The sequence below is a fragment of the Variovorax sp. H27-G14 genome (assembly GCF_046156345.1).
Classification (GTDB): Bacteria; Pseudomonadota; Gammaproteobacteria; order Burkholderiales; family Burkholderiaceae_C; genus Variovorax.
In genome coordinates, this window is record NZ_JAYLVN010000002.1 from 167,373 (window position 1) to 281,019 (window position 113,647).

The following is a 113,647-nucleotide window of genomic DNA, read 5'->3' on the forward strand; positions in this document are numbered from 1 at the left end:
TCCCAAGTGGTTAATTTTGAATAGATTGAATTATCTGGCGCACCAAATTCCCTGCCACGCATATGTTGCTCCCTGTTTGAAGGGGCATCATAAGGGGAGGGTCGGCATTCTGTCATTGCGCCATTGGACTATTTGACGTTTGCCAAAGCATGTTATTTTTTGAGCATCAATAGGAATAAAAATATCAATTGATGCTGAATCAGGCGTCATCCGCCTGCATGGCCCTGCACCGGGCCAAGCAGGCTTGATCGCTCGGCGTCGACTCAGACTTCCGTCACGAACTGGTCACGCGGCCGGCGGACCTTGGTGAGGTTGACCAGCCAGTCTTCGTCCGCCACGCGGTAGCCCACCGGCAGGATGGCGACGCTGCGCAGGCCGCGCGCACGCAGGCCCAGAATGTCGTCGAGCGCCGCGGGGTCGAAGCCCTCCATGGGGGTGCTGTCCACTTCTTCGTGCGCCGCTGCAATCAGTGCGGCGGTGAGCCCGATGTAGGCCTGGCGGGCCGCGTGCGCAAAGTTGACTTCGCTGTCGCGCTGCGGATAGCTGCCGAGCAGCATGGCGCGGTAGTTTTCCCAGCCTTCGTTCTTTGTGCCGCGCACGGTGTTGGTCAGGTCGAACATGTGGTTGATGCGCTCGGCCGTGTAGTCGTCCCAGGCGGCGAAGACGAGCAGGTGCGAGCAATCGACGACCTGGCCCTGGTTCCACGCGATGGGCTTGATGCGTTCGCGAACGGCCGGGTCGGTCACCACGAAGATCTCGAACGGCTGAAGGCCGCTGGACGTCGGCGCCAGGCGGGCAGCCTCGAGGATGCGCTCCAGCTTTTCCTTGGGCACCTTGCGCGTTGCGTCCATTTTCTTGGTCGCATAGCGCCACTGCAGGGTGTCGAGCAGCTTGGCTGCAGTCGGTTCGTCGGTGGCGGGTTGAGCGGATGAGTTGGACATGGATCGTTCGGTTGAATTGAAGGTCGCGCGCGCACGTTGCGCCCCCCCGGAATTTTCATGGCCTTCGCGCGGGGCGCTGTGCGCGCCGAAGCGTTACTCGGTTTCCGCGGTGGAAACAATCGGGGGCCGGGCCGGTGCCTGATCGGAACGCCGGTGCGCAGGCCGTTCGGAAGTAAAGACGCCGCGCTTTACCCCTTGTTTACCGACGCGCAACGCGCCCTGCAGCCCGCGCGCCTCAAATGCACGCTGGCCCGGTGCGGCCAATTTCCCGAAAGACCCAGCATGATGAAACGACCCCTGCAAAGGTTCGCGCTCGCCGCGGCATTGCTTGCCGTGAGTGGCCACGGTTTTGCGCAATTCGGTGGTGGTGGAGGTGGTGGTGCCGGAGGCATGGGAGGCGGCCGGCGCGGCGCGCGGCCCGACACCTCGGCAGGCCCGCGCGACAACCTCACCACCCCGGCCACCGCAGCCGGCAAGGTGCGCGACAAGCTCTACGACCTGCGGCTGCAACTGATGATCGAGCCCGCGCAGGCACCGCTGTGGGACCGCTTCTCCGACGCGGTGTGGAACACCGTGGGCCCCGGCGGCATGGGCAGCGCGCCGCCGGCGGACGACCAGACCGCGGTGCAGTTCGCGCAGCAGCGCGCCATGCAGGCGCAAGACCGCGCCCGGCGCGCGCAGGCCGTCAGCGACGCGCTGCAGGCCCTGTACGCCGCGCTGACGCCCGAGCAGCGCCACATTGCCGACCAGAACCTGCCGGCCGTCATTCCCTGAAGGCAGGGCCGAGGCGAAGTCAGCTCGCCAGGTCGAAGCAGCAGCCTGCGTAGTAGGGCTTGTCCCCGCCCGCGACGAATGGCACCTCGATGGGCTTGCCCTCGTTGCGCCACACGTCGCGCTTCTTGTAGCCGCTGCGCGCCAGGTCGGCCAGCAGCTCGTCGTGGTGCTGGATGCGGTACGGGCACACGGCCACGCCGATGCTGTTGAGCGTGAAGATCGTGCGCTCCGGGTGCACGGCCGTGGTGTTCATGACGATGCGTTTGGGCTTGGTGGGCAGCGCGGAAAGAATCGCGTCCATGCGAACCGGCAGGTACTGCAGGCTGCCCGACGCATACAGCACGTCGCACCCGCTGGCGTCGCGGTAATCGGTGGTGAAGTCCAGCTGCGCTGTGGCCTCGCGCTTGATGGCCATGGCCCGGCCGCTCTCCACCACGCCGGGCACGTCGCACACCGTCCAGTGCAGGGTGTCGGGGTAGCTCAGCACGCGCCGGAAGGCGTAGTACTTGATGCCCACATGCCCGCCCAGGTCGAAGATGCGGGTCAGCCCCGCGTCGATGGAGCGGCCCAGCCAGAACAGCCCCGGGTAGTCGTAGAAATAGATCTGCGGGCTGTACAGCTCGCCCGCGTCGGCGTTGGCGTAGCCCACGGCCTTGGACGGCGGCGCGCCGGCCTCGGCCGCCGCGAAGCTGTCGAACGAGCCCATGAACAGGTTCTCGTCGGTGTTGGCCAGAAACTTGCGCCGGTAGGCGCTTTCGCGGGGCGGAAACTGCAGCAGGCTTGTCAGCATGGGTGACTCCGGTGGCGCTCAGATTTTGATCGCAACCAAAGTAGTCAAGACGTAAAACCATGTGCTGTGGGGGCGGTTACCCCCTACGGGTTACATACCGCTGCTGGCCAGCGCCGCGGCCGCCGCCCGCGTTTCGACCCCCAGCTTTTCGAAGATGTGCTCCAGGTGCTTGTTCACCGTGCGCGGGCTGGTGCCCAGAATCTCGCCGATGTCGCGGTTGGTCTTGCCCTTGGCGAGCCAGGAGAGCACCTCGGTCTCGCGCGGCGTGAGGGCGGCGTCGGCCAGGCGCGTTGCAGATGCGCCGCCCTGGCCCCCTGGGCCACCAGAGCCGTCCCGCTGGATCGCGAACAGCAGCATCGTTTCCCCCAGCGCCGCCGCGCCCAGGTTGCGCACCGACAGCCGCATGCCCGTCGCGGTGCCGATGGCAATGGACGCGCCCGGTGCCAGCACCGGCGCCAGCGAGGCGGGCAGCAGCCCCGGCGCCACCGGGTCTTCGAGCGCATGCAGCCACAGCGCGGCCTGCGGTGAGCGCCATGCAATGCGCGCGCGCGTGTCGACGAACACCACGCCCATGCCGGCCACGTCCACCGCGTCGCGCGCCATGCGCGTGATGCGGGCGTTGCGCGCATGCGTGTGCAGCCGCGCCAGCACCTCCTGCGCGCGAATGGGCTTCACCACGTAGTCGACACCGCCGCACTCGAAGCCCTCCACCACATGCGCGGTTTCCGACAGCCCCGTCATGAACAGCACCGGAATGTGCGCGAGCGCCGGGTTGGCCTTGATGCGCCGGCAGGTCTCGAAACCCGAGAGGCCGGGCATCAGGCCGTCGAGCAATATCGCGTCGGGCACCACCAGCTCCAGGCGCTGCAGCGCGGCCTCGCCGTCGGCCGCCACCAGCACGGTGTAGCCGCTGGCCTCCAGCGTGTCGCACAGCATGCCCAGGCTGCTGGGGGCGTCGTCGACCACCAGCACCACGGGACGTTCCGATTCCGGGCGGTCCGACCCCGGGCGCTCTGGTTCCGGGCGGTCTGGTTCGAGGAGTTGGGGCTCAAGGGGCGAGGGTGTCTGCATCTTCTGCCAGTGCGTTGCGAAGGTTGTCGAGTTCAAAGCGCGTGACCATGCCGCGCAGCCAGGTGCAGGTGGCCGCCGCCGGGGGCGACGTGGCGGCCAGCCGGTCGAGCGCGGTGTGCAGGCCGCGCACATGGCCCATCTGCACCAGGCGCATCAGCTCGGCGCGGTCGTCCTCCGACAGCGCGAGCTGGGGCGGCCGTGGCGGTGCATCTTCATCGGCGGTGCCGGGCGCCATCGCGTCGGCCTCGCTGAACCATTCGAGCCCAAGGTGCCGCTCTAGCGTGGCAATGAGCACCGACTCGATCACCGGCTTGCCCACAAAGGCCTGGCAGCCCGCGGCGTGCAGCCGCTCGGTCTGGTTCTCGAACATGTTGGCCGAGACGATGATGATCGGAATGTCCTTGAAGCCAGAGGCGCGCACTGAAGTTGCCGTTTGCCAGCCGTCCATGTCGTCCATCGTCAGGTCGAGCAGGATGGCCGAGGGCAGTTCTTCGCGCAGGCTGTCCAGGCACTCGGTGCCGCTGGCGGCTTCGCGCACGTCGAAGCCCAGCGGCATCAGCATGCCGGCCAGCATCTGGCGCTGCACGGGCTGGTCGTCGACCACCAGCAGCGTGCGCCGCGCGCCCAGGTAGCCCGACACCGGCTGGCGCAGCGCGCCGCCCTTGGCCAGCGGGCCAGGGTCGGCCACCGCGCGCAGGTACACGCGCACGCTGAAGGTGCTGCCCTGCGAAGAGGTCGATGCCAGCTTCAGCTCGCCGCCCATCAATGACGTCAGCAGCCCGGTGATGGTCAGGCCCAGCCCCGTGCCCGGCTCGCCACGCCGGCGGCCCGCGGCCCCGCGCTCGAAGGGCAGAAAGATGCGCTGATGGTCCTGCGGCGCCACGCCGATGCCGGTGTCGACCACGTCGAAGCGCAGCACCTCGCGCCGCGCATCCACATGCAGCGTGACGGTGCCGCTGTCGGTGAAGCGCACCGCGTTGGTCAGCAGGTTGATGAGCACCTGGCGCAGCCACTTGGCATCGGCATGCACCCACGGCGGCAGGCGGCCTGCATGCGTGTAGACGAAGGCCAGGCCCTTGTTCTCTGCCTGCGGCCGCACCATGTGCACCAGCTGGTCCAGAAAGGCGGGCAGCGCGAGCGGCGCGGGCTCCAGCTGCAGCCGCCCGGCCTCGATGCGCGCCAGGTCGAGCAGCCCGTCGATCAGCCCCAGCATGTGCTCGCCGCTGCGGTGAATGGTCTGAACCGCCTCGCGCGGCGGCGAGGCCGCATCGCCCTTCAGCAAGATCTGCGAGTAACCCAGGATGCTGTTGAGCGGCGTGCGCAGCTCGTGCGTCATGCCGGCCACGTAGCGGGTCTTGGCCTGGTTGGCGGCCTCGGCGGCTTCCTTGGCGGTTTGCAGGGCGGCGTCGGTGCGGCGGTGGGCTTCTATTTCAAGCGCCAGCAGGTTGTTGTGGCGGTTCGATTCTTCCTGCGCCATCTGGCGGCTCTCGCTGCCCAGCACCACCCACCACGCGGCAACAGCAGCCACCACCGACAGCAGCGCGAACACCTTCAAGAAGGCCGTGGCCATCACCGCGTCGCTGGTGCCCGCCAGCGCCTCCTGCGCGTAAACCACGCCCACCACCGTGGCCAGCAGCGAGATGAGCGAGGCCGCCACCAGCAGGTAGTGCGCCACGCGAAAGTTGAGCCGCGCCGACAGCGCCGGCGGCAGCATCGCCTGCAGCCAGCCGCTCATTTGCTCGGCCGCGCGCGAGTTGGTCTTGCAGCGGTCGTGGCAGCGTGATTCGAGCGTGCAGCACAGCGAGCAGATGGGTGCGCTGTAGGCCGGGCAGTGCGCCATGTCTTCCGACTCGAAGCTGTTGTCGCACACCGAGCACTTCACGCTCTCGCCCGGCGCCCAGCGGTCGATGTCGGTGCGCGCCAGGTAGTAGCGCCCGCGCGTGCGCCAGGCCAGCAGCGGCGACACGGCCATGGCCGTCACCAGCGCGATGAAGGGCGAGAAGGCCTTGGCCCATTGCCCCAGCGCACCCGAATAGGCCAGCATGGCCAGGGCCGCCGCCACCAGCATCGCCACCAGGCCGACCGGGTTGATGTCGTACAGGTGCGCGCGCTTGAACTCGATGGTCTTGGGGCTCCAGCCCAGCGGCTTGTTGATGACCAGGTCGGCCACCAGCGCACCCACCCAGGCAATGGCGATGTTGCTGTACACGCCCAGCACATGCTCCAGCGCCGCGAACACGCCCAGCGCCATCAGCAGGATGGCAATGACCACGTTGAACACCAGCCACACCACACGCCCCGGGTGGCTGTGCGTGAGCCGCGCAAAAAAGTTGGACCACGCGAGCGAGCCGGCATAGGCGTTGGTGAGGTTGATCTTCATCTGCGACACCACCACGAACAGCACCGTGATGCCCAGCACCCAGGCCGGGTCGTGCAGCACATAAGAAAAACCCGTGAGGTACATCTGCGTGGGCTCGACCGCATGGTTGGCCGGTATCTCGTGCTGCAGCGCCAGAAAGGCCAGGAACGCGCCGCCCATCATCTTCAGCATGCCCGGCACGATCCACCCCGGCCCGGCGATGAGCACCGCGGCCCACCAGCGGGTGCGGTTGGCAGCGGTTTTCTCGGGCAAAAAGCGCAGGTAGTCGACCTGCTCGCCGATCTGCACCACCAGCGAGAAGGCCACCGTGGCGGCGGCCCCGAACATGAGCGGGTCGAAGCCGCTGCTGTCCGACGTGCGGCCCACCAGGCTGGTGAAGTCGGCATACAGCTCGGGCTTTTTCACCAGCACCGCGATGAAAGGGCAGACGAACAGCACGATCCAGATCGGCTGCGTCCACAGCTGCAGGCCCGAGATGAGCGTGATGCCGCGCGCCACCAGCGGAATGATGACGATCGACGACACCATGTACAGCAGCCACAGCGGCCAGTCCAGGTACATCTGCAGCGCCAGCGCCAGGATGGCCGCCTCCAGCGCGAAGAAGATGAAGGTGAAGCTCGCATACACCAGCGACGTGAGCGTGGAGCCCAGGTAGCCGAAGCCCGCGCCGCGCGTGAGCAGGTCCATGTCCACACCGTGGCGGGCCGCGTAGTACGAGATGGGCAGGCCGGTGAGAAAGGTGATGAGCCCCACCACCAGGATGGCCCACAGCGCGTTCGAAAAACCGTAGCTCAGCGCAATGGCGCCGCCAATGGCCTCCAGCGCCAGGAACGACGTGGCGCCGAAGGCCGCGTTGGCCACGCGGAACTCCGACCACTTGCGAAAGCTGCGCGGCGTGTAGCGCAGCGCGTAGTCCTCCAGCGTTTTGTTCGCGACCCAGGCGTTGTAGTCGCGGCGGATGCGAAAGATCTTCTGTCCGGAGACGGAGGTCATGGTGGGTTCTCGCGGCGGCGGTGGCATGGGCGGGTACTGCAAGAAGCGCTCCGTGCGTGTTCTTCGTGCTGCACGAGGCCGGTTGGCTTGCCCCTTGTCTGGCTTGTCGTCTGGTCCGTTGTCTTGCCCGCGAGTCTGGGGGGAGGGCGCGTGCGCGCCGCTACGTTGAATGACGTATTCGCGCCGAGGCGGGTGATTTCTAAAGTACCAGCCATGGTGCTCGCGGCACCGTCCGATGCACTTCGATGGTGCGCGGCACACCCCTTCCTGCTCACCCTTTCTTGCCTCGCTTTCTTCAACCTGCTGGAGTTTCCTGATGTCGCGTGATTCCGATCTTTCTCTCGATGCCCTGGCCATGCGCCGCCGCCGCTTGCTGCAGGGCGCCGCCGCGCTGCCCGTGATGGGCCTGAGCGGCCTGAGCTTCGGCCAGGGGCAGTTCCCCACTGCCAAGGTCAACACCACCAAGCTCGCGGTGACCGACACCGAGGTCACGGTGGGGCAACTGCATTCGTCCACCGGCACCATGGCCATTTCGGAGACCGGCTCCATTCAGGCCGAGCAGCTCGCCATCGACCAGATCAACGCCATGGGCGGCATCCTGGGCCGCAAGATCAAGGTCATCAAGGAAGACGGCGCCTCCGACTGGCCCACCTTCGCCGAGAAGTCGAAGAAGCTGCTGGTCAACGACCACTGCGCCGCGGTGTTCGGCTGCTGGACCAGCGCCTCGCGCAAGGCCGTGCTGCCGGTGTTCGAGAAAGAGAACGGCCTCTTGTACTACCCCACCTTCTACGAAGGCCTGGAGCAGAGCAAGAACGTGATGTACACCGGGCAAGAGGCCACGCAGCAGATCATCTGGGGCCTGGACTGGGGCGCGAAGGAGAAGAAGGCCAAGACCTTCTTCCTGGTGGGCTCCGACTACATCTGGCCGCGCACGTCGATGAAGATCGCGCGCAAGCACATCGAGAACTTCCAGAAGGGTTCCGTGAAGGGCGAGGAGTACTACCCGCTGGGCCACACCAACTTCAACTCGCTGATCAACAAGATCAAGGTGGCCAAGCCCGACTGCATCTTTGCGGCGGTGGTGGGCGGATCGAACGTGGCCTTCTACAAGCAGCTGAAGGCCGCGGGCATCACCGGCGACAAGCAGTTCTTGCTGACGCTGGCCGTGACCGAAGACGAAATGACCGGCGTGGGCGGCGAGAACTTCGCGGGTTTCTATTCGTCGATGAAGTACTTCCAGTCGCTGGACAACGAGAACAACAAGAAGTTTGTGGCGGCCTTCAAGGCGAAGTACGGCAAGGACGCGGTGATCGGCGACGTGACGCAGGCGGGGTATCTGGGGCCTTGGCTGTGGAAGGCTGCCGTGGAGAAGGCGGGCAGCTTCGACGTGGACAAGGTGGTGGCGAGCTCGCCGGGCATCGAGCTGAAGACGGCGCCTGAAGGCTACGTGAAGCTGGACGCGAACCACCATCTGTGGAGCAAGGCGCGCATCGGGCAGGGGCAGCCGGATGGCACGTTCAAGGTGGTGGCGGAGTCGGCGGAGTTGATCAAGCCGGATCCGTTTCCGAAGGGCTACCAGTAAGCAGGCCGTCGGCCCTCACCCCAACCCTCTCCCGCAAGCGGGAGAGGGAGCAACTCCAACACTCCGGACTTCCCGCCATGACTCTGTCGGACATGATGAACATCGGCCTCATGCAGGGCTTCGCGGGGCTGAGCCTCTTCGCGGTGCTGCTGCTCATGGGCCTGGGCCTGGCGATCATCTTCGGCCAGATGGGCGTCATCAACATGGCGCATGGCGAGTTCATGACCATCGGCGCCTATTCGATCTACCTGGCCGCACGCGTCACCGAAAGCCTGGCGCCGGCGTTCATGCCGTACTACTTTCCGATCGCCATCGGCCTGGCCTTCGTGTTCGCCTTCATCGTCGGCTGGATCGTGGAGTGGCTGCTGATTCGCCACCTCTACAAACGCCCGCTCGACACGCTGCTCGCCACTTGGGGCGTGAGCCTGGGGCTGCAGCAGATGTTCCGCACCTTCATCGGCCCGAAAGAAGTGAGCCCCACGCTGCCCGAGTGGCTCATGGGCTCGTGGACGCCGCATGAAGGCCTGGACATTCCGATCAACGGCATGTTCGTGCTGGTGCTCACCGCGCTGGTCACCGGCAGCGTGCTCATTGCGCTGCACAAGAGCCGCTGGGGCCTGCGCGTGCGCGCCACCGTCGCCAACCGCACCATGGCCAACGCCACCGGCATCGACACCCAGAAGACCGACCGCCTGACATTCGCCATCGGCTGCGGCATTGCCGGCATGGCGGGCGCGGCCTTCACCACCATCGGCTCCACCGGGCCGACCTCGGGCTCGCTCTACATCGTCGACGCCTTCCTGGTCGTCACCTTCGGCGGCGCGGCCAGCCTGCTGGGCACGGTGGTCTCGGCCTTCGGCATTGCGCAGACGCAATCGATCTCGGAGTTCTTCATGACCGGCTCGATGGCCAAGGTGCTAACGCTGTCGCTGATCGTGCTCATTCTGATGATGCGGCCGCAGGGCCTGTTCGCCGTGAAGGTCCGCCGCTGATGAACCCGATTCCTTTCTGGAGAACGTTCCGATGAATTTCATCAAGGCCTCTGTCTTGCGCTACCAGCTGGGCAGCCTCTTGCTGCTGGTGCTGCTGCTCGCGGTGGTGTTGCCGCTGTCGCTCGACATCTTTCGCCTCAACCTCGTGGGCAAGTACCTCACCTACGCCTTCGTGGCCGTGGGGCTGGTGATGGTGTGGGGCTACGGCGGCGTGCTGAGCCTGGGGCAGGGCGTGTTCTTCGGCATCGGCGGCTATGCGATGGCGATGTTTCTGAAGCTCGAAGCCTCCGACCCGATCACCACAAAGATCCAGTCCACGCCCGGCATTCCGGACTTCATGGACTGGAACCAGATCACCGAGTTGCCCGCGCTGTGGCTGCCGTTCAAGAGCCTGCCGCTGAGCCTGGCGCTGGTGGTGCTGGCGCCGATGGCGCTGGCCTGGCTGGTGAGCTTCGCGATGTTCAAGCGCCGCGTGGGCGGCGTGTATTTCGCGATCATCACGCAGGCCGTCGCGCTTATCTGCACCGTGCTCATCATCGGCCAGCAGGGCTACACGGGCGGCGTGAACGGCATGACCGACCTGAAGACCATGCTGGGCTGGGACACCCGCACCGACAGCGCCAAGTACATCCTGTACTACGTGTGCGTGGGCTTGCTGGTGCTCAGCATTCTGCTGTGCCGCTGGGTGCAGACCAGCAAGCTGGGCACGCTGCTGCTGGCCATGCGCGACAAGGAAGACCGGGTGCGGTTCTCGGGCTACGACGTGTCCAACTTCAAGGTGTTCACCTTCTGCCTGGCGGCCGGGCTCTCGGGCATTGGTGGCGCGATGTTCGCGCTGCAGGTGGGCTTCATGTCGCCGAGCTTCGTGGGCATCGTGCCCTCCATCGAAATGGTGATCTTCTGCGCGGTCGGCGGGCGCATGAGCCTGGTGGGCGCGGTGTACGGCGCGTTGCTGGTCAACGCGGGCAAGACGCTGTTCTCCGAGAGCTTTCCGGACCTGTGGCTGTTCTTGATGGCGGGCCTGTTCATCGGCGTGACCATGGCCTTTCCGATGGGGTTGGCGGGCGTGTGGGAGGAAAAGATCCGCCCATGGTGGAAGTTGCGCCGGCAGGCATTGCGTGAAGCGGCCGTCAAGCCGCCGGCAACCACCGTAGCCACATGCCCCGTTGCACCGACCACCTCGTCACCCGAAGCCACGCTGCCAGAAGGCGTCGGCAGCCAGCGCGCCTGAACCTGGAGCACCTTCAAATGAGCAACACAGACTTTGCGCTGGCGGTGGAAGACCTCACCGTGTCCTTCGACGGTTTCAAGGCCATCGACGACCTGACGCTGTACATCGACAAGAACGAGCTGCGCGTGATCATCGGCCCCAACGGCGCGGGCAAGACCACGTTGCTGGACCTGATCTGCGGCAAGACCAAGGCCAGCGCCGGCAGCATCAAGTTCAAGAACACCGAGCTCACCAAGATGGCGGAGCACAAGCGGGTGCGTCTGGGCATCGGCCGCAAGTTTCAGACGCCGTCGATCTACGAGAACCTGAGCGTGTTCCAGAACCTGGAGGTGTCTTTTCCCAAGGGCCGTTCGGTGTTCGGTGCGCTGGCGTTCAAGTGCGACGACGAGGTCAAGGCCAAGGTGCAAGCCATTGCGCAGGAGATTGGCCTGGCGGACCGGTTGGACACGGAGGCCGGTCTGCTGAGCCATGGGCAGAAGCAGTGGCTGGAGATTGGCATGTTGTTGATGCAGGAGCCGGAGCTGTTGATGCTCGACGAACCCATTGCCGGCATGAGTGCGCGCGAGCGGGAGCTGACGGCCGATTTGCTGAAACGCATTTGTCAGAACCGGGCGGTGATCGTCATCGAGCACGACATGGCGTTCGTGAAGCAGATTGCGCACAAGGTCACTGTCATGCATCAGGGAAAGATCCTCGCTGAAGGTCCTATGGAGAAGGTACAGGCGGATCCCAGAGTCATCGACGTTTATCTGGGGCACTGAATGACTTCTTGTCTTTGGTTTTTTGACGCTGGAAGTCATTCAGGGCGCGCCCACGCCGACGGGGTGCCTTGCTCCGCGAATGTCCCCCGCTTCGCTCCTCCTTTATTTCGCTGCGCAAGGCACCCCATCGGCGTGTGCGTGTTCAGAGCTCTGGTTCATCGGCGAGCACTCAGAGCGTGCCCTGGTGCACAGGGCGTCGGGTACTCCCCGCAGCGAAATAAAGGAGGAGCGAAGCGGGGGACATTCGCGGAGGGGAGTACCCGGCGGCCTGTGCACGCGCCCCGAACAAAAGCACCCCGAACCGCAGCACCCAGAAGCCCCGAACCCAAGCAAACCGAGTCAACAACATGAGCAACGTCATGCTGAAGGTAGAAAACCTGCACGTAGCCTACGGACAGAGCGAGGCCCTGCATGGCCTGTCGTTCGAAGGCCACGCCAACGAAACCATTGCCATCATGGGACGCAACGGCATGGGCAAGACCACGCTGTTCAAAAGCCTCATGGGCATTCTTCCGTTGAAGAGCGGGCGCATCGACGTGGCCGGGCAAGACGTGTCGCGCGACGAGAGCTTCCGCCGCGTGGCCAAGGGCATCGCCTACGTGCCACAAGGCCGAATGATCTTTCCGACATTGACCGTTGAAGAGAACATTCAGACCGGCCTGGAAAACTCCAAGACCCGCCGCATCCCCGAAGAAATTTACGCCCTGTTCCCCGTGCTGTGGGACATGAAAAGCCGCAAAGGCGGCAACCTCTCCGGCGGCCAACAACAGCAGCTGGCCATTGCACGCGCCCTCGTCACCGACCCCAAGGTTCTGCTGCTCGACGAACCCACCGAAGGCATTCAGCCTTCCATCATCAAAGACATCGCCAAGGCGCTCAACGAAATCCGCAAGCTGCGCGGCATCACCATCGTCGTGTCCGAACAAGTGCTCAGCTTTGCGATGGACGTGGCCGACCGGCTCTTCGTCATCGAAGGCGGACGGCTCGTGCACGAGACCGCACGCGACAAGACCGATGTGGACCACATCAAGGCCTACCTCTCCGTTTGATCCACCGTTTCACCACCACCACCACCATCACCACACCCCCAGGAGCCACTGCACATGACGGACACGCTGATCAAGGTCGACCTGACCAAGTCCCCAACCGAGAACGAGAACATCCACAACCGCTGGCACCCGGACATTCCGATGGCCTGCTGGGTCAACCCCGGTGACGACTTCATCCTCGAAACCTTCGACTGGACCGGCGGCTTCATCAAGAACAACGACAGCGCCGACGACGTGCGCGACATCGACCTGAGCACGGTGCACTACCTCTCGGGCCCGGTGGGCGTGAAGGGCGCCGAGCCCGGCGATCTGCTGGTGGTCGACCTGCTGGACATCGGTGCCAAGCAAGACAGCCTGTGGGGCTTCAACGGCTTCTTCTCCAAGCAGAACGGCGGCGGCTTTCTGACCGACCACTTTCCGGAAGCGCAAAAGTCGATCTGGGACTTCAAGGGCATGTTCACCAGCTCGCGCCACATTCCGCGCGTGAACTTCGCGGGCCTCATTCACCCCGGCCTCATCGGCTGCCTGCCCGACAAACCGATGCTCGATATGTGGAACGAGCGCGAGCAGGCGCTCATCGACACCGACCCCCACCGCGTGCCCGGCCTGGCCAACCCACCGTTCGCCGGCACCGCCCACATGGGCAAGATGACCGGCGAGGCCAAGGCCAAGGCTGCTGCGGAGGGTGCACGCACCGTGCCGCCGCGCGAGCATGGCGGCAACTGCGACATCAAGGATCTTTCGCGCGGCTCCAAGGTGTTCTTCCCGGTCTACGTCGATGGCGCGGGCCTGAGCGTGGGCGACCTGCACTTCAGCCAGGGCGACGGCGAAATCACCTTCTGCGGCGCCATCGAAATGGCCGGCTGGGTGCACATGAAGGTCACGCTCATCAAGGGCGGCATGGCCAAGTACGGCATCAAGAACCCGATCTTCAAGCCCAGCCCCATCACGCCGCAGTACAACGACTACCTGATCTTCGAAGGCATCTCGGTCGACGAGAGCGGCAAGCAGCACTACCTGGACGTGAACGTGGCCTACCGCCAGGCCTGCCTGAACGCCATCGAGTACCTGAAGAAGTTCGGCTACTCGGGCGCGCAGGCCTATTCGATTCTGGGCACGGCGCCGGTGCAGGGCCACATCAGCGGCATCGTGGACGTGCCGAATTCGTGTGCCACGCTGTGGCTGCCCACGGGCATCTTCGACTTCGACATCAACCCGAATGCCTCGGGGCCGGTGAAGTTTGTCGATGGCAGCGTGGACATGCCGCTGTCGCACGACCTGCGCTGAACGAAAGCCCGCCATGCCGACCTACGACTACGCCTGCGGGCAGTGCGGCGGCTTCGACGCGTTGCGGCCCTCGGGCCTGCGCGACGAACCTGCTGCCTGCCCCGACTGCGGATGCGCGTCGCCGCGCGTGTTGAGCGCCGCGCCGCGGCTCGCGCTGATGGCCTCCGGCACGCGCCATGCGATGGAGACCAACGAGCGCGCGCGGCATGAACCGGGCAGCTCGCGGGACTACGCGCGCTTCAAGCACCCCGCAGGCTGTGGATGCTGCGGTTCAGCTTCGTCGGCCAAGCGTGGGGCGACGGTGACCGCGCCGAACGGTGCCAAGTCAGCGCCTTCGCGGCGGCCTTGGATGATCAGCCACTGAGGCCGCGCCGGTCCTGAGCGACCTGTGTGCGGTCGTTTCGGAGGGCCTTGGCGAACAGGCCTTGATGCAGACGGTGTCACCCCAGCTGTTTTCAAGGAAACGCTGGGGCAACCCCTATTGACCTTCTGCTTTTCAAGCCCGCCATTGTTTCAATACCGTGAACGCCGCGGTTCCTTTTGCTGGCGTTTTTCAGGCCGCTTCAGTCGCAAACTTCTCCTCACCAACCAAACACCTGAAGGAGATTGAAATGAATGCCTCGAAGATCCTCGCCGCTGCTGCCCTCTCGCTCCTGGCTGCCGCCGGAGCCCACGCAGAAACCTACGACGGCGTGCACGTCGTGAACTCTTCGGTGTCCCGCGCCGAAGTTGCACCGCAAGCCGCTGCCGCCGCACGCGCCGGCAACCAGTACAGCGATGCCTCCGCCGCCGGCGCGCAAAGCTTCACGTCGACCGCCAACCGCGCGACCGTGCAAGCCGAAGCCGTTGCCAAGGCGCACGACCCGCTCGCCAGCCTCGACCGCCGCGCCTTCTACCGCGACGAAGTGCCGCAGGCTTACAAGAAGCCCAGCGTGTCGTTCACGCGCCAAGCTGGCCTGTAAGCCAACGCCACAGCACCTTCGGGTGTTGAACAAGAACGGGCCCTCGGGCCCGTTTTTTTGTGCCCGGCTGTTTGAAAATATACGCATTGAGTATATATTCGCCGCCCATGAACATGCCACAACAGGTGCTACTTCGCGACGCGATGCGTCAACTCAACATGACGCGAGACGCCTTTGCGGAGCGCATCGGCAGCCGCCGCAGGGCGCTGGACGCCTGGCTGCTGCCCGACGAATCGAACGAATTCAGGGCCATGCCCGAGGTGGCGCGGCGCTTTGTCAGCGAAATTCTGGCCTCCGACGGCCGGCGCGGTGAATATACGCAGAGCGCACATGAAGGCGCCTTGCGCCAGGCGATGGCGGTCGACGGCTCGCACCACCTGCTGTCGGTGAACCAGCTCAACCGCGACGCCATCGACGAGCTGTTTCAGCTGGCCGACGTCATGCAGCCCATTGCGCGGCGCCGCAAGGTGAGCCGGGTGCTTGAAGGCGCGGTGCTCGCCAACCTGTTCTTCGAGGCCAGCACGCGCACCCGCGTGAGCTTTGGCGCGGCGTTCTGCCGGCTGGGCGGCTCGGTGTGCGACACCACGGGCTTCACCTTCTCGTCGATGGCCAAGGGCGAGTCGATCTACGACACCAGCCGCGTCATCAGCGGCTATGTCGACGCGATGGTGGTGCGCCACCCCGAGCAAGGCTCGGTGGCCGAATTTGCGCGCGCCACCAACGTGCCGGTCATCAACGGCGGCGACGGGCCGGGCGAGCACCCGAGCCAGGCGCTGCTCGACCTGTACACCATTCAGCGCGAGTTCTCGCGGCTGGGCAAGCTGGTGGACGGCGCGCACATCGCGATGGTGGGCGACCTGAAATACGGGCGCACGGTGCACTCGCTGCTGAAGCTGCTGGCGCTGTACAAGGGCATGAAGTTCACGCTGGTGTCGCCGCCCTCGCTGGCCATGCCGGCGGAAATTGTCGATGCGGTGAGCCGCAACGGCCACGTGGTCGAGACCGCCGCCACGCCCGCGCAGGCCCTGGCCGGCGCGGACGTCATCTACGCCACGCGCATCCAGAAGGAGCGCTTTGCGAACGACGAGGTGCTGGAGGGCTTCGACAACGCCTTCGAGATCAACCGCGCGCTGATCGAATCGGCCTGCAAGCCCGACGTGGTGGTGATGCACCCGCTGCCGCGCGACGGCCGCCCGGGCTCGCACGACCTGAGCGTGGACCTGAACAACGACCCGCGCCTGGCCATCTTTCGCCAGACCGACAACGGCATTCCAGTGCGCATGGCCATCTTTGCCACGCTGCTGGGCGTGGACAAGCTGGTGAGCCGCTCGATGCGCGACGCCACGTGGACGCCGCCCTCGCACATCGGGCCCGACGACAGCGTGTTCCACGGCCTGGACTGAACGCCGCTCAGGTGTGCGCGAGGATGTTGACGAGCCGACCGAACGGATCGCGCACGTAGAAGCGGCGCACGCCCCAGGGTTCGGTAACGGGGCCGTATTCAATGGCGAAGCCCGCGGCCTTCATACGCTCGAAGGCCGTGTCGACATCGCCCACGTCGCCCACCTCGATGGACAGCGCCGGTACCGGCGTGCCCGAGCCGCCTTCCGATGCAAAGCTGAGCTGCACCGGCATCTCGGCCTGCGAACCGAAGGTCTGTATCCAGCCGTGGTCCATGAGCAGGTCGAGGCCGAGCACGTCCTTGTAGAACACGGCGGCGCGCGCGGGGTCGGGCGTGGCGATGTTGGCGACGATGCGTTTGACTTTCATGGGGCGGCCTTTCGAATCGTGAAGGTCATGGGTTGGCCGTCGCGCTCGACGTGGAGCAGCTCGCCTTCGACGCGGATGCCGGTCCAGCGCTCGACACGCTGGTTCGAATCGACGATTTCCAGGCTGTCGCTGGACAGCACGCGGTAGCTGAACACCGGCGCGGCGACCGGGCCGTTCGTCGTGCCGATGGTGGCGGCGACATGACCGGCCGCGTGAAAGTAGTAGCTGTTGACGAGCGTGTCCGACACGAGGTCGATGCGCTGGCCAATGAGAACGGCGGTAGGAGTCATGCGTGTGTTTCTCTTCAGTCGGGTCTTCACAAGATGCAGCAAGGCGGCCACGCACACGGCAATGCTGTCACTCACGCCAGCGTAAGCGAACTGTCACTGCCGCATAAGCAAAGTCTCACGGCCCGGTAAGTGCCGCGTCCTAGAGTGAAAGCACCTTCACACAAGGAGACAACCATGAAAGTTCGTACAGCAACCCTTTGCATTGCCACCGTGCCCTTGATGGCGCTGGCTTCGCTCGCGCACGCGGGTGGCCAGGCCGACCCGGACTATCCGCAGATGTCGCACTCGACCATGTCACGCGACACCGTGGCGGCCGACGCCATGCGTGCCAACAACACCATGCACTCGACCGAAGTGCTGGAGTCGCAGGTGGCAACGCCCGTGTCGGGTGCCGACCGCGCGCAGGTGCAGGCCGAGGCCGTTCGCGCCAACAACAGCATGCATTCGACCGAGGTGCTGGAGTCGCAGGTGGCGCCGCCGGTGGCGTCGATGAACACACCTGCGAGCACCAGCGGCGAATAGGCCGCGATCAGGCCGCGATCAAGCGGTGATCAGGCCGCGCGCCTTCACTCCCGCGTCAGCACGAAGCGTTTGCGGATGCCGCCCACGGCCGACGGCGCCACCCACAGGTCGAACTCTCCGGGCTCGACCACCGGCTTCATGTCGCGGCCGATGAATGTCAGGTCGTCGGCCGTGAGCGTGAACTCCACTTGCTGAGACGCACCCGGTGCAATGCTCACCTTGCGGAAGCCCTTGAGCTCGCGCACAGGCCGCGTCACGCTGGCGGCCTTCTCGGCGATGTAGAGCTGCACCACTTCCTCGGCGTCGCGCTGGCCGGTGTTGGTGACGGTGGCGCGCACGCGCAGCGTGCCCGACAGCGGCAGGCGCTCCTGGCTGAGCTCCACGCTGTCGTAGCGCACCGGCGCAAAGCCCATACCGGCGCCAAAGGGGTAGAGCGCTTCGTTGGTGGTGTCGACGAAGCGGGCCTTGAAGGCGGTTTCCGGTGCGCCCTCGGGCGAGGGACGCCCGGTGCGTTTGTGGCCGTAGTAGTAGGGCACCTGGCCGGCCGTCTGCGGAAAGCTCGCCGGCAGGCGGCCTGACGGATTGAAGTCGCCGAACACCACGTCGGCAATGGCGTGGCCCGTTTGCACGCCAAGGAACCAGGTGACGAGCACGGCGCGCGCATTGCGCACCGCGCCCTTCAGCGCCATGGCGCGGCCGTTGCTCAGCACCACCACCACGGGCTTGCCGGTGGCGGCCACGGCCTCGGCCAGGTCCTGCTGCGCCTGCGGCAGGCCGATGTCGCTGCGCGAGCGGGCCTCGCCCGACATCTGCTGGCTCTCGCCGATGGCCAGCAGCACCACGTCGGCATCGCGCGCGGCGGCCACGGCGGCGTCGATGCCGCCGGGCAGCGCCGACGCAATGCCCGCGCCGCGCACCACGGTCACCGACGAGCCGGGGCCCAGCGCGGCGCGCAGGCCCTGGTCGATGCCCACCGGCGCGGACTGCCCCGGGAACAGGCTCCAGGCGCCCATCAGATCGATGGTGCCTTCGGCGAAGGGGCCGATCAGCGCGATTTTTGTGCCGGCCTTGGGCAGCGGCAGCAGCATGCGGTCGTTCTTCAGCATGACGATGGAGCGGCGCGCGCTCTCGCGGGCCAGCGCGATGAACTCGGGGTTCTCGGCGCGCTGCGCGGCGGGCGGGCCGTCCAGCCCGCGCATCGGGTCGTCGAACAGCCCCAGCTTCATCTTCACGCGCAGCACGCGGCGCACCGCCTCGTCGAGCCGCGCCATCGGTACTTCGCCGGAGGCCACCAAGTCGGGCAGGTAGCGCATGTACAGGCCGCTCTGCATGCTCACGTCGGTGCCGGCCATGAAGGCCAGCTTGGCCGCCTCGCGCGGGTTGGCGGCGTAGCCGTGCTCCACCAGTTCTTCGTCGGCGGTGTAGTCGGACACCACGAAGCCCTTGAACTTCCACTCGTCGCGCAGCACGCCGGTGAGCAGCGCGGGGTTGGCTGTGGAGGGCACGCCGCCTATTTCGTTGAAGGCGCTCATGACCGACAGCGCGCCCGCGTCCAGCGCGGCGCGAAACGGCGGCAGGTACACCTCGCGCAGGGTGCGCTCGGAGATGTCGCTCACGTTGTAGTCCAGCCCGCCCTCGGCCGCGCCGTAGGCCGCAAAATGCTTGGGCGTGGCCAGCATGGCGTCGGCGCGCGACAGGTCGTTGCCCTGGAAGCCGCGCACGCGCGCCGCGGCAAACTGCTTTGCCAAGTACACGTCTTCGCCCACGCCTTCGAGGCCGCGGCCCCAGCGCGCGTCGCGCGCAATGTCGACCATGGGCGCGAAGGTCCAGCGAAAGCCGTCCGCCGTGGCCTCGACCGCCGCCGCGCGAGCGGTGCGCTCGGCCAGCGCGGGCTCCCAGCTGGAGGCCTCGGCCAGCGGCATGGGGAACATGGTGCGAAAGCCGTGGATCACGTCGGCGCCGAAGATCAGCGGAATGCCCAATCGCGACTCTTTCACCGCAATCTGCTGCAGCCGCCGCTTGCCTTCCAGGCCCGCGTTGTTGAACAGCCCCGTGAGGCGCCCGGCGCGCACGTCGGCGGTTTCCTGCTGCGCATTGCGCCAGCCGGCCTGCGGGTTGTTGGGTACGTCGATGTCGGCGGGGCCGTACAGGCTGAGCTGGCCGGCTTTTTCCTGCGGCGTCATGCGCGCGATCAGGGCTTCGATGCGGGCTTCGGGCGTTGGCGCTGGCACAACGGCATTCGCAGTAGCCGTCGCGGTACTCGCGGCGTCCGCGGCCGGTGGCGCGGCGGATGCTGAAGAAGCCAGTAGCGCAAGAGCGAGAAGGGAGGCGCACGCGGGTGCGCGCAGGGAGGCCGGGAGTCGCGTGTTTCGAACGTGCATGGCGGCCTATTCTGCAGACATCGCGGGCGGTGCCGCACGACCGGTTTCCGCGCTGGCCGCAGGCCCTTTGCTCCGGCGCTCCCCGGCGCTTGTGCTATTCGGCCGTGGCGCCCGAGTCCTTTGCCACCTTCACCCACTTGGTGGTTTCACTGCCGATGAACGTGGCCAGTTCGGCCGGCTTCATCTGGCCGGCGGTCACGCCCTGTTCCTCGAAGCGCTTGGCCACGTCGGGCTGCTGCAGCGCGCGTGCCACCTCGGCGTTCAGGCGCTGCACCAGTTCGGGCGGCGTGCCGCGCGGCGCCATCAGCGCGAACCACGTGGTCATGTCGTAGCCCTTGAGGCCGGCCTCATCCAGCGTGGGCACGCCGGGGTAGGCGGGCGAGCGCGCCTTGGTGGTGACGGCCAGCGCGCGCACCTTGCCGGCGCGGATGTGCGGGGAGGCCGAGGGGCTGGTCTCTATTGCCATCTGGATCTGCCCGCCCATCAGGTCGGCCATCATCGGCGCACCGCCCTTGTAGGGCACGTGCGTGATGTCGGTGTGCGTCATCGAGCGGAACAGCTCGCCCGAGATGTGCTCGGTGCTGCCGTTGCCCGCCGAGCCGAAGTTGACCTTGCCCGGGTTGGCCCGGATGTAAGCCACGAGTTCGGCCACCGTCTTCGCGGGCACCTTCTCGTTGACGATCAGCACGTTGGGCGTGGAGGCCACCAGCGCCACCGGCGCGAAGTCGCGCTGAAAGTCGTAGGGCAGGCGCTTGTAGAGGCCTGGCGCAATGGCGTGCGCGATGGTGGCCAGGAACAGCGTGTAGCCGTCGGGCGGCGCCTTCGACGCAATGCCCGCGCCCACTGTGCCGCCCGCGCCGCCGCGGTTGTCGATGATCACTGGCTGCTTGAGCGCCTCCGACAGCTTCTGGCCCAGCGTGCGCGCCACGATGTCGGTGGTGCCGCCGGCCACGAAGGGCACGACCAGGGTTATGGGCTTGGTGGGCCATGCGGCGGTGTCGGCGGCGGCGGCCGGGGCTGTGGCGAAGGATGCAGCCGTGGCAAAGAGCAGCGTGGTCAGGCCAGAGCGAAAGATGGGTGGGCGCGTGTTCGTAATCGGGTGCTTCATCGGGCTTGTCTGTGTGTTGTTGTGGTGAAAAGCGTTGTCAGGCGACCCGGTTGACGAGCGCTTCGCCCGCGCACCAGCGCCTCAGGTTGTCCAGAAAGATGGCGGCCACGCGCGCTTCGTTGCCGTCGGAGTGGCCCGCGGTGTGGGGCGTGACGATCACGTTGGGCAGCGCCCACAGCGGCGAGGCGCTCGGCAGTGGCTCGTTCGCGAACACGTCGAGAAAGGCGCCGGCCAGCGCGCCGCGCTGCAGCGCCGCAATGAGCGCGGGCTCGTCGACCACCTCGCCGCGCGCCACGTTCACCAGCCGCGCGCCGGCCGGCAGCAAGGCCAGCGCCGCCGCATCGACGAGGCCCCGCGTGCGCTCGCTCAGCGGGCAGGCCAGCAGCAGCCAGTCGGCCTGAGGCAGCACGCTGTGCAGTTGCTCGAATGGCACGCTGTGCTGCGCGGGTGCGGTGGCCGGCGCATCGCTGCCGCGCACCGCCACCACGCGCAGCCCCAGCGTCGCCAGCAGTGCGGCCAGCCCTTGGCCGATGGGGCCCCAGCCGACCACCACGGCGGTCTGCCCCGCAAGGTCGCGCGGCGGCGTGGTGCCGATCAGCGGTGCCCACGTTCGGGTGCGTTGCGCTTCCAGCAACTGCGGAAACTGACGCGCGAGCATCAACACGCCGGCCAATGCGCTCTGCACCACCACGCCCGCGTTGGCGCCCGACGAGGTGGTCACCTCGACACCGCGCGCGCGCAACTCGCCGTACACCGGCCGGTCGGCGCCCGCGGAATGCGCATGCACCCAGTGCAGAGAGGCTGCCTGGCGCAGGCTGTCGTGGAAGGCCTGCGTGTGCGGCAGCACGCTGTTCTTGGTCGACAGCCCGGTGACGTCGCGCGACACGAAGGCCACGTCGGCGTCCTGACCGAGCGCGACGAAGGTGTGCGCGCGGCCGTTCAGGGCGTCAAGCAGCCCGGCGGCGGTCTGGCGCTGCGCGTCGGGGGAAAGCAGGATACGAAGCGGTTTGGGCGTGGGGATGCTGTCGGTCATGGCAGGTTCATTCGGCCGTGGCGCCGGAGTCGCGCACGATGAGCTTCCACTTCTCGTACTCGCTGCGCGTGAACTTGCCGAACTGTTCGGGCGAGCCGCCCACGGGGTCAGCGCCTTCGCGGATCATTTGCGCCTGCAGCGAGGGCAGTGCCTCGTTCACGGACTTGTTGAGCAGCGCAATCACCGCCTCGGGCGTGCCCTTGGGCGCGAAGAAGCCGAACCACGAGCCGGCGGAGAAATCGGCAAAGCCCTTCTCGGCCACGGTGGGCACGTCGGGCATGGAGCGCGAGCGCTTGGGGCTGCTCACCGCAATGGCGCGCAGCTTGCCCGCCTGAATGTGCGAGATGACCGACGGAATGGTCGCGAACATGAACTGCACCCGGCCCGCCAGCAGGTCGTTGAGCGCATTGGCGCCCTTGTAGGGCACGTGCAGCGTCTCGGCGCCCACGCGCTTGCTCAGCATGAAGCTGGACAGGTGCGACGAGGTGCCCACGCCCGTGGAGCCGTAGTTGAGCTTGTTCGGGTTGGCCTTGGCGTAGGCGATGAATTCGTCCAGCGTCTTCACCGGCAGGTCGGGGTGCACGACCAGCACGTTGGGCACGTCGGCGATCTGCACCACCGGCACCAGGTCGGTGAGCGGGTCGTACGTCATGTTCTTGTAGAGCGTCTGGTTGACCGCCATGGGCCCGACGGAGTTGACGATCAGCGTGTAGCCGTCGGCCGGCGCGCGCACCACGAATTCGGTGCCGATGTTGCCGCCGCCACCGGGCTTGTTGTCGATGATGAAAGACTGCTTGAACTTCTCGCCCAGCTTCTGCGCCACGGCGCGCGCCAGGATGTCGGTGGTGCCGCCGGCCGTGAAGGCCACGACCACGCGCACCGGCCTGGACGGATAGGCCGCTTGAGCGCGGGCGTGCGGCCAGGCGCCGAGGCCGGCGGCCAGCAGGGCGGCCGTGCCCACGATGCGGCGGCGAGGAAGGGAAGAGGTGTTGTCTCGTGTCATTGTTTTGTTCTCGTGGGCGTTGATGGCGCGGCGCTGGACCGGTGATGGGTGAGCGGTGGCCGCTGAGCGGTGACCGGTCAGTCCCTGAAGCCCGGGTCGATGCGGTCGAGCTTGCGCAGCAGCGCCGGCCATTCCATGAGGCCGTAGGGGCGGCGCGTGCCGGGCTGGTAGTTGTTCCAGGTCTCTTCGAGGATGTGCGGCGCCACGGCCTGCAGCGGGCTGTTGCACGACATCGCACCAATCTGCGCGCGGCAGGCCAGCTCCAGTCGGTGCATCCAGTTGAAGGCCTCGCCCACGCTGCGGCCCACCACCAGCGCGCCATGGTTGCGAAAGATCACGGCCTCGCCCTGGCCCAGGTCGGCGAGCAGCGAGGCTTGCTCCTCGGTGTTCAGCACCACGCCCTGGTAGTCGTGGTAGCCGATCTTCAGAAAGCGCATGGCGGTCTGCGTGAGCGGCAGCAGGCCGCATTCGAGCGAGGACACCGCCATGGAGGCCCAGCTGTGCGTGTGGATCACGCAGGCCACGTCGGGCCGCGCGGCGTGCACCGCGCTGTGGATCACGTAGCCGGCCTTGTTGACGCCGTAGCCCAGTTCGCCGAAGTCGGGCGACGAAAGAATGTTGCCGTCGGCGTCCACCTTGATGAGGCTGGACGCGGTGATCTCCTCGTACATCATTCCGTAGGGGTTGATGAGAAAGGCGCCGTGCTCGCCGGGCACGTGCGAGGAGATGTGGTTGGCCATCATGTCCGACATGCCGAACAGGTCGACCAGCCGGTAGCACGCGGCCAGGTCGATGCGGGCCTGCCACTCGGCCTCGGAGCAGCGGTCTTTCATGGAGGGGATCTGTAGCACGCCGGTGGGGGTCATCGGGGTTTCCTTGTCGGTTGCAGGATTCGGGTTGTTCAGTCGGCGCCCAGCTGCAGGCGGCTGGGCAGGCGCTTTTCGATGGCGGACTTCAGCAGCGCCGCGCAACGGAACATGCCGTGCGCGAACTTGCCGTAGGGCAGCGTGAGAAAAAGCGCCATCACCACGCCCAGGTGCACCGCCAGCAGCAGCGCCATGAAGCGGGTGTCGCGCCACGCCAGCAGGGCCAGCCCGGTGAGGCTGGTGAGCAGCAGCAGCGCGATGAAGCCGCGGTCCATGGGGCGCTGCGCCACGTCGCCGTGCGCGGCGTTGCGCCGCAGGTTCAGCCACAGCAGCCCCACTGGCCCGACCACCAGGCCGATGCCGCCCGCCGTGCCCAGCAGCACCGGTAGGCTCGTGAGCACATAGGGCGCGTGCAGCCCGAAGAGGTAGTGGTACAGCGTGGCCACGCAGGTGGAGGCGAAGCACAGCATGAAGCCGTAGAAGGTGAAGTGGTGCATGCGCCGGCGCCACAGCGTGAACCGGTCGTCTTCGTTGTTGCAGCCCTCGCCGTGGCCGCCGCCCAGGTACTTCAGGCGCAGCACGTCGTGCACGGCCTCGGCGCTCGCGGGGCCGCGCACACCGGGCATCGACGGCGCATTGCCGGGATCGTTCGCAGGCGACACCTCGCGCCAGAAGCGGCGCACGCCCATGGCCAGCGCGAGCACCACGAACAGGGACACGGTGCCGAACAGCAGCGCGAGGAAGTTGTGCGGAAAGATCGCGTAGAAATTGCCCGCGAGCGGCTCATGCAGCAGCGAGCCCGACATGGCAACGGCCAGCACCAGGAACAGCGCGAGGCCACCCGCCAGTGCCAACGCAACGGTGAGCCCCGCCTTCTTGTACAGCGCGCCCATCGCGCTCGGCCAGGCGTAGTCGTGGTACGTCTGCATGCGCACCTGCGCCATCGCCTGCGGCACGTTCACCGCAAATTCATGCGGCGGCGCGTACTGGCAGGCATGCAGGCAGGAGCCGCAGTTGTGGCACAGGTTGGCCAGGTAGTGGGTGTCGGCCTTGCCGAATTCCAGCCGCCGCGTCATGGTCGGGAACACGGCGCAAAAGCCCTCGCAGTAGCGGCAGGCATTGCAGATCTGCAGGATGCGCGCGACCTCGCCCTCGCTGGCGGTCAGCGGCAGGGCGGGCTGGATCGGAATCACGCGCTGCGGTGGTGCGGCGCTGCCGATGCCGTCGGCGTCCGCACGGGCGCGTGCGACCAGGTCAGTGAGCTGCTGCAAGGGCGGCCTCCGGGGAATGCTTTGAAAGTTCTTTGGCCGCGCGCGCGGCCTGCGTGCCGGCGATGCGCCCGAAGGCCGTGCCAATGCTCATGCCCACGCCCGCCGTGTAGCCCTTGCCCAGCACGTTGCCGGCCATCATTTCGCCGGCCACGAAGAGGTTGGGGCTCGGCCGTCCGCCGAAGCGCACGGCCGCGGTCTCGTCCACCTTCAGGCCGAGGTAGGTGAAGGTGATGCCGGGGCGCACGGGGTAGGCGTAGAAGGGGGCGGTGTCCAGCGGGCGCGCCCAGTGCGTCTTGGCGGGCGCGAGCCCTTCGGTGTGGCAATCGTCCAGCGCGGTGTGGTCGAAGCGGCCGACGCGGCAGGCGGCGTTGTAGTTCTGCACGGTGCGCACGAAGGTGGCTTCTTCCAGGCCGATCTTCTGCGCCAGCTCGCCGAGCGTGTGGGCCTGCGTGCCGGTGAACACCGGCGGCATGAAGCGCCCGACCGCCTTCTGGTCGATGACCGACCAGGCGATCTGCCCCGGCTGCTGCGCCACCAGGCGGCCCCAGATGGCATAGCGCTTGGGCCAGAAGTCTTCACCCTCGTCGTAGAAGCGCTCGGCTTCACGGTTGACCACCACGCCGAGCGAGACGCAGTCGATGCGAGTGCAGATGCCGCCGTCATACAGCGGTGCGCGTGCATCGATCGCCACCATGTGGCCCTGCGAGGGGTCGCCGATGCTGTCGGCGCCCGCGGCGATCATGTATTTCAGCAGCACGCCCTGGTTGAAGCGCGTGCCGCGAATCAGAAAGTTGTCGGCCGGCCATTCGCCGCGTTCGTTCTGGCCCCAGGCTTCACGTAGCCATTCGCGGTTCGACTCGAAGCCGCCGGCGGCCAGCACGCAACTCTTGGCCTCGATGCGCTCGCCGGACTCGGTGCGCACGGCCAAGAAGCGGTCGCCGTCGAGTTCCACCGAGGTCACGGGCATGTCGTAGCGAACCTGCACACCGAGCTTTTCGGCGCTGCGGAAATAGGCGTTCACCAGCGCCTTGCCGCCGCCCATGAAGAAGGCGTTGGTGCGTGCCACGTGCAGCGCACCCGACAGTGGCGGCTGAAAGTGCACGCCATGGCTGCGCATCCAGTCGCGGCAGTCCGAAGAAGCGCGAATCACCAGGCGCGCAAGGTGCTCGTCGGTGAGGCCGCCGGTCACTTTCAGCAGGTCTTGCCAGTACTCCTCTTCAGGGTAGGCATCGATCAGCACGTCCTGCGGCGCGTCGTGCATGCAGCGCAGGTTGCGGGTGTGCTGCGAATTGCCGCCACGCCATTCCTTGGGCGAGGCTTCGAGCAGCAACACCGAAGCGCCGGCCTCGCGCGCCATCAGCGCGGCGCACAGCGCGGCATTGCCGCCACCGACAACCAGTACGTCTATCACTCGTGGGTCTCCTTGGAATGCAGGAGACTTTAGGCAGCGCGGCCTTCACGCGAAAGGCCGGAACAGGCAACGGGTGTTCAGTTTTCGAGAAGACTTCCGCCGGTCCAGCGGCCCTCGCGCACCAGCGCGCGGGCGGTGTCGGCCAACACCACGCGCGCGGCCAGCGCGGCCGGCGAGAGCTCGTCGTCGGACAGGCTCACGAGCAGGTTGCGGCGCCCGACGTGGGCGTCGCTGATCTGCGTGAGCTCCAGGTCGTCGCGGTCGTGCCGGGCGGTGGCGGCGCCGGGTTGCACGGTGGCGCCGTAGCCGGCGCGCACCGCATCCATCAACAGCGCCAGGCCGTCGACCTCGGCCACGATGCGCGGCGTGACGCCTGCCCGCGCAAAGGCCGCCGTCAGCGTGGCGCGCAGGCCGTGGCCGCCGCTGGGCAGGATCAGCGGCACGTCGGCCAACTGGGCCAGGCGCACCTTGGCGCTCTGGGGGCGCTGTGCCAGCGTGGGTGAAGCGATCACAAAAAGTTTTTCGGCCAGCAGCGGCGTGACGCTCCAGCGCCGCGGCGTATCGGTCTGGAACAGCACGGCCAGGTCGAGCTGGCGCGACTGCAGCATCGTGGTGAGGTGGCCCGACAGCGCTTCGACCATGTGCAGCCGCACCTCGGGGTAGCGCTCTTGCATGGCCCGCATCAGCGGCACGCCGAGCACGGTGGCGGTGGTCGGCGCCAGGCCCACGCTCACATGGCCCGACAGGCGCGCCTGCTGCGCGGCGCGCACCGCATCGTCGGCATGGCGCAGCGTGAGTTGCGCCTGGTGCAGAAAGGCCAGGCCTGCATCGGTGGGGGTGACGCCTGTGGAACTGCGCTGCAGCAGCCGTGTGGAAAGCTCACCTTCGAGCCGGCTGATCTGCTGGCTCAGCGCGGAGGTGACCACGCCCAGTTCGAGCGCGGCGCGCCCCATGCTGCGCAGCTCGCAGACCTTGACGAAGTAGCGCAGTTGCCGAAGTTCCATGCGCGCATCATCGCGCACGTCGGCGCCGAGGGCGGACGAAAAAATGGCCGCCGGCACCCGTCGCGCAGGTGCTGGCAGCCGTGGAAAACGCAATCGGCAAGCGAAGTGACGCGGCGCTTCTTATTGCTTGTAGCTCTCGTCCACGCGGTCGAGCTTGCGAATCAGCGAAGGCCACACGAAGCTGCCGCCCAGCCCGCCGGTCTGCACCTTCATGGCCTGGCCCACGCCTTCGACGATCTTGGGGTTCACCTGCGTGAGCTCGCTGCCGCCAGACTGCGCCGCAATCTGGATCTGGCAGGTGTTCTCGAAGGTGTACATCGACAAAAACGCGTCGGCAATGGTCTTGCCGCAGGTCAGCAGGCCGTGGTTGCGCAGCATGAGAAAGTTGGCGTGGCCCATGTCGGCCTGCAGGCGCGGCTTCTCGTCGTCGCGAAAGGCCACGCCTTCGTAGTCGTGGTAGGCCAGCGAGGCCAGCACGAAGGTCGACTGCTGGCTGATGGGCAGCACGCCGTTCTTCTGCGCGCTCACGGCAATGCCGGCCTTGGTGTGGGTGTGCAGCACGCACTGGATGTCTTCGCGCGCGGCATGCACCGCGCTGTGAATCACGAAGCCGGCCGGGTTCACCGGGTAGGGCGACTCGATGACCTTGTTGCACTGCTGGTCGACCTTCACCAGGCTCGACGCGGTGATCTCGTCGAACATCAGGCCGTAGGGGTTGATCAGAAAGTGGTGCTCCGGGCCGAGCACGCGCGCGCTGATGTGCGTGAAGACCAGGTCGCTCCAGCCGTACAGCGCCACCAGGCGGTAGCAGGCGGCAAGGTCGACGCGGAGCTGCCACTCCTCGGCGGAGACGAGCTTCTGAATTTCGGGTTGGGAGAAAGCGTTCATAGGGGTGTGTGTCCTTTTTCTGGGGTCTCAGGCGGCTGCGGGCTCGGTGAGCGCGGCCTTGTAGATGCTCTGCTTGGGTTGCGCCATCACGCGGCGCAGCAGGGGCTCGAACTCGGCGATGGGCAGCGTCTCGGCCTTGGGGTCGAAGGCGGGGTTGTCGTACAGCGCACAGAACTCGGCCGTGCGTTCGTAGTGCGGGTGGTCCTTGAAGCTGTCGCGCATGTCGCGGTCCAGCCCGATGTGGTGAAAGAAGTAGTGGCCCTGGAAGATGCCGTGGTGCTGCACCATCCAAAGGTTGGCCTCGCCCACGAAGGGCTTGAGGATGGCGGCGGCAATGTCGGGGTGGTTGAAGCTGCCGAGCGTGTCGCCGATGTCGTGCAGCAGCGCGCACACCACGTACTCGTCGTCGCGGCCGTCGCGCAGCGCGCGCGTCGCGGTCTGCAGCGAATGGGTGTAGCGGTCGACCGGGAAGCCGCCGTAGTCGCCCTCCAGAATCTGCAGGTGCTTGATCACGCGTGCGGGCAGGCCGCCCGTGAACTGCATGAATTCGCCGCCGATCAATTGCCAGTCTTCGCGCGTGCTGGCCTGCATGCTGGTGAAACTTGCGCGTGCGTTCATCGGGAGGGTCTCCGTTGTTTTGTCGTGGGGTGTCTCTGGGTGTCTCGAACCGTGGGCCACTGTATGCCTGCGCTTGACGCTGAACTGTCAAAAATTTGACAATGCGGGGTTCTCGTAAACCCCCGCATGGCCACTGCCACCAAACCCCGTTCGTCCCGCCTGTCGGCTGCGCACCGCGCCGCGCTGGAGCGCAACCCGTGGTTCACCAGCCTTCCGCGCGGCCCGCGCGAGGCGCTGCTGGGCGCGGCCGAACTGCTGCATGTGCGGCGCGGCGCGATGGTGTTTCGCCAGGGTGACTCGCTGCATGCGGCCGGTGGCGGCTTCTACGGGCTGGTGGGCGGCAGCATCAAGATTTCGTCGCTGCGCCAGGACGGGCGCGAGGCCATCCTGGCCGTGCTGGAGCCGGGCAACTGGTTCGGCGAAATCACGCTGATCGACGGCTCGCCGCGCACGCACGACGCCACCGCGCTGGAGGCGCTCGACCTGCTGGTGGTGCCGCCCCATGCCTTCGCGCAACTGATGCGCGACGTGGTGTTTGCCAACGCCATGGCCGCGATGCTGGCCGCGCGCGTGCGCATGCTCTACGGGCTGGCCGAAGACGCGACCCTGCGCAGCCTGCGCGCGCGCGTGGCGCACCGCCTGCTGGTGCTGGCGCGCGGCGACGCCACGCAGTCGGTGCACCTGCGCCACGAGTTGAAGCTGCCGCAGGAGGCGCTGGCGATGATGCTGGGCATCACGCGCCAGACGCTGTCGAAGGAGCTCAACGCGCTGGCGGGCGAGGGGCTGATCGCGCTCGGCTACGGGCGTATCGCGCTGCTGTCGCTCGATGCACTGCAGGCGCTGGTGAGCACGGGGTAGCCACTGCGTTGGGCTCGACGCTCATGTCGCGCACGCCGCGGCGCGGGCCCGCAGCACCCTGGCCCGCCAGCCCAGCGCCACGACCGACCCCGCTGCGGCCACCACGATCAGCACCGCCGCAACCATCACCGCCATGAAGGCCTGGTCGAACGCCGCATGCGCGAGCGCGACGAGTTGCGCCGAGGCGGGCGCGGGCAGGGTCTCTGCGGCCAGCAGCGCGGCATCGATGCCGTCGCTGGCCGAAGCCGGCGCGCCCAGGCTGTCGGGAATGGCCATGCTGGCCGTGTAGCGCCAGGAGAGCACGCTGCCCAGCACCGCGATGCCCAGCACGCCGCCCAGTTCGTAAGACACCTCTTCGATGGACGCGGCCATCCCCGCGCGCTCCACCGGCGCGTTGCCCATGACGGCGTTGGACGCCGCCGTCATGGTCGCGCCCACGCCCAGCCCCAGCAGCGCCAGCACGGCCACCTTGAGCGGGCCGTGCACGTCGGCGGTGAGCGCCAGCGCGCACAGGGCCAGCGCCGTGGAGAGCAGGCCGGCAAGGATGATGGGGCGCGAGCCCACGCGCGCCAGCAGCAGGCCCGCCAGCGGCCCGGCCACGAAGGCGGCCAGCGGAATCGGCAGCAGCGTCAGGCCCGCCTGCAGCGGCGTGAGGCCCACCACCAGTTGCAGCCGCTGGCTGAACACCAGCTCCACGCCGATCAACGCCACCGAGGCCACGATGGCCGCAATCACGCCGCCCGAGAAGTACGGGTTGCGGAACAGCCCGAAGTCGACCAGCGGCGCCGTGCTGCGCCGCTGGCGGCGCACGAACAGCACCATCGCCACGCCGGCCAGCACGCCCGTGACCATGGCAAAGGTGCCCGAAGGCGCCGGCTTCGCAAACTCCTTGATGGTGAGCACCAGGCACACCAGCGCGGCCAGCGCCTGCACCGAGCCGATGAAGTCCCAGGGCCGCTTTGCGGCATCGGCGCTCTTGGGCGTATGCGGAATGAACCACCAGGTGAGCGCCAGCGCGAGCAGCACCACCGGCACGTTGATCAGAAACACCGACCCCCACCAGAAGTACTCCAGCAGCACGCCGCCCACCACCGGCCCGAGCGCCGCGCCACCCGAGGCCACCGACGCCCACACGCCGATGGCCACCGCGCGCTCGCGCTCGTCGGTGAAGCTGAGGCGGATGATGGCCAGCGTGGCCGGCATCATCATGGAGGCGCCCACGCCCAGCAGCGCACGCGCGGCAATGAGCGCGCCCGCGGTCGGCGCAAAGGCCGCGCACAGCGATGCCACGCCAAACAGGGCCAGCCCCGTGACGAACATGCGCCGGTAGCCCACGCGGTCGCCCAGCGCGCCCATGCCCAGCAGAAAGCCGGAGACGACCACCGTGTAGGCATTGATGATCCAGAGCTTGGACGCGCTGGACGCGGCCAGGTCGTGCGTGAGCGTGGGCAGCGCGGTGTAGAGCACGGTCATGTCGACCACGATCAGCAGCAGCGCCATGGAAACGATGGCCAGCGTGAGCCACTTTCTTGTCGGTTGCGTCATGGCTCAGTTCCCCAGTTCCTTGAGCAGGGTGACGGAAACAGGCGTGCAGCCGCGCGCCTTGAAGAAGCGGTGCGCGTGTTCGTTGCCGATGCCGCTTTCCAGAAAGAGCCGCTCGATGCCGCGCGGGCGCAGCTCGGCGCAGACCCAGTCGAACAGCTGCCCGCCGAGGCCCGCGCCCTGGAAGGGCGCATCGACGATCAGGTCGTCGAGCGTGGCGAAGGCGCGCGTGGCAAGCCTGGCCTGGTCGATCGACACGAAGGCGATGCCGGCAAGCGAGTCGGCAGTGCGCGCGGTCGCAATCAGCGTGGCGGTGCCTCGCGGTGGCTGGGCCAGCGTGTGGCGCACCTGCGCGCGCAGCACATCGGGAAAGTCCGCGCGCCATTCGCCGGGAGCCACGGCGCGCTGCGCCTGCAGCTCGCCGTGCGAAATGTAGTGCGGGCTGAGCTGGCGCAGGAACAGGGCGACGACGGCGTCTTCCTGGGCGGGGTCATGGCACCAGTGGATGTGGAACGGTGCGGCAGGTGTGCGATGGAGAGACATGGCGCCATGTTGCGCCACTAAAATGGATGAATAAAGATGAAATCCATCTGAAAAATTGACAGATAGGCCGGTGACCCGCATGGAATGGACAGTCGATCAACTCCGCCAGTTCGTCACCACCGCCGAGTGCGGTTCGTTCTCCGCGGCGGCGCGCCACCTGGGCAGGGCGCAGTCGGCCGTGAGCACCGCCATCGGGCTGCTGGAGGTCGACCTGGGGGTGGCGCTGTTCGACCGCTCGCGCCGCAACGCGCAGCTGTCGGAGGCGGGGCAGGTGCTGCTGCTCGAAGCGCGCGAGCTGCTGCGCCAGGCCGAGCAGCTCGACCAGCGCGCCCGCTCGCTGAACGCGGGCAACGAGGCGGCGCTGTCGCTCGCGCTCGACGAGGCCTTGCCCTTCACGGCCATCGCCGCGCTGATGCGCGAGCTCTCGGTGAAATTCCCCAGCCTGGAGCTCACGTTGCTCAACGGCACGGCCACGGAAGTGGCCGAGTACGTGGAGCAGGAGCGCGCCAGCGTGGGCTTTCATTTCGACCGGGGGCCGGTGCGCTCGTGCTTCGACCAGCGCCACATCGGCAGCGTGGCGCAGGGCGTGTTCGTGGCAAGCGACCATCCGCTGGCCGACGGCCGCACGGTGCGCCGCAAGGACCTGGTGCGCCACCGCCAGCTGCTGATGCATGCGAGCGACGTGCACGAGGTGGCCTACAGCCCGCGCGTGTGGCGCTGCGACAGCTTCTACAGCACGGCCGAGATGGTGGCCGACAACCTGGGGTGGGCGGTGCTGCCGGTGAACATCGCGCACTACGAGGGCTACCGCAAGGCCCTGCGCGAGGTGCCATGCCCTTCGCTGGCGCTGTCGAGGTTGCCGGTGCGCATGCTGTGGCTGCAGGGCCGCACGCTGGGCGCCACCGCGCTGCATGTGCAGCAGCGCTTCACGCAGCTGCTGCTCGACAGCGCGGCCTGAGCCGCATGCGTGGCGTGGACTGTGCCGTGGGCCTCAGCGCAGGACGCGGCCGTCGGCCGAGATGCTGATCAGGTCGATGCGCCGCACGTTGTCGCGCAGCCCCGGGCGCAGGTTGATGCGAAAGCCGCCCACGTCGTAGTCGGTCATGCCGGTCATGGTGCGTTGCAGGCTCGCGGTGTTGAAGCCGCGGCCCGCGCGGCGCACCGCCTCGCCGGCGGCCTTGGCCGCGATGAAGCCTTCGAGCCCTTCGTACGAGGCGGCCTGGTCGGAGTTGTCGAGGGCCGCCAGGTACTCCTTGACGATCGGAATGGCCGAAGGCCTGGGCGAAGGCACCACCTGCGAGATGACGATGCCGCCGATGTCCTTGCCCAGCGTGGCGTAGAGCGGGTCGATGCCCACGATGGAAAAGGCCATGAAATTGCCCGTGTACCCGCTCTTGCGCAGCGTGCGGATGGCATTGGCCGTGGTGCCCGACAGCGACACCAGCACGATCGCCTGGGGCGACTTCTGCTGCACGCCTTTCAGCGCCGCGCCCAGCTTGTCGCCGTCGGGTGGCACCAGCGCGGTGGCCACCAGCGCGGGCAGCTTCAGCTCGGCAATGGCTTGCTCCACGGCAGCCAGCCCGGCGCGGCCCATGGCGTCGTCGTCGCCCACCAGGGCCACGCGGGTCTGCCCCACGGTGGCGCACTGGCGCACGATCTTGAGGGCCTCGTCGATCATGCCGGGGCGCACATGGAACACGTTCGGGTGGTCGGCGCCGCGCAGGTTGTCTGACGCGGCGAAGGGCGCGAACAGCAGGCTGCCCTGCTGCGTGGCAACGTTGGCGCCGGCCTCGCTGCTGGCGGTGCCGACAAAGCCGAACAGCATGTCGGCCTTGTTGGTGCCCAGCAGGGTGCGGGCGTTGGCGGCAGCGCGTGCGGCGTCGTAGCCGTCGTCCAGTTGCAGCAGCTTCAGCTGGATGCCGCTGGCGGCATTGCGTTCATTGAAGTCCGTCACCGCGAGGCGGCTGCCGGCGGCAAAGGCGCTGCCGATCTCGCTGGCCCCACCCGTGAGCGGCACCGATTGCCCCAGCAGCACCACGCGCGGCGCACCGCCCGCCGCCGCCTTGGTGGCCTGCGCCATGGCAGGGCCCGCCATGCTGGCGATACCGCCCCCCCAAAGTGCCGCACCGTATGCCTTGGCCAGCCATTCCCTGCGCGATGTGCTCATTGGACACTTTCTTAAACAGTAGTAAAAAAGTGTAGCAATTTCGGGGCCAATGGGAAAGCACGTTCCCCCGAATGGCAAGGGCCATCACAGGTGGGGCACGGACCGCCCGTGCGCTCAGGCGCTGCGTTCGAACACCAGGTCCCACACGCCGTGGCCCAGCTTGATGCCGCGGTTCTCGAACTTGGTGAGCGGGCGGTATTCGGGCTTGGGCGCGTAGGCCTCGGCCGTGTTGCGCAGCAGCGGCTCGGCGGCCAGCACTTCGAGCATCTGCTCGGCATACGGCTGCCAGTCGGTGGCGCAGTGGATGTAGCCGCCGGGGCGCAGGTGCTGCGCGAGCTTGGTCACGAACGCGGGCTGGATCAGCCGGCGCTTGTTGTGGCGCTTCTTGTGCCACGGGTCCGGAAAGAACACATGCACGCCAGCCAGCGTGCCGGGCTGCAGCATGTGGTCGAGCACGTCGACCGCATCGTGCGCGCAGATGCGGATGTTGGAAATCGATTGCTCGCCGATGCGCTTGAGCAGCGCACCCACACCGGGCTCGTGCACCTCGCAGCACAGGAAGTTGGTATCGGGCAGCACGGTGGCGATGTGCGCGGTGGCCTCGCCCATGCCGAAGCCGATCTCCAGCACCGTGGGGGCGGCGCGCCCGCCGAAGGCCGCCGTCAGGTCGAGCGTTTCTTCTGCATAGGGCAGCAGAAACAGCGGGCCCAGTTCGGCAAAGGCACGCGCCTGGCCGTCGGTGGTGCGGCCTGCGCGCCGGACGAAGCTCTTCAGGCGGCGGTGCAGCGGATGGGGCTGGGCCGGGTCGTCGCTGGCCGGTTCATCGCTGGGCGGGAGGTCGTGGGGCACGGTGTCGGGAATGTTCATGAGGGCCGCGAATTGTAGAGAGCGCGCCATTCGGGCACCCATGCGGCCAGCGCGGCGGTGCAGCCGCTGGCCGTGGTGGCGCGCAGCCCGAGCACCTGTGCGGCGGTGTCGAGGGCGGCGAGCGCTGCCTGCGGGGTGCCGGTGTCGATGGAGGTGGCACCGTTCTGCTTGGACAGCTTGTCGCCGTCCGCACCGCGCACCAGCGGCGTGTGCAGGTAGCTGGGCGTGGGCATGCCAAGCGCGCGCTGCAGCAGCACCTGGCGCGCGGTGTTGTCGGCCAGGTCTTCGCCGCGCACCACGTCGCTCACGCCTTGCTCGGCGTCGTCGACCACCACGGCCAGCTGGTAGGCCCAGGGGCCGTCGGCGCGGCGCAAAACAAAGTCGCCGACCTCGCGGCCCACGTTCTGCTGCTGGGCGCCCAGGCGGCGGTCTGTCCAATGAAGCTCGCGGCCTGCGTCGAACTTTTCAGCGGCAAAGCGCCAGGCCCGCGCCGGCTTGCCGTGCAGGCCGTTGCGGCAGGTGCCGGGGTACACGCGCTCGCCATGCCGTTCAGGGGCTTGGCCGCGCAGCGCCAGTGCCTCGCTGATGTCCTTGCGCGAGCAACCGCAGGGGTAGGCCAGGCCATGGGCCTGCAACGCGGCCAGCGCGGCCTGGTAGCGCGCGGTGCGCTGTGTTTGCCACACCGGTGCTTTGTCGGGCAGCAGGCCGCAGGCAGCCAACTGCTGGAGGATGTGCTCGCCCATGCCGGGCAGGCAGCGCTCTGTGTCGGCGTCTTCGATGCGCACCAGCCAGCGCGCTTGCGGCCCACGGGCGCGCACGTCGAGCCAGCTGGCCAGCGCGGCCACCAGCGAGCCCGCATGCAGCGGCCCGGTGGGCGAGGGCGCGAAGCGGCCGGTCTCCCCCATGCCGCAATCAGATCACTGCAAGCGCCAGCGACAGACCCGACAAGAACGCGTCTTCCACGCGATGCCCGGTGCACCAGTCGCCGGCCACGCCGATGCGGGCCTTGGCGTCCCACAGGTGCGGGGTGCCCACGGGCACCTGGGTCTGCGCTTCGCTCCAGCACAGGGCCTGGGCATGCGCTGGCGTGGCGTGGATGCCGGTGATTTCGGAGAAGGCGCGCAGCAGCTTGGCCTCGATGCGCGAGGGCGCGTCGCGCAGGTGCTCCTGCGACCAGGTGGCGCTGGCCTGCAGCGTCCAGCGCTCGATGCGCTCGCGCCCGGGCTTGGACGATTCGCGCGCCAGCCATGCCACGCGGTGGTGGGTGCTGCGCGCCGCGTTCCATTGCGGGCCGAGGTGCGACATGGTGGGCTGGTTGGCCTGGGGGTAGGCAATCATCAGCGTCCAGCAGGGCGCGATGCGCACGGCTTCGATCTTGCGGCTGAGCGTGGCCGACAGCTTGCCGTCGCCCAGCAGCGCGCGGGTGCGCGACGGCGGCACGGCGAGCAGCACCGCGTCGAAGCCGGAGTACACGTGTTGGGAGTCGTCCGCGCCCGCGGTGCGCAACTGCCAGCGCTTGGGGTCGAGCGCGTCGGGCTCGACCTGCGTGACCTGCGTGTTGGTGACGAGGCTGTCGCTCAGCGGCAAGGCCCAGTGGGCCACCAGCGCGTCCATGCCGGGCTGGGCCACCCAGTGCGGCTCCAGCGAGGGCAGGGCCGCTTCGGCCACGCGGCCGTGGGCATCGAGCACGCGCACGAGGTTGGCGCTCCAGCGCTTGCACACGCCGGGCGCGGTTTCCAGCGCCAGGGCAAAGCGCGGGTCGCGCACGGTGAAGTACTGCGCGCCGCTGTCGAAGCGGCCGAAGGTGGTGTTCACGCTGGCCATGCGCCCGCCGGCCGAGGCCTCGCGTTCGAACAGCGTGACCTTGTGGCCGGCTTGCACCAGCGTTCGGGCACAGGCCACCCCCGCCATGCCGGCGCCGACAACGGCGTAATGGCGTGGGGTGGCTGGGGTTCGGTGGCGGTCGGCCGACTTTGCCGGCTTGGCTTTCGCGCGAGTGGTCATGACGGACTCTTTTCTTCTGGAGGGAATGCGGTTGGATGTGTCTGCACTCTACATCGGTACGGCGGGGGCTTCGCCTGAGGGCACACCCTTAGCGCGGCAGCGCGAATCTGCGTCATCCTCAGCGACCCCGATGCCTTTCGAGCAACGCACGCCGCGTGGCTTCATGTTCGAACTGCGCCAGCCACCATTCGAGCGCGCGCCCCGGCTTGCCTGCGCTGCGCACGCGCCATGCGCAATGCAGGGCACCGCGCGGTGCCTTGCGCTCGGTCTGCAGCTCCACCAGGTGGCCGGCCTCGATGTACGGCCGCGCCATCGGCTCTGGCAAGAAGCCGCCGCCCAGCCCATGCAACTGCGCCGCCACCTTGGCCTGCATGCTGGGCACCGTGAGCACGTCTTGCCCGCCCATGAGGTTCACCGTCATGGCGGTGCCGTGGCGGGCCGAATCGGCAGCGGCCACTGCGCGGTGCTGGCGCATCACCGTGTCGCTCAGCGGCTGCGCCACGCGTGCCAGCGGATGGTGCGGCGCCACCGCATACACGAACGGCAGCTCGCCCAGCAGCCGGCTGCGGATGCCGGTGGCGGTGAAGGTCAGGCTCTCGGCGTCGAGCACCGCGCCAATGGCCAGGTCGGCCTCTCCGCTCGTCAGCGCCTCGATGGTGCCGAACAAGGTTTCGTCGCGCAGCTTCAGCCGCGTGGGTGGCTCCAGCGCGAAGAAGGCGGTGGCCAGGTCGAGCAGCGGGTCGCGCGCAATGACGCTGTCCACCGCAATGGTCAGCATCGGCTCCCAGCCGGTGGCCACGCGCTTCACGCGGTTGGCCACGGCGTCGATCTCGGTCAGCAGGCGGTCGGCCTCGCGCAACAGCTCGGCGCCGGCCTCGGTCACCTTGGCCTGGCGGGTGCTGCGGTCGAACAGCAGCACGTCGAGTGCGTCCTCTATCTGGCGCACCCGGTAGCTCAGCGCGCTGGGCACCAGGTCGAGCGCGCGGGCGGCGGCGGCAAAGCTGCCGGTGGCGGCCACGGTCTGCAGCATCGACAGGGCGTCGGGGGTCAGCACGTCGCGGGGGCTGGGCATGGGCGCTCCATTGATCAAATTATTTGAATGGTGCCATCAAAACGCAGCGTCTTTTCAAGTGGGGTGCGGACCTAAAGTTCTTTACATCCGCTGCGCATCCGGCGCGGCATAAGAAGCAAAGGCCTGCAGCCCCCAAGGGGCCGGGCCACAAGGAGTTCGACGATGTTGCAAGTCCGTAAATCCCAAGAACGCGGTTACGCCGACCATGGCTGGCTGCGCTCGTTCCACAGCTTTTCCTTTGCCGGCTACCACGACCCCGCCCACATGGGCTTCGGCAACCTGCGGGTGATCAACGAAGACCGCGTGGCGGCGGGAGCCGGCTTTGGCACCATGGCCACAAGGACATGGAAATCATCAGCTACGTGCTGTCGGGTGAACTGGCGCACAAGGACAGCATGGGCAATGTGGAAAGCATTCCGCCCGGCGACGTGCAGCGCATGAGCGCGGGGCGTGGCGTGATGCACAGCGAGTTCAACCACAAGGCCGACGAGACCACCCACTTTCTGCAGATCTGGATCCAGCCGAACGTGCACGGCATTGCACCGGGCTACGAGCAAAAGCAGTTCTCCGACGCCGAGAAGCGCGGCAAGCTGCGCCTGGTGGCCTCGCCCGACGGCAGCGACGGCTCGGTGACGGTGCACGCCGACGCCCGCCTGTACGCCGGCCTGCTCGACGGTGAAGAAAAGGCCAGCCTGGCGCTCGACCCGGCACGCAAGAGCTATGTGCACCTGGTGCGCGGCGAGCTGGAAGTGAACGGCCAGAAGCTGGCGGCCGGCGACGCCGCGATGCTCGAAGGCGAATCGCAACTGGCGCTGGCCGGTGGCAAGGACGCCGAAGTGCTGGTGTTCGACCTGGCCGCCTGATCTTTTTTCCCCCCTGCCGGATGCCTTGTGCATCCGGCTTTTTCAGTGCTTTTTCATTTCAACAACCGAGGAGTTTTTCAATCATGGCAACCACCAACTACAACCACCCCCTTGCCGCAGCCCAGGACACCCTGGCCCTGATCGGCCGCATCCTGATTGCCACGCTGTTCATTCCGGCTGGCTTCGGCAAGCTGATGGGCTTTGCGGGCACCGTCGGCTACATCACCAAGGTGGCCGGCCTGCCGCTGCCCGAAGTGGCGGCGGTGATCGCGATCATTGTGGAACTGGGCCTGGGCATTGCGCTGCTCGTCGGCTTCAAGGCACGCTGGACAGCGCTGATCATGGCCATCTTCACCGTGGCAACTGCATTGTTCTTTCACAAGTTCTGGGCCGACGCGACGCAGAATATCCAGTTCTTCAAGAACATGGCCATTGCCGGCGGTCTGCTCTCCATTGCTGCCTTCGGCCCCGGTCGTTTCAGCATCGACAAGCGCTGATTCACCGTTGATTCGTTGACCCTCTGACTCACCCGTCCACTCACCCAGGAGCTCTCACCATGGCAAACATCGTCGTCGTCTTCCATTCCGGCTACGGCCACACCCAACGCGTGGCGCAAGCCGTGGCGGACGGCGCGGGCGCGCAGTTGCTCGCCATCGATGCCGAGGGCAACCTGCCCGAAGGCGGCTGGGAGCTGCTGGCCGCGGCCGACATGATCGTCTTCGGCTCGCCCACCTACATGGGCGGGGTGAGCTGGCAGTTCAAGAAATTTGCCGACGCGTCGTCCAAGGTCTGGTTCACCCAGGGCTGGAAGGACAAGCTCTTTGCAGGCTTCACCAACAGCGCCACCATGAACGGCGACAAGGGCACCACCTTGACCTACCTGTGGACGCTGGCCATGCAGCACAGCGGCCTGTGGGTCAGCATGGGCATCTTGCCGAGCAACAACAAGGCAGCGACACGCGACTCGATGAACTACGTGGGCGGCTACGGCGGCCTGCTGACGCAGTCGCCGTCGGACGCAAGCTCCGCCGAGATCCCCAAGGGCGACCTGGACACGGCGCGTGCCTTCGGCGAGCGCATTGGCGCAGTGGCCACAGCGCGCGCCTGAGTCAGAAAAAAACCAGCCCCACGGAGTACACGATGACCGACACCACTGCCCACACCCAACAACTGCTCACGCCGCATGACAAGGACCTGGGTGGTGGCTTCAAGGTGCGGCGCCTGCTGCCTGCGGCGCAGCGCCGCTCGGTCGGCCCCTTCGTGTTCTTCGACCATTTCGGCCCGGCCACCGAGCAGCCGGGCAGCGAGCACGATGTGCGGCCGCATCCGCACATCGGTCTCTCGACCGTCACCTACCTGTTCGAGGGCGCGATGATGCACCGCGACAGCCTGGGCAGCGTGCAGGAAATCTTGCCCGGCGCCATCAACTGGATGACCGCGGGGCGCGGCATCGTGCACTCCGAGCGCAAGCCGGAGCGGCTGAAGGCCGACACCTACGTCAACCATGGTCTGCAGTTGTGGGCTGCCTTGCCGCAGGCGCATGAAGAGGCGGAGCCCAGCTTCGTGCACACGCCATCGGAGGCCATTCCCGAGGTGGCGGTGCAGGGCGCTGATGTGCGCGTGCTAGTGGGCGAGGCCTTTGGTGCGCGCTCGCCGGTGAAGACGTTGTCGCAGACGGTGTACCTCGACATTGCATTGGCTGCGGGCGGGCGTTTCGAGTTGCCGGCGTTGGCACCGGAGCTGGCGATCTATGCGGTCGATGCCGACGTTGCGGTCAACGGCGAGCCGGTCGAGGCGCACACGATGGCGGTGTTGCCCGACGGGCAGGGCGCGCTGCTGACGGCGCTCACTGCGGCACGTCTGATGGTGATTGGTGGCGAGCCGCTGGACGGCCCGCGCTACATCACCTGGAACTTTGTCTCCAGCCGGCGCGAACGCATCCTCGAAGCCGGTGCCGATTGGGCTGCGCAGCGCATGGGGCATGTTGCTGGTGAGACTGAATTCATTCCGCTGCCGGGGCATCCCTTTGGCGTGCGGGATGCCGATGTGGGCACTACGCCTGTTTGATTTCTGCCTTGGTTTTTTGAGGGCTTGTTACGAGCCCAGGTCTCTCGTTCAGGGCGCGTGCACAGGCCGCCGGGTGCTCCCCTCCGCGAATGTCCCCCGGCCTGCGGCCTCCTCCTTTATTTCGCTGCGGGGAGCACCCGACGCCCTGTGCACTGAGACACGCTCTGGGTGATCGCACGATCAACGACCGCTCTTAACAACGCTCACGTCGATGGGGTGCCTTGCGCAGCGAAACAAAGGAGGAGGGGCGGTAGCGCGAAGCGGGGGACATTCGCGGAGCAAGGCACCCCGTCGGCGTGAGCGTCGCCCTGAACAGCACCGGCCACCAAACACCAACCACCACACGCAAAAAGGGCCCAACGCATCGGGCCCTTTTTTCTTCGTGTGGCACTCGCAGCGCCACACGGTTCAAAGCATCACTCGTTGCCGATGACCACAGTCTCGGACGGTGCCGCACCCGGCGGTGCCTTGGGCAGCTCGACGATCGCGTTGCGACCACCGCGTGCACGCCATGCCGAGAAGCCCACGCCAGCCAGCAGCAGCACGCACAGACCAATGAAGGTGCCGCTGATCGGACGCGTAACAAACACCGTCATGTCGCCACGCGACAGCAGCAGCGCACGGCGGAAGTTTTCTTCCACCATCGGCCCGAGCACGAAGCCCAGCAGAATGGGCGCCACCGAGAATTCGAGCGACATCAGTAAGGCGCCGACGATGCCGAACGCCAGCACTTCCCAGATCTGGAACAGGCTGTTCTGCGTGCTGTACACGCCCGTTGCAATGAAGAACATCGCAGCCGGAAACAGGTACTTGTAGGGCACCTTCAACAGCTTGACCCACACGCCGATCAGCGGCACGTTCAGCACCACCAGAATCACGTTGCCGATCCAGAACGAGGCAATCAGGCCCCAGAAAATGTCCGGATGCTCGGTGATGAGCTGCGGGCCGGGCTGAATGCCCTGAATCAGCAGCGCACCCAGGATGAGCGCCATCACCGCGTCGCCCGGAATGCCCAGGCTCATCGTCGGAATGAAGTCGACCTGCGTCTTCGAGTGCGCAGACGCCTCGGGGCCCGCCACGCCTTCGATCATGCCGGTGCCGAACTTGTTCGGCGTCTTCGAGATCTTGCGCTCCAGCGCATAGGCAATGAAGGTGGTGATGGTCGGGCCCGTACCAGGCATCGCGCCGAACACCGTGCCCACGATGGTGCCGCGAATCATCGCGGGGAAGGCACGCTTGAGCTCTTCCTTGCTCGGGCGCATGTCGCTCAGCTTGAGCGTGCCCGTGTCGCCGATGCTCTTCATGCGGTTCACGTTGAGCAGGAAGTCGGCCACGCCGAACAGGCCCATCGAGATGGCCACCAGCTCGAGGCCGTCGCTCAGCTCAGGCAGGCCAAACGCGAAGCGGAAGCTGCCGCTGTTCACGTCGGTGCCGACCACGCCGCACAGCAGGCCGAAGAGGGTCATGGCCACGCCCTTGAGCGGCGAGCCGCGCGACATGGTGGAACCGGCCAGCAAGCCCAGCAACATGATCGAGAAGATTTCGGTCGGGCCGAACTTGAACGCGATCTGCACCAGCAGCGGCGAGGCAAAGATCATCACGATGATGCCGACCGAGGCCGCGAAGAACGAGGCGATCATCGTGATGCCTAGCGCCACACCCCCCTTGCCCTGCTTGGTCATGGGGTACCCGTCCAGACAGGTCACCGCATGCGGCGGGTGCGAAGGCATGTTCATCAGGATGGCGCCGATGGCACCGCCGTACTGCGAACCGTAGAAGATGCCGGCCAGCATCAGGATGGCGGGCACCGGGTGCATTACGTAGGTGAGCGGCAGCAGGATCGAGATGGCCTGCAGCGCGCCCATGCCCGGCAGCACGCCGATCAGGTTGCCCACCAGCACGCCAAAGAAGGACCACATCAGGTTCGAGCCCTGGAAGGCCACGCCGAAGCCGAACCACAGGTCGTGTAGCGATTGACCAATCATGATTTCAGCCTCCCCACTGGAACAGGGGGAGCTGCAACTTGAGCGCCCACCAGAAAATGACCACGGCAATGAAACACATTGCCAGCGAAAGAAGCAGCGCCTCGGTCAGCGTGTTGTCGCGGTCGCCGAGCGCCGAGATGAACACGATGGCGAAGGTGGCCGGCAGCAGGCCGCCGTACTCGCCGAACAGCAGAAACGCGAGGATGCCCAGGATGATGCAGACGCCGCCACGAATGTCCGGCATGCCGCCCGGATGGCCGTGGGACACGGCTTCTTCGCTCGCGCCGGCAGCTGGCTTTTCGCCGCGCGCCGAGACCGCGATGAGCAGCCCGGTGAGCGCCAGCAACGCGCCCAGCGCCACCGGAAAGAAGCCCGGCCCCATGTGCGCGAGTTCGCCCACGCGGTAGCCGATGCCGGCATACACAGCGGCCAGGCCGATGACGATCAGCAGGGCGCCGCCGTAGTAGTCTTTCTTGAATTTCGATGCGGGCCGAAGCGCGTGCGAGGCCGGATCTTCTCCGTGCGGGTGCTGCATAAGTCTCCTTCGTTGGGAAGGAGCGCAGTCTAGAAATCGAGGCTTTCAATCGCCTTTCGGGGAAGTCGCAAACGCCTCTTGAGCCCCCAAAATACGTGTAATCACGTACCGGCGTATCCGGTGAAACCCTTGGAAAAACGGGCCTCCGAGGCCTGCCCCAGGCTCTTCAGAAAGCGTGCAGCGGCAGCCGCAGAATTGCGCGCAGCCCGCCGCCCGTTGCGCTCTCGGGCATGTCGGCGCTGTCGAGCTCGATCTCGCCGCCGTTGCGCCGCGCATAGCCGCGCGCAATGGTCAGCCCCAGGCCCGCGCCATGCGCCGCGCCGCCGGGGTTGGACGGGTCGCGGTGGAAGCGCTCGAACACGCTTTCGCGCCGCTCGGGCGCCACGCCCGGCCCGCTGTCGCACACCTCGGCCAGCGCGCTGGAGGCGTCGCGCCGCACCGTCACCGTGATGCTGCCGCCGCGCGGCGTGTACTTGATCGCGTTGTGCACGAGGTTGGCAAGCACCTCGTGCAGCTCGGCAGCGTTGGCCATCACGGGCAGCACGGGCGGGTCGTCTTCGTCGCCGTCTTCGTCGGTGCCGTCGGCGTCTTCATCGTCTGCGCTTGCGGCTGTCGACGGGGCGTCGCCACGGGCGTCTACCCAGCCCAGGTCCTGGTCGTTCTCGCGCGCCAGCGGCAGGTATTGCAGCACCACGCCGCGCGCAATGGCGTTGAGGTCGACCACCGAGCGCCCGGCCGAGGCCACGTCGTCCTCGGTGGTGGCGTGGGCCAGCGCCAGCAGTTGCTCGCTGAGGCGGCGGGTGCGCGACAGCTGCGCCACGATGGCGTGCAGCGACTCGCGCATGCGCGCCGGGTCGGTCTCGCGCACCGCGTAGCCGGCCTGGATCGACAGGATGCTCAGCGGCGTGCGCAACTGGTGCGAGGCGTCAGCCAGAAACTGCGACTGCTCGGCCGCCATGCGCCGGTGGCTTGCGATGTGGTGGTTCACCGCGTCCACCAGCGGCACCACCTCCTGCGGCACGCCGCTGGCGTCCAGCGGCTGGAGGTCGTCGCGCGAGCGTTCGCGCAGCGACCGGCGCAGGCGCTCCAGCGGGCGCAGCGTCCAGGCCACGCCCAGCCACACCAGCAGGGCCATCACCAGCACCATGCGCGTGTCGCGCAGCAGCTCCTGGCGCAGCGACTCGGCCTGTGCGTCACTGCGCGGGCCGGTGCCCTCGGCGGCCTGAATGAGCACGCTGTAAGCCACGCCGGCGTGCACCGTGTCGTACACCGTCTGGCGCAGCGCGGCCACGCGCACCGGATGCTGCTCGTGCACCGCGTCGTAGAACACCGGCGTGCCGTCGGGCGGTCGCTGCGCGGGGCGGGGCAGGCTGGGCACGCCCATGAGTGTGGTCTCGGGCGTGTTCACGTCCAGCGTCTGGCCCTTGGGAATGCGCTGCACGCCCACGTGCAGGTACTTGTAGCGCAGGTGGGTCGACTCGAACATCGCCTGGATCGAGAAGGGCTCCTGCACGCGCACGCTGCCGTCGCTGGCCACCACGATGCCGTTGGCCAGCGCCTGCACGGGCTCCAGCAGGCTCTGGTCGTAGGCGACCACGAGCGAGTCGGTCAGGGCCTGGTAGTCGTTCCAGCTGTCGAGCGCCAGCAGCGCGACGATGCCGGGCAGCAGCAGCGCGAGCAGGCGCGCGCGAATACCGAAGCGCTGCGGGGGCTCGTGCGGGCCTTGAGGGCTGTGCGGCCCGTGTGGGTCGTGCAGCTCAGGCGGCTCGCGCCGAGCCAGGGGGTCAGTGGCCGCCGGCAAGGTCGGCAAAGTCCGCGGAAGGGGTGGAAGGGCCCGGGGGACCGGAGGAGCCATCGGCAATGCTCTCGAGCATGTACCCCAGGCCGCGCACGGTGACGATGCGCACGTCGCTGTCGGCCAGCTTGCGCCGCAGCCGGTGCAGCACCACCTCGATGGCGTCGGGCCCCGCGGTGCTGTCGTTGGTGAACACCTTGGCGAACAGCTGCGACTTGCCCACGGGCGAGCCGCTGCGCATCAGCAAGGCGGTGAGCGCGGCCTGCTCGCGCGGCGTGAGCGACAGCAGCGTGCCGCGCAGCGTGAAGGCATGGCTTTCGCTGTCGTAGGCCAGCGAGGCGCACTGCAGGCGCGGGTGCTGCTTGCCGCGGCTGCGCCGCACCAGCGCCGCGATGCGCGCCTCCAGTTCGACCAGCTCGAAGGGCTTGGTCAGGAAGTCGTCCGCGCCCAGGTTCAGGCCGCGCACGCGGTCCTGCAGGGCGCTTTGCGCGGTGAGGATGAGCACCGGCGTACGGTCGTCCGCGTTGCGCATGTCGGCCAGCACGCTCAGGCCGTGCTTGTCGGGCAGGCGCAGGTCGAGCACGATGGCGTCGTATTCGGTGCCGGCCATGAAGGCCTCGGCCGTGCGCGCGTCGGGGGCGTGGTCGGCCACAAAGCCGCTCTGGGTCAGCGCCCGGATCAGCCAGGAGGCCATGTCCACTTCGTCTTCCACCAGAAGGATGCGCATGGGAGGCTGTCGGTTGATCCGGTTGTTGTTCGGGTTGCTGCTGAAACTGCTGCTTGAACTACTGCTTCAAGCCGAGCGAGAGGTCGGTGTCTTCCGACGCGCGTGCGCTGGCATCGGCCGCGCGCGCGCTCAGGTCGGGCGCCAGGGCGCGGCGGCCGTCGAACACGAAGCAGTCGCCGTGGTAGTGCGCGCCGCCCACCTGCTCGAAGTACTTGAGGATGCCGCCTTCGAGTTGCAGCACATGCTCGATGCCTTCCTCGCGCATCAATATGGCGGCCTTCTCGCAGCGGATGCCGCCGGTGCAGAAGCTCACCACCGTCTTGCCCGCGAAGTCGGCGCGGTGCGTTTTCAGCGCGGGCGGGAACTCGGTGAACTTGGTGATGCGCCAGTCGATTGCGCCGTCGAAGCTGCCTTCGTCGACCTCGAAGTCGTTGCGTGTGTCCAGCAGCGCAATTTCCCGGCCTTCGTCGTCATGGCCCTGGTCGAGCCAGCGCTTGAGCGTGGGCGCGTCCACGCCGGGCGCCCGGCCCGCCGAGGGCTGAATGGCGGGGTGGTCCATGCGGATGATCTCGCGCTTGAGCTTGACCAGCATGCGCCTGAAGGGCTGGGCGGCGGACCAGCTTTCCTTGGCTTCGAGGTCGGCAAAGCGCGCATCGGCACGCAAATGGGCCAAAAAGGCGCGTACGCCGTCGGCGGGGCCGGCCAGAAAAAGGTTGATGCCCTCGGGCGCCAGCAGGATGGTGCCCATGAGGTCCAGGGCCTGCGCGCGGGCGCGCAGGTCTTCACGCAGCTCGGGGCTGTCGTGGATGCCTACGAACTTGTAGGCTGCGATATTCAAAATCTCTTGCACGGGGCGAGATTGTAGGGATCGTCAACCCACATCGTGGGGTGCCGGTTTCTACAATGGCCGGATGTTTGTTCACCTGCGCCTGCACACCGAATTTTCCGTCGTAGACGGCACCAACCGCATCGACGAAGCCATCAAGGCCGCGGCCTCCGACAACCAGCCCGCGCTGGCCATCACCGACCTGAACAACCTGTTCGGGGCCATCAAGTTCTACAAGCAGGGGCGCAGCAAGGGCGTCAAGCCTGTCATCGGCGCCGAAGTGTTTGTCGACGGGCTGGGCAAGCAGCCCGGTGCGCTCACCCGCATCGTGCTGCTGGTGCAGAGCACCGAGGGCTACCTGAACCTGTCCGAACTGCTCGCGCGCGCCTGGACGCAGAACGTGAGCCGCGGCCAGTCGCAGGCTGCCTGCAAGCTCGAATGGATCGAGGAGCTGTCGGGCGGGCTCATTGCCCTGTCGGGCGCGCAGGCCGGGCCGCTGGGCCAGCCATTGCTGCAGGGCCAGGAAGAGCGCGCGGCTGAACTGGCCCTGCGGCTTGCCGGCATCTTCACGCACCGCTTCTACATCGAGCTGCAGCGCGCCGGTCGCCCTGAAGACGAACCCCACGTCATTGCCGCAGTGAAGCTCGCGGCCCGCCTGAAGCTGCCGGTGGTTGCCACGCACCCGGTGCAGTTTGCCGCGCGCGAAGACTACGAGGCGCACGAGGCGCGCGTGTGCATTTCGGAAGGCGAAATTCTGGGCAACCCGCGCCGCGTGCGGCGCTTCACCCACGAACAGTATTTCAAGTCGAGCGCCGAAATGCAGGCGCTGTTTGCCGACGTGCCAAGCGCGCTGGCCAACACGGTGGAAATTGCCAAGCGCTGCAACCTCACGCTGGTGCTGGGCAAGCCGCAACTGCCCGACTTTCCCACGCCCTTCGTCTCCGAAGGCGTGCGCATGCCGATCGACGACTTCTTCCGCCAGGAATCTTTCGAGGGCCTGGAGGTGCGCCTGAAGCACCTGTTCCCCGACGAGGCCAAGCGCGAGGCCGAGCGGGCGCGCTACGTGGAGCGGCTGGAGTTCGAGATCAACACGATCCTGAACATGGGGTTTCCGGGCTACTTTCTGATCGTGGGCGACTTCATCCAGTGGGCCAAGAGCAACGGCTGCCCGGTGGGCCCCGGCCGGGGCTCGGGCGCGGGCTCTCTCGTGGCCTACGCGCTGAAGATCACCGACCTGGACCCGCTCGAATACAAGCTGCTGTTCGAACGTTTCCTGAACCCCGAACGCGTTTCGATGCCCGACTTCGACATCGACTTCTGCCAGGGCAACCGCGACCGCGTGATCGACTACGTGAAGGACAAGTACGGCCGCAACGCCGTGAGCCAGATCGCCACCTTCGGCACCATGGCCGCGCGCGCCGCCATCCGCGACGTGGGCCGCGTGCTGGACATGAGCTACATGTTCTGCGACGGCATCAGCAAGCTGATTCCCAACAAGCCGGGCATGTCGGTCACGCTGCAGTACCCGCCCGAGAAAAAGATAGAGGGCGACAAGAACAACTACGCCATCGAGATGGAGCCGCAACTGGCGGAGCGCATCGAGAAGGAAGAAGAAGTGCGCATGCTGGTCGAGCTTGCGCAAAAGCTCGAAGGCATGACGCGCAACATCGGCATGCATGCAGGCGGCGTGCTCATTGCGCCGGGCAAGCTCACCGACTTCTGCCCGCTCTACCAGCAGCCCGGCAGCGACTCCGCGGTGAGCCAGTACGACAAGGACGACGTGGAGGCCATCGGCCTCGTCAAGTTCGACTTCTTGGGCCTGGCGACGCTCACCATTCTGGAGATTGCGCGCGAGTTCATCATGAAGCGCCACAAGGGCCAGGAGAACTTTGCGTTCGAGAACATTCCGCTGAAGGACGCGGCCACCTACCGGCTGTTTTCCGACGGCAAGACCGAGGCCGTGTTCCAGTTCGAATCGCGCGGCATGCAGGGCATGCTGAAAGACGCGCGGCCCACGCGGCTGGAAGACCTGATTGCGCTGAACGCGCTGTACCGCCCCGGCCCGATGGACCTGATTCCCAGCTTCGTGGCGCGCAAGCACGGCCGCGAAGAAGTGGAGTACCCGCACCCGGCCGTGGCCGAGATGCTGTCGGAAACCTACGGGATCATGGTCTACCAGGAACAGGTGATGCAGACCGCGCAGATCCTGGGCGGCTACTCGCTGGGCGGCGCCGACTTGCTGCGCCGCGCCATGGGCAAGAAAAAGCTCGAGGAAATGGCCGAGCACCGCGAGAAATTTCGCGTGGGCGCGCTGTCCACGCACGGCATTCCGCAGGACAAGGCCGACGAAATCTTCGACTTGATGGAGAAGTTCGCGGGCTACGGCTTCAACAAGTCGCACGCGGCCGCGTATTCGCTGCTGGCGTACCACACGGGCTGGCTCAAGGTTCACTACACGGCCGAGTTCTTCTGCGCCAACATGACCGTGGAAATGGACGACACGGACAAGCTCAAGCTGCTGTTCGAAGACGCCCAGAAAAACTTCGGCATCACCTTCGAGCCGCCGGACGTGAACCGCGGCAACTACCGCTTCGAGCCGGTCACCGACAAGGTGATTCGCTACGGCCTGGGCGCCGTGAAGGGCACGGGCCAGCTCGCGGTCGAGGCCGTGGTGCGGGCGCGCGAAGAGGGCGGGCCGTTCAAGAGCCTGTTCGACTTTTGCGTGCGCATCGACCGCCAGCGCATCAACAAGCGCACGGTCGAGGCGCTCATCAAGGCCGGCGCGTTCGACGCCATTCAGCAGAACCGCGCGTCGCTGCTTGCGTCGGTCGACCGCGCCTTCGAGTTCTCCAACGCCACCGCGGCCAATGCGGCGCAGGTCGACATCTTCGGCGACGCCGAACACGGCTCGGCCACCGCGGAGCCCGACCTGGTCGACGCCACGCCCTGGGGCGTGAAGGAGCGCTTGACGCTGGAGAAGACGGCGGTCGGCTTCTATCTGTCGGGCCATCTGTTCGACGAGGTGTCGCACGAGGTGCGGCGCTTTTGCAAGCGCGAAATTGGCGACCTGCTCGACAGCCGCGACCAGCAAGTCATTGCCGGCATCGTGAGCGACTTTCGGGTGATCAACGGCCAGCGCGGCAGGCTGGCGATCTTCAAGCTCGACGACAAGTCGGAGTCGATCGACGCCACCGCCGACGAGGCGCTCATCAACGCCAACCGCAACACGCTGAAGGACGACGAACTGGTCATCGTCAGCGGCCGGCTGCAACAGGCGCGCGGTGGTTTCGAGGCGCGCTTTCAGGTGCAGCAGGTGTGGGACCTGGCCACGGCGCGCTGCCGCTTCGGCAAGTTCCTGCGCGTGGCGGTGAACGGCAAGGCGCCCGACATCGCGCGCCTGCTGAAAGACTTTCCGCCGCGCAAGGAGCAGACCGAAGTGGGTGAGCTGGTGCAGGGGCTGCCGGTGCGCCTGTCGATGGCGCGCGCGGGGGCGCAGGTCGAGCTGCAACTGGGCGAGCGTGCCAAGTTCTTCCCGACCGACGCGGCGCTGGCCAGCTGGACGGCGCAGGCGGAAGCGGGCAAGGCGTTGATCGTCTACGACTGATCTGTTGGTCTTTCTCCCTCCCCCGCTGGGGGAGGGTTGGGGTGGGGGCACGACGGCCTTCGCCACCTTGCCGCGTTGAAGGGCTCGTTGGGCGCTGCCCCCATCCCAGCCTTCCCCCGGAAGGGGAAGGAGCCAAGCCGGGTCAGGGCGTGCGCTTTGCGAGCGCCTGCTCGATCTGCTCCAGCACAGCCTCTGGCCCATGCAGCCAGTCCTTGGCCAGCACCTGCAGCACCTGCCAGCCGAAGGCGTTCAGGATGCGCGGGCGCGAGACATAGCGCTCCAGCACGTTGCGGTTCTCGTAATGCGCTGCGGTGTCCACCAGGATGCCGAGCGCGTAATGTGAGGAAGGCGAGGACGGCGAGGACTGCTCACCCTCCGCGCCCTGCGCATCTCCCACGGCGCGCACCGCCAGGTCGCAGCGAAAGCGCGACTGCCCCACCTGTTCGTCCACCGCATGGCCGCGCGCGCGCAGCGCCTCGGCAATCTGCGCGCTGACATCGTCCACACGCGCATGCCCTGCAACCTTGCCCGCGCCGCGCGTGAGCGGATTCATGCCTTCGAGCACGCGCCGCGCCGTGTCCGCGTCGCCGCGCGACAGGCACTCCGCATAGCGCAGGAAGTTCTTCAGCGCCGCGGCACCCTCGTTGTGGTCGTTGGTGATCGCCTCGTGGCGAATGGTGGAGACCACCGCCATGTGGTGCTTCGCGCGGCTGAAGATCACGTTGAGCCGCTTCTCTCCGCCGCGCTGGTTGATGGGGCCGAAGTTCATCAGCATGCGGCCTTCGGGGTTGGGCCCGTAGCAGATGCTCAGGATGATGATGTCGCGCTCGTCGCCCTGCACGTTCTCCAGGTTCTTGATGAACAGGCCGCAGAACTGGTCGTTTTCTTCGCGCACGTACTCGGCTTCCAGCCGGGCCGCGAAGTCGGCGTCGACCGCGCCCAGCGCATTCAGCTCGTCCTCGATCTCGCCTTGCTGCGCCTCCGAGAACGCCACGATGCCCAGGCTGCGCCCGGTCTCGCGGCGCAGCAGCTCGCGCACAAGTTGCGCAATGTGGCGCGCCTCGCCGTCGTTGATGCGGTTCTCGTACACCGCGTCGCTCACGCGGTGAAAGCTGATGGCGCGCGAGAGCAGTGCATCGACATGCGCGTTCACCGATTCGTCGGACGGGCTGCGCGACTGCACCAGAATTTCCGCGCGCTGCGGCGCGGGCAGGCTGCGGTCCGGAATGGTGTACAGGTTGCCCGCATAGAAGGCCGCGTTGGAGAAGCCGATGAGCGACTCGTAGCGGCTGCGGTAGTGCCAGGCCAGCAGCGTGGCCGGCAGGTTGCGCGCGCCCTGGTTGAGCAGGCTGTCGGCGTCCAGCACCACGGCGATGCGGTCGCCTTCACCTTCACCGTCGCTGTCGTCGTCGGCGACCGACACGGTGTCGTCCTCCGGGTCGCGGCTCGACGAGAAGAAGCTGGTGGGCGGCAACTGCATCTCGTCGCCCACCACGATGATCTGCGGCGCGCGGTACAGCGCGGGCACGGCTTCTTCCACCGGGATCTGGCTGGCCTCGTCGAAGATCACCACGTCGAACAGGTCGGCCGCCAGCGGCAGCGTGTCGGACACCGACAGCGGGCTCATGAGCCAGATGGGCTTCATGTCGCGCACCACGCGGCCGGTGTCGCCGCTGGCCAGTTCGCGGATGGCTTTGTAGCGCATGGTCTTGCCGAACTCGTGCTCCAGCTCGCGGCGGCCCGCGTTGTAGCTCTTCTTGAAGACCTTGCCGTCGGCGTCAAGCTGGCTCGCGGGCAGGGCGCTTTTTTGCACGTGGTCGCGAAAACGCTGGCGCACCGCGGCGGCCAGCGTGCGCGCATTGCGCTCCAGCAGCTGGCGCTCTGCATCGCCCAGGCGCTGCGCATGGCGCGCGAGCGTGGCGCCGTCGAAGCGCGGCAGCCAGCGCTCGGTGCGGTACACGCGCTCCAGGCCTTCGCGCGCTATGGCGAACTCGATGGCATCGGGCGGCAGTGGCAAGGTGCGCAGCGCGGCGGCCACGGCGGGGTCGGCATCGGCCAGTTCCTGCAGCGGCTGCAGCACGGAGGGCAGGGTGTCGGCCTGTTCGCGCAAGGTGCGGGCCAATGGTTCGAGCGCGTTCAGCGGCTGGGCGGACACGTCGTGCACCAGCTCGCGCCACAGCGCGTCGAGCGTGTCGGTGCGCGTGCCGGCGGCGGCGAGTTTTTCGACGCTGCGGTTGGCTGAAGCCGCAGGCTCCGTGCGCAGGTACGACTTGAATTCCGCGCGCAGGCTGGTGCTGTCGTCGGTGTCGCGCATCGCCTGCAGTTGCTGCGTGAAGGCCTCGGCGTTGGTGCAACCGTAGTCGGCCTCCAGCTGCTGTGCCTGCTTGTGCAGCGCGGCGCGCGCGGTGTGTTCGGCCAGCAGGTCTTGAAGGATCTGCGCGGGCTGCGGGCGCACCGCATGCGCGGCGAAGTTGTAGCGCCGCTTCAGTTCGCCCGACAGGCGCCACCACGAGGGCTGGAGCCAGCGCAGCAGCGAGCCCTGTTGTGCGCGCGCTTGCGCGAGGCCGGCTTCGGTATCGCCAGGCGAGAGCTTGTCGCGCCAGTGGCTGGTGCGTTGCAGCGTGTCGTCGAGTGCCTGTTGCAGCGTGCGGCGTTCGGCCAATGCCGTGCCAAGGGCCACGCTGCTCGGGTGCGTGGTGTCGAGCAGCGCGAGTTGCCCGCGCGCGGCCAGCGCGGCCACGCGGCGGGCGTCGGCTACCACGGCCAGCGCGTCGCGCCACAGCGTTGCGTCGTTGGCCAACGGCGGCCATGCGTCGGCAAGCGCGTTGCGGCATACGCCGCTCAGTTCGACGGCGCGTTCGCTCAGGTCCACCAGCCGCGCGAGCGGCTTCTCCTGCTTCAGCAGCGAGGGCGCCAGTTGCGCGAACACATGCTGTGCCAGGCTGGGTGCGCCCAGGCTTTCGGTGACGGCCAGGTGCAGCCGCGAGACCAGCTCGGCATGCCGCCGCCAGGCCGCGAAGGCGGGCAGGGCTTCGGTCTGCAAGGGCGTAAGGGCGGGGTCGCTGGTCTTCAGCGCGATGAGCCGCGCCACCAGTTCGCGCAGCGTCACCGCAAGGTGGTCGGGCACGTCGCGCATGGCGGCGTCGAAGCGTTCGAGCGCGCGCAGGTCGAGCTGCATGGCGTCGAGCACGCGGGTGCGTTCGGCCGATTCCTGCGTGAGCGCCTCGGGCGCTTCCAGCCACTGCTCGTAGGTCTTGCGCAGGTTCTGCACAAAGGCCTTCTTGTCGCCCTGAGAGTCATGAATCATGCAGCACAGCTCGTCCAGCCCCTGCTGGCGCAGGCGGTGGAACACCACGTCGATGGCGGCGCGCTTCTCGCACACGAACAGCACGCGCTGGCCACGGCCCACGTAGTCGGCAATCAGGTTGGTGATGGTCTGCGACTTGCCGGTGCCCGGCGGCCCTTGAATGATGTAGCTGGTGCCGGTGCGCGCCAGCGCCACCGCGGCGGTCTGCGTGGCGTCGCCTTGCACCACCGGCCACTGGTCGGCCAGCGGCAGCGCGGGCGGCGCCTCGGCATCGACCTGGCGCGGCTGCAGCGAGAACACGCGGTCGAAGGCCTCGCTGGCCATGTCGCTTTCGGCCAGCCCCGAGTAGTCGCGCACCAGCGACATCTTGCGGTGGTTGAAGTTGCCCAGCGTCACGGCGGTGAGGTCGATGTCCCACTGGTACGGGTTGCCGTTGCTCTCGCGCAGGGCGAGCGTGGTGCGCTCGGTTTCATTGGCTGTCGCTGTCTCGGCCATCTGCGGTGCGCGCGGCTGCGGGCTGGCGCCGACGGCGTCGCGCACCGGCAGCGGCACCGGGCGCACGCGCGCATGAAAGAGCTGCAAGCCGAGCGGGCGAAAGTCGTCCTGCGCGTAGCTGAAGTCCTGCGAAGCCACGGGCAGCGCGGAGGGCGTGCGCACGCGCGTACGGCGCTTGAACTGTTCGAGCCGCTGGCGCGCACGCTGGTGAATCACCGAAATCTCCGGCTGCTTCACCAGCCGCAGTTGCACGCCGGGCTCGCTCTGCGCAATTTGCGCCGACAGCTGCGCATGGAACTGTTCGATGGTCGTCTCGCGCAGGTCCACCATCTCGGGCAGCACGATGCCGTACAGCTGGCGCAGGTGGTGGCGCAGCGTGGGGTTGACCTGGGCCTCGTGCGTGGCGGCTTCCAGCAGGTACTGGTCGCGCACGCCCTTCTTGCGCGTGAGCTCGACCGGCAGCATGAGCAACGGCGAGGCGATGCGCTCGGCCTGCTCGGGCCCGCCGGCGGCCCCTTCCTTCAGGTTGTGCCAGCGCAGGAAGGCGATGACCAGCGACAGCTGCGAGAAGCCGTACTCCGAGCGGTCGCGCCGCGCCTCCTGCAGGATGCGGTCGAGCGCGCCCGGCAGGTACGGCTGGTCTTCAAAGCGCAGCCAGCGCGCCAGCGGCACGGGGTCGCAGCTGGCGATGTCGGTGGCAAAGCGGCCGTCCCACACGCAGAGCTGGTCGACGCGGATGCTGTGCATGTCGACCACCAGCGGCACGCTGGCGATGGTGAGGTTCACATTCGCCTGCGTGGGCTTGAAGTACAGCAGGCGGTTGCGCCGGGACAGGTCGAACAGGCGGTCGCGCAGGTGCAGCTGGATGGCCTGGCGGCGCTGGCCGGGGCCGTTCCTGGCGGGAGCGATGCGGTCCAGTCCGACGTCCAGGTCCAGTGGCTGGTCGCGGTAGGTTTCGAGCCGGCGAATCACCGAGGGCAGGTCGCGCGCGCGCTCATGTCGGTCGAGCGCGGTCATCTCGAAGACCACCGCGGCCACCACCGGGTGCAGGCGGCGGTTGAGTTCGAACAGGTTGGCGCGGTGGGTGGCAAAGCGGGCGAGCTCTTCGCCGACCGTAAAGTCCAGCCCGCACGACAGACTGGCCAGCACCTGGCCCAGGCACAGGATGTCGCTCAGCGCGTCGTGGTGGCCCAGGCGCAGCTCCCATGCCGTGTAGCCGGGCAGGTACGCCCGGCGCGTGGGCACGGTGTCGGGGCCGGCATCGGCCATCACCTCGAGGTTGTCGAGCGAGACGCCTGCGTCCGCATCGATGGTGACGCGCTGCTCACCGACCACGCGCAGCACGGAGGCCGCGGGCTGCTCCAGCGGCGCGATGGCTTCGAGGTGGCGCAGCGGCGCCTGGCCTTCGGGCTGCGAAAGGGCCAGCGCCGGCACGTCGGTCACGCGGTAGGCAAAGGCAGTGCCGAGGGCGGCGACCTGGCCCTGCTCGTGCAGGGCCGAGACCTCGCGCAGCAGCGGCAGCACGAGCTTGAGCACGTCGTCGGTCTGCAGGCCGCCGTGGGTGTCGGCGGTGTCGAGGAGCTGGAGCAGCGCGGCGGTGGGGGGCGGGCCGGAGATCGCTGCCGGGGTCGGGGTCGGTGAAGTCATACGGCGGCGGGCTGCGTGTGTGAGGTGGCGGCCTTGTCGAGCAGGGCCGTGGCTTCGCGCTTCACGCGCGTGAGGCTGCGTTTGGGAAAGCGCAGGTCTTTCACCACGCGCTGCTCGAAAGGCTCGGCACAGCCCAGGGCCTCGGCCAGGCCGAGCGCGGCGGCGAGCGTGATGTCGTCCAGCTCGGGGTCGGCCGCGACAAAGTCGACCAGCACGCTGGCCAGGTAGTCGTGCAGGCCGGCCGGTACCGGTTCGGGTGGCGGCATGGCCGAGGCGGGCGGCGCAAAGTCGGGGAAAAAGCGCCGCGCATGCGCCAGCAGCGATGCCGACTGCAGAAAGGGGCGTTGCAGCAGCTGCGCGATGGCACCGCGCGTGAGCGCGCCCACGCGCTGCTGGCCGAGCATGTCGAGCGTGCCCAGGTCGAGCGGGCCTTCGAGCGCGCTGGCAAGCCAGTCTTCGGCGTCGTGCTGGCGCTCGGTCCACAGGCGCATGGCGCGGGCGCGCACAAACACTTCGGGGTGGCTGGTGCCGCGGGTCTGCAGGGTGGGGTCGGCGCAGATTTCTTCGGCCTGCGCCAGGTAGCTGGCCACGTTCACTTGCGTGAGCCCGGTCTCGACCTTGATGAGCGCGCTCACCGCGGGCTCCAGCGCGCCGCAGGCCACGCAAGCGCCGCGGTCGGCAAAGGCCTCGGTGTACAGGGCGAAGCGCCGCGCGGCCTGCAGGTGGCTCGCATCGGCGCGCGGGTCGGCGGCGGTGGCGTGCAGCATGCGGTCGACCACGTGGTAGATGCCGCTGTCGCGCTCCCACAGCAGGTAGTGCGCAAGCTCGTGGCCCAGCACGGCCTGCAGCTCGGGGCCTTGCAGGCGCTCCAGCAGCGGGCCGGAGAGCACGATGTGCGCCTCGCCCGGCACGCAGTGGATGGCCGCGTTCATCGCGCCGTTCGTCGCACCGCTCGGTGCCTGGTAGAGCGTGATGCGCGCGGTGACGCCCAGGCGCTGCGCCGCCAGCTGCGCATGCGCGTGCAGGTCGGGGTGGGCGTCGGCGTCGAGCCGGTACGAGTTGCGCAGCAGCGCGGTGCGCACTGCCGAGGCGTGCGCCTCGCGCGCCTCGGCGGATGCGGCCCAGTGCCAGACCTCGGGCTCGTGCGCCTGCAGGTGCGCGGCCAGGGCCTGTTGGTAGGGCAGTGGGGTCAGGTCTTGGAGGCGTACGGCAGGAGGGGTGTCGACCATGTCAGGAGCGCCGGTGGCAGAGAGTTGCCGACGATCCTAAACGAGCCACCCCGTGCCATCGTGCACTACCGGTGCGCTGTGTGCCTACCAGCTATAGCCGGCCGTGAAGTACACGCTGCGGCGCTCGCCGTAGTAGCAACCGGTGGACGACAGGCAGGTGGCCACATAGGTCTTGTCGGCCACGTTGGCCACGTTCAGCGCCAGCTTCACGCCCTTGAGCGCGGGCGACTGCCGGCCCAGGTCCCAGCGCACGGCGGCGTCGAACAGCGTCACGCCCGGAATGCGGAACAGGTTGGCGTTGTCGCCGTAGGTGGCGCTGGTGTGGCGCACGCCGCCGCCCACGGTAAGGCCGGCCAACGCTTCGTTCTGGAACGCGTACTCCAGCCAGAAGGCGGCCTGGCGCTGCGGCACGTAGGCGAAGCGGTTGCCCTGGATGCTCACGCCCGCGGAGTTCGGGTTGGCGCGCGTTACGCGGCTGTCGGTGTAGGCATAGGAGGCGATGGCGTCCAGGCCGCGAAGCACTTCGCCGCGCGCCTCGAGTTCGAGGCCGCGCACGCGCACCTCGCCGGTCTGCTCGCTGAAGGCGCGGCTCAGCGGGTCGGGCGTGAGCACGTTCTGCTGCGTCAGCTCGTAGGCGGCCGCGGTAAGCAGCGCCTTGGAGCCCACGGGCTGGTACTTCACGCCCACCTCGGTCTGCCGGCCGGTGGTCGGCTGGAAGACGTTGCCCTGGCGGTCGGTGCCGGCCGCGGGCTGGAACGAGGTGGAGTAGCTCACGTACGGCACCACGCCGTTGTCGAAGCTGTACATCAGCGCCGCGCGGCCGGTGAACTTGCCGTCGCGCTGGTCGGCGTTGGCCAGGCGGCGCGGCGTCATGGTGAGGGTGCGGGTGTCGGTGATGGCGCGGTCCTGGCGCCCGGCCAGCACCACGCTCCAGCGGTCCCAGTGCATCTGGTCCTGCAGGTAGAAGCCGGTCTGGCGGCGCTGCTGGTCGATGTGCGTGGCCACCGACGGCACCTGGCCGCTGTCGCGCCCGTACACCGGCTGGTAGGCGTTGAAGGGCGTGGTGATGATGCGCAGGTTGGTTTCGTCGAACGACGACTTCTCGTCGGAATAGTCAACACCCACCAGCGCGGTGTGGCGCACCGCGCCGGTGTGGAAGTCGGCCTGCACCTGGGTGTCGACCGTCAGCAGCTTGGCCGTTTCAGGAAACGCCCATGCATAGCGCAGCAGCGAAGAAGGGTTGCAGGCGGCCAGGCAGAAGGCCTGCACGCGCTGCGTGTACGCATCGACCTTGCCGTAGCGCAGGTTCTGGCGCAGCGTGAAGGTGTCGTTCAGCTTGTGCTCGGCCTCGTAGCCGACGAAGTGCTGGCGGTTGTTGAAGCGGTCGTAGCCCGGCTCGCCGACGAAGGTGCGGGTGGGCAATGCGCCGTAGCGGCTGGTGTCCAGCGTGCCGGCCGAAGGCAGCGCGGGCGCACCGCCGCCGCCGGGCGAGTCGAGCGTTTGCCAGTGGGCCAGCAGCGTGATGCGGGTGGCGTCGTTGGGGCGGAAGGTGAGCGACGGGGCGAAGTAGCTTTTCTTTTCCGACACGTAGTCGTACTGCGTGTTGGCCTCGCGGTGCAGGCCGACCAGGCGGTAGCTCCACACGCCGTCGTCGTCCAGCGCGCCGCCGAAGTCGAAGGCCGTCTGCTTGCGGTTGTGGCTGCCGAGCTGCACCTCGACCTGGCGCACGGTTTCCAGCGTGGGGCGCTTGCTCACCATGTTCACCAGCCCGCCGGGCGTCGACTGGCCGTACAGCACCGACGACGGGCCCTTCACCACTTCCACGCGCTCCAGCCCCCAGGGCTCGATGCGCGGCTGCGAGTAGCCACGTGCGCCGAAGGGCAGGCGCAGGTTGTCGAGGTAGCGCGCCGGCGGCGTGAAGCCGCGCAGCGTGAGCCAGTCCAGCCGCAGGTCGGTGTTGCCGTACTGCGCGACGATGCCTGGCGTGTAGCGCAGGCTCTCGACCAGCGTGGTGGCGCCTTGCGAATCCATCTGGTCGCGCGTGACCACCGACACGGACTGCGGCGTTTCCAGCAGCGGCGTGTCGGTCTTGGTGCCGCCGGTGCTGCGCTGCGCGACGAAGCCCTTGCCTGGGCCCTTGCCGCTTTCTTCCTCGGCGCTGGCGGTGACGGTGACCGGCGCGAGCGAGCCCGCGCGCTGGCCCGTGACGCGCACTTCAGACAGCGTTTCTGCCGCCTGCCCGCGCTGCAGCGCGTAGACGTTGCCCGCGCCGCGAACGGCCTGCAGCCCGGTGCCGGCCAGCGCCACGGCAAAGCCTTCGTCGACCGTGAAGCGGCCGCGCACGCCGGACGCGGCAAGGCCGGCGGTCAGGCTGGCGTCGCTCGACAGCAGCACGCCGGCCTGGCCCGCGAACTGGCTCAGCACGGTGCCCAGCGGGCCGGCGGGAATGGCGTAGTCGCGCGCGGCAGCGGAGGGCCGAGCTTGCGCCTGTGCCATGGCGGGCAGGGCCTGCACCGCGGCCACCACCGGGAGCACGGCCATGGCGCCGCGCAGGGCGCGTGCGAGTTGGCGCGAGGGGCGCGGGTGGAATGAGCGAGGGCGATTCGACAGGGGCACGGGCATGGCGGCTTTCGGGCAAAGAAAAGGGTTGGTACTTGTGTTGCCAACCGGCTCCGCCAAAAGGGAACCTGCACTTCGAAATTTTTTTTGAATCAGCGTTTGGCCGTGCTGTCTTGCGCGGCCTCGACCACCGTCCACCAAGGCAGCGGCCGGCGCACGCGCACGGGCAGCGTGGCCTGCAGCGCCGAGAGAATGCGCTCGGTGTCGGCCAGCGGGTAGGCGCCCACGATGCGCAGGTTGGCCACCTCGGGCGCGCAGCCCAGGTAGCCGGGGCGGTAGCGCGACAGCTCGGCGATGAAGTCGCCCAGGCGCATGCCGTCGGCCACCAGCATGCCGCGCGTCCAGTCGTCGCCGTAGCCGGCCACGGGCTCGGGCGGCTCGACACGGTCGGGGAACACGCGGGTCTGCTGGCCGGCCACCAGCGTGAGCGAGTCGCCGCCGCTCGGGCGCGACGCGACCGCGCCTTCGAACACCGCCAGGCGCACCGCGTTGCCTTCTTCGCTTTCTTCATGGCGCACGGCAAAGCGCGTGCCCAGCGCGGTCAGGCGGCCCTGCGGCACGTCGACCACCAGGGGGCGGGCGGGCACGGCGTCGTCGTGGCCGCTGGTGATGAGCACCTCGCCCTTGTAGAGCACGATGCGGCGCAGGCCGGCCGAGAAGTCGACGTCGAGCGCGGTGGCGGTGTTGAGCCACAGGCGGGTGCCGTCGGCCAGCACCACCTCGCGGCGTTCGCCGGTGTCGGTGCGGTATGTGGCGACCCAGCCGCGCCAGGGCATTTCGTTGGAAGCCATCGATGCCATCCAGCCAGCGAGGCTCGCCATAGGCACGAGCGCCAGCGCGCGCAGCACCGAGCGGCGGCGGTTGGCTGCAGTGGCGCCGCGTTCGAGCACGCGGCGCGCGGGCTGGCCCGCCAGACCATTGAGGCTGTTGAGTCCACTGAACTCGCCGGAGATGCTTTCCACCCGGCGCCACGCGGCGCGCTGGCGCGGTCCGGCGTCGATCCACGCCTGCCACTGCCGGCGGTCGGCGTCGCTCACCGCGCCGGCCTGCAGCACGGCGAACCATTCGGCGGCCTGCTGCAGGTCTTCGAAGGCCGGCACGCAGGCCACGTCGGGCAGCGGGAGGCTCAGGCCCCTCACGAATTCGTCAGCAGCAGGCATTGCAGCATGGCTTGCGCCATGTATTTCTTGACCATGCGCTCGGACACCTTCAGCTGCACGGCAATCTCGGCGTAGCCCAGGCCGTCGAGCTGCGACAGCAGAAACGCGGTGCGCGCCTTCGGGTTGAGCCGGTCGAGCATGGCGTCGATGCGGCACAGGGTTTCCAGCGCCAGCAGGCGTTCTTCAGGGGAGGGCGCGAGCGGTTCGGGCAGCACGGCCACCGCGTCGAGCCAGGCACGCTCGATGTCCTGGCGGCGCCAGTGGTTCACCACCACGCCATGCGCCAACGTGCGAAGGAAGGCGCGCGGCTCGTGCAGCACCAGCGACTCGCGCGACACAATCAGGCGCACGAAAGTGTCGTGGGCCAGGTCGGCCGCGCACTGCGCGCCGCCCAGCCGCCGGCGCAACCAGCCTAGCAACCAGCCATGGTGTTCGCGGTAGATCGCATCGATGGATGCCGGCTCGGACGGAAGCGGGAGGGCGGACACGGGGCAGCGGCGCGGTGCGAGAAGATGAGAATAGTTCGCATTCTATCGCCGTGTGTCCGTTCGGCCTACTTTTCAGGCCGCAAGAAGTCGTTCGGTGGTTGCTCAGTGCGCCATCGGCGCAACAGCCAAGTCCGGCACCACGTTCAGGATGCGCAGCGTCTGCTGTACCACCTGGCTGAACACCGGCGCGGCCACCAGGCCGCCGAAGTACTTGCCCGCGCCGGGCTCGTCGATCATCACGGCCACGATGACGCGGGGCTTGTCGATGGGCGACATGCCGGTGTACCAGGCGCGGTACTTGTTGCTTGCATAGCCCTTGCCGACCTGCTTGTGCGCCGTGCCGGTCTTGCCGCCTACCGAATAGCCCTCGGTCTGCGCCAGTGGCGCGGTGCCGCCGGGCGCGGCGGCCAGATGCATCATCTGCCGCACTTGGCTGGCCACCAGCGGCGAGAACACCTGCACGCCGGCGGGCTCCTCGCCGGTGTTCTTCAGCAGGCTCACCGGAATCACCTCGCCGTTGTGCGCGAAGGCGGTGTAGGCATGCGCAATCTGGAACAGCGACGCCGACAGCCCGTAGCCGTACGACATGGTGGCCTGCTCGATGGGCCGCCACGACTTCCATGGCCGCAGCCGGCCGGTCACCGCGCCGGGGAAGGGCGTTTGCGGCTTCTGGCCGATGCCCACCGCGGTGAGCGAGTTCCACATTTCCTGCGCCGACATGCGCTGGGAGATCTTGGTGGCGCCCACGTTGCTCGACTTCTGAATCACGCCCTGCACCGTGAGCACGCCGAAGTTCTCGTCGTCGTGAATGGTCGCGCCCGACACGGTGATGCGCCCTGGGTTGGTGTCGATGATGGTGTTGGGCGTGACGCGGCCCAGCTGCAGCGCGGTGGCGATGGTGATCGGCTTCATGGTCGAGCCGGGCTCGAACACGTCGGTCATGGCGCGGTTGCGCAACTGCTCGCCGGTGAGGGCGTGGCGGTCGTTGGGGTCGTAGCTCGGGTAGTTGGCCATGGCCAGCAGCTCGCCCGTGCGGGCATCGACCACCACCACGCTGCCCGCGCGCGCCTTGTTGGCGACCACGGCGTCGCGGATCTTTTCGTAGGCGATGAACTGCACGCGGTCGTCGATGCTCAGCTGAATGTCGTGGCCCGCGGTAGGCGGCACTTGGTCCTCGGTGTCCTCCACGATGTGGCCCAGCCGGTCTTTCAGCACATGGCGCGAGCCGGACTTGCCGGCCAGCTCCTTGTTGAACGCCAGCTCCACGCCTTCCTGCCCGATGTCTTCCACGTTGGTGAAGCCGGACAGGTGCGCCGCCGCCTCGCCTTCGGGGTACTGGCGCCGGTAGTCGCGCCGCAGATAGATGCCCTTGATGTTGAGCGCGGCCACCTGCTTGGCCAGGGGCTCGTCGACCTGGCGCTTGACCCACACGAAGCTCTTGTCCTCGTCCTCCAGCTTCTTGTCGAAGTCTTTCTGCGGCATGCCGAGCAGCTTGGCGGCCTGCTTGAGCTTGGCCTGCGTGGCCGGGTCGTCGCGCTCGATGTCTTCGGGAATGGCCCAGATGCTGGGCGCCGGCATGTCCGACGCCAGGATCAGCCCGTTGCGGTCGAGAATGCGCCCGCGGTTGGCGGGCAGCTCCAGCGTGCGCTGGTAGCGCACCTCGCCCTGGTGCTGGAAGAAGTCGTTGTTGAAGATCTGCACGTAGGCCGCGCGGCCCGCCAGCAGCATGAAGCCGAAGGCGATGCTGGCCACGATGAACTTGCTGCGCCAAACGGGGGTGGGGCTGGCGAGCAGCGGACTGCTGCCGTAGCGGATGCGGCCATTGGGATTCATGAGCCCGGATTATCGAGCGCGGGGTGGCGTGCAAATCACCCGCAAGGGCCCCGTTTTCTTAGCTGCGAATTAGAGGCGCCGCTTCCCGGATTTACTTCGGGATGCGGCGACTCAACGAGCGAAGGGCGGTTGAGCGAAACCACCGGTCCGCGCATCGATCCGCGCGCATCGATCCGCGCGCATCAATTGGCGCGCATCAATCAGCGCGCGTGTGTCAGCGCTTGGGGCGCAGCGACACGATCAGCGACGGAAAGATGCGCCCGTCGGTGTCGCGCGGCACCTTGTCGGTCTTGCGCAAACCGCGCTCGGCCGCTTCGTCCCAGCCGGGCAGACCGCTCGACTTGCTCAGCTTCACGCCGACGATGGTGCCGTCCGGTGCCAGGCTCACCTCGAACTCGGCCGCCGGGTTGCCGTTCACCGTGTCGGCATCGGGGAAGGTGATGTTCGGGCGAACCGCGGCGGCAATGCGCCCGCCGTAGCCGCTCGACGGACCGGAGCTGCGCATGGCAGTGCCCTTCGAATCGTCAGCACCGCTGGCGCCGGCCAGGCCTTGCATGCGCTTGAGCGTGGCCGCGCGGTCGGCGGCGGCCTGCTTGGTGGCGGCTTCGGCCTTCTTGGCATCGGCTTGCTTGGCGTCGGCGGCCTTCTTTGCTTCGGCTTCCTGCTGCTGCTTTTTCTGGTCGGCCAGCTTCTTCTGCTGTTCCTGCTTTTTGTCGGCCTCGTCCTCGGCGCGCTGCTTGGCCTCGAGCTCTTTTTTCTTCAGCTGTTGCTGCTTTTCGAGCTCGCGTTCTTTCTGTTCCTTCTGCTCCTTGAGCTTCTTCTCGCGCTCCAGGGCAATGTCGGGCGCCTTGGGCGCAGGTGCGGGCTCGGGTGCCTTGACCACGGGAGGCGGAGGCGCGGGCGGCACGGGCTTGGGAACTGGCGCGGGCGCGGGAGGTGGCGGCGGCGGAGGGGGTGGCGTGGGAACCGGCGTGGGCGCCTGCGGTGCCTGCAGGCGCGGGGCTGCCTGCTGCACCGTGGACGACCACAGCTCGGCATCGACCGCACCTTCGTCGGCCTCGCTTTTCCAGCGCACGCCCCAGGTGAGCGCGGCAATCAGCAGGCCGTGCGCAATGAGGGCCAGCACGACGGCACGCGGCGTGCCGCGCTGCGGCGGTGGCGCGAACTCGGGGCGATCCAGTGCGAGCGACATGCCTTATTTGCCGCCCGTGGTGGTGACCGACAGGCCCACGCGCTCCACGCCGCTGCGCTTGAGCTGGTTCATCGCCTTCACGACGGTTTCGTACTTCACCGACTTGTCGGCGCTGATGACCACCGGGCGCTGGTCGTCGCCGCCCTGGGCCTGCTTGGCCGCGGCGCCAATTTGCGTCATGGGGATCGACGTGCCGCCGGTGCCGGTGGACGGGTCTTTCTTGATCTGCACTTCGTCGTCGCTCTTGATGACGATTTCGATCGGCTTGTCGGGCTGCTTGTTGGCGCGGTCGACCGTGGGCAGGTTGATCACGCTCGGCGTGATGAGCGGGGCGGTGACCATGAAGATGATCAGCAGCACCAGCATCACGTCGATGAACGGGACCATGTTGATCTCGTTGATCGTCCGGCGGCCTCGGCCCCGGGAAGAAACGGCGGGCATCTGTGGCGCCTCCGCTCAGCGGTTGGCCGGAGCCACCGACGACGCGGCGTTGCCGGCACCCGGGTTGGCCGAGAGGTTGCGCTGCAGGATGTTGGAGAACTCTTCGATGTAGGTCTCCAGGGCAATGGCGATCTTGTCGATCTCGCGGGCGAAGCGGTTGTAGCCGACCACCGCGGGAATGGCGGCGAACAGGCCGATGGCCGTGGCCACCAGCGCCTCGGCAATGCCGGGGGCCACGGTGGCCAGCGTCACCTGCGTGAGGGCGGCCAGGCCGGTGAAGGCATGCATGATCCCCCAGACCGTACCGAACAGGCCCACATACGGGGAAACAGAGCCCACGGTGGCCAGGAACGACAGGTTCTGTTCGGCCGCGTCCAGCTCGCGCTGGAAGCTCGCGCGCATGGCGCGGCGGGCGCCGTCGAGCAGCGTGGGTGCGTCGGTCACGTGGCGCTCGCGCAGCTTTTGATACTCGCGCATGCCGGAGGCAAAGATGCGCTCCATGGGGCCGGCGAACTTGGCGTTCTGCGCTGCCGAGGCAAACAGCTCGTTCAGGCTGGTGCCCGACCAGAACTCGCGCTCGAAGTCGTCGTTCAGCGCGCGCATGCGGCGCAGCGAGAAGTACTTGCGAATGATGGCGGCCCAGCTGGCGATCGAGACGATCACGAGCAGCAGCACGACCAGTTGAACCACGAAGCTCGCGTGGAGCAGGAGATTGATGATGGAAAGATCTTGGTTCATGGCTTGATAGGTTGAGTCATGGAGCCGCTGTAGCGCTCGAGGGTTCCCGTGACTTGTTTCGGTATGCGTGCGGGACGCAACGTGGCGGCATCCACCCAGCCGATGCGGATCGTGCCTTCGCACAGCAAGACAGGTGCCGCGGCACCTGTTCGCTCTTGCTCTGTTTTTGATAGCACGCGCTGACCGATTATCAACGAGGCGGTGCCCAATTGTTGAAGATCGGCTGTAACCAGCAGTTCGTCGTCGAGCAGGGAAGGGCGATGGTATTTGAGCTGCGTTTCGCTCACCACGAACTGGCCGCCGGTGTCTTCGCGCAGCTTGCGCTGCTCGATGCCCAGGGAGCGCAGCCACTCGGTGCGCCCGCGCTCCATGAACTTCAGGTAGTTGGCGTAGAACACGATGCCGCCGGCGTCGGTGTCCTCCCAGTACACGCGAACAGGAAACGCGTAGCTCATTGCGCCTTGTTTTCCGCCATCGCACGCAGGCGTTCGATGGCTTCCTGCAGATGCACCATGGAGCTCGCGGTGGAAAAGCGCACGAAATTCGCGGTGTCGGCAGTGCCGAAGTCTCTGCCCGGCGTAATGGCGACGTGGGCGCGTTTCATGGTCTCGAAGGCGAAGTCCCAGCTGCCCGAGATGCCGAGCTTTTCGGCGAACGAGGTGCAGTCTGCCCAGGCGTAGAAGGCGCCGTCGGGCACCACGGGCACGTTCAGTCCGAGCGCGTTCAGCTGCGGAATGAACCAGTCGCGGCGCGCCTTGAATTCGGCGCGGCGGCGTTCGTACTCGGCAATGCTCGCATCCTCGAAGCAGGCCAGCGCCGCATGCTGCGACACGGTGCTCGCGCAGATGAAGAGGTTCTGCGCCAGGCGCTCGACCACCGGCACCAGCGCCTCGGGCACCACCAGCCAGCCCAGGCGCCAGCCGGTCATGTTGAAGTACTTGCTGAAGCTGTTGATGCTGATGACGTTGTCGTCGATGGCCAGCGCGGTCTGGCCGAAGGCGTCATCGTGCGACAGCCCCAGGTAGATTTCGTCGATCAGCGTGATGCCGCCGCGTTGCGACACCACCTCGTGGATGCGGCGCAGTTCGTCGGGCGCAATCGAGGTGCCGGTCGGGTTGGAGGGCGATGCGAGCAGCACGCCGCGCGTCTTGTCGGTCCAGGCGGCCGCCACCTTGTCGGCGGTGAGCTGAAAGCGCTCTTCGGCCGTGGTCGGCACCAGCACCGCCTTGCCGTCCGCCGCGCTCACGAAGTGGCGGTTGCACGGATAGCTCGGGTCGGGCATGAGAATTTCGTCGCCCGAGTCGATCAGCGCCAGGCAGGCCAGCTGCAGCGCGGCCGAGGCCCCGGCGGTGACGACGATGCGGCGGGCCGGCACGTCGACGTTGAAGCGCTGGCGGTACCAGGCGCTGATGCGTTCGCGCAGAAGGTCCAGGCCGGTGGCCTGCGTGTACTGCGTGGCGCCGGCACGCACCGCGCGGGCGGCGGCTTCCTGCACCAGCGGCGGGGCGGTGAAGTCGGGCTCGCCGATGTTCAGGAAGATCATCGGCCGGTCGGTATGGGCGACCTCGCGGGCCAGTGCGCCGGCCGCCTTTGCCACCTCCATCACATAGAAGGGCTCGATGCGCTGTGCGCGCGCCGAGATCCTCATGCCTTCGCTTTCCCCGAAGCCCGGTCGGCTTCCACCTCGAGCGGGCGCAGTTGCGGCGCCAGGCCGTTGAGCACCGCGTTCACATACTTGTGGCCGTCGGTGCCGCCGAATTCCTTGGCCAGCTCGATGCACTCGTTGAGCACCACGCGCCAGGGCACGTCGGCGCAATTCTGAAATTCGTACACGCCGATCCACATCACGGCGTGCTCGACCGGCGAGATCTCTTCGAACTTGCGGTCCAGCAGCGGGCGGATCAGCGCGTCGAGTTGTTCGGCGCCCTGAATCGCGCCGTGCAGCAGCGCGTCGTAGTGCAGCGCATCGGCCTTGTGAAAGCCCGCGAGGTCGCGCGTGAAATGGTCGATGTCGGTCGGGTCGTTGCGGCCCACCAGGTGCTGGTAGAGCGCCTGCAGCGCGAACTCGCGCGCACGGCTGCGGTTCGACTTGGCCGAAGCCTTGCGAACGCCGGTGCTGGTGAGTCCGACGCGCGACTGGCGCGGCTTGGTGGGCTTGGAGGTGTCTTCGGTCATGAAAGGGTGGCCAGCAGTTGCGCCATCTCGACAGCCACGCGGGCCGCGTCGCGGCCCTTGTCGGTCTGCCGGGCAACGGCTTGCTCTAGGTTCTCGGTGGTGATGATCGCGTTGGCGATGGGAAGCTTGTAGTCCAGCGAGACGCGGCTCACGCTGGCGCCCGACTCGTTGGCGACCAGCTCGAAGTGGTAGGTCTCGCCGCGGATGATGCAGCCCAGCGCCACCAGCGCGTGGTAGCCGCCACGCTCGGCCAGCGCCTGCAGGGCGATCGGCACTTCGAGCGCGCCGGGCACCTGCACGTGATGGATGTCGGAGGCGCTCACGCCCAGGGCCTCGAGCTCCGACAGGCAGGCGCGGGCGAGCGCGTCGGTGATGTCGGCGTTGAAGCGCGCCTGCACGATGCCGATGCGCAGTCCCTTGCCGTGGAGCGGTTTGCCGTTGTGGCTGACAGAGCCCTTGTTTGCACCTTGCATGGTCGTTCAGTCCTTGGTGAGGTAGCCGGCAATTTCCAGGCCGTAGCCTGCCGCCATGCTGGGCATGCGACGCGGCGTGCCCAGCAGGTTCATCTTGTGCACGCCGCATTCGCGCAGAATTTGCGCGCCGATGCCGTAGCTGCGCAGGTCCATGCGGCCGCGCTCGGGTGCTTGCGCGGGGCGCGCGGTGCCGTCGAACTGCGCGAGCAGCTCGCTGCCGGTTTCGCCGCAGTTCAGCAGCACGGCCACGCCCTTGCCCTCGGTCGCAATGTGCGACAGGCTGGCGTCCAGGCTCCACGAGTGCAGCGCGCGGTTGATTTCCAGCGCGTCCAGCACCGACAGCGGCTCGTGCACGCGCACCGACACCGTGTCTTCCGGCGTCCAGGTGCCGCGCACCAGCGCCAGGTGCACGCCGCGGCTGGGCTTGTCCATGAAGGCGTGGGCGGTGAAGGTGCCCCAGGCGGTTTGAATTTCGCGGCAGCCGACCTTCTCGACCAGCGACTCGACGCGGCTGCGGTGCTCGATCAGCGCGGCGATGGTGCCGATCTTCAGGTTGTGCTCGGCCGCAAAGATCTGCAGGTCGGGCAGGCGGGCCATGGTGCCGTCTTCGTTCATCACCTCGCAGATCACAGAGGCGGGCGAGCAGCCGGCCATGGCGGCCAGGTCGCAGCCGGCTTCGGTGTGGCCGGCGCGCATCAGCACGCCGCCGTCCACAGCCTGCAGCGGGAAGATGTGGCCGGGCTGCACCAGGTCGGCGGCCACGGCGTTGGGCGCCACGGCGGCCTGCACGGTGCGTGCGCGATCGGCGGCCGAGATGCCGGTGGTCACGCCTTCGGCTGCCTCGATGGACACGGTGAAGGCGGTCGAGTGCTTGGCGCCGTTGCGCTGCACCATCGGCGGCAGTTGCAGCCGCTCGCACATTTCGCGCGACAGCGTCAGGCAGATCAGGCCGCGGGCGTGGCGCGCCATGAAGTTGATGGACTCGGGCGTGATGTGGTCGGCCGCGATGACGATGTCGCCTTCGTTCTCACGGTCTTCCTCGTCCACAAGGATCACCATGCGCCCGGCGGCGAGCTCGGCCACGATCTCCTCGACCGGCGAGATCGCGGCGGGCGCGCGTGCGGGGCGCGCGGCGTGGGGAGCGCCGATCGGCGTGACGGAGGCGTTCATTCGGCTGTGTCCTTGGAATACGTGGAATGCATGGAAGACATTGGAGAGGGTGGCACCAGCACGCCCGCCTGAAGCATGCGCTCCACGTAGCGCGCGACGGTATCTATTTCGAGGTTGACCGGCGAGCCGGCCAAGAGGCCGCCGAGGGAGGTGTTTTCGACGGTGTGCGGAATCAGGTTGATGCTGATCTCTGCGCCTTCGGCGAGGTCTTTCACCGTGTTCACGGTGAGGCTCACACCGTTGATGGTGATCGAGCCCTTGTAGGCCAGAAAGCGGGCCAGCGCCTGGGGTGCGACCACGCGCAGTTCCCAGCTTTCGCCGACCGGCTCGAAGAAGCTCACGGTGCCGATGCCGTCCACATGGCCCGACACGATGTGCCCGCCCAGGCGGTCGCTCGCGCGCAGGGCCTTCTCCAGGTTGATGCGGCTGCCCTCGTCGGTCAGGCCGGCGGTCTTGTCGAGGGACTCCGCGGAAATGTCGATGGTGAACTGCTGTCGCTCGGGGACGAGCGTGGTGACGGTCATGCAGGCGCCGTTGAGCGCAATGCTGTCGCCAAGCCCGACGTCATCGAGGTAGCCGTCGGGCACCGCAATGCTGAGTCTTTTGCCGTAGGAGGAGGAGGTGCCGAGGTCGTGAATGGCGGCGATGCGCCCCACGCCGGTGATGATTCCGGTAAACATCCGCACATTTTCGCAGAGAACGAGGGCGGTTCGGGGCAAACGCTAGAACGCGTCCCTTCCGGCGACCCGGGCCACGATGCGCAGGTCGGGTCCGAGCATGTCGACCGACTTGAATTCCAGCGGCAGCACGCCCGCCAGCGAGGTCAGCGGGCCGCCCGCGTGAATGTGGCTCGCGAGGCTCATGCCGGTGCCGATGAGCTTGGGCGCCAGGTACACCAGCAGCTCGTCGACGCAGCCTTCGCGCAGCATCGAGCCATTGAGCTTGTGCCCCGACTCGACGTGCAGCTCGTTCACGCCGCGCGCGGCCAGGTCCTTCAACAGCGCCGGCAGATCGACCTTGCCTTCGGCATTCGGCAGGCAGGTGACGGTGGCGCCACGGGCTTCCAGGGCGGCCGCCTTTTCTTCGTCTCGGGTGGCGGCGTAGATCCACACCGGGCGGCCCGCTATGAATATGTGAGCGTCGGGCGGTGTTTGCAGTCGGCTGTCCACCACCACCAGATGGGGCTGGCGCGGGGTGTCGACCAGGCGCACGTCGAGCCGCGGGTTGTCTTCCAGCACCGTGCCCACGCCGGTCAGCACCGCACTGGCCCGGGCGCGCCAGGCGTGGCCGTCGGTGCGGGCGGCCTCGGCGGTGATCCACTGGCTCACGCCGTTGTCCAGGCCGGTCTTGCCGTCGAGCGATGCCGCCGCCTTCATGCGCACCCAAGGCTGCTGGCGAACCATGCGACTGAAGAAACCGATGTTGAGCTCGCGCGATTCGGCGGCACCGGGGCCCACGTCGACATCGACACCCGCCGCGCGCAACCGGGCGAAGCCTTGTCCGGCCACCAGCGGGTTCGGGTCGGCAATGGAGGCCACCACCCGTCGCACGCCCGCTGCAATCAGCGCGTCGCAGCACGGCCCGGTGCGGCCATGGTGAGAGCAGGGCTCCAGCGTGACGTAGGCCGTCGCGCCCGCGACCGAATGGCCTTGCGCCGCCGCGTCGCGCAGCGCCATCACCTCGGCATGCGGACCGCCGGCTTTTTGCGTATGGCCCTGGCCCAGCACGCGGCCTTGCGCGTCGCAAAGCACGCAGCCCACGCGCGGGTTCGGGTCGGTCAGCAGCAGCGCCGACGTGGCCAGACGCAGTGCGGTGGCGATGTACAGGGCGTCTTGTTCGAGGGAGGGCATGGAGGCTCGGCGGAAGAAGTTGGCAGGCGTGCCGCCGGATCATACGAGCGGCATTCGAATGCGGATGAACGGTGCGTGCGCCGTGGCAGCGGGCTTTTACGCTCGAAGTTCGATGGCGGAAATAAAGAAGCAACACAAGTTGCAGGTCAACAGGGAGGACATCGAACATGGCTTCAACGAAGCATTCGGCCGCGGGCTTTTCGCTCGTGGAGGTACTGGTTTCCATCGTCGTGCTGAGCATGGGGCTGCTCGGTGCGGTCGGCATGCTGCTGGCGTCGGTGCGCTCCGGCAACGAGGCGGCAACCTTCACGGCGGCGCTCAATCTGGCGCGTGAGTTGTCCGAGAAGGCGCGCATGAACCATCGCGTGGCCGCGCAGAACGATGCGGCCAATGCCTACCTCGTCGACGATTGGCGTGCGGGCTCCGCGCCGGATGCGCCCGCCGCAGGCGGCGCCTGCGCAGTGGTGGGAGTCGCGGCCGGTGCGGGCTGCACGCCGGCAGAGCTCGCCGCCTGGGACATGCGCGGATGGAAGCGCCGCATCGCCAAGGCACTGCCCGACGCCCGTCTCAGCGTCTGCTTCGACGAAACGCCGTGGAATGCGGCAGCAGCCGAGTACACATGGGCTTGCAGCAAGACGGGCAGCATCATGGTCGTGAAGCTCGGCTGGACACCCCGCACCGGCGCCCCTGAGCCGGGCGCGTCACCGCCCCCGCGGCTGGTCATGCAATGGGTAACAGGGCAGGGGCACGATGGCCAGGCCGGCTCCTGATATGGCGGGCCGCGCGCGCCAGTGCGGCGTGACGCTGGTCGAGTTGCTGGTCGCCATGGCGATTGCACTGGTCGTGGTGCTTGCGGCCACCGCGGCATTCCTCGGCAGCCAGCGGTTGTTCATGGCCAGCGCCGACGCGCAGGCGGTGGACGAGTCGCTGAGGTTCGCGAGCTTCGTCGTCAGAACCATCGTGCGGCAGGCGGGCTATACAGACCACGCCCCCGACAACCTGGTTGCCGATGCCGAAACAGGCATCGCGGCCATGCCGGCTTCCGCCAACGGCGCCTTCGATCTCGACATCGTGGGCGCGAGCAACACCCGTGTCAGCCGCGTCGGCGACAGCTACGGCAGCCACAACATGCGTGGCCTGAACGCAAGCGATTCCTTGCGTGTTCGCTTCTTCGGCCGCAGCCGCGCCGGAAGCGACGCCGAAGCCGACGGCACCATGATCGACTGCATGGGCTTCGCCCAGCCCGGGCCGGTGTCGGGCAAGACTGTGTCGACAAGCCGCGCCTGGAGTTTTTTCTTCATCGCGGAGGCCGCCGACAGCGAGCCCGAGCTCTACTGCAAATTCCGCGCTGAGAAGGAAGGTTCTTTCCGATCGCAGCCGCTGGCGCGCGGTATCGAGGTGTTCAAGGTGGTCTACGCCCACGATGCCGACGGCGATGGTGTTCCGGAGCAATGGATGGACGCCGCGCAACTCGAGGCCATGGCCCCTTCCGAAGCCAAGGTCAACGACGAATGGCGCAAGGTGGTCGGGCTGCGCATCGGCATGGTCGCGCGCAGTGCGCATGCCCGGGGCGCATCCGAGGGAACGGAGGAACTGCTCTACCCGCTGGGCACCGATTTTTCAGAAGTGAGCTTCAAGCCGCCGGCCGATGGCAGGCTGCGCCGTGTGGCTACGTTCACTTTGATGCTGCGCAATGCGATGAAGGGGGTGCCATCGTGAGCCGGCGCCTTCGGCGGTTGCAGCAAGGCTTCTCGCTGATCGTCGTGCTGATGCTTCTGGTCGTGGTGACCGTGCTGGGCGTTGCCGCGGCGCAGGTCTCGTTGGTCAACGAGCGCAGCGCGCGCAACGACCGAGACACCGAGCTCGCCTTCCAGGCGGCCGAGGCCGCATTGAGCGATGCCGAAAGCGACGTGCTCGGACCCAACGACAGCGTGCGGCAGCGGCTCTGCCTTTTCAACCATCGGGATGTGACGGCCTTCGTCGCCGGATGCGGTGGTGCAGGAGAGAACCAGGGGCTGTGCGCACCGGGCGAGCCGGGAACAGACCCCGCCTGGATGACGGCGGACTTCGCAGCCGATGGCCCAAGGTCTGTTGCCTATGGCGCGTTCACCGGCCAGACCTACGCCGCCACCGCCCGCGCACCGCGCTACATCGTGGAGGCCGTTCGCAGCCGCGGCACAGGGCAGGGCGATGCACTGCAGAACGCGAGCGCACAAGGACCCGGCTATGTCTTTCGCGTCACGGCCATCGGCTTCGGCACGCGCGAAGAGACCCAGGTGGTGCTGCAGACCAATCTGTACAAACCGGCGGCCAGTCCGGGTTGCCCTTCCTGAAGAAGGAGTTCGCATGCGACCTTTTCGAATCCTGGTGCCGGCGGCTTGCGCCTTGTCCATCGGCCTGTCTCTCGCCCATGCCGCCACGCAGGCGCTGCCGCCCGACGCCGTGCTGCCCGGCGAGTCGCTGTTTTCACTGGCATCACGTGTCGATTCCGGCATGGTCATCGACCTGTCGCTCAAGCAGTCGAACGCGGGCGCGGCCTACCGCGACAGCTTCGACTGGAAGAAAACCTACGTCGGCTACTGGGACCCGATGGGTTGCTACGGCTACGCGAACGGCGACGGGTACTTCAGGCGTGCATCCACGGCAACGAGGCGCAGCGGCGGAGAAATCGTCTGCTCCCAGCAGTGGAGCGGCAATCTGCTGAACTGGGCAGTGTCGTCGTCCCTCGACGGACTGCGCCTGGCATTGACCGGCGGCGACCGCGTGGTGGACGAACCGGACCGCACAGTGTTGCAACGCGCTGTCTTGCCAGAAACTTTCTATCGCGGGCCGCACTTTCCCGACAAGACGATCACCGGCAACCTCGACAGCCTGACGCCGTTGGTCACGGGAGCGCGCGACGCGTTGCGAGCCACAGGCACGCTGAGTTTCAGCAACTGCCTCGATCGGATCGTCGTCGGCTCCACGGCTGCCGGAAGTTGCGCGGAGCCGGTCGGCACATCTTTCATGGCACGCGTGGAGGTTTGCGCGCCGGCCGAGGCGGCATTGCGTCGCTCGCTCTGCGCCAGATACCCGAACGGCGGTCACAAGCCCGAGGGCGCCATCCAGCGCTACGCCGCGCAGATGCGGTTTTCTGTTTTCAGCTATTTGCCGAACGACGACCCCGCACGCTACGGCGGCGTTCTGGTCGCACCCATGAAGCACACGGGCCCCACCAAGACCGACATGAACTTCGACCGGGTGAACAACCCAGACTCGGAGTGGGATGCACACACGGGCGTGCTCAAGCCCGAGGCGATGGGCTTGGCCGCAACTCACGCAAGCGGTGTCATTCACGCCATCAATCGCTTCGGGCGCGCCGGTGGCAAGCCGGGCGCTTACGGGTTGTTCGATCCAGCGGGCGAGCTCTACTACGAGTCGCTGCGCTATTTGCAAGGCAAGGCGCCGACGCCCAATGCCCTCGACGGCGCGGCGCCAGGCCTTGGGGCGCGCAGGGCAGACCCCATCGCAGCGAGTTGCCAACGCAGCGGCATCCTGCTGATCGGCGATGCCGACACCCACTACGACCGCTCACTGCCCGGCATGTCGAAGGGGGACTCTCCCGGTGATTTCGACCGTGGCTTCAACAACGCGGCTTACGAACCCGACACGGCGTACTGGACGAGTCTGGTCGGGGCTTTCGAGAACCGCGAAGCGCTCTCGTACGCGCACCCCTCGGGCAAGGCGGGCCTGGTCACCACCGGCAACGACGGTCCGCCGGCCCTCAACTACAAGGGCGGCACACGCCTGACCTCCGCCAACATCGCGACCGCTGAAACAGGCGCCGGCAAGGGCTCTTTCGGGATGGCGGGCCTCGCCTATTGGGCCAACACGCAGAAGATCCGAGCCGACCACGAGGACCTGCGTGTCCAGACCTTTGCCATCGACCTGGGCCTGGGCGGCGGAACTGCCGCCGGACAAAGGCAGCGCGGCAGCGCGTTTCATCTGGCCGCAAAGTACGGCGGCTTCGTGGACGGCAACGAAGACGGCAATCCTTTTCGCGCGTCCAGCAGCGCGTCCGGCAGCGGGTCCGAATGGGCCGAAGGCCTGGATGCAGACGACCGGCCCAGTCCCGCCAACTACCTGCTGGCCGGCGAGCCGGCGCAGATGGTTGCCGCTGTCGGCCGGATCTTCGCGCGTGCGAACGCGATGGCCAGCGGCGGCAGCACACCGGGCGGTGCTCTTTCGTCCGGCACGGTCGCGAAGGCGGGTGCCAGCCTGTACGTGACCAAGTCCGAAGGGCGGCGCTGGTCGGGCACGCTGCTGTCGTACCCGCTGCGGTTCGATGCGGCAAGCGGAGCAGCCAACCGCGACCCCAAGCCCGACTGGGATGCCGGCGAGTTGCTGACGGGCAATGCCAACGCCAAGCCGGCCGTGGTTGCTCGTGACCCCGCGAGCAGGCGCATCTTCACGCTCTCGACCGCCGCCATCGGCATTCCTTTTCAATGGGATGCGCTCGACAACGGATCGCGTGGCTGGTTCAACGCGACGCCCCATGCCCAACCCGCTGCTTTCGACCGCCTCGGCGCGGAGAGGTTGGCGTACCTGCGTGGCGACCGCAGCAAGGAGTTGTCCGCGCCACATGGCATCTTCCGCGTGCGCGACTCGGTCATGGGGGATGTGGCCAACGCAAGACCGGTCTTTGTGGGTGCGCCCAGTCTCGGGATTCAGGAGGCCGGCTACGACAAGTTCCTGGCCGCACATCGCGCTCGAACGCATGCGGTGTACGTCGGCACCAACGGCGGCATGCTGCATGCCTTCGAAGCGCATACCGGGCGCGAACTGTTCGCCTATGTGCCGCGCACCATGTTCGCCAAGCTGGCTGCCTACAGCTCGCCGGACTACGTGCACCAGAGTTATGTCGATGGCACGCCTGCGGTCGCGGAAGCGCGCATGGCGAGCGGTGCATGGAAGACCGTGCTCGTCTCGGGCAGTGGCGCCGGGGCCACGGGCGTCTTTGCGCTCGACGTGACAGACCCTGCGGACGTCTCGGCCGACAAGGTGTTGTGGGAGTTCAACGGCGCGTACGACGACGACATGGGCCGCGTGACGCAGCCGCCTCGGATCATGAAGTTCCGTACGGCCGCGCCCACCAAGACCCAGCCGGCAAGCCACGGCTGGTTCGCGGTGGTTCCTTCGGGCTTCAACAACGCCAACCCCGACAAGCGCGCCGCGTTGTTCCTGCTGTCGCTGGACAAGCCCGCGGGCGAAGCCTGGCGGCTCAACCGCAACTACTACAAGTTCGTCTTGCCGGCTCCGAGCGACGCCAGCACCGTCAATGCGTTGAGCACGCCGGGCGACTACGCCGCATTGGACGGGTCCACGCGCCTGCTGTATGCCGGCGATACGCAGGGCAATCTGTGGCGGTTCGATTTCACGGGCAATGCACCGTGGAGCAAGGCACTGGCGTCAGACGGGCTGCCTTTGATGGTCGCCATGGTCGGCAGCGGTGCCGATGCCAAGCGACAGCCCATCACCACGGCGCCGGAGGTCGGCATCGGGCCGGGCGGCGGTGCGATCGTGCTTTTCGGCACCGGAAAATTCGTGAGCCCCGAAGACCTGGGCCGCGCTGCCCGCGGCGTGCAAACGGTCTACGGCGTGTACGACAACGGCACGGCCATTCCCGCAGGCGAGGCGCGCATGCAGCTTCAGCCGCGCCGCGTCCGCCCTGCGAGCGAAAAGGCCTTCCCGCCCATTGTTGGCGATGCCTTCGTCCATGGCGCGTTCAACGCCAAGACGAGCGCCCGGCGCGGCTGGTACTTCGACCTGCCGGGCGGGCTCGATCAAGGCGAGCGTGTGGTTTTCAAGCCGGTGCTGAGCGACGGACAACTGTTTTTCAACACGCTGATTCCCAATGCCAGCGCATGCACCACTGACGGCGGCGGACGCAGCTGCGCGGTGAACGCCATGACGGGCATCTCGCAGGGCGGCACCTGCGTGCCGTCGAGCGTCGGGATGCCGGGCGAGCCGCTGCTGGTTCAGTTGGGTGAGAGCGCCGTCGGCGCTGCCGATGCATTGGGGCGGCGGACGGAAAGCAGGCGCGTGGGCATCGTCAATGTCGGCACCCGCGGCAGCGGCATCTCGACGCCGTCACCGGCCGATGGCGGCAAGGCGTCCCGAATTGGTGGTCGCCTGAACTGGCGCCAGCTCGTCGACTACCGCAGGACGAAGCCATGAGGGCGACGGTGCTTCGCGGCTTCACCCTGATCGAGTTGCTGATCGTGCTCGCCATCGCCGCGATCCTGGCGGCCATCTCCTATCCGTCGTACATGGATGTCGTGCGAAAAGGCTGGCGCAGCGAAGGGCGGGCCGCGCTGATGCGGCAGATGCAGGAGCAGGAGCGCCACTTCACCCAGGCGGGGCGATACCGGCGCTACCAGGGGGACTCGGGAGACAGCGGCTCGGGCGGTAAATACGCCCTTCAGGGCGGCAATTGCGAGGGGAAGGGGCGCATCGACCACTGCATTCGGCTCACCGCCACCTTGAAGCCCGGCTTCTCCGATCCCCAAGTGGGCAATCTCTGGGTCGACAGCACGGGCGGCAAAGGGTGCGATGGCACGCAGCCCGGCTGGTGCTGGCAATGAGGGGGCGCAAAACGGCGGCGGGCGGCTTTACTTTGATCGAGCTGATGGTGGTGATTGCCATCGTGGCGGTGCTGGCGGCCATCGGCGCGCCGAGCTTTCGCGACATGCTGCTCAACCAGCGTCTCGCGACTGCCGCCCAGGCCTTCAACGCCGCGTTGAGCTTTGCGCGCATGGAGGCCATTCAGCGCGCGCAGAGCGTAAGCGTGCGTGCGTTGCCGGGCACCGACTGGTCGCGCGGTTGGGTGGTGCAGGCCGGGCCTGAAGATGCACTGGTGACGCTGCGTCATTTCGACGCATTGCCGCAGGGTGTGCATGTGGATGCGACGCTGGGCGGGGGCTTTGCGCAGGGCTTGCGCTACGACGGCAACGGGTTCTCGCGCCAGACCGTCAGGTCCGGCTTCAGCGCGGGCTGCCTGACACTGAAGGCCGACACGGGGCGCCGGGCTTCCATCGTCGTCTCGCCCTCGGGGCGGCCAAAGCTGTGCAACCCGGATGTGATCGGCGATTGCGGCTCGGGCGCGTGTGGAAAGGGCAGCAAGGAAGAAGACGGCGCCTGAGCGCGCGCCGCCGGCGATCAGATGTCGCGCAGCAACTGCCTGAACTCGTCCACGTCCTCGAAGCTGCGGTACACCGAGGCGAAGCGCACATAGGCGACCTTGTCGAGCTTTTTCAGTTCGCGCATCACGAGTTCGCCGACCTTGGTCGACTCGATTTCGCGCAGCCCGCTGGCCAGCAGCTTCTGCTCGATGCGCAGCAGGGCGTTGTCGATCTGCTCGATGCTCACCGGGCGCTTGCGCAGCGCCAGCATCATCGAGGCGCGCACCTTGGTCGAGTCGAAGTCGGCGCGGCTGCCGTCCTTCTTCACGACCACAGGAAAATTGACGTCGGGCCGCTCGTAGGTGGTGAAGCGCTTGTCGCAGGCGGCGCACTGGCGGCGCCTGCGAACGAAGTCGGCATCTTCCGAAACGCGGGTCTCGACGACCTGCGTTTCAAGATGACCGCAAAAAGGGCATTTCATGCGGTCAGGTCTTCTTCCTGGCGATCAGCGGTAGACAGGGAAGCGGCTCGTGAGTGCGTGCACCTTGGCGCGCACGGCGTCGATGTTTGCCGCGTCACGCGGGTTCTCGAGCACGTCGGCGATCAGGTTGGCGGTGGCGCGGGCCTCTTCGTCCTTGAAGCCGCGGGTGGTCATGGCGGGGGTGCCGATGCGCACGCCGCTGGTGACCATCGGCTTTTCCGGGTCGTTGGGGATCGCGTTCTTGTTGATCGTCATGTGGGCGCTGCCCAGCACGGCTTCGGCTTCCTTGCCGGTGATGCCCTTGGAGCGCAGGTCGACCAGCATCACGTGGCTTTCGGTGCGCCCGCTCACGATGCGCAGACCGCGCTCGGTGAGGGTGTTGGCCACGATCTGGGCGTTCTTGACCACCTGTTGCTGGTAGGCCTTGAACTCGGGCGCCATGGCTTCCTTGAACGCCACGGCCTTGGCGGCAATCACGTGCATCAGCGGGCCGCCTTGCAGGCCGGGGAAGATTGCGCTGTTGATCGCCTTTTCGTGCTGCGACTTCATCAGGATGATGCCGCCGCGCGGGCCGCGCAGGCTCTTGTGGGTGGTCGAGGTGACGATGTCGGCGTGCGGCACCGGGTTGGGGTACACGCCCGCGGCCACAAGGCCGGCGTAGTGGGCGATGTCGACCATGAAGATCGCGCCGACGTCCTTGGCCACCTTGGCAAAGCGCTCGAAATCGATGCGCAGCGAGTAGGCCGAAGCGCCCGCGATGATCAGCTTGGGCATGTGCTCACGCGCCTTGCGTTCCATGGCGTCGTAGTCGATGGCTTCGTTGGCGTCCAGGCCGTAGCTCACCACGTTGAACCACTTGCCGCTCATGTTCAGCGGCATGCCGTGGGTCAGGTGGCCGCCTTCGGCCAGGCTCATGCCCATGATGGTGTCGCCGGGCTTCAGGAAGGCGAGCATCACGGCTTCGTTGGCCGAGGCGCCGCAATGCGGCTGCACGTTGGCTGCGTCTGCACCGAAGAGCTGCTTGACGCGGTCGATGGCCAGTTGCTCGGCCACGTCGACGTGCTCGCAGCCGCCGTAGTAGCGCTTGCCCGGGTAGCCTTCGGCGTACTTGTTGGTGAGCTGCGAGCCCTGGGCCTGCATGACGGCGGGCGAGGCGTAGTTCTCGCTGGCGATCAGCTCGATGTGATGTTCCTGGCGCGCGTTTTCGGCTTGAATGGCGGCCCAGATTTCGGGATCGGTCTGTTCGACCAGAATATTGCGTTGGTACATGGCAGTCCTTTGAAGACGAGGTCCTTGTTCTTCAACCAAACAAGGGCTGCCCAGGCGAACGGCTGAACGCCTGGTGTGCCCAGGCGGTACGCTTCCCAGTGGTATTCCACGTCAGCGCGGGGCACCTTGTGCGGGTGCTGCGCCTATCGCCAGTCGCGTACGGGGCCGAGTGTAGCTCACACCCGGCCAGGTGCACTTCAGGAAACGGAGGAAAGCAAAGCGACCTTGGCGGGCTCCGTGCCTTCTTCGGCCTTGATCGGTGCCGGCGCAACGATTGGAATCGGCTGCGCGCGAACGGTCGTGCGAGGCGGCTGCACCGACGGTGCGCGGCCATTGGCCACCTGCAGCAGGCGCTCATGCTCGGCCATCACCTTGCCGGCATAGCCGCCGTCGTCTTCCAGGTTGGCCGCGCCCACGTAGTAGCGCAGGCCGCCTTCGAGCGAGCCGGCGCGGGCGATGCATTCCTGCAGCACCTTCACGCCCACGCGCATGTTGGTCACCGGATCGAAGGCGGTGAGCGTGCCGCCCGCGCTTTCGTACTTGTCGCCGTGCACGCGGGTCATGACCTGCATCAGGCCCTGGGCGCCGACATGACTCTGGGCGAACGGGTTGAAGCTGGATTCGACGGCCATGATGGCCAGAATCAGCGTCGGGTCGAGCTTGGTGCGCTTGCCGATGTTGTAGGCCTCGGCCACGAGCACGCTCAGCGGCTCTGCCGCGACGCTGTACTTCTTGCTGAGCCAGTAAGCCACGGCGGCCTGCTGTTTGGGCAGGTCGCTGGGGCTCGCGGCCGTGGTCCGCTCGATGGCGGTCGGCTCCAGGTCGGTGACTTCCGGCGCGGGCTTGCGCGATTGCAGCCAGCCCATCAGTTGCTCCTCGCCGGTCTTGCGCAGGTCGGGCCGCGCCACGAGGGCGAGGGCCGCGAACACGATGGCCAGACCGACCAGTGCAAACCCGTTGTGGGTGATCTCAAAAAAGCCGTCTACCACATCGGACACGAAGGTCCTTAGCCCGCGGGCTGTGGCATCGAACGCCTTGTTCATCGCTCTTCCTTTCTGTGCGGCACCCGAAACGCAACGCCGATAAAGGCGAAGGTCGAAGGCAGCGGCGCTTGGATTGGTACGAATCAGGCTCCGCGCATGGAGTGAAGGGGGTTGGGAGCGCGGTGGCCTGATCAAGCCGGTTGGGATTCGGCAGCGGATTCAGGGGGCTCCGCCACATTGGGTGGCCGGAGCAGGGCGGATTCTAGCGTGGCTAAATACCCGGTCAAGCATAATGAATTGAATCTTTATACACATGAGTGTTTAGAAGTGTTGCCATTCGAGGCGTTTCGGCTTACGGGAAAGCCCTTTGTAAAACGCGTTTGCAATCCGAGGGTGCGCCGCCTAATCTGAACGGGCCTGAGATTTCAGGCGTTTTTCCGAGGTCCCGCAGTCCGAGATGCAAGTCGAGGGCTCAGCGTCCGAGGATCCACGGTGGCAATCTCTTGCTGCCAGCACGGTGGGAACCATTGACTTCCTGCCGCGCGAATCGATGGCTTGGGTCTTAGGCCCGCCATCAAGCCCGGTGGCGAGACGTTCAGTCGAGCCACCGGGCTTTCTTTCTTCTGTGCCCGGTGGCGACACGTTCAGTCGAGCCGCCGGGCTTTGTTGCTTCTGGCGCGCACCTCTTTGCGGCACACTCCCGCGATGGATGCAGCTTCGATCAAACAAAACAAATGGGTGCGACGGGGGATCGTCGCGGTGCTGGTTCTGCTGGGGTTCTGGGCCATCGCCTGGCTGGCGGTGCCGCCCATCGCCAAGAGTCAGATCCAGAAGATCGCGAGCGAAAAGCTGGGCCGGCAAGTCACCGTCGGCAAGATCGATTTCAAGCCCTGGACGCTCGAGTTCACCCTGAACGACCTGCGCATCGCCACCGCCGACGGCAGCAAGTCGCAGCTCTCCATCGCACGCATCTACGCCGACGCCGAACTGCAGTCCATCGTGCGCCTCGCACCGGTGATCGACACCGTCACCATCGACGCGCCGACCGTGCTTCTGACCCACCTGGCAGACGGCAAGTACGACATCGACGACATCCTGGCCAAGCTGGCCGCCGGCCCGCCGCCCGACCCCAACGCCAAGCCCGCGCGCTTTGCCATCTACAACATCGCCATCAACGGCGGCTCTGTCGACTTCGACGACCAGACCGTCAAGCGCAAGCACGAGCTGCGCGACTTCGTGCTGAAGGTGCCCTTCCTCAGCAACCTCGACTCCAAGCGCGACATCAACACCGAGCCCAAGCTGGCCTTCGTGCTCAACGGCAGCAAGTTCGACTCGGCCGCCTTCACCACGCCTTTTGCCGACAGCCGCAAGACCGACGCGCAGGTGCAGTTCAAGGGCCTCGACCTGGTGCCGTACCTGGGCTACATGCCGGGCGGTCTGCCGGTGCGCCTGCAGGCGGGCACCCTGGACGCCGACTTGAAGATCGCCTTCGAGCACGGCGCCACCAACGACCTGAAGATCACCGGCACGCTCGAGGCGCACGCCACCAAGGTGGCCGATGCCCGCGGGCGCGACCTGCTGGGCTTCGAGTCGCTCAAGCTGGCGCTGGCCGATGTGCGTCCGCTGGAGTCGGTGTTCCATCTGAGCGAAATCGCGCTGGTCAAACCGCAGCTGGCGGTGGCGCGCGATGCGTCAGGCCAGCTCAACCTGCTGGCCACCGACCCCGCTACCGGCGCAACTGAAAAGGCGGCGCCGCTGCCCACCGCGGCAGCCAGCGCGCCCGCCGCGACCGCCGGCACCGCAGCTGAAAAACCGATGCTCAAAGTGCAGGTCGACAAACTCGCCCTGAGCGGTGGGCGCATCGGCTGGCGCGACGAAACCGTCAAACCCACCGCGGCCGTCGACGTGACCGAGCTCGGCTTCGACGTCACGGGCGTCACATGGCCCATGGAGAAGCCGGCCGAGTTCAACGGCAGCACCGCCATTGCCGGTGCGTCGCTCAAATTCAAGGGTCGCGCCACCGACAAGGTGGCCGATGTGCAGACCGAAGTCGAGGCGCTGCCGCTGTCGCTGGCCGCGCCCTACCTCGCGCAGAGCCTGGAGCCCACGCTGGACGGCAAGCTCAGCGGGCAGATCGACATTGCCTGGGCTCAGCCCAACCTGAAGTTCAAGGCCCGCCGCCTCTCCGCCGACGGTCTTGCGCTGACCCAGGCCAAGACGGCGCTGGCCAGCGTCGGTCGCTTCGAGCTGGTCGATGCCGAAGCCGACATGACCAGGCACACCTTGAGCGTGGGCTCGTTCACCGCCACCAACCCCAAGGTGCGCATCGAGCGCGACAGCGAAAAGCACTGGATGTTCGAGCGCTGGCTCAAGACGCCCGCCGGCGGTGGCACGAAGGAGGCCGACGCCAAGGTCGCCGCGCCCAAGCCCGCGGCGGCCGAAGTGCCGCAGCCCGGCGCCAACACCAAGCCCTGGGCACTGACCGTCGGCACCCTGGCGGTCGACAACGGCGCACTCTCCTATGCGGACAAGGCCAGCGCCACCCCGGTGACCGTGGAAGTCACCGCCTTCAAGCTGCTCGCCCAGAAGCTGGCGCCAGACACCAACGCCGTCTCGCCGCTGGAGGTGTCGGGCCGCATCGGCTCCGGGCGTTCCGACCCGGGGCGCTTCGACTACAAGGGCAACATCGTCCTCAAGCCGCTCGCGGCCGAGGGTCGGCTCGAGGTGGCCTCGTTCCCCGCGCATGCATTCAAGGCCTACTACGCCGACGCGCTCAACGTCGACATCCGCCGCGCCTTTGCCAGCTACCGCGGCACGGTGCGCTATGCGACCCTGCCAGCGGGCATGAGCATCAAGCTGGCCGGCGACACCGCGCTGGACGACTTTCGCGCCAACAGCGTCTCGCTCACCCAGTCCCCCGGCTTCGACCGAGACACCAACCAATTGCTGAGCTGGAAAACGCTGAGCCTGCGCGGCCTGCAGGTCAGCATTGCGCCCAATGCGCCGCCCAACGTCGACGTGCGCGAAACCACGCTGACCGACTTCTTCGCCCGCGTGATCGTCGACCCCACGGGCCGGCTCAACCTGTTGAACCTCACCAAGAAGGGCGAAGCGGAAGGCAAGGCCGCTGCCGCTGCTGCCGCCACGGGAGACGCCAGCACGCGCAAGGGCCCGGGCGGCACGACCACCACGAGCCGCGCGGCGCCGGCCAAGCCGTCGGGCGGTGCGCCGGTGTCGGCCGAAGCCATGGTCGGCGGGGCTGCCGAGCCCGGCAAGCCTGCCGCCGCCAGCGTCACCGCGCAAGCGACGCCCGCGGCCGACGCGGGCGCCGCGCCGGTCATCAACTTCGGCCCCATGAGCCTGGTGAACGGCAAGATCGACTTCACCGACCTGTTCGTCAAGCCCAACTACTCGGCCGACCTCAGCGAGCTGACCGGCAAGCTCAGCTCCTTCTCGTCGAACCCGCCCAAGGGCGAGGGCGGGCGGCCCGCGCTGGCCGACCTCGAACTGCGCGGCAAGGCGCAGCAGACCGCGGCGCTGGAAATCACCGGCAAGCTGAACCCGCTGGTCAAGCCGATCGAGCTTGACATCACCGCCAAGATGCGCGACCTCGACCTGGCGCCGCTGTCGCCGTACTCGGTGCGCTATGTCGGTCACGGCATCGAGCGCGGCAAGATGAGCATGGACGTCAACTACAAGGTGGCGCCTGACGGCCAGCTCACGGCCACCAACAAACTGGTGCTCAACCAGCTGCAGTTCGGCGAAGAGGTGGCGGGCGCTCCCAACAGCCTGCCGGTGCGCATGGCCGTGGCCCTGCTGTCCGACCGCAACGGCGTGATCGACCTCGACCTGCCGCTCAGCGGCTCGCTCAATGACCCGCAGTTCAGCGTGGGCCCGCTGATCTGGAAGGCCTTGGGCAACCTGATCGTGAAGGCAGTGACCTCGCCGTTCAGCCTGCTCACCGGCGGGCTGGGCGGCGGCAGCGGCGAGTCGAGCGCCATCACCTTCGAGCCCGGCGGCGCCGACCTGAGCCCCGCGGCCAAAGAGGCGCTGGACAAGGTCGCCAAGGCACTGACCGACCGTCCCACGCTGCAGATGACGGTGGTCGGCACCGCCAGCCTCGACAAGGAGCGCGACGCGTACCAGCGCCAGCGCGTGCGCCAGCTGACCCTTGCAGAGAAGCGCCGCGTGGCGGTGCGTGGCGGCCAGACCGGCACCGACGTGCCACCCGTCACCGACGCCGAGTACCCCGACCTGCTGACCGCCGTGTACAAGCGCGCCGACATCACCAAGCCGCGCAACCTCGTCGGGCTGGCCAAGGACCTGCCTCTCAAGGACATGGAAAACCTGCTGTTCGCAAGCGTGCCGGTCGACGAGGAGTCGATGCGCCAGCTGGCCGTGGAGCGCGGCGCGGCCGTGCGCGACTACCTGCTTGCAAAGAAGGTGCCGAGCGAGCGGCTGTTCCTGGGCGCGGTGCGCACCACGGCCGGCGGCAGCGAGTGGAAGCCGGGCGCGGAGCTCAGCCTGGCGATGAAATGAACGAAACAAATGAGCGAACCAGATGAACAGATGACCAGGGGGAAGGACTTGGTTTTTTCCTTTCCCTTGCTATATATGTAGTCAGTTAACCTCCCGCCCACCAACCCGCTTTTGCCCTCGTTTGGGGACGAAATTCAGCGGCCCGCCGCAAGTGGGTGAAAATGTCGATGTGCGCCGGCCTTTGCCGGCGCCTTCGCTTTCTCTACCAAGACAACGATTTCGCGCAGTGACCTCTACTTCTTCCAAGCCACACGATCTTCAAGCCCTCGACACGCTCACCGGCGGCGCCTTCACCGCGCCCACCTCCGGCGAGCGTTCCGCGCGCATCCGCGACTGGCTCGCGGGCAACCCCGCGCCCGAGCAAATGCAGGAGGTGTTCAAGGAGTTGAGCGGTCGCGACAAGGGCGCCGCCCGCCTGCTGCGCGAAAAGCTCGACGAACTCAAGCGCGCCAAGGGCCAGGAGGCCATTGCCGCCGAATGGGCGCAAAAGGCCGAGGCCCTGCTGGGGCAGTCCAAGCTCAACATCGCCGACGCACTGGCCTGGCAACGTGACGCCGCCAAGGCCGGCGCGCCGCTGTCGCGCGAGCCGCTGGCTGGCCTGAAAGCCAGGCTGGCCGAGCGCGTGAAGGGCATCGAAGACCTGCAACACCGCGCCCAGGTGCACCGCGAAGCCGCCGTGCTGCTGGCGCAGCGCTTCGAAGTGCTGTCCACCAAGGGTTGGCAGGACGCCCAAAGCGCCGAGGAATCGCTGCGCGCCGACGTGATCCATTGGCAGCAGCAAGCCACCGAAATCACCACCGACGCCAACTGGAACAGCCTGGACGCCAAGTTCGCGCCCCAGCTGGACGCCTCGAAGTCGCAACTGCTGGTGGTGTCCGACGCGTTCCACGGTGCGCTGGCCCAGGCCGTTGCCGCCGCCGCTGACGCCACCGCCGCGCTGCCGCCCGTGCCTGTGTGGGCGGACGAGTTGCGCGCCGCGCGCGGCGAAGCCGTGGCGCCCAAGCCCACCGCCCCGGCGCGCCCCGCCGCGCCCAAGATCGATCCGTCCGTGCGCGCCGCCGCGCAAGACGCGGTGCAGGCCGCGCTTGCCAAGCTTGAGCAGGAAACCGCCGAAGGCCATGGCAAGGCCAGCGCTGGTGCTGCCGCTGCGTTGCGCGCCGTGCTCAAGGAGCACGGCAAGATGGTCGACGCCGCCCTCGAAGCCCGCGTGCATGCTGCGCTGGTCGCGGCCGGCGAACTCGAAGGCTGGCAGCGCTGGAGCGCCGACAAGGTCCGCGAAGACCTCGTCGCCAAGGCCGAAGGCCTGCTCAAGCGCCCTGAAGGCCAGGCCCTTGGCGGCCGCAAGATGCAGGAAACCCTGCGCGCCCTGCGTGACCAATGGAAGCAGTCCGACCAGGGCGGTGTGCCGAACCACGCGCTGTGGAAGCGCTTCGACGAGGCCTGCAACGAAGCCCACAAGGTGGTCGAGGCCTGGCTGGACAAGGTCCGCTCCGACGCCGCCGAGCACCGCGCGCACCGCGTCGCGCTGATCGAAGAGGTGAAAGCCTGGGCTGCGGAACATGCCGACGCCACCGACCTGAAGGCACACAACCGCGCGCTGCACCAGTTTGCCGACCGCTGGCGCGATGGCGGCCATGTGGGCGAGAAGGTGTTCGCCGAACTGCAACCGCAGTGGAACGAAGCCTTCGGCGCGGCCCGCGCGCCGTTCGAGACGGCCCAGAAGGCCAGCGTCGAACGCCGCCAGGCCATGATTGCCGAAGCGGCCGAGCTCGGTGCCCAGCCCATGTTGCGCATCGATGCCGTCAAGGCGCTGCAGCAACGCTGGCAGGCCGAGGCACAGGGCGTGCCGCTCGACCGCCGCCATGAACAGAAGCTGTGGGACGCGTTCCGCGCGCCCATCGACGAAGCCTTCAACCGCAAGACGGCCGAGCGCGAAAAGGCCTCGTCCGCCATGAGCGAGCACGACCGCTACGTGCTCGACGCCTCCAAGGCGCTTGACGCGGCCAACGCCACTGGCGATGCGCAGAAGATCCGCGCCGCAGTCGCTCGCCTGGAAGGCGCGATGCGCGGTGAGGCGCCGCCGCCCGCACCGGCACCCGCACCAAGGGCCTCGCAGGCCGCCGCATCTAGCGACGGTCCGGCAGTCGGCGCGACCGACATCGTCGCCGCCGGCCAGGCTGCCGCCGAGTTCGGCGAAAGCGCCGAGCAGGCACCGAGCCCGAGCGATGCGGAAGCTTCGCCCGGTACGCACAATGCGGCCCCCGCTGAAGCGCCTGCCGACCTGGTGGCACCCGCCGACGGCGCCGACGCCTCGGCACGTGCCGACAGCCAGGCGCACGACGCCGGCGAAGCCGCTGCCGTCGAAGCGCCGGAACCGGCTGCGGCACCGAAGCCCGCACCCAAGCCCATCGTGGCCATGCGCGGCGATGACCGTCCCAGCAGCAAGCGAGGCGAGCCCGCACCCGCCGCCGGTGGCCGCTTCGGCGACCGCCGCGATGGTGGCCGTCCTGGCGCCGGTGGCCCGGGTCGACCCGGCGATCGCGGTGACCGTGGCGCCCCCCGCGGAGACGCGCGTGGCGATCGTGGTGGCCCCGGAGGCCCTGGCGGTCGTTTTGGCGACCGTCCGCCGCGCTTCGAAGACCGTGGTCCGCGCCTCGGCGATGCCGCGTTCCGCGCACAGCGTGAAGCACTGGAGCGTGCCGACATGGCGCTGCGCAAGCTGGCGGCGCAAGCCCACGGCGAAGCGCTGACCCAGGTGCTTGGCGCGTGGGAGCAACGCGATGCCAGCCGCCTGCCGAGCGTGCAGGAACTGGGCCGTGCCGTTTCGCCCGCCGTACGCACCGGCTGGTCGCAAGCCATCGGCACCGCACCGTCGGCTGCGGCAGGCGATGCCGCCGAAGCGCTGCTGCGCCTCGAAATGGCCGCTGAAGTGCCAACGCCCGCCGAGCAGCTCGATGCGCGCCGCGCACTGCAGCTCAAGCTGCTGACCAAGCGCGGCGACCCGGCACCGGTCCAGACCTGGGGCCAGGACGCCGGCAAGGTGCTGGCGGCCGCGCACGACGCCACGAGCGCACGCCGCCTGCAGAACGCGCTGAAGGCGCTGCTGCGCAAGTAAGCCGGAACGCAACGGCAACAAAAAAAGGAGCCCCGCGGGGCTCCTTTTTCTTTGAGTGGCGTGAAGCGGCCGAGGCCGTCGTCAGACTTTCTCGCCAATGACCGGCGTCTGCACGGCCGATGCCTGCTCGGCAGCCGCGCCGCTGGCAATCCTGCGCCGCAGGAACAGCCCGCCAAGGCCCAGCAGCAGGGCGACGCCGCCGGCGATGAGCGTGCCCTTGTCCGTGGCGCTCGACGCCGCGGCCTTGTCCTTGACCTCCATGATCTGCTGCACCTCGGCCAGCGTGACCACCGGCTGGCCCTTGAGCTTCACTTCGTACACCAGGTTGTTGTCCGAAGGGTCGACGCGCACTTCGACGGCTTCGTCGATCAGCGGCTCGAGCTTCTTGCGCCCGACCGCGTAGTCGACGCGCCATTTCTCGGTGCTGCCGTCGGCCAACTTGGCATCGAGCACGAAATAGTGGCGCGTGGTGCTACCGCCGCGGCGGCGCTTGCTGGTCTCGGTGATCTCGCTGCCGCTGACGATCGTGCCGCTCTTGGCCACCAGGTCTTCCACGGCGGTGCCGTGCGTGTCGGCGCCGGCCTTGAACTGCGCGTAGCCCGCCCAGCCCAGGATGCCGATGCCCACCACCAATGCCAGCCACGCCTTGCCCGTGAGCTGATAGATCCAATCCCTCATTTTGTTTCCCTTTATTTACGAATTAGTAACCCGTCGATCCTAAAGGCTGAAAGGCTATTTATTTGATAGCAAACAAATGAATGATGGCAAGGTTTCAGGCTGCTTTAGGTAGAAAGAATTCATCGAACATCGCGAGCATTTCCGGGAAGTCGCGCGCAAAGTTCGGGCGGTTCACGAAATAGGCCTCGCAGGCCACCGCGAAGAACTCGCTGCGCGACGTGGCGCCGTAGGCGTCGAGCCACGGCGGCTCGGCGCCGAAGCGCTCCGCCAGGATGGTTTTCTCTCGAAAGCCGTCGTATGCCGCCTGCAGAACGCCCGCCCATGCCTTTCGGGCCTCGCGGGCACTGCGCCGCCCCGCAAAGCCGGCCGGCAGCGGCGGGCAGCCGTTGGCTTCGCCGTTGCGCATGTCGATCTTGTGGGCGAACTCGTGAATCACGACGTTGTAGCCGCGCTCGGTGGAGACGCTGCTGGCCAGCACGTCGTCCCAGCTCAGCATGACCGGGCCGCGGTCCATGGCCTCGCCGGCGACCACCTCGCCGTACTCGTGCACCACCTGGGCCTCGTCGATCACCTTGCGCCGCGCCACCACCTCGGAGCGGTGCACCACGATGCCGACGAAATCGTCGTACCAGTCCAGCCCGCCTCGCAGGTGCAGCACCGGCAGCACGGCCTGTGCCGCGATGGCCAGCGCCACTTCGTTGGTGATGGTGAAGCCCTTGGCGCCATGGAATTCCTTGTCGCGCAGGAACTCGGCCGTGAGGCTGCGAAGGCGTTGGCGGTCGGGGTCGGGCAGGGCGCCCAGGAAGGCGTAGCGCTTGAGCGCGGCCTGCCAGGCGGCTTCGGGGATCGGGGGCAGGGCGCGCAACCGGCGCAGCCACTTGAACATTGGCGGCTGCGGCGCGGCTAGCGCAGGTCGACGCGCTGCGCGCCGGCGGTGGAAAGACAGAGCAACTGCGCGCGCGGCGGGTGCGCCGCGGCGTCCCAGTCGCTCAGCACCACGCGGTGCAGGCCGTGGCCCAGGTCGTGGTTGGCGGGGCGGTGCGTGTGGCCGTGCACCAGCGTGTGGGCGTTGGCCTGCTGCAGCCAGGCGCGCGCGGCGTCGGTGTCGACGTCGGCCCAGACGGTGGAAGGGTTGCGCTTGCGGTCTTCGCTCTGTACCCGCATTGCGCGCGCGAGCGCGCGGCGCTCTTCCAGCGGGCGCGCGAGGAACGCGGCCTGCCATTGGGGCGTGCGCACCTGGGCGCGAAACTGAAGGTAGTCGGTGTCGTCGAGGCAGAGGATGTCCCCGTGGCTCAACAGCCAGCGCTGGCCATGCAGCACCAGCACCGTGGGGTCGTCCAGCAGCGTGAAGCCGCTTTGCGCCGCGAGCGCGGCACCCACGAGAAAGTCGCGGTTGCCGTGCATGAAGAACACCGGCAGCCGTTGCGCCGTGCGGTGCAACAGTTCGGCGCATTGCGCCTCGAAGCCGGGTTCGGCGGCCGCATCGTCACCCACCCACACCTCGAACAGGTCGCCCAGGATGATGAGCGCGTCGGCCGGCGTGGTCTGCAGATAGCCTTGCCAGGCCTCGAAGGTGGCGGGCTCGCCGGCCTCCAGGTGCAGGTCGGACATCAGGTCGACGGTGCGCCACGCGGGCGGCGCCACCAGCTCGGGAAAAGCCGGGTTCGCCACCGTGCTCATGCTGCGTTCACGATGCGCCGTGCCCGAAGGTCGTCATTCAGCGATGACGACGGCCTTTTCGATCACCACGTCTTCGAGCGGCACGTCGTCATGGAAGCCCTTGCGGCCGGTCTTCACGGCCTTGATCTTGTCGACCACGTCGGTGCCGTTGATGACCTTGCCGAACACGGCATAGCCCCAGCCCTGCGCCGAGGGCGCGGTGTGGTTCAGGAAGCCGTTGTTGGAGATGTTGATGAAGAACTGCGCGGTGGCCGAATGGGGCGCGCTGGTGCGGGCCATGGCAACGGTGTAGTTGTCGTTCTTCAGACCGTTGTTGCCTTCGTTCTCGATCTCGGCGCCGGTCGGCTTTTGCTGCATGCCCGGCTCGAAGCCGCCGCCTTGCACCATGAAGCCGGGAATCACGCGGTGGAACACCGTGTTGTCGTAGTGACCCTTCTTCACGTACGAGAGGAAGTTTTCAGCCGACTTCGGTGCCTTGACGGCGTCGAGTTCGAGCGTGATCACGCCGTAGTTCTTGATGTGCAGTTCGACTTGGGGGTTGCTCATGAGGGACTCCTTCTTCGGAAAATGGATCACTTCGCCAGCAGCGAAGCGGACTTGATGGTGATGGCTTCGAGCGGCACGTTCTGCATGCCGCCCTTGTTGCCGGTGGCCACGCCGCGGATCTTGTCGACCACGTCGGTGCCGGCCACGACCTTGCCGAACACGGTGTAGCCGTAGCCGTCCGGGTTAGGTGCGTTGAGCGAGTCGTTGTTCTTCACGTTGATGAAGAACTGCGAGGTCGCGGAATTCGGGTTGCCGGTGCGGGCCATGGCAACCGTGTACTTGTCGTTCTTCAGGCCGTTGTCGGCCTCCAGAGGAATGGGCGCGCGCGTGGGCTTTTGCTGCATGTCGGGCGTGAACCCGCCGCCCTGGATCATGAAGCCGTCGATGACGCGGTGGAACACCGTTCCGTCGTAGTGCTTGTCCTTGACGTACTGCAGAAAGTTTTCGACCGACTTGGGCGCCTTGGCGGCGTCGAGCTCGAGCACGATGTCGCCGGCCGAGGTGGCGAGCTTGACGCGTGGCGCGGCCGTTTGGGTTTGGGCGTAGCCCGTGGCGGCAAAGGTGAATGCGGCGGCCAGCACGAGGGCGCCGCGGCGGCTGAACTTCTGGAATGCGTGGATCGTCAAGGGATGCTCCGTGTGCGAATGAAGGGGCAGGGGCCGCGCTGCAGGCACCGACATGGGCGCCTGCATGGGCGTCGTTTGGCCGGTGGCAACTACTTGCTGGTGCGACCGACAGGCTTGCGCAAGACCGGCGCCGCCGAGGGCAGGGCGGCGGCGTCGGCTTCGGCCTTCGAGGAAAAAATCTGGCGGATCAGCACCAGCTTGGGCGCCACGCTGGAGTTGGTGCTGGCGAACTGCTGCGCGCGCACGTACTCCTGGGCCGCGAGACGGGCGTAGACGTCGCCGAGGTTCTCGTGCGCCGTGGCGTAGTTGGGGTTGAGCTTGATGGCCTGCTCGAGCGCGGCGCGGGCCTGGTCGAACTTGCTTTGCGAGGCATACAGCGCGGCCAGGTTGTTATACGGCTCGGACAGCTCGGGGAAGTCTTGCGTGAGCTGCGTGAAGGCGATGATGGCCTCGGCCTGCTTGTTCTGCTCGGTGAGGATCACGCCGCGCAAAAAGCGCATCTGCGGGTCGCGCGGTTTGCCGGCGATGTAGGTGTCGGCCTTGGCCAGCGCCTCGGGGGCCTTGCCCTGGCGCAGCAGCACGTTCACGTCGTCGTATTCGTTGGCGTGCGCGGCGGAACCCCACAGGCTGAACAGCAGTGCGAAGGCAATGGAGAGTCTGGAGAATGCGGCGTGCTTCATGAAGCCTCGGCAGAGATCGGAAATGGGGAATGCGGGCTTGGGGAACACCCGAACGCTGCGCGGCGGCAGCCGTTTATACTTGGTCGGATTGTAGCCGAGGGGCCATGTCCAACCCCTTGCCGCCACAGCCCCCGTCACCCCTGAAAAACACCGTCTGTCGCCCGTGCTGCACGTGCGCGAAATGACGCTTTCCGAATCTCATGAGTCTGCGCATCTACAACACGCTGTCGCGTGAATTGGAGGAATTCTCCCCATTGCATCCCGGACAGGTGCGCATGTACGTTTGCGGCATGACGGTCTACGACTACTGCCACCTCGGCCATGCCCGCTCGATGATCGCGTTCGACGTGGTGCAGCGCTGGCTCAAGGTGAGCGGCTTGGACGTGACCTACGTGCGCAACATCACCGACATCGACGACAAGATCATCCGGCGCGCCGTGGAAAACGGCGAGAGCATCCGCGCGCTGACCGACCGCATGATCGACGCGCTGCATGAAGACGCCGACGCGCTCGGCATCGAGCGCCCCACGCACGAGCCGCGCGCCACCGACTACATCCCGCAGATGCTCTCGATGATCGGCACGCTCGAGCAGAAGGGCCTGGCCTATCGCTCCAGCAATGGCGACGTGAACTACGCCGTGCGCAAGTTTCCCGGCTACGGCAAGCTCAGCGGCAAGTCGCTCGACGAGCTGCATGCGGGCGAACGCGTGGCCGTGCTCGACGGCAAGGACGACCCGCTGGACCCGGTGCTCTGGAAAAGCGCCAAGGCCAGCGAGCCCGACGAGGTGAAGTGGGCCAGCGAATTTGGCGCGGGCCGTCCGGGCTGGCACATCGAGTGCTCGGCCATGGCCTGCGAGCTGCTCGGCGACACGCTGGACATTCACGGTGGCGGCGAAGACCTTCAGTTTCCGCACCACGAGAACGAAATTGCGCAGAGCGAGGGCGCCACCGGCAAACCGCTGGCCAACTTCTGGATGCACAACGGCTTCATCGTGACTGACAACGAGAAGATGTCCAAGAGCCTGGGCAACTTCTTCCTGATTCGCGACGTGCTGAAGAAGTACGACGCAGAAACCATCCGCTTCTTCGTGCTGCGCGCGCACTACCGGCGCCCGCTCAACTACAGCGACGTGCACCTGGACGACGCGCGTGCCTCGCTCAAGCGGCTGTACACGGCGCTCGACCTCGTGGCGCCGGCCCATGTCACGCTCGACTGGGCCGACCCCTACGCCGCGCGCTTCAAGGCCGCGATGGACGAAGACTTCGCCACCCCTGAAGCCGTGGCTGTGCTGTTCGACCTGGCCGGTGAAGTGAACCGCACCAAGTCGGCCGAACAGGCCGGCCTGCTGAAGGCATTGGGTGCATGCGTGCAGATCCTGCAGGACGACCCGAAGGCCTTTCTGCGCGCCGGCACCACGCTCGACGAGGCGACCATTCAGGCGCAGATCGACGCGCGCGCCGCCGCCAAGGCCGCGAAGGATTTCGCCGAAGCCGACCGCATTCGCAAGGCGCTGCTGGAGCAGGGCATCGTGCTCAAGGATTCGCCCACGGGCACGACCTGGGCGGCTGCGCAGTGAACGGCACCACCAACCCCATGCCCGCCACCAAGAAGTCCAGCGTTCAGATCTTCACGCCGGACTACTGGGAAGAGGCCTGCAAGCATCTGGCCAAGAAAGACCGCGTCATGAAGCGGTTGATTCCGAAGTTCGGCAACGCCTGCCTCGAGTCGCGCGGTGATGCATTCACCACGCTGGCGCGCAGCGTGGTCGGCCAACAGATTTCGGTGAAGGCTGCGCAAACGGTCTGGGACAAGTTCGTGGCACTGCCGCGCAAGCTGACGCCGGCCAACGTGCTCAAGCTCAAGGTCGACGACATGCGCGCGGCCGGGCTCTCGGCACGCAAGATCGAGTACCTCGTCGACCTGGCCCTGCACTTCGACTCAGGCGTGGCGCACGTCGATTCGTGGAAGGACATGGCGGACGAACTCATCATCGAAGAGCTGGTGGCCATCCGCGGCATCGGCCGCTGGACGGCCGAGATGTTCCTCATCTTCCACCTGATGCGCCCCAACGTGCTGCCGGTGGACGACGTGGGTCTGCTCAACGGCATCAGCGTCAACTATTTTTCGGGCGACCCCGTCAGCCGCAGCGATGCCCGCGACGTGGCCGTGGCCTGGGCGCCGTATTGCAGTGTGGCGACTTGGTATATTTGGCGATCACTGGACCCGGTTCCAGTCGCGTATTGAATAACAGGAGAAGACGTTGGCGAAACGAACCTTCCTCGACTTCGAGCAGCCCATTGCTGAACTCGAAACAAAAATCGAAGAACTGCGCTATGTGCAGACCGAATCGGCGGTCGACATTTCTGAAGAAATCGATCAGCTCGGCAAGAAAAGCCAGCAGCTCACCAAGGACATCTACAGCAACCTGACGCCGTGGCAGATCACCAAGATCGCTCGGCACCCGGAACGCCCCTACACGCTGGACTACGTCAACGAAATCTTCACCGATTTCGTCGAGCTGCACGGCGACCGTCACTTCTCCGACGACCTGTCGATCGTGGGCGGCCTGGCGCGTTTCAACGGCGTGCCCTGCATGGTGCTGGGCCACCAGAAGGGCCGCGACACCAAGGAGCGCACCGCGCGCAACTTCGGCATGAGCAAGCCCGAGGGTTACCGCAAGGCCTTGCGTCTGTTGAAGACGGCCGAGAAGTTCAAGCTGCCGGTGTTCACCTTCGTGGACACCCCTGGCGCGTACCCCGGCATCGACGCTGAAGAGCGTGGCCAGTCGGAAGCCATTGGCCGCAACATCTTCGAGATGGCGCAACTGGAGGTGCCGATCATCGTCACCATCATTGGCGAAGGCGGTTCAGGCGGCGCGCTGGCCATTTCGGTCGGCGACCAGCTGGTGATGCTGCAGTATTCGATCTACTCCGTGATCAGCCCCGAAGGCTGCGCTTCCATTCTCTGGAAGACCAGCGACAAGGCGCAGGAAGCTGCCGATGCGCTGGGCATCACCGCGCACCGCCTGAAGGCGCTGGGCCTGGTCGACAAGATCGTGAACGAGCCCGTGGGCGGCGCGCACCGCGACCACCGCCAGATGGCCGCGTTCTTGAAGCGCGCGCTGAACGACGCGTTCCGCCAGGTCAGCGACCTCAAGCCGAAGGAACTGCTGGACCGCCGCTACGAGCGCCTGCAGAGCTACGGCCGGTTCAACGACACCAAGGCCGACAGCGGCAGGTAACCCCGACTCCGTCATGAACACCGCTTTCGAACGCGCCATGGCCGCGTTCGAGCCAGCGCATTGGCCGCTGGCGGTGGGGTTCAGCGGCGGCGCCGACTCAACCGCTCTGCTGGCCGCCTGCGCCTTGCGCTGGCCGGGGCAGGTGGTGGCCTTTCATGTGCATCACGGGCTGCAGGCCGCGGCCGACGATTTCGAACTTCATTGCCGCAAGGTGTGCGAACGCCTTGGCGTGACGCTCGTCGTTCATCGCGTCGATGCGCGGCACGCTCCCGGCGACAGCCCGGAAGATGCCGCCCGCCGGGCTCGTTATGAGGCTTTTGCCCACATGGCGCGCATGGAGGGTGCGGGTGCCGCCATCAAGTCGGTAGCGCTGGGGCATCACGCCGACGACCAAGTGGAAACCTTGCTTCTTGCGCTGTCGCGCGGGGCGGGGTTGCCGGGCCTGGCAGCCATGCCGGCGCATGCGCCACGCAATGGCCTGCACTTTTACCGGCCGCTGCTGGCCGTTCCCGGCGCCGATGTGCGCGCATGGCTTGTCGGGCGCGACCTGCCGTGGATCGAAGACCCGACCAACACCGACGCGCGCTACACGCGCAACCGGATTCGCTCGGTGCTGCTGCCCGCATTGGCGCAGGCTTTTCCACAGTTCCGCGCCACCTTCACACGCAGCGCGAGCCATGCCGCGCAAGCACAGGAACTGCTGGTCGAGCTCGCGGCGCAAGACCTGGAAACGGTCGGCGACCCGCCTCGCATCGCCACGCTGCAGACGCTGTCGCGGGCGCGGCAGGCCAATGTGCTGCGCCATTGGCTCATGCGCACGCACGGCACCGCACCCAGCGCCGCGCAGCTCGATCAGTTGCTCGACCAGGTGCGCGCCTGCACCACGCGCGGCCACCGGATCCACCTGAAGGTGGCCGCGGGGTTCGCCGAGCGGCAGGGCGATTTTCTGCATTGGTACAATGCCCGGCCCTCGCCGAAGACTTCGCTCTGACAGCTTGCAGGGCGCCGCCTTTCAAGCGGCCCTTTTCTTTTCTCTGATTTCATCCATGGCATTGATCGTTCACAAATACGGCGGTACGTCGATGGGCTCGACCGAGCGCATCAAGAATGTCGCCAAGCGCGTCGCCAAGTGGGCGCGTGCCGGCCACCAGATGATCGTGGTCCCAAGTGCCATGAGCGGCGAGACCAATCGCCTGCTCGGCCTGGCCAAGGAACTGGCGCCCAGCAAACCCGGCGTGGCCCACAGCCGCGAACTCGACATGCTGGCCTCCACCGGCGAGCAGGCTTCGTCCGCGCTGCTGGCCATCGCGCTGCAGGCCGAAGGCGTCGAGTCGGTCAGCTACGCCGGCTGGCAGGTGTCGGTGCGCACCGACAACTCGTACACCAAGGCGCGCATCGAAAGCATCGATGACGCACGCGTCATGGCCGACCTGAATGCCGGTAGGGTGGTGGTCATCACCGGCTTCCAGGGCGTGGACGACGCGGGCAACATCACCACGCTCGGGCGTGGCGGCAGCGACACCTCGGCCGTGGCCATTGCCGCGGCCATGAAGGCGCATGAATGCCTGATCTACACCGACGTGGACGGCGTCTACACGACCGACCCGCGCGTGGAGCCCGATGCGCGCCGCCTCACCACCGTGAGCTTCGAAGAGATGCTCGAGATGGCGAGTCTGGGCTCCAAGGTGCTGCAGATTCGCTCGGTGGAATTCGCGGGCAAGTACAAGGTGCCGCTGCGCGTGCTTTCGAGCTTCACGCCGTGGGACATCGACATCAATGAAGAGGCCAAGTCCGGCACGCTGATCACTTTCGAGGAAGACGAAAACATGGAACAAGCCGTCGTATCCGGCATCGCATTCAATCGCGACGAAGCCAAGATCTCGGTGCTCGGCGTGCCCGACAAGCCCGGCATCGCGTATCACATTCTCGGTGCCGTGGCGGACGCCAACATCGAAGTCGATGTGATCATTCAGAACCTCAGCAAGGACGGCAAGACCGACTTCAGCTTCACCGTGCATCGCAACGAATATGCGAAGACGATCGACCTGCTGCAGTCGAAGGTGATGCCTTCGTTGGGTGCCACGGAAATTGTGGGCGACACCAAGATCTGCAAGGTCAGCATCGTGGGCATCGGCATGCGCAGCCACGTGGGTGTGGCGAGCAAGATGTTCCGTGTGTTGAGCGAAGAGGGCATCAACATCCAGATGATCTCGACCAGCGAAATCAAGACTTCGGTGGTGATCGACGAAAAATATATGGAACTGGCAGTGCGCGCACTGCATAAAGCGTTCGATCTGGACCAACCGACTGCTTAAGTGATGGCATAATCGTGGCTCTTTCAGGAACTGTGACCGAGTGGCCGAAGGTGCTCCCCTGCTAAGGGAGTATGGGGTGTAGAGCCTCATCGAGGGTTCGAATCCCTCCGGTTCCGCCAGATAGCTAACAAAAACGGCCCCTCACGGGGCCGTTTTTCATTTCGGCTTCAATCCGCTTGGTAGGCCGACTGTTAGGCCGACCTTCAGCACAACCAGCTAAGCCACCTCGGCCTGTCGCTGCAGCGGCAGCCACAGCACGAACCGCGTGCCTGTCGGGTGCGATTCCCAATTCACCGTGCCGCGTATCGCCTTCGCCCGACGCCGCTGGTTCTGGAGCCCGCGTCCCGACGATGTCGACGACCCACCGAGCGCACGCTGCACATCGAACCCCTGCCCGTTGTCCTCGATCGTCACCTGCACGCCCGCGCCCGCCATCGACGTGCCCACGCGAATCTGCGTTGCGCGCGTGTGCCGCAAGATGTTCGAGATGCTCTCCTGCACGATGCGCAGAATGTGCAGCGCGCTCGACGGGTCTAGCCATTCCAGCGCAGGCAGCTCCTGCACCTCCCAGCGCAGCGACACGCCCGTGCCTTCGAGCCGCGGTGCCAGCCGGTAGCGCAGTGTGGCGAGCAGCAGCAGCAGGTCCGCCTCCACCGGCTCCAGCGAGTCGAGCGTGAGCTTCAGGTCGTCCAGGCAGCTCTTCAGAATCGCCGATACCTTCTCGTCGCTCATGCCCCCGCCCTCGACCGAGCGGATGGCGCTGATCAGCGAAGAGCCCAGCCCGTCGTGCATGTCCTGCATGAGGCGCTGGCGCTCGTCGCTGATGGTCTGCAGGCGCTCGATCTCGCGCAGCCGCTGGTGGCTCAGCTCCAGTTCGGCTTCGCGCTTGCGCAGGCGCTGCGCAAGGCTCGCGTTGAGCTGCTCGACCTCGCCGATGGCGTGCACGTAGCGGCGGTACATGAGCGCGCCGAACACGCTGAACGTGACGGCGTTGGTGTATGCGCCCAGGTACCAGCCCTCGGGGCTGATGAAGTTGTTCTGCAGCAGCCAGTCGGTAATGCCCAGCAGCACGCAGATGCCGATGCCGACCGCCACCAGACGCCCCTCGTCGGAGCGGCGCCACGCGCTCACGCCGCCGACCAGGCACACGGCCATGCCCATCAGCGCGGCCACGGCGTAGATCAGCGGCGTGACCTGCGGCGTGTTCTGCACGATGGCCAGTCCCGGCATCGTGACAACGGCGATCGCAGCAGTGGCCACCACCACGCCGCGGGTCAGCCACTTGAGTTGTCGCCCATGCAGCTGGCGAAGAAAGAAGTGCACCACCATCACCAGCCAGAAGAGCGAGTTGACGGTCAGCCAGGCGAACCAGTCGTTGGCAATCGGCTGGCCCACATAGAAGTGCAGCCCCCGCATGAAGGACGTGGCCGAGAGGTTGAAGAACAGCAGGTAGCCGGTTTCGTCGCGCCGCCTGAACCACACGAAAAGGGCGAACACGCCCACCGCCATGAATGCCGCGCTGAGCATGGCGGGCAGCTCCTGCTGCAGCCATTGGCGCATGCCGTGGCGCCCGCGCAGCGCGTCCACGGGCCCGATCCACAACGACGACAGCGCAACCTGCGCGCTGCGCGTGTGCTCCAGGCGAAGCAGGATCTCGTGCGGGGGCGTGTTCTGCGGTCCGTTGTCCAGCGCAACCCACAGCGGGGTGCGCGTGCTGTTCCACAGTGGGCCCAGCTGCTGCGCCCGATGAACCAACTGTCCGTTGGCGTAAACGGCGATCGTCCCGTCGGTCTTGATGCGGATGCCGTACAGCGCGAGCGGCCCGGAGGAGGGCGGCAGATCGCGCGTGGAAAGCCTGACCCAGGTGGTGCGGGTCGCCTTCTCGGCGGGCGCGAACTCCGCCTGGCGCAGCAACGCGATAGGCAGGGCAAGCGGCAGCTCTACCGGCTCCCACGTGGGGGGCAGGGCAGCGCTGTCTTGCGTCAGCGGCGGCGCTGTGAAGCCTGGCGAATCATCGACCTGCCAATCGGCATGGGTAAGGTGCAGCACCGCCTCTGAATGCTGCAGGCCCGCGGTGCCACCGAAGAATGCACCGATGGAGCCCAAGAGTGCCATCGACAGCACGAGCAGCACGTTGGCAAAGAAGGGTGCGAGGCGGTGGTTCAAGGGGCGGGTGTGGGTGGGCGTCCAGAGCCGGAGCGAAGGCGATGAAACCTATTTTCGCATTCTGTAACTACCAGTTGACACATGTCACGGGCAACCGCATTGTTGATGTTCGAATCCACCAGCGAAAGTCGCCGATGCCGCACATTGCTCGCCGCCTGCGAATGACCGCCTTGTCCTCTCACTTGTACCGACGAGACGGGTTCACGCTGCTCGCCATGTTGGTGTCCTTGTGTTCCTGGCTCTTCTTCTGGTTCGGCGACTGAGTGCCTACGGCGTTGGCCTGGCAGGGGTCAGCGCGGAAATGGCTGCGACAGCACCCACTGCGCCAGTGCCTGCGCTTGCGCCGGCGACACCTGGGTTTGGCGCGGCATGATCACGCGCCCCCAAGTGCCCACGCTGCCATTGAGAATTCTTCCGGCCAGTCGCTCCGGCGCGTCGCTGTCCTTGCGGTAGCGCTCGGCAATCTGCGCAAAGCCGGGGCCGACCTGTTTGTGCACCAGCCCATGGCAGGCCATGCAGCCGCTCTTCTTGGCCAGTTCCGCGGGCGCCACCTGGGCTTCGGCGCCGAATGAAGGCGTCGCCGACATCAGGGCCAGGGCAATTGCAAAGGGAGCTTGGGTGTTCTTGAACATGCTTTGACGTGGGGGTCTGGGGCCGTTGAAAGATAGCAGCGACTGGTCGAAATCATCAGGTGTGGCGCGGCAGTCTCACCTTCGCGACATTGCGATCAAAAGTAACTATATGTATGGTTAAATCCCCGCAACTATCGCGAAGAAGACGAGGGATTGCATGAAGCTGTTGCTGAGCATTGCGTTTGCCGCTGTGGCGCTGGCCGGTTGTGCCACTGCGCCGGCGCCAACGCCGACCGAGCCCGGAACGGGCAAGGGCACCGCCTATGTGCCCATGGTGGCCATGCAGGGCGTCGACAAGACGCGCTACGACACCGACGTGGCCGAGTGCCGCACCACGGCCAACCGCATCACGGCCCGCAGCGAAACCGGTGATGCCATGTGGGGCGCGCTGGGCGTCGGCCTGATCACGGTGTACGGGCAAGGCATCGTCGCCGCGGCGTCGTACACGGGCATCACCGCAGCCATCATCGACTGGAACGGCCGCCCCGACCCCAGCCTGATTGCCGAGCACCAGCAGATCGCCATCGTGCATTGCATGGCCAAGCGCGGTTATCACAACCTCGACACCAACGTGCGCGACAGCTTCTACGGCAACACCTTCGACCCCGGCGTCATCGTGAAGCCGCGCCGCACCGGCGTCGATACGTACAACGTGGAAACACTGGCCAAGGCCGGCCGCTGCAACCTGCAGCCGCGTGCGGAACTCACAGCCAAGGGCCCCGGCTACGAGACCTACAACGTGCCGTGCGACAACGGCGGCACGTGGGCCGTGCGCTGCGAGTTCGGCAAGTGCCGCGTGCTGGCGCAGGCCGTCATTCGGCGCTCCTGAAAGGTGTCAGTCGCCGTCGGGCGGCAACCACGCGAGCGCCCGGTGGGTCGTTCGCTTCAGCGGCAATGAAAGGGCGGCGAAGCGCGCTTCGATCTGCTCTCGCTGCCGCCCGCTGATGCGCATGCCCAGCGACACTGGCAACTGACGGCAACATGCCAGCGCTTCGCCCACATTGATCTTGAGTAAGGCCGCGGTGGCGCGTGCTGCATCGCCCACGCGCTGCGGGGGGCATTCGACCAGCTGCAGGTCGTATTCGGGAAAGAGTTCGCGAGAGATGCCCGGCGTGGGCGAATTCGATGTGCACTCGCCACTCACAAAACCGCCGAGGTCGAGGAACGCATCCTCCTCGTGGTAGTGCTTGAGTGCCTTGGCAAAGTGTTCCAACGATGACAGCGCGTGCTGGCGTTTCTGCACCGTGAGCACATCCGCAAAGGTCGCGGCCTCCAGGTAGTGAACCAGCTTGTGCTCGACCGCAAAGGCCGGCATCTCACGACCGCGCGCATCTTCTACAGGCTCTTCTTGCTCGTCTTCGTCAGTAGACAGAAAGAAAATGGCGTCGCGCAAGGCGACGTCGTCACTCGCATAAACCCAGCTGTACCGACGATACAGATCGTCATCGTCCAGGCAGGCCGCCAAGGCCTCGACGGCCTCGCGAAAACTCAGCAATTGCGCCATGTCAGGCGCCTCCCTGTACGCAGGAAGGCCCCGCCATGCAAACGCTCAACGCCAGACGTAGTGGCCGCGCACCATGCGGCCGTGTTCTCGGTGCGCCGGCACCCACACCTTGTGCGGGCGATGGTGCGGGCGCTCGTAGCGAGGGCCGGGGCCTGCGCCGTGGCGCTGCGACATCGGCTGCGCCAGGGCAGCGGTGGAAGCGAGCATGCATGCGGCAAGAACGAAGATGGTTTTTTTCATGTTGGAGTAGTCCTTCTGTGTGATGCACCTGAATCGGTACGAAGCCCAGCTTATGGGCGCGCCTCAGAACACTTCGTAGGCGAAGTTGCACTTTACAAACAGGACACCAGAGCGCTCGCGCTGCCTCGTTCACTTGATGATCAAGCCCTTGAGCGCCGGGTCCGGCGGCGGGGGCTTCAGCTTCATGGCCCGCATCGTCTTCACCACCAGCTGCGCAATCATCACGTTGCGGTGGCGCTTGCTGTTGGCAGGCACCACGTACCACGGCGCGTGGTCGGTCGACGTGTTGCTCAGCGCACTTTGGTAGGCCTGCTGGTAGTCGCTCCACTTGGTGCGCACGGTGAGGTCGTCCTTGCTGAACTTCCATTGCTTGCCGGGCGTGTCGATGCGCGCCTGCAGGCGTTCGCGCTGCTCGTCCTTGTCGATGTGCAGCATGCACTTCAGAACGACCGTGCCGGTCTCTGTGAGCAGTCGCTCGAAGTCGTTGATCTGCGCGTAGCGTCGCTTGGCCTCGGCCTTGTCGATCCAGCCTTCGACTACCGGCACCAGCACGTCTTCGTAGTGGCTGCGGTTCCACACCATGATCTCGCCGGTGCGGGGCACCGCCGCGTGGCAGCGCCACAGGTAGTCGTGCGCGCGCTCCTCGTCGTTAGGTGCCTTGAAGGCCGTCACTCGCACGCCCAGCGGCGAGGTGCGCGAGAACACCCAGCGCACCGTGCCGTCCTTGCCGCTGGTGTCCATGCCCTGCAACACCAGCAGCAGCTTGCGCCGGCCCTCGGCATGCAGCACGTCCTGCAGTTCGTCGAGCTCGACGGCCAGCGCATCGACCTCGGCGCGCTGCGAGGCCTCGTCGCCTTCGCAGAAGGGCGTGTCGTCGGGGTCGATGTGCGACAGCTTGAACTTGCTGCCGACGCGGTATTTCTTGAAGCTGGTCATTGAGCAGGACTCCCGTGAAGAACCAAGGAAGCCGACAGCGTAAGCGATCAGCGTTCGCTGTCGTCCTTGTCCCCGTCCTTGTGCGCGTCGTCCAGCGATGCGCTCCAGCGGCTGTCCCACTCCGCATGGCGCGCGGCGCCATCGAGCTCGCGCCGGTCGCGCTTGGTGGGGCGGCCCTGCTCGATGGACAGGGCGGGCTCGGTGCCGTTGCGGCGCAATTCGCGCATGGCGGCCTGCGCAGCGATGCTCTCGGGCGTTTCTTCGTAGAGCTGCTGCGCCACGGGCGCCGGCCCGCGCTGGCCGCTCAGGCCGCGCACCGTCACGGTCCGCGTCAGTGGGCCCATGCGCAGCGCCACGGTGTCACCGGGCTTGACCTCGCGCGAGGCTTTGGCGACGTCGCCGTTCACCTGCACGCGGTTCTTGCCGATTTCCTCCGCGGCCAGCGAGCGCGTCTTGAAGAAGCGGGCAACCCAGAGCCATTTGTCGATGCGCAGACGTTCCATAGAAATCAGGAGTGAGGTCGGGAATTGTGCCGCGACTCTGGCGCTGCCAGCGGCAGTCGCACGACAGCATCGAGCCCGATCACGCGTGGGGGCCCGTCCTGCGCATGCGGGGCAGCTTCGCGGTTCTCCAGGCTGATGCGCCCGCCCAGCGCCAGCACGATCTCTCGGCAGATCGCCAGCCCCAACCCCGAGCCGCTCGACGCGCTGCCCGCCGCAAAGGGTGCGAACAGGCGCTGGCGCAGCTCGGGCGAAATGCCCGGGCCGCTGTCTCGCACCGTGAGCACGGCTTCGTCGCCCTCGGGTTGCACCGACACCGACAGCGCCGCGCCCACCGGGCTCAGCTTGATGGCGTTGTGCAGCAGGTTGCGTGTGAGCTCCTGCAGCATCCATTGGTGGGCCTGCACGCACACCGGTTGGTCGATGGCAAGTTCGAAGTCGAGCGCCCGGTCGGCCACCAGCGGCGACAGGTCCAGCGCCATCTGGCGCACCACCTCGCCGAAGTCCAGCGTCACCGACTCGGGCTGCTGGCGCAGTTGCTCGACCTTGGCCAGCGACAGCATCTGGTTGGCCAGCGCCGTGGCGCGTTCCACCGTCTGGCTGATTTCGCGCAGCGCCTGTTCGGGCGCCACGTCGCCGCGCTGTGCCGACTGCACCTGCGCCTTGAGCACCGCGAGCGGCGTGCGCAACTGGTGGGCGCTGTCGCGCACGAAGCGCTTCTGGTGGTCCAGCAGCCGCTGCATCCGGCCCATGACCTGTGTGGTGGCGTCGATCAGGGGGCGCAACTCGCGCGGTGCGTCGGGCGCATCGATGGGCGAGAGGTCGTCGGCCGGGCGCCGACCGATGGCCTCTCCCAGTTCGCGCACCGGGCGCGTGGCGCGCTGCACCACAAACAGCGTGGCCAGCGCGATCACGCCCATCAGCAGCAGCTGCCGCCACAGCGTGTCCAGCAGCAGCTTGCGCGCCAGGGTTTCGCGGATCTCGAGCGTCTCGGCCACCTGCACCACCGCCATGCCGCGCCCGCGCGCGCTGGCCACCGGCTGCAGCAGCACCGCCACGCGCACCGGCTGGATGCGAAACTGGGCGTCGTAGAAGTCCACCAGCGCCGCGTAGGCGCTGCGGTCCGGCAGGCGGCCGCGCCAGAACGGCAGTTCGGCAAAGCCAGAGATCATCTCGCCATCGAGCGCCGACACGCGGTAGAACAGCCTGCTTCTGTTGTCGGCCTCGAAGGCCTCCAGCGCGGAGTAGGGCACGATGGCGCGCAGCTGCGCCAGCTCGTCGTAGCCCTCTACGTCGAGCTGCTCGCCGATGGTCTTGGCCGAGGCGAGCAGCGTGCGGTCATAGGCCGTGGTGGCCGCCGCCAGGCTCTGGCGGTACAGGCTCACGCTGTTGATCACGATGAACACCGCAATCGGCGCGAGGATGCCGAGCAGCAACCGCGCGCGAAGGGAAGACACCCGCGTCATGCCTCGGGGCGCAGCAGGTAGCCCAGGCCGCGCATCGTCATCAGCACGGCGCCGGTGCCCGCGAGCTTTTTGCGCAGCCGGTAAACCACCACCTCGATGGCCTCGTACTGCACGTCGACCTCACCCGGGAACACCAGCTCGAACAGGCGCTCCTTGGTCACCGCGTGGCCGGGTTTCATCATCAGCGCCTTCAGCAGCGCCAGCTCGCGCGGCGTGAGCTCCAGCAACTCGGCGCGGTGGTAGATGGCGCCGTTGTCGGGCTCGAAGCGCAGCCCGCCAATCTCTTGCGGGTTGAGCCCCGCGTCCTGCCCGGCCACGCCGTGGCTGCGCCGGCGCAGCGCGCGAATGCGGGCCTCCAGCTCGTCCAGGTCGAAAGGCTTGGGCAGGTAGTCGTCGGCACCGGCGTTCAGTCCCATGATGCGGTCGCCCACCGTGCCGCGCGCCGTCAGCAGCAGCACGGGCGTGCGCAGCCCTTCGGCACGGGCCTGTGCCAGCACCTGCAGACCGTCCAGGTTGGGCAGGCTCAGGTCGAGCGCCACCACGTCGGGTTCGATGGCGCGCCACTGCGCCACGGCCTGCGCCCCGTCACCGCAGATGCGCACGTCGATCCGGCGGCGCCCAAGGGTGCGCTGCAGGGTGATTTGCATCGAGGGATCGTCTTCGACCAGCAGCAGTTTCATGGGGGCAAGGGGCGATGAAGGGACAAACGGCGGGTGTGTTCTTCGGTGTTTTCCCCAGTCTGGTGGACAGCCAACTGACAGCGGGGCGGCGCATGATAGCGCTCAGGTTCAAGTCAGGTTCCTTTCAAGTTCCTTCCAGTTTTCAGGAGACAACAATGCGTCGCGATACCTTTCTGAAGTCTTTGGCCGCGCTGGCCGCCGCCGGTGCCCTGCCACTGTCCGCCCGGGCTGCCGCCAACGTCAAGATGATGATCCCGGCCAACCCCGGCGGTGGCTGGGACACCACCGGCCGCGCGCTCGGCAAGGCCCTGACCGACGCCAAGGTGGCCGACACCGTCACCTACGACAACAAGGGCGGCGCCGCCGGCGCGCTGGGCCTGGCCCAGTTCGTCAATGGCTCCAAGGCCGACGCCAACGCGCTGATGGTCATGGGCTCGGTCATGCTGGGCGGCATCATCACCGGCAAGCCGCCGGTCAAGCTGGAGCAGGCCACGCCCATCGCGCGCCTGACCACCGAATACAACGTGTTCGTGCTGCCGTCGAACTCGCCGTTCAAGACCATGAAGGACGTGGTCGAGCAGCTCAAGAAGGACCCGGGCAGCGTGAAGTGGGGTGGCGGTTCGCGCGGCTCCACCGAGCACATTGCCGCGGCCATGATCGCGCAGAAGGTCGGCGCCGATCCTTCCAAGATCAACTACGTGGCCTTCCGCGGGGGCGGTGAAGCCACCGCCGCCATTCTGGGCGGCAACGTCACCATCGGCGGCAGCGGCTACAGCGAGTTTGCCGAGTACATCGCCGCCGGCAAGATGAAGGCCATTGCCGTCACCTCCGCCCAGCGCCTGCCGGGCATCAACGTGCCCACGCTGAAGGAGCAGGGCATCGACGTGGAAATCGGCAACTGGCGCGGCGTGTACGGCGCGCCCGGCATCTCAGCCGAACAGCGCAAGGCGCTCACCGACATGGTGCTGGCCGCCATGAAGAGCGCCTCGTGGACTGAATCGCTCAAGAAGAACGAATGGACCCCGGCCGTGATCTCCGGCGACGCCTTCGCCAAGTTCGTGGACGACGACTTCGCCGCGCTGCGCGCCATCATGACCAAGTCCGGCATGGTGTAAGCCCCCGGGCCTGCCCACCGGCTCGCTCACTGGCCCGCCCCACGGCGCGCTGTCCTCGCAAGAGCAGACAGCGTGCCGTTTTCAAATCTGGCGCCGCTCCGGCGCCGCACACCCGGGATAGAAAATGACAACTCCAGACTCCTCGGTCTTGCCTGGCAACGGGCCTGACGGCTCTGTCAGCCCTACAGGCTCCACAGTCACGTGGCCGCAAACCCTGGTCGGCGCCGGCGTGCTGCTGACCGGCCTGGCGCTGGCCTTCGGCGCCATCGGCATTTCTTCAGAGGCCGGCTACGGCGGCGTCGGTCCCAACTTTCTGCCGTGGATGGTGTCGGTGGTGCTGGTGCTGTGCGGCGGCTGGATTCTGTGGGAAGCACGCACCGGCGGTTTCCGTGAGCTCGACGCGCCCTCGGGTGCCGCGCACGCCTACTGGCCCGGCTTTGTCTGGGTGTCGGCCGGGCTGCTGCTGAACGCCGCGCTCATCACCACGCTGGGCTTCATCCTGAGCTGCACGCTGTGCTACGTGCTGGCCGTGCAGGGGCTGCGCCGCGCGAGCGGGCAGGCCGGCGTGAACGCACCGCGCACCTGGGCCAACGACTTCATCGCCGGTGCGCTGATCTCCGCGCCGGTGTTCTGGATGTTCACGCAATTCCTGGCCATCAGCCTGCCTGGCCTCACCAACACCGGGTGGTTCTGACATGGAAATCTTCAATGCACTGATGTCGGGTTTCGCCCTTGCGATCACCCCGATCAACCTGCTCTGGTGCCTGGTCGGCTGCGCGCTCGGCACTGCCGTGGGCGTGCTGCCCGGCATTGGCCCGGCCGTGGCGGTGGCCATGCTGCTGCCCATCACCGGCAAGGTCGACATCACGGCCTCGATGATCTTTTTCTCGGGCATCTACTACGGCGCCATGTACGGCGGCTCGACCACTTCCATTTTGCTCAACACGCCCGGCGAGACCGCCAGCATGGTGACCGCGATGGAGGGCAACAAGATGGCCAAGAACGGCAGGGCGGGTGCGGCGCTTGCCACGGCCGCCATCGGCTCCTTCGTGGCCGGCACCATCGCCACCGTCATCGTTACCTTGTTCGCGCCCTTCGTGGCCGAGTTCGCGGTCAAGCTCGGCCCGCCCGAATATTTTCTGCTGATGCTGCTGGCCTTCACCACGGTGAGCGCGGTGCTTGGCAAGAGCACGCTGCGCGGCATGACGGCGCTGTTCGTCGGCCTGGCCGCGGGCTGCGTGGGCCTGGACCAGATCTCTGGCCAGGGCCGGTACACGGGCGGCGTGCCCGAGCTGCTCGACGGCATCGAGATCGTGCTGGTGGCCGTGGGCCTGTTCGCGGTGGCCGAGGTGCTGTACGCGGTGCTGTACGAAGGCAAGGTCGTCGAGGCGCAGAACAAGCTGAGCCGTGTGCACATGAGCAAGCGCGACTGGAAGCGTTCCATTCCCGCCTGGCTGCGCGGCACCGCCATCGGCACGCCCTTCGGCTGCATTCCCGCGGGCGGCACCGAGATTCCGACGTTCCTGAGCTATGCGATGGAAAAGAAGCTCGCCAAGGACAAGGACGCCAAGGCCGAGTTCGGCACCACGGGTGCCATCGAAGGCGTGGCCGGCCCCGAGGCCGCCAACAACGCCACGGTAACGGCCGCCCTGATTCCGTTGCTGACGCTGGGCATTCCCACATCGAACACCACGGCCATCTTGCTGGGTGCATTCCAGAACTACGGCATTCAGCCGGGTCCGCAGTTGTTCACCACGTCGGCTGCGTTGGTGTGGGCGCTGATTGCCTCGCTGTACATCGGCAATGTGATGTTGCTGGTGCTCAACTTGCCGATGGTCGGCCTGTGGGTCAAGCTGCTGAAAATTCCGAAGCCCCAGCTTTACGCCGGCATCCTGATCTTTGCGACGGTGGGTGCTTACGGGATGCGTCAGAGCGCGTTCGACCTGTTCCTGTTGTATGCCATCGGTCTGTTGGGCGTGGTGATGCGTCGCTTCGATTTCCCGACGGCCCCTGTCGTTGTGGGCATGATTCTTGGGCCGCTTGCCGAGGCGCAGTTGCGCAATGCAATGTCGATCGGCGAGGGCAGTGCGTTGGTGTTCTTCCAGCGTCCGATGTCGATCACGCTGGTGGTCGTTGTCGTGGCCGTGCTGGTGCTGCCGCGTCTTGCCAAGCGGATGAGCGAACGCAAGTTGAGGCGGCTCGCTGTTCAGTGATTTTTTGCGGTCGCCGTCTTGCGCTTTTTCTTGGCGTTGGCGGCGCTGCTGTTCGGGGCGACGCTCACGCCGACGGGGTACCTTGCTCCGCGAATGTCCCCCGGCCTGCGGCCTCCTCCTTTATTTCGCTGCGCAAGGCACCCCATCGGCGTGAGCGTCTTCAGAGCCGGGGTTATCAGCCGCACACCGACAGCGGGGGCGTTGGTCAGAGCACTGGTTGATCAGCGAGCACCAGCAGCGTGTCCAGGTGCACAGGGCGTCGGGTGCTCCCCGCAGCGAAATAAAGGAGGAGGGGCGCAGCCCCGGGGGACATTCGCGGAGGGGAGTACCCGGCGGCCTGTGCACCCGAGCGCCGCCCTTGTCTAAAGCTGAACCCACAGCCCAACCGAAATCACCCCCGAGGCGTCTCGACCAGGTCGTCTTCAAGATGCGGATCCACCGGCTTCCCCCGCAGCTTGCGAACCGTGCGACGTATCCAGTGCTCGATGTCGTCGATATAGGTGAACACCGCTGGCACCACCAGCAGACTCAACACCGTCGAGGTGATCAGCCCCCCAATCACCGCCATCGCCATCGGTGAACGAAAGCTCGAGTCCGCCGCGCCAAAACCGACCGCAATCGGCAACATCCCCGCGCCCATGGCCAGCGTCGTCATGATGATCGGCCGCGCCCGCTTGTGACACGCATCACGCAACGCGTCCCACCGGCTCATGCCGTGATCGCGGCGCGCCACGATGGCGTACTCCACCAACAGGATGGAATTTTTCGTCGCAATGCCCATCAGCATGATCAACCCGATCAACGACGGCATCGACAACGCCTTCTGCCCGATCAACAGCCCCACGAATGCACCACCCAAAGCCAGCGGCAGCGCGCACAGAATCGTCACTGGGTGCAGGAAGTCCTTGAACAACAGCACCAGCACGATGTAGATGCACAGCACCCCAGTGAGCATCGCCAGGCCGAAGCTCGCGAACAACTCGGTCATCACCTCGGCGTCGCCCACCTCGGCAATGCGCACCCCCGGCGGCAGCTTCTGGATCGAGGGCAACTTCTCGACCGCCGCCTTGGCGTCGCCCAGGCCCACGCCCGACAGCTCGATCTCGAAGTTCACGTTGCGCGAACGGTCGTAACGGTCGATCACGGCCGGGCCGCCTTCCATCGTCAAGGTGGCCACCTGGTTCAGCATCACCGGCCCGCGCGCGCCCGGCACCGGCAGCCGCCCGAGCAAGTCGAGGTCTTGCCGCGCCGAGTCTTCCAGCTTGACCACGATCGGCACCTGCCGCTGCGCAAGGTTGAGCTTGGCAAGCGACTGGTCGTAGTCGCCCAGCGTGGCCACGCGCAGGGTTTCGGCAATGGCCGAGCTGGTCACGCCCAGGTCGGCGGCGCGCGCAAAGTCGGGCCGCACGGCAATCTCAGGGCGAATCAGGCTGGCGGTGGACGTGATGTTGCCCAGGCCCGGAATGGTCCGCAGGTCTTTCTCGACCGCGCTGGCCGCACTGGCCAGCGCCAGCGGGTCTTCGCCGGTCAGCGCCAGGATGTACTTCTCGCCCGAGCCACCCAGGCCCACCGTGCTGCGCACGCCGGGCAGGGTTTCGAGCGCGGTGCGAATCTGCTGCTCGATCACCTGCTTGCGCGGCCGGTCGCCGCGCGGATCGAGCTTGATGGTCAGGGTGGCCTTGCGTGTTTCAGGCGTGCCAAAGCTGGCGAACGGGTCACCGCCCGCGCTGCCGCCGGCCACCGTGGTGTAGACGCTCTTTACATGGGGGATCTGCATCACGCGGCGGCGCGTTTCCTCCGACGCGGCCGTGGTTTGCGCCAGCGTGGCGCCCGGCGCAAGCGACAGGTACACCTGCGTCTGCGAGTTGTCGTCCGGCGGAATGAAGCCGGTCTTCAGCAGCGGAATCATCGCCAGCGAAGCAAAGAAGAACAGGGTGGCCAGCACCATCGTCTTGAAGCGGTTGTGCGTGCTCCACTCCACCGCGCGCATGTACCAGCGCAGCCAGCCGGGCTCCTTCTCCGCGCCGACGATCGGCTTCAGGATGTAGGCCGCCATCATGGGCGTGAGCACCCGTGCCACCACCAGCGAGGCGAACACCGCGAGCGAGGCGGTCCAGCCGAACTGCTTGAAGAACTTGCCGGCCACGCCGCTCATGAAAGCCGTGGGCAGAAACACTGCAATGAGGGTGAAGGTGGTGGCGATCACCGCCAGGCCAATTTCGTCGGCCGCCTCCATGGCCGCCTGGAACGGCGTCTTGCCCATGCGCAAGTGCCGCACGATGTTCTCGACCTCCACGATGGCGTCGTCCACCAATATGCCGACCACCAGCGACAGCGCCAGCAGCGAGATCACGTTCACCGAGAAGCCCAGCAGGTGCATGCCGATGAACGCCGGAATCACCGACATAGGCAGCGCAACGGCTGACACAAAAGTGGCGCGCCAGTCGCGCAAGAAGAGCCACACCACGATCACCGCCAGGATGGCGCCTTCGTACAGCAGGTGCAGCGAGCCGTTGTATTCCTCTTCCACCGGGTCGACGAAGTTGAAGGCCTCGGTCAGCTCGATGTCGGGGCGCTGCACGCGCAGGTCGGCCAGCGCCTTTTGCACCGCGTGGCCCACTTCCACCTCGCTGGCGCCGCGGCTGCGCGCCACTTCGAAGCCCACCACCGGCTTGCCGTTGAGCAGCGCGGCCGCGCGCGGCTCGGCAATGGTGTCGCTGATGCGGGCCACCTGGTCCAGGCGCACGCGGCGCCCATCGGTGAGCGCGATCTGCATGTCGGCGAGCTGGTCGGCCGACTGCACCGTGGCCATGGTGCGCACCGGTTGTTCGCTGCCACCCAGGTCGAAGCGCCCGCCCGCGCTTTCGGTCTGCACCTGGCGCAGTTGGCGCGAGATGTCGCCGGCCGTGGCGCCCAGCGCCTGCAGCTTAGCCGGGTCGAGGTCGATGTGCACCTGGCGCGTGACGCCGCCCACGCGGTTCACCGCGCCCACGCCGGGCAGCGCGAGCAGCTTCTTGGTGATGTCGTTGTCGACAAACCAGCTCAGCGCCTCGTTGTCCATGTGCGACGAGGCAATGGTGAAGGCCAGCACCGGCTGGCCCGCCAGGTCGAGCTTGGTGACCACCGGGTCGCGCACGTCGGCAGGCAGGTCGGAGCGCACGCGCTGCACCGCGGAGCGCACGTCGTCCACGGCCTCCTGCACGGGTTTCTCAAGGCGGAACTCCACGATGAGGGTGGCCGCGCCGTCCTGCACCTTGGTGGTGATGTGCTTCAGGCCCTGCACGGTGGCAATGGCGTTCTCGAGCTTGCGCGCGACATCGTTCTCCAGCTGCGAAGGCGAGGCACCGGGCAGCGACGCCGAGACCGTGACGGTCGGCAGGTCGATGTCCGGAAAGTTCTGCACCTTCATCGCGTTGAACGACAGCAACCCACCGAAGGTGAGCAGCACGAACAGCATCACCGCCGGAATCGGGTTGCGGATGGACCAGGCGGAAACGTTCATGGCGTGTTCCTTCGGGTTACTTGGCTGCCGCGCTGGCGGAGGCACCAGCGGCAGGAGCAGCAGCGGCAGGCTGCGCCGCGGGCACGGGCGTGTCCACCACGCGCACCAGGTCGCCGTCGTTGAGGAAGC

97 protein-coding genes, 1 tRNA gene, 1 pseudogene and 1 riboswitch (1 of these 100 running past the window's edge) are annotated in these 113,647 nt (G+C 67.1%); of the genes and pseudogenes, 36 read left to right on the top strand and 63 right to left on the bottom strand.

What is annotated here, in order from left to right; genetic code table 11:
• Positions 1–263: 263 nt before the first annotated feature.
• Positions 264–941, bottom strand: a complete 678-nt coding sequence (locus tag VLK31_RS06275; RefSeq protein WP_409167527.1) for an NAD(P)H-dependent oxidoreductase — start codon at positions 939–941, stop codon at positions 264–266.
• 282 nt (positions 942–1,223) lie between these two features.
• On the opposite strand from VLK31_RS06275, the gene VLK31_RS06280 reads away from it, so the two are divergent.
• Positions 1,224–1,715: a Spy/CpxP family protein refolding chaperone gene (locus VLK31_RS06280; RefSeq protein WP_409167528.1), complete on the top strand. Its 492-nt coding sequence runs from the start codon at positions 1,224–1,226 to the stop codon at positions 1,713–1,715.
• A 19-nt stretch (positions 1,716–1,734) separates the two neighbouring features.
• Here VLK31_RS06280 and VLK31_RS06285 read toward each other — a convergent pair whose 3' ends face one another.
• The 3 genes from VLK31_RS06285 to VLK31_RS06295 form a co-directional block, all read right to left on the bottom strand.
• Positions 1,735–2,505, bottom strand: coding sequence for a TIGR04325 family methyltransferase (locus tag VLK31_RS06285; protein WP_409167529.1), 771 nt, complete (start codon positions 2,503–2,505; stop codon positions 1,735–1,737).
• A 90-nt stretch (positions 2,506–2,595) separates the two neighbouring features.
• Complete coding sequence (locus tag VLK31_RS06290) at positions 2,596–3,441, bottom strand: response regulator (protein WP_409168030.1); 846 nt, start codon at positions 3,439–3,441, stop codon at positions 2,596–2,598.
• 112 nt (positions 3,442–3,553) lie between these two features.
• Complete coding sequence (locus VLK31_RS06295; protein ID WP_409167530.1) at positions 3,554–6,949, bottom strand: ATP-binding protein; 3,396 nt, start codon at positions 6,947–6,949, stop codon at positions 3,554–3,556.
• Positions 6,950–7,265: 316 nt separating this feature from the next.
• On the opposite strand from VLK31_RS06295, the gene urtA reads away from it, so the two are divergent.
• The 9 genes from urtA (at position 7,266) to VLK31_RS06340 (ending at position 16,216) form a co-directional block, all read left to right on the top strand.
• Positions 7,266–8,531, top strand: a complete 1,266-nt coding sequence (gene urtA, locus VLK31_RS06300; RefSeq protein WP_409167531.1) for an urea ABC transporter substrate-binding protein — start codon at positions 7,266–7,268, stop codon at positions 8,529–8,531.
• Between the two features lie 77 nt (positions 8,532–8,608).
• Entirely contained in the window at positions 8,609–9,523 is a 915-nt protein-coding gene (gene urtB / locus VLK31_RS06305; RefSeq protein WP_409167532.1) for an urea ABC transporter permease subunit UrtB, read from the top strand.
• A 31-nt stretch (positions 9,524–9,554) separates the two neighbouring features.
• Complete coding sequence (gene urtC, locus VLK31_RS06310; RefSeq protein WP_409167533.1) at positions 9,555–10,754, top strand: urea ABC transporter permease subunit UrtC; 1,200 nt, start codon at positions 9,555–9,557, stop codon at positions 10,752–10,754.
• A gap of 17 nt (positions 10,755–10,771) precedes the next feature.
• Entirely contained in the window at positions 10,772–11,515 is a 744-nt protein-coding gene (urtD, locus tag VLK31_RS06315; RefSeq protein ID WP_409167534.1) for an urea ABC transporter ATP-binding protein UrtD, read from the top strand.
• 359 nt (positions 11,516–11,874) lie between these two features.
• Positions 11,875–12,564, top strand: coding sequence for an urea ABC transporter ATP-binding subunit UrtE (urtE, locus tag VLK31_RS06320; RefSeq protein ID WP_409168031.1), 690 nt, complete (start codon positions 11,875–11,877; stop codon positions 12,562–12,564).
• 54 nt (positions 12,565–12,618) lie between these two features.
• Entirely contained in the window at positions 12,619–13,851 is a 1,233-nt protein-coding gene (gene fmdA / locus VLK31_RS06325; RefSeq protein WP_409167535.1) for a formamidase, read from the top strand.
• Between the two features lie 13 nt (positions 13,852–13,864).
• Positions 13,865–14,215 (top strand): zinc ribbon domain-containing protein, encoded by a 351-nt coding sequence (locus VLK31_RS06330; RefSeq protein WP_409167536.1) that lies wholly within the window; start codon positions 13,865–13,867, stop codon positions 14,213–14,215.
• Positions 14,216–14,462: 247 nt separating this feature from the next.
• Complete coding sequence (locus VLK31_RS06335; RefSeq protein WP_409167537.1) at positions 14,463–14,813, top strand: alpha/beta hydrolase; 351 nt, start codon at positions 14,463–14,465, stop codon at positions 14,811–14,813.
• Between the two features lie 107 nt (positions 14,814–14,920).
• A complete protein-coding gene (locus tag VLK31_RS06340; protein ID WP_409167538.1) occupies positions 14,921–16,216 on the top strand; it encodes an aspartate carbamoyltransferase in 1,296 nt (431 codons plus the stop codon).
• 7 nt (positions 16,217–16,223) lie between these two features.
• On the opposite strand, the gene VLK31_RS06345 is transcribed toward VLK31_RS06340, so the two are convergent.
• Positions 16,224–16,583 carry a VOC family protein gene (locus tag VLK31_RS06345; protein WP_409167539.1) on the bottom strand — a complete coding sequence of 120 codons (360 nt, stop codon included), beginning with the start codon at positions 16,581–16,583 and terminating at the stop codon, positions 16,224–16,226.
• Positions 16,580–16,873, bottom strand: coding sequence for a hypothetical protein (locus VLK31_RS06350; RefSeq protein WP_409167540.1), 294 nt, complete (start codon positions 16,871–16,873; stop codon positions 16,580–16,582). Before VLK31_RS06350 ends, VLK31_RS06345 begins: the two co-directional genes overlap by 4 nt.
• A 174-nt stretch (positions 16,874–17,047) precedes the next feature.
• Here VLK31_RS06350 and VLK31_RS06355 point away from each other — a divergent pair, with 174 nt between their 5' ends.
• On the top strand, positions 17,048–17,395 hold the full coding sequence (locus VLK31_RS06355; RefSeq protein ID WP_409167541.1) for a hypothetical protein: 348 nt from the start codon (positions 17,048–17,050) through the stop codon (positions 17,393–17,395).
• Positions 17,396–17,439: 44 nt separating this feature from the next.
• On the opposite strand, the gene VLK31_RS06360 is transcribed toward VLK31_RS06355, so the two are convergent.
• The 10 genes from VLK31_RS06360 to VLK31_RS06405 all read right to left on the bottom strand — a co-directional run bounded on the left by VLK31_RS06360 (position 17,440) and on the right by VLK31_RS06405 (position 28,978).
• Complete coding sequence (locus VLK31_RS06360; protein ID WP_409167542.1) at positions 17,440–19,626, bottom strand: glycoside hydrolase family 3 N-terminal domain-containing protein; 2,187 nt, start codon at positions 19,624–19,626, stop codon at positions 17,440–17,442.
• Between the two features lie 244 nt (positions 19,627–19,870).
• A complete protein-coding gene (locus tag VLK31_RS06365) occupies positions 19,871–20,884 on the bottom strand; it encodes a tripartite tricarboxylate transporter substrate binding protein (protein ID WP_409167543.1) in 1,014 nt (337 codons plus the stop codon).
• A 37-nt stretch (positions 20,885–20,921) separates the two neighbouring features.
• Positions 20,922–21,917 carry an NAD(P)-dependent oxidoreductase gene (locus VLK31_RS06370; RefSeq protein ID WP_409167544.1) on the bottom strand — a complete coding sequence of 332 codons (996 nt, stop codon included), beginning with the start codon at positions 21,915–21,917 and terminating at the stop codon, positions 20,922–20,924.
• 7 nt (positions 21,918–21,924) lie between these two features.
• Positions 21,925–22,920 carry a Bug family tripartite tricarboxylate transporter substrate binding protein gene (locus VLK31_RS06375; protein ID WP_409167545.1) on the bottom strand — a complete coding sequence of 332 codons (996 nt, stop codon included), beginning with the start codon at positions 22,918–22,920 and terminating at the stop codon, positions 21,925–21,927.
• A gap of 77 nt (positions 22,921–22,997) precedes the next feature.
• Complete coding sequence (locus VLK31_RS06380; RefSeq protein WP_409167546.1) at positions 22,998–23,786, bottom strand: class II aldolase/adducin family protein; 789 nt, start codon at positions 23,784–23,786, stop codon at positions 22,998–23,000.
• A 35-nt stretch (positions 23,787–23,821) separates the two neighbouring features.
• Complete coding sequence (gene tcuB / locus VLK31_RS06385) at positions 23,822–25,057, bottom strand: tricarballylate utilization 4Fe-4S protein TcuB (protein WP_409167547.1); 1,236 nt, start codon at positions 25,055–25,057, stop codon at positions 23,822–23,824.
• Complete coding sequence (gene tcuA / locus VLK31_RS06390; protein WP_409167548.1) at positions 25,041–26,468, bottom strand: FAD-dependent tricarballylate dehydrogenase TcuA; 1,428 nt, start codon at positions 26,466–26,468, stop codon at positions 25,041–25,043. The genes tcuB and tcuA overlap by 17 nt, the downstream gene beginning before the upstream one ends.
• 77 nt (positions 26,469–26,545) lie before the next feature.
• Positions 26,546–27,472 carry a LysR substrate-binding domain-containing protein gene (locus VLK31_RS06395; RefSeq protein WP_409167549.1) on the bottom strand — a complete coding sequence of 309 codons (927 nt, stop codon included), beginning with the start codon at positions 27,470–27,472 and terminating at the stop codon, positions 26,546–26,548.
• A gap of 120 nt (positions 27,473–27,592) precedes the next feature.
• Complete coding sequence (locus VLK31_RS06400) at positions 27,593–28,360, bottom strand: class II aldolase/adducin family protein (protein ID WP_409167550.1); 768 nt, start codon at positions 28,358–28,360, stop codon at positions 27,593–27,595.
• A gap of 27 nt (positions 28,361–28,387) precedes the next feature.
• A complete protein-coding gene (locus VLK31_RS06405; protein WP_409167551.1) occupies positions 28,388–28,978 on the bottom strand; it encodes an HD domain-containing protein in 591 nt (196 codons plus the stop codon).
• A 126-nt stretch (positions 28,979–29,104) separates the two neighbouring features.
• Between VLK31_RS06405 and VLK31_RS06410 the strand changes: the two genes are divergently transcribed.
• Entirely contained in the window at positions 29,105–29,836 is a 732-nt protein-coding gene (locus VLK31_RS06410; protein WP_409167552.1) for a Crp/Fnr family transcriptional regulator, read from the top strand.
• A gap of 21 nt (positions 29,837–29,857) precedes the next feature.
• Here the strand turns inward: VLK31_RS06410 and VLK31_RS06415 are convergent, their stop codons facing one another.
• A complete protein-coding gene (locus VLK31_RS06415; RefSeq protein WP_409167553.1) occupies positions 29,858–31,381 on the bottom strand; it encodes an MFS transporter in 1,524 nt (507 codons plus the stop codon).
• Between the two features lie 3 nt (positions 31,382–31,384).
• Positions 31,385–31,921, bottom strand: a complete 537-nt coding sequence (locus VLK31_RS06420; protein WP_409167554.1) for a GNAT family N-acetyltransferase — start codon at positions 31,919–31,921, stop codon at positions 31,385–31,387.
• Positions 31,922–32,000: 79 nt separating this feature from the next.
• On the opposite strand from VLK31_RS06420, the gene VLK31_RS06425 reads away from it, so the two are divergent.
• Positions 32,001–32,879: a LysR family transcriptional regulator gene (locus tag VLK31_RS06425; protein WP_409167555.1), complete on the top strand. Its 879-nt coding sequence runs from the start codon at positions 32,001–32,003 to the stop codon at positions 32,877–32,879.
• A 33-nt stretch (positions 32,880–32,912) separates the two neighbouring features.
• Here VLK31_RS06425 and VLK31_RS06430 read toward each other — a convergent pair whose 3' ends face one another.
• The 5 genes from VLK31_RS06430 to VLK31_RS06450 all read right to left on the bottom strand — a co-directional run bounded on the left by VLK31_RS06430 (position 32,913) and on the right by VLK31_RS06450 (position 38,031).
• Positions 32,913–34,088, bottom strand: a complete 1,176-nt coding sequence (locus VLK31_RS06430; RefSeq protein ID WP_409167556.1) for an ABC transporter substrate-binding protein — start codon at positions 34,086–34,088, stop codon at positions 32,913–32,915.
• Between the two features lie 114 nt (positions 34,089–34,202).
• Positions 34,203–34,955 (bottom strand): tRNA (guanosine(46)-N7)-methyltransferase TrmB, encoded by a 753-nt coding sequence (gene trmB, locus VLK31_RS06435; protein WP_409167557.1) that lies wholly within the window; start codon positions 34,953–34,955, stop codon positions 34,203–34,205.
• The gene (gene gluQRS / locus VLK31_RS06440; protein ID WP_409167558.1) at positions 34,952–35,860 is read right to left on the bottom strand and encodes a tRNA glutamyl-Q(34) synthetase GluQRS; all 909 of its coding nucleotides are present in this window, start codon (positions 35,858–35,860) and stop codon (positions 34,952–34,954) included. The genes trmB and gluQRS overlap by 4 nt, the downstream gene beginning before the upstream one ends.
• A gap of 7 nt (positions 35,861–35,867) precedes the next feature.
• Complete coding sequence (locus VLK31_RS06445) at positions 35,868–36,959, bottom strand: NAD(P)/FAD-dependent oxidoreductase (RefSeq protein ID WP_409167559.1); 1,092 nt, start codon at positions 36,957–36,959, stop codon at positions 35,868–35,870.
• Positions 36,960–37,077: 118 nt separating this feature from the next.
• Positions 37,078–38,031 (bottom strand): LysR substrate-binding domain-containing protein, encoded by a 954-nt coding sequence (locus tag VLK31_RS06450; RefSeq protein WP_409167560.1) that lies wholly within the window; start codon positions 38,029–38,031, stop codon positions 37,078–37,080.
• A 162-nt stretch (positions 38,032–38,193) separates the two neighbouring features.
• On the opposite strand from VLK31_RS06450, the pseudogene VLK31_RS06455 reads away from it, so the two are divergent.
• The 4 genes and pseudogenes from VLK31_RS06455 to VLK31_RS06470 all read left to right on the top strand — a co-directional run bounded on the left by VLK31_RS06455 (position 38,194) and on the right by VLK31_RS06470 (position 40,961).
• A pseudogene (locus VLK31_RS06455) lies at positions 38,194–38,894 on the top strand (pirin family protein).
• Positions 38,895–38,977: 83 nt separating this feature from the next.
• Entirely contained in the window at positions 38,978–39,391 is a 414-nt protein-coding gene (locus VLK31_RS06460; RefSeq protein WP_409167561.1) for a DoxX family protein, read from the top strand.
• 59 nt (positions 39,392–39,450) lie between these two features.
• Positions 39,451–40,002 (top strand): flavodoxin family protein, encoded by a 552-nt coding sequence (locus tag VLK31_RS06465; RefSeq protein ID WP_409167562.1) that lies wholly within the window; start codon positions 39,451–39,453, stop codon positions 40,000–40,002.
• A 32-nt stretch (positions 40,003–40,034) separates the two neighbouring features.
• Entirely contained in the window at positions 40,035–40,961 is a 927-nt protein-coding gene (locus tag VLK31_RS06470; protein WP_409167563.1) for a pirin family protein, read from the top strand.
• Positions 40,962–41,377: 416 nt separating this feature from the next.
• Here VLK31_RS06470 and VLK31_RS06475 read toward each other — a convergent pair whose 3' ends face one another.
• From VLK31_RS06475 to VLK31_RS06495, 5 genes are all read right to left on the bottom strand, one after another.
• Positions 41,378–42,946, bottom strand: a complete 1,569-nt coding sequence (locus VLK31_RS06475; protein WP_409167564.1) for a tripartite tricarboxylate transporter permease — start codon at positions 42,944–42,946, stop codon at positions 41,378–41,380.
• A gap of 4 nt (positions 42,947–42,950) precedes the next feature.
• Entirely contained in the window at positions 42,951–43,481 is a 531-nt protein-coding gene (locus VLK31_RS06480; RefSeq protein ID WP_409167565.1) for a tripartite tricarboxylate transporter TctB family protein, read from the bottom strand.
• Positions 43,482–43,647: 166 nt separating this feature from the next.
• Entirely contained in the window at positions 43,648–45,237 is a 1,590-nt protein-coding gene (locus tag VLK31_RS06485) for a sensor histidine kinase (RefSeq protein ID WP_409168032.1), read from the bottom strand.
• Positions 45,238–45,265: 28 nt separating this feature from the next.
• Positions 45,266–46,003, bottom strand: coding sequence for a response regulator (locus tag VLK31_RS06490; protein ID WP_409167566.1), 738 nt, complete (start codon positions 46,001–46,003; stop codon positions 45,266–45,268).
• Between the two features lie 58 nt (positions 46,004–46,061).
• The gene (locus tag VLK31_RS06495) at positions 46,062–46,853 is read right to left on the bottom strand and encodes a sulfurtransferase (RefSeq protein WP_409167567.1); all 792 of its coding nucleotides are present in this window, start codon (positions 46,851–46,853) and stop codon (positions 46,062–46,064) included.
• 61 nt (positions 46,854–46,914) lie between these two features.
• Here VLK31_RS06495 and dnaE point away from each other — a divergent pair, with 61 nt between their 5' ends.
• On the top strand, positions 46,915–50,433 hold the full coding sequence (gene dnaE / locus VLK31_RS06500; protein ID WP_409167568.1) for a DNA polymerase III subunit alpha: 3,519 nt from the start codon (positions 46,915–46,917) through the stop codon (positions 50,431–50,433).
• A 142-nt stretch (positions 50,434–50,575) separates the two neighbouring features.
• Here the strand turns inward: dnaE and VLK31_RS06505 are convergent, their stop codons facing one another.
• The 16 genes from VLK31_RS06505 to ribD form a co-directional block, all read right to left on the bottom strand.
• A complete protein-coding gene (locus VLK31_RS06505) occupies positions 50,576–55,882 on the bottom strand; it encodes an AAA domain-containing protein (RefSeq protein ID WP_409167569.1) in 5,307 nt (1,768 codons plus the stop codon).
• Complete coding sequence (locus VLK31_RS06510; protein ID WP_409167570.1) at positions 55,879–57,111, bottom strand: M48 family metalloprotease; 1,233 nt, start codon at positions 57,109–57,111, stop codon at positions 55,879–55,881. The genes VLK31_RS06505 and VLK31_RS06510 overlap by 4 nt, the downstream gene beginning before the upstream one ends.
• A gap of 84 nt (positions 57,112–57,195) precedes the next feature.
• A complete protein-coding gene (locus tag VLK31_RS06515; protein ID WP_409167571.1) occupies positions 57,196–59,652 on the bottom strand; it encodes a TonB-dependent siderophore receptor in 2,457 nt (818 codons plus the stop codon).
• A gap of 170 nt (positions 59,653–59,822) precedes the next feature.
• Positions 59,823–60,890: a FecR domain-containing protein gene (locus VLK31_RS06520; RefSeq protein ID WP_409167572.1), complete on the bottom strand. Its 1,068-nt coding sequence runs from the start codon at positions 60,888–60,890 to the stop codon at positions 59,823–59,825.
• Positions 60,866–61,378 (bottom strand): sigma-70 family RNA polymerase sigma factor, encoded by a 513-nt coding sequence (locus tag VLK31_RS06525; RefSeq protein ID WP_409167573.1) that lies wholly within the window; start codon positions 61,376–61,378, stop codon positions 60,866–60,868. The genes VLK31_RS06520 and VLK31_RS06525 overlap by 25 nt, the downstream gene beginning before the upstream one ends.
• A 102-nt stretch (positions 61,379–61,480) precedes the next feature.
• Positions 61,481–63,211: a peptidoglycan D,D-transpeptidase FtsI family protein gene (locus VLK31_RS06530; RefSeq protein ID WP_409167574.1), complete on the bottom strand. Its 1,731-nt coding sequence runs from the start codon at positions 63,209–63,211 to the stop codon at positions 61,481–61,483.
• Positions 63,212–63,425: 214 nt separating this feature from the next.
• Complete coding sequence (locus VLK31_RS06535; protein ID WP_409167575.1) at positions 63,426–64,403, bottom strand: TonB C-terminal domain-containing protein; 978 nt, start codon at positions 64,401–64,403, stop codon at positions 63,426–63,428.
• A 3-nt stretch (positions 64,404–64,406) separates the two neighbouring features.
• Positions 64,407–64,844, bottom strand: coding sequence for a biopolymer transporter ExbD (locus tag VLK31_RS06540; protein WP_093129739.1), 438 nt, complete (start codon positions 64,842–64,844; stop codon positions 64,407–64,409).
• Between the two features lie 15 nt (positions 64,845–64,859).
• Positions 64,860–65,582, bottom strand: a complete 723-nt coding sequence (tolQ, locus tag VLK31_RS06545) for a protein TolQ (protein WP_409167576.1) — start codon at positions 65,580–65,582, stop codon at positions 64,860–64,862.
• Entirely contained in the window at positions 65,579–66,037 is a 459-nt protein-coding gene (locus VLK31_RS06550) for a YbgC/FadM family acyl-CoA thioesterase (protein WP_409167577.1), read from the bottom strand. The genes tolQ and VLK31_RS06550 overlap by 4 nt, the downstream gene beginning before the upstream one ends.
• Complete coding sequence (locus VLK31_RS06555) at positions 66,034–67,230, bottom strand: pyridoxal phosphate-dependent aminotransferase (RefSeq protein WP_409167578.1); 1,197 nt, start codon at positions 67,228–67,230, stop codon at positions 66,034–66,036. Before VLK31_RS06555 ends, VLK31_RS06550 begins: the two co-directional genes overlap by 4 nt.
• Positions 67,227–67,757 carry a transcription antitermination factor NusB gene (nusB, locus tag VLK31_RS06560; protein WP_409167579.1) on the bottom strand — a complete coding sequence of 177 codons (531 nt, stop codon included), beginning with the start codon at positions 67,755–67,757 and terminating at the stop codon, positions 67,227–67,229. The genes VLK31_RS06555 and nusB overlap by 4 nt, the downstream gene beginning before the upstream one ends.
• Positions 67,754–68,230, bottom strand: a complete 477-nt coding sequence (gene ribH / locus VLK31_RS06565; RefSeq protein ID WP_409167580.1) for a 6,7-dimethyl-8-ribityllumazine synthase — start codon at positions 68,228–68,230, stop codon at positions 67,754–67,756. The genes nusB and ribH overlap by 4 nt, the downstream gene beginning before the upstream one ends.
• A 6-nt stretch (positions 68,231–68,236) precedes the next feature.
• Entirely contained in the window at positions 68,237–69,400 is a 1,164-nt protein-coding gene (gene ribBA / locus VLK31_RS06570) for a bifunctional 3,4-dihydroxy-2-butanone-4-phosphate synthase/GTP cyclohydrolase II (protein WP_409167581.1), read from the bottom strand.
• On the bottom strand, positions 69,397–70,080 hold the full coding sequence (locus tag VLK31_RS06575; protein ID WP_409167582.1) for a riboflavin synthase: 684 nt from the start codon (positions 70,078–70,080) through the stop codon (positions 69,397–69,399). Before VLK31_RS06575 ends, ribBA begins: the two co-directional genes overlap by 4 nt.
• Before the next feature lie 42 nt (positions 70,081–70,122).
• Positions 70,123–71,250 carry a bifunctional diaminohydroxyphosphoribosylaminopyrimidine deaminase/5-amino-6-(5-phosphoribosylamino)uracil reductase RibD gene (ribD, locus tag VLK31_RS06580; protein ID WP_409167583.1) on the bottom strand — a complete coding sequence of 376 codons (1,128 nt, stop codon included), beginning with the start codon at positions 71,248–71,250 and terminating at the stop codon, positions 70,123–70,125.
• 167 nt (positions 71,251–71,417) lie between these two features.
• On the opposite strand from ribD, the gene pilV reads away from it, so the two are divergent.
• From pilV to VLK31_RS06610, 6 genes are read left to right on the top strand one after another with little or no spacing between them, the layout of a single operon-like run.
• The gene (pilV, locus tag VLK31_RS06585) at positions 71,418–72,020 is read left to right on the top strand and encodes a type IV pilus modification protein PilV (RefSeq protein ID WP_409167584.1); all 603 of its coding nucleotides are present in this window, start codon (positions 71,418–71,420) and stop codon (positions 72,018–72,020) included.
• Between the two features lies 1 nt (position 72,021).
• Positions 72,022–72,969, top strand: coding sequence for a PilW family protein (locus VLK31_RS06590; protein ID WP_409168033.1), 948 nt, complete (start codon positions 72,022–72,024; stop codon positions 72,967–72,969).
• Positions 72,966–73,583 (top strand): PilX N-terminal domain-containing pilus assembly protein, encoded by a 618-nt coding sequence (locus VLK31_RS06595; RefSeq protein WP_409167585.1) that lies wholly within the window; start codon positions 72,966–72,968, stop codon positions 73,581–73,583. The genes VLK31_RS06590 and VLK31_RS06595 overlap by 4 nt, the downstream gene beginning before the upstream one ends.
• 13 nt (positions 73,584–73,596) lie before the next feature.
• A complete protein-coding gene (locus VLK31_RS06600; RefSeq protein ID WP_409167586.1) occupies positions 73,597–77,466 on the top strand; it encodes a pilus assembly protein in 3,870 nt (1,289 codons plus the stop codon).
• Positions 77,463–77,873 (top strand): type IV pilin protein, encoded by a 411-nt coding sequence (locus VLK31_RS06605; protein ID WP_409167587.1) that lies wholly within the window; start codon positions 77,463–77,465, stop codon positions 77,871–77,873. The genes VLK31_RS06600 and VLK31_RS06605 overlap by 4 nt, the downstream gene beginning before the upstream one ends.
• On the top strand, positions 77,870–78,430 hold the full coding sequence (locus tag VLK31_RS06610; RefSeq protein ID WP_409167588.1) for a GspH/FimT family pseudopilin: 561 nt from the start codon (positions 77,870–77,872) through the stop codon (positions 78,428–78,430). Before VLK31_RS06605 ends, VLK31_RS06610 begins: the two co-directional genes overlap by 4 nt.
• Before the next feature lie 17 nt (positions 78,431–78,447).
• Here VLK31_RS06610 and nrdR read toward each other — a convergent pair whose 3' ends face one another.
• From nrdR to VLK31_RS06625, 3 genes are all read right to left on the bottom strand, one after another.
• Complete coding sequence (nrdR, locus tag VLK31_RS06615; RefSeq protein WP_409167589.1) at positions 78,448–78,891, bottom strand: transcriptional regulator NrdR; 444 nt, start codon at positions 78,889–78,891, stop codon at positions 78,448–78,450.
• A 24-nt stretch (positions 78,892–78,915) separates the two neighbouring features.
• Entirely contained in the window at positions 78,916–80,160 is a 1,245-nt protein-coding gene (gene glyA, locus VLK31_RS06620; protein ID WP_409167590.1) for a serine hydroxymethyltransferase, read from the bottom strand.
• Between the two features lie 41 nt (positions 80,161–80,201).
• A riboswitch (ZMP/ZTP riboswitch) is annotated at positions 80,202–80,327 on the bottom strand.
• Between the two features lie 30 nt (positions 80,328–80,357).
• A complete protein-coding gene (locus VLK31_RS06625; protein ID WP_409167591.1) occupies positions 80,358–81,203 on the bottom strand; it encodes a transglycosylase SLT domain-containing protein in 846 nt (281 codons plus the stop codon).
• Positions 81,204–81,848: 645 nt separating this feature from the next.
• Here VLK31_RS06625 and VLK31_RS06630 point away from each other — a divergent pair.
• The gene (locus VLK31_RS06630) at positions 81,849–85,682 is read left to right on the top strand and encodes a DUF748 domain-containing protein (RefSeq protein ID WP_409167592.1); all 3,834 of its coding nucleotides are present in this window, start codon (positions 81,849–81,851) and stop codon (positions 85,680–85,682) included.
• A gap of 226 nt (positions 85,683–85,908) precedes the next feature.
• Positions 85,909–88,797, top strand: coding sequence for a DUF349 domain-containing protein (locus VLK31_RS06635; protein ID WP_409167593.1), 2,889 nt, complete (start codon positions 85,909–85,911; stop codon positions 88,795–88,797).
• Between the two features lie 81 nt (positions 88,798–88,878).
• Here VLK31_RS06635 and VLK31_RS06640 read toward each other — a convergent pair whose 3' ends face one another.
• From VLK31_RS06640 to VLK31_RS06665, 6 genes are all read right to left on the bottom strand, one after another.
• The gene (locus VLK31_RS06640; protein WP_409167594.1) at positions 88,879–89,475 is read right to left on the bottom strand and encodes a hypothetical protein; all 597 of its coding nucleotides are present in this window, start codon (positions 89,473–89,475) and stop codon (positions 88,879–88,881) included.
• 94 nt (positions 89,476–89,569) lie between these two features.
• Positions 89,570–90,361, bottom strand: a complete 792-nt coding sequence (locus VLK31_RS06645) for a zinc-dependent peptidase (protein WP_409167595.1) — start codon at positions 90,359–90,361, stop codon at positions 89,570–89,572.
• Between the two features lie 17 nt (positions 90,362–90,378).
• The gene (locus tag VLK31_RS06650) at positions 90,379–91,155 is read right to left on the bottom strand and encodes a UDP-2,3-diacylglucosamine diphosphatase (RefSeq protein ID WP_409167596.1); all 777 of its coding nucleotides are present in this window, start codon (positions 91,153–91,155) and stop codon (positions 90,379–90,381) included.
• Between the two features lie 33 nt (positions 91,156–91,188).
• Complete coding sequence (locus VLK31_RS06655; protein WP_409167597.1) at positions 91,189–91,701, bottom strand: peptidylprolyl isomerase; 513 nt, start codon at positions 91,699–91,701, stop codon at positions 91,189–91,191.
• A gap of 26 nt (positions 91,702–91,727) precedes the next feature.
• Entirely contained in the window at positions 91,728–92,327 is a 600-nt protein-coding gene (locus VLK31_RS06660) for a peptidylprolyl isomerase (RefSeq protein ID WP_409167598.1), read from the bottom strand.
• An 89-nt stretch (positions 92,328–92,416) separates the two neighbouring features.
• On the bottom strand, positions 92,417–93,007 hold the full coding sequence (locus VLK31_RS06665; RefSeq protein WP_409167599.1) for a tetratricopeptide repeat protein: 591 nt from the start codon (positions 93,005–93,007) through the stop codon (positions 92,417–92,419).
• A 200-nt stretch (positions 93,008–93,207) separates the two neighbouring features.
• Here VLK31_RS06665 and cysS point away from each other — a divergent pair, with 200 nt between their 5' ends.
• From cysS to VLK31_RS06695, 6 genes are all read left to right on the top strand, one after another.
• Positions 93,208–94,584 (top strand): cysteine--tRNA ligase, encoded by a 1,377-nt coding sequence (gene cysS / locus VLK31_RS06670; protein ID WP_409167600.1) that lies wholly within the window; start codon positions 93,208–93,210, stop codon positions 94,582–94,584.
• Positions 94,585–94,601: 17 nt separating this feature from the next.
• Positions 94,602–95,252, top strand: a complete 651-nt coding sequence (locus tag VLK31_RS06675) for a DNA-3-methyladenine glycosylase family protein (protein WP_409168034.1) — start codon at positions 94,602–94,604, stop codon at positions 95,250–95,252.
• A gap of 16 nt (positions 95,253–95,268) precedes the next feature.
• Positions 95,269–96,249, top strand: a complete 981-nt coding sequence (locus VLK31_RS06680; protein ID WP_409167601.1) for an acetyl-CoA carboxylase carboxyltransferase subunit alpha — start codon at positions 95,269–95,271, stop codon at positions 96,247–96,249.
• Positions 96,250–96,262: 13 nt separating this feature from the next.
• Positions 96,263–97,240 carry a tRNA lysidine(34) synthetase TilS gene (gene tilS, locus VLK31_RS06685; RefSeq protein ID WP_409167602.1) on the top strand — a complete coding sequence of 326 codons (978 nt, stop codon included), beginning with the start codon at positions 96,263–96,265 and terminating at the stop codon, positions 97,238–97,240.
• A 55-nt stretch (positions 97,241–97,295) separates the two neighbouring features.
• On the top strand, positions 97,296–98,564 hold the full coding sequence (locus tag VLK31_RS06690; RefSeq protein ID WP_409167603.1) for an aspartate kinase: 1,269 nt from the start codon (positions 97,296–97,298) through the stop codon (positions 98,562–98,564).
• Positions 98,565–98,590: 26 nt separating this feature from the next.
• Positions 98,591–98,683: transfer RNA gene (locus VLK31_RS06695), tRNA-Ser, on the top strand.
• Between the two features lie 97 nt (positions 98,684–98,780).
• On the opposite strand, the gene VLK31_RS06700 is transcribed toward VLK31_RS06695, so the two are convergent.
• Positions 98,781–100,679, bottom strand: a complete 1,899-nt coding sequence (locus tag VLK31_RS06700; protein WP_409168035.1) for an ATP-binding protein — start codon at positions 100,677–100,679, stop codon at positions 98,781–98,783.
• A 341-nt stretch (positions 100,680–101,020) separates the two neighbouring features.
• Entirely contained in the window at positions 101,021–101,362 is a 342-nt protein-coding gene (locus VLK31_RS06705; RefSeq protein ID WP_409167604.1) for a c-type cytochrome, read from the bottom strand.
• 157 nt (positions 101,363–101,519) lie between these two features.
• Between VLK31_RS06705 and VLK31_RS06710 the strand changes: the two genes are divergently transcribed.
• Positions 101,520–102,191 (top strand): hypothetical protein, encoded by a 672-nt coding sequence (locus VLK31_RS06710; RefSeq protein ID WP_409167605.1) that lies wholly within the window; start codon positions 101,520–101,522, stop codon positions 102,189–102,191.
• Between the two features lie 6 nt (positions 102,192–102,197).
• On the opposite strand, the gene VLK31_RS06715 is transcribed toward VLK31_RS06710, so the two are convergent.
• The 6 genes from VLK31_RS06715 to VLK31_RS06740 all read right to left on the bottom strand — a co-directional run bounded on the left by VLK31_RS06715 (position 102,198) and on the right by VLK31_RS06740 (position 106,688).
• Positions 102,198–102,866: a hypothetical protein gene (locus VLK31_RS06715; protein WP_409167606.1), complete on the bottom strand. Its 669-nt coding sequence runs from the start codon at positions 102,864–102,866 to the stop codon at positions 102,198–102,200.
• Positions 102,867–102,911: 45 nt separating this feature from the next.
• On the bottom strand, positions 102,912–103,106 hold the full coding sequence (locus tag VLK31_RS06720) for a hypothetical protein (RefSeq protein WP_409167607.1): 195 nt from the start codon (positions 103,104–103,106) through the stop codon (positions 102,912–102,914).
• A gap of 129 nt (positions 103,107–103,235) precedes the next feature.
• The gene (locus VLK31_RS06725) at positions 103,236–104,042 is read right to left on the bottom strand and encodes a PPK2 family polyphosphate kinase (protein ID WP_409167608.1); all 807 of its coding nucleotides are present in this window, start codon (positions 104,040–104,042) and stop codon (positions 103,236–103,238) included.
• A gap of 47 nt (positions 104,043–104,089) precedes the next feature.
• Positions 104,090–104,545 (bottom strand): RNA-binding S4 domain-containing protein, encoded by a 456-nt coding sequence (locus tag VLK31_RS06730; protein ID WP_409167609.1) that lies wholly within the window; start codon positions 104,543–104,545, stop codon positions 104,090–104,092.
• Positions 104,546–104,550: 5 nt separating this feature from the next.
• A complete protein-coding gene (locus tag VLK31_RS06735) occupies positions 104,551–106,008 on the bottom strand; it encodes a sensor histidine kinase (protein ID WP_409167610.1) in 1,458 nt (485 codons plus the stop codon).
• A complete protein-coding gene (locus tag VLK31_RS06740; RefSeq protein WP_409167611.1) occupies positions 106,005–106,688 on the bottom strand; it encodes a response regulator in 684 nt (227 codons plus the stop codon). The genes VLK31_RS06735 and VLK31_RS06740 overlap by 4 nt, the downstream gene beginning before the upstream one ends.
• A gap of 155 nt (positions 106,689–106,843) precedes the next feature.
• Here VLK31_RS06740 and VLK31_RS06745 point away from each other — a divergent pair, with 155 nt between their 5' ends.
• From VLK31_RS06745 to VLK31_RS06755, 3 genes are all read left to right on the top strand, one after another.
• Positions 106,844–107,803 carry a tripartite tricarboxylate transporter substrate binding protein gene (locus VLK31_RS06745; RefSeq protein ID WP_409167612.1) on the top strand — a complete coding sequence of 320 codons (960 nt, stop codon included), beginning with the start codon at positions 106,844–106,846 and terminating at the stop codon, positions 107,801–107,803.
• 124 nt (positions 107,804–107,927) lie between these two features.
• Complete coding sequence (locus VLK31_RS06750) at positions 107,928–108,497, top strand: tripartite tricarboxylate transporter TctB family protein (RefSeq protein ID WP_409167613.1); 570 nt, start codon at positions 107,928–107,930, stop codon at positions 108,495–108,497.
• Position 108,498: 1 nt separating this feature from the next.
• Positions 108,499–110,016: a tripartite tricarboxylate transporter permease gene (locus VLK31_RS06755; protein ID WP_409167614.1), complete on the top strand. Its 1,518-nt coding sequence runs from the start codon at positions 108,499–108,501 to the stop codon at positions 110,014–110,016.
• Between the two features lie 391 nt (positions 110,017–110,407).
• Here the strand turns inward: VLK31_RS06755 and VLK31_RS06760 are convergent, their stop codons facing one another.
• On the bottom strand, positions 110,408–113,518 hold the full coding sequence (locus VLK31_RS06760) for an efflux RND transporter permease subunit (protein WP_409167615.1): 3,111 nt from the start codon (positions 113,516–113,518) through the stop codon (positions 110,408–110,410).
• Between the two features lie 16 nt (positions 113,519–113,534).
• Positions 113,535–113,647, bottom strand: the end of a protein-coding gene (locus VLK31_RS06765; RefSeq protein WP_409167616.1) for an efflux RND transporter periplasmic adaptor subunit. It continues 1,105 nt past the right edge of the window; 113 of the gene's 1,218 nt are visible here — the last part of the coding sequence; the start codon falls outside the window, past its right edge; its stop codon occupies positions 113,535–113,537.

Bases quoted from the DNA above. Each gene is read 5' to 3' on its own strand.
- VLK31_RS06275 (WP_409167527.1), bottom strand. From the start codon at position 941: ATGTCCAACTCATCCGCTCAACCCGCCACCGACGAACCGACTGCAGCC.
- VLK31_RS06280 (WP_409167528.1), top strand. From the start codon at position 1,224: ATGATGAAACGACCCCTGCAAAGGTTCGCGCTCGCCGCGGCATTGCTT.
- VLK31_RS06285 (WP_409167529.1), bottom strand. From the start codon at position 2,505: ATGCTGACAAGCCTGCTGCAGTTTCCGCCCCGCGAAAGCGCCTACCGG.
- VLK31_RS06290 (WP_409168030.1), bottom strand. From the start codon at position 3,441: ATGCTGTGCGACACGCTGGAGGCCAGCGGCTACACCGTGCTGGTGGCG.
- VLK31_RS06295 (WP_409167530.1), bottom strand. From the start codon at position 6,949: ATGACCTCCGTCTCCGGACAGAAGATCTTTCGCATCCGCCGCGACTAC.
- urtA (WP_409167531.1), top strand. From the start codon at position 7,266: ATGTCGCGTGATTCCGATCTTTCTCTCGATGCCCTGGCCATGCGCCGC.
- urtB (WP_409167532.1), top strand. From the start codon at position 8,609: ATGACTCTGTCGGACATGATGAACATCGGCCTCATGCAGGGCTTCGCG.
- urtC (WP_409167533.1), top strand. From the start codon at position 9,555: ATGAATTTCATCAAGGCCTCTGTCTTGCGCTACCAGCTGGGCAGCCTC.
- urtD (WP_409167534.1), top strand. From the start codon at position 10,772: ATGAGCAACACAGACTTTGCGCTGGCGGTGGAAGACCTCACCGTGTCC.
- urtE (WP_409168031.1), top strand. From the start codon at position 11,875: ATGCTGAAGGTAGAAAACCTGCACGTAGCCTACGGACAGAGCGAGGCC.
- fmdA (WP_409167535.1), top strand. From the start codon at position 12,619: ATGACGGACACGCTGATCAAGGTCGACCTGACCAAGTCCCCAACCGAG.
- VLK31_RS06330 (WP_409167536.1), top strand. From the start codon at position 13,865: ATGCCGACCTACGACTACGCCTGCGGGCAGTGCGGCGGCTTCGACGCG.
- VLK31_RS06335 (WP_409167537.1), top strand. From the start codon at position 14,463: ATGAATGCCTCGAAGATCCTCGCCGCTGCTGCCCTCTCGCTCCTGGCT.
- VLK31_RS06340 (WP_409167538.1), top strand. From the start codon at position 14,921: ATGAACATGCCACAACAGGTGCTACTTCGCGACGCGATGCGTCAACTC.
- VLK31_RS06345 (WP_409167539.1), bottom strand. From the start codon at position 16,583: ATGAAAGTCAAACGCATCGTCGCCAACATCGCCACGCCCGACCCCGCG.
- VLK31_RS06350 (WP_409167540.1), bottom strand. From the start codon at position 16,873: ATGACTCCTACCGCCGTTCTCATTGGCCAGCGCATCGACCTCGTGTCG.
- VLK31_RS06355 (WP_409167541.1), top strand. From the start codon at position 17,048: ATGAAAGTTCGTACAGCAACCCTTTGCATTGCCACCGTGCCCTTGATG.
- VLK31_RS06365 (WP_409167543.1), bottom strand. From the start codon at position 20,884: ATGAAGCACCCGATTACGAACACGCGCCCACCCATCTTTCGCTCTGGC.
- VLK31_RS06370 (WP_409167544.1), bottom strand. From the start codon at position 21,917: ATGACCGACAGCATCCCCACGCCCAAACCGCTTCGTATCCTGCTTTCC.
- VLK31_RS06375 (WP_409167545.1), bottom strand. From the start codon at position 22,920: ATGACACGAGACAACACCTCTTCCCTTCCTCGCCGCCGCATCGTGGGC.
- VLK31_RS06380 (WP_409167546.1), bottom strand. From the start codon at position 23,786: ATGACCCCCACCGGCGTGCTACAGATCCCCTCCATGAAAGACCGCTGC.
- VLK31_RS06395 (WP_409167549.1), bottom strand. From the start codon at position 27,472: ATGGAACTTCGGCAACTGCGCTACTTCGTCAAGGTCTGCGAGCTGCGC.
- VLK31_RS06400 (WP_409167550.1), bottom strand. From the start codon at position 28,360: ATGAACGCTTTCTCCCAACCCGAAATTCAGAAGCTCGTCTCCGCCGAG.
- VLK31_RS06405 (WP_409167551.1), bottom strand. From the start codon at position 28,978: ATGAACGCACGCGCAAGTTTCACCAGCATGCAGGCCAGCACGCGCGAA.
- VLK31_RS06410 (WP_409167552.1), top strand. From the start codon at position 29,105: ATGGCCACTGCCACCAAACCCCGTTCGTCCCGCCTGTCGGCTGCGCAC.
- VLK31_RS06415 (WP_409167553.1), bottom strand. From the start codon at position 31,381: ATGACGCAACCGACAAGAAAGTGGCTCACGCTGGCCATCGTTTCCATG.
- VLK31_RS06420 (WP_409167554.1), bottom strand. From the start codon at position 31,921: ATGTCTCTCCATCGCACACCTGCCGCACCGTTCCACATCCACTGGTGC.
- VLK31_RS06425 (WP_409167555.1), top strand. From the start codon at position 32,001: ATGGAATGGACAGTCGATCAACTCCGCCAGTTCGTCACCACCGCCGAG.
- VLK31_RS06430 (WP_409167556.1), bottom strand. From the start codon at position 34,088: ATGAGCACATCGCGCAGGGAATGGCTGGCCAAGGCATACGGTGCGGCA.
- trmB (WP_409167557.1), bottom strand. From the start codon at position 34,955: ATGAACATTCCCGACACCGTGCCCCACGACCTCCCGCCCAGCGATGAA.
- gluQRS (WP_409167558.1), bottom strand. From the start codon at position 35,860: ATGGGGGAGACCGGCCGCTTCGCGCCCTCGCCCACCGGGCCGCTGCAT.
- VLK31_RS06445 (WP_409167559.1), bottom strand. From the start codon at position 36,959: ATGACCACTCGCGCGAAAGCCAAGCCGGCAAAGTCGGCCGACCGCCAC.
- VLK31_RS06450 (WP_409167560.1), bottom strand. From the start codon at position 38,031: ATGCCCAGCCCCCGCGACGTGCTGACCCCCGACGCCCTGTCGATGCTG.
- VLK31_RS06460 (WP_409167561.1), top strand. From the start codon at position 38,978: ATGGCAACCACCAACTACAACCACCCCCTTGCCGCAGCCCAGGACACC.
- VLK31_RS06465 (WP_409167562.1), top strand. From the start codon at position 39,451: ATGGCAAACATCGTCGTCGTCTTCCATTCCGGCTACGGCCACACCCAA.
- VLK31_RS06470 (WP_409167563.1), top strand. From the start codon at position 40,035: ATGACCGACACCACTGCCCACACCCAACAACTGCTCACGCCGCATGAC.
- VLK31_RS06475 (WP_409167564.1), bottom strand. From the start codon at position 42,946: ATGATTGGTCAATCGCTACACGACCTGTGGTTCGGCTTCGGCGTGGCC.
- VLK31_RS06480 (WP_409167565.1), bottom strand. From the start codon at position 43,481: ATGCAGCACCCGCACGGAGAAGATCCGGCCTCGCACGCGCTTCGGCCC.
- VLK31_RS06490 (WP_409167566.1), bottom strand. From the start codon at position 46,003: ATGCGCATCCTTCTGGTGGAAGACGAAGTGGACATGGCCTCCTGGCTG.
- dnaE (WP_409167568.1), top strand. From the start codon at position 46,915: ATGTTTGTTCACCTGCGCCTGCACACCGAATTTTCCGTCGTAGACGGC.
- VLK31_RS06505 (WP_409167569.1), bottom strand. From the start codon at position 55,882: ATGACTTCACCGACCCCGACCCCGGCAGCGATCTCCGGCCCGCCCCCC.
- VLK31_RS06510 (WP_409167570.1), bottom strand. From the start codon at position 57,111: ATGGTCGACACCCCTCCTGCCGTACGCCTCCAAGACCTGACCCCACTG.
- VLK31_RS06515 (WP_409167571.1), bottom strand. From the start codon at position 59,652: ATGGCCGTGCTCCCGGTGGTGGCCGCGGTGCAGGCCCTGCCCGCCATG.
- VLK31_RS06520 (WP_409167572.1), bottom strand. From the start codon at position 60,890: ATGCCTGCTGCTGACGAATTCGTGAGGGGCCTGAGCCTCCCGCTGCCC.
- VLK31_RS06530 (WP_409167574.1), bottom strand. From the start codon at position 63,211: ATGAATCCCAATGGCCGCATCCGCTACGGCAGCAGTCCGCTGCTCGCC.
- VLK31_RS06535 (WP_409167575.1), bottom strand. From the start codon at position 64,403: ATGTCGCTCGCACTGGATCGCCCCGAGTTCGCGCCACCGCCGCAGCGC.
- VLK31_RS06540 (WP_093129739.1), bottom strand. From the start codon at position 64,844: ATGCCCGCCGTTTCTTCCCGGGGCCGAGGCCGCCGGACGATCAACGAG.
- tolQ (WP_409167576.1), bottom strand. From the start codon at position 65,582: ATGAACCAAGATCTTTCCATCATCAATCTCCTGCTCCACGCGAGCTTC.
- VLK31_RS06550 (WP_409167577.1), bottom strand. From the start codon at position 66,037: ATGAGCTACGCGTTTCCTGTTCGCGTGTACTGGGAGGACACCGACGCC.
- VLK31_RS06555 (WP_409167578.1), bottom strand. From the start codon at position 67,230: ATGAGGATCTCGGCGCGCGCACAGCGCATCGAGCCCTTCTATGTGATG.
- nusB (WP_409167579.1), bottom strand. From the start codon at position 67,757: ATGACCGAAGACACCTCCAAGCCCACCAAGCCGCGCCAGTCGCGCGTC.
- ribH (WP_409167580.1), bottom strand. From the start codon at position 68,230: ATGCAAGGTGCAAACAAGGGCTCTGTCAGCCACAACGGCAAACCGCTC.
- ribBA (WP_409167581.1), bottom strand. From the start codon at position 69,400: ATGAACGCCTCCGTCACGCCGATCGGCGCTCCCCACGCCGCGCGCCCC.
- VLK31_RS06575 (WP_409167582.1), bottom strand. From the start codon at position 70,080: ATGTTTACCGGAATCATCACCGGCGTGGGGCGCATCGCCGCCATTCAC.
- ribD (WP_409167583.1), bottom strand. From the start codon at position 71,250: ATGCCCTCCCTCGAACAAGACGCCCTGTACATCGCCACCGCACTGCGT.
- pilV (WP_409167584.1), top strand. From the start codon at position 71,418: ATGGCTTCAACGAAGCATTCGGCCGCGGGCTTTTCGCTCGTGGAGGTA.
- VLK31_RS06590 (WP_409168033.1), top strand. From the start codon at position 72,022: ATGGCGGGCCGCGCGCGCCAGTGCGGCGTGACGCTGGTCGAGTTGCTG.
- VLK31_RS06600 (WP_409167586.1), top strand. From the start codon at position 73,597: ATGCGACCTTTTCGAATCCTGGTGCCGGCGGCTTGCGCCTTGTCCATC.
- VLK31_RS06605 (WP_409167587.1), top strand. From the start codon at position 77,463: ATGAGGGCGACGGTGCTTCGCGGCTTCACCCTGATCGAGTTGCTGATC.
- VLK31_RS06610 (WP_409167588.1), top strand. From the start codon at position 77,870: ATGAGGGGGCGCAAAACGGCGGCGGGCGGCTTTACTTTGATCGAGCTG.
- nrdR (WP_409167589.1), bottom strand. From the start codon at position 78,891: ATGAAATGCCCTTTTTGCGGTCATCTTGAAACGCAGGTCGTCGAGACC.
- glyA (WP_409167590.1), bottom strand. From the start codon at position 80,160: ATGTACCAACGCAATATTCTGGTCGAACAGACCGATCCCGAAATCTGG.
- VLK31_RS06625 (WP_409167591.1), bottom strand. From the start codon at position 81,203: ATGAACAAGGCGTTCGATGCCACAGCCCGCGGGCTAAGGACCTTCGTG.
- VLK31_RS06630 (WP_409167592.1), top strand. From the start codon at position 81,849: ATGGATGCAGCTTCGATCAAACAAAACAAATGGGTGCGACGGGGGATC.
- VLK31_RS06640 (WP_409167594.1), bottom strand. From the start codon at position 89,475: ATGAGGGATTGGATCTATCAGCTCACGGGCAAGGCGTGGCTGGCATTG.
- VLK31_RS06645 (WP_409167595.1), bottom strand. From the start codon at position 90,361: ATGTTCAAGTGGCTGCGCCGGTTGCGCGCCCTGCCCCCGATCCCCGAA.
- VLK31_RS06650 (WP_409167596.1), bottom strand. From the start codon at position 91,155: ATGAGCACGGTGGCGAACCCGGCTTTTCCCGAGCTGGTGGCGCCGCCC.
- VLK31_RS06655 (WP_409167597.1), bottom strand. From the start codon at position 91,701: ATGAGCAACCCCCAAGTCGAACTGCACATCAAGAACTACGGCGTGATC.
- VLK31_RS06665 (WP_409167599.1), bottom strand. From the start codon at position 93,007: ATGAAGCACGCCGCATTCTCCAGACTCTCCATTGCCTTCGCACTGCTG.
- cysS (WP_409167600.1), top strand. From the start codon at position 93,208: ATGAGTCTGCGCATCTACAACACGCTGTCGCGTGAATTGGAGGAATTC.
- VLK31_RS06675 (WP_409168034.1), top strand. From the start codon at position 94,602: ATGCCCGCCACCAAGAAGTCCAGCGTTCAGATCTTCACGCCGGACTAC.
- tilS (WP_409167602.1), top strand. From the start codon at position 96,263: ATGAACACCGCTTTCGAACGCGCCATGGCCGCGTTCGAGCCAGCGCAT.
- VLK31_RS06690 (WP_409167603.1), top strand. From the start codon at position 97,296: ATGGCATTGATCGTTCACAAATACGGCGGTACGTCGATGGGCTCGACC.
- VLK31_RS06700 (WP_409168035.1), bottom strand. From the start codon at position 100,679: ATGGCACTCTTGGGCTCCATCGGTGCATTCTTCGGTGGCACCGCGGGC.
- VLK31_RS06705 (WP_409167604.1), bottom strand. From the start codon at position 101,362: ATGTTCAAGAACACCCAAGCTCCCTTTGCAATTGCCCTGGCCCTGATG.
- VLK31_RS06710 (WP_409167605.1), top strand. From the start codon at position 101,520: ATGAAGCTGTTGCTGAGCATTGCGTTTGCCGCTGTGGCGCTGGCCGGT.
- VLK31_RS06715 (WP_409167606.1), bottom strand. From the start codon at position 102,866: ATGGCGCAATTGCTGAGTTTTCGCGAGGCCGTCGAGGCCTTGGCGGCC.
- VLK31_RS06720 (WP_409167607.1), bottom strand. From the start codon at position 103,106: ATGAAAAAAACCATCTTCGTTCTTGCCGCATGCATGCTCGCTTCCACC.
- VLK31_RS06725 (WP_409167608.1), bottom strand. From the start codon at position 104,042: ATGACCAGCTTCAAGAAATACCGCGTCGGCAGCAAGTTCAAGCTGTCG.
- VLK31_RS06730 (WP_409167609.1), bottom strand. From the start codon at position 104,545: ATGGAACGTCTGCGCATCGACAAATGGCTCTGGGTTGCCCGCTTCTTC.
- VLK31_RS06735 (WP_409167610.1), bottom strand. From the start codon at position 106,008: ATGACGCGGGTGTCTTCCCTTCGCGCGCGGTTGCTGCTCGGCATCCTC.
- VLK31_RS06740 (WP_409167611.1), bottom strand. From the start codon at position 106,688: ATGAAACTGCTGCTGGTCGAAGACGATCCCTCGATGCAAATCACCCTG.
- VLK31_RS06745 (WP_409167612.1), top strand. From the start codon at position 106,844: ATGCGTCGCGATACCTTTCTGAAGTCTTTGGCCGCGCTGGCCGCCGCC.
- VLK31_RS06750 (WP_409167613.1), top strand. From the start codon at position 107,928: ATGACAACTCCAGACTCCTCGGTCTTGCCTGGCAACGGGCCTGACGGC.
- VLK31_RS06755 (WP_409167614.1), top strand. From the start codon at position 108,499: ATGGAAATCTTCAATGCACTGATGTCGGGTTTCGCCCTTGCGATCACC.
- VLK31_RS06760 (WP_409167615.1), bottom strand. From the start codon at position 113,518: ATGAACGTTTCCGCCTGGTCCATCCGCAACCCGATTCCGGCGGTGATG.